We start from the raw sequence: 115,343 nt of genomic DNA, 5'->3' as shown, positions 1-115,343 counted from the left end.
ATCGGGCTCGGCGTCGCTGGTGGTGAAGGCGCCGCCGCTGGCGGCGAAACGCAGGCGCAGCCCGGCATCCTTGATGTGCACTTCGAAACGCTTGCCGTCGAGCAGGTCCATGTCGACCGGCAGCACGCCGCGCCGCTTCAGCAGATTGAGCAGGGAGGCCAGCAGCCAGCTGGGCGGGGTGGCGGGCAGCCGCGACAGCAGGCGGGCGCCGGCGGCGGGGAAGGTCAGTTCTGGCACGCGCATCAGCGGGTCTCCTCCAGGGCGTGGATGCCGGCCTGGCCGCGCCAGTAGCCGTCCACGAGTTCGCCGGGCGCCTGGGCGCGCAGCCCGTCCAGCAAGCCATCCGCGCCGGCCAGGCCGTCCAGCCGCTGACGGAAAGCCCGGACTACGGCGTCGGTGTCTCGCGCCTGCGGGCTGATCCGCAGCCGGCTGGCGCCGGCGGCGTGCATCTCCTCCAGGTGGGGCAGCAGCGCTTGGCAGCCGTCCGACATGGTCTGGATGCCGTTGATGGCCAGGAAGTGCTGGCCTTCGCGGGTGTCCAGCCTGAGGCCGTCTGGGTGCTCCAGGCAGCGGAACTGGCAGTCGTCCTTGTTCAGGTTGTAGTGGCGGGCGGTGAAGCAGCGGGAAGACAGCGCCAGCGGCAGCCGCCCCCAGGCGAACACCTCGGTGTCGATCTCCAGTTGCTGGCTCCGGGCGGCAGCCAGCAGCGCGGCCAGCGTGTCGCGGCCCATTTCCACCGGCGGCAGCCAGCGGTAGGCGCCCAAGCGGCGCATCAGCGCCAGCGTGTCGGCGTTGTAGATGTTGAGGTGGGTGCCGGCGACGAAGGGCAGCTTCTTCTCGCTGGCCAGCCGCACCGCGCCGAGGTCGTTGGCCTCGATGGCCACCTGGCCGTTGTCTACCATCTTGCGCAGCCGCTTGAGGTCGGATTCGCTCTCAATCAGCGCCTGGCAGGACAGCACGACTTCGCGGCCGGTCGCGCCAAGGTCGGCGGCCAGCGAAATCCAGTCCTGGCCGCGCAGCTGCTGGCGGCGGCCGCACACCACTTCGCCCAGATACAGGGTGTCCAGCGGCCAATCGGCGGCTTCGGCGTAAAAACGGAGGATGTCGTCGCGGCTCCAGAAGAACAGCACCGGGCCGAGCGACAGTTTCAGGGGAATGGGATTCATGCGGATATCCATGCTGCAGGTTCACTTCCACGGGCGATCGTAGGCGCCCAGCGTCTGCTGGTGTCCTTCCGCCACCTTGCTCAGCGCCTGCTGCCAGGCGGGCTGGACCATGAAGCGGTGCCGCTCGCGGCCGGCGGCGTCCAGCGCCTCGCGCAGCGCGCGGGTCACCTGGGCGACGTAGGCCGGGCTGCGCTGGCGGCCTTCTATCTTGATCGCGGCCACGCCCATTTCCAGCAACTGCGGCAGCACCGCCAGCACGTTGAGGCTGGTGGGTTCCTCCAGCGCGTAGTAGGTGTCGCCCTGGACCTCGAAGCGGCCTTTGCACAGGGTCGGGTAGCCGGCAGGCTGGTCCAGGCCGTACTGGTCGATCAGGATGCCGGACAAACGCGCGTCCAGGCTGGACGGCGTGTTCTGCCACTGCACGTACTTGGCCGGCGAGCAGACGCCGTGGCTGTTCGGCGATTCGCCGGTGGCATAGCTGGACAGCAGGCAGCGGCCTTCCACCATTACGCACAGGCTGCCGAAGCCGAACACTTCGATCTCGACCGGGCTGTGTTCGATCACCTTCCTGACCTGGTCCAGGGTCAGCACGCGCGGCAGCACCGCGCGCTGGATGCCGAACAAGTCGTGCGCCAGCTTCAGCGCCTCGTGGTTGGTGGCGGAGCCCTGCACCGACAGGTGCAGCCGCAGGCCGGGATGGCGGCGGCTGGCGTAGTCCAGCAGGCCGAGGTCGGCCAGGATCACGGCGTCCACGCCCAGGTCCGCCGCCTGGTCCACCGCGCGGCGCCAGCGGCTGATGTCGCCGCCCTGGGCATAGGTGTTGATCGCCATCAGCACCTGGCGGCCGCGTTCGTGCGCGTAGCGGATGCCGATGCGGGCGGTGTGCTCGTCGAAATTGAGGCCGGCGAAGTTGCGGGCGTTGGTGTCGTTTTTCAGGCCGAAGTAGACGGTGTCGGCGCCATGGTCGACGGCGGCCTTGAGCGCGGGCAGGCTGCCCGCCGGACACACCAGTTCCGGCAGTTTCTGACTGGCTGGCATGGGAAAGTCGCAGATAGGGGAAATGCGGGGACAGTAGCAGATGGGCGCCTGGCTGCCCTTGTTTTGGGTCAAGGAGCGCCGGTCGCGCCATCGGGGGCGGCCAATCCAAGCTCGCGCAGGACCCGGACCACGACGCGCCAGCGCAGGCCAGGCAGGCGGTGCGGCAAGAAAGCGCAGCGAAGGATTCGCGGCCTGGTCAGCGGCTCTTCGGCGCGGCCAGGCTCAGCGTGAGGTTTTCGCCCTGGCTGTCGGTCCAGCTCACGTCCACCCGGGCATTGTCGCCGCTGGTGTCGCTGCGGCAGTTGAAGCGGGCCAGCGTGCCGCTGGCGGCGGCCGGCGCATAGCTGCTTTGGCTGCAGTCGGAGGGCTTGCCGGTTTTCCACTGTTCCAGGGTCGCCTGGGCCAGATTGGTGGCGGTGTTGTAGTCGTTGGCGGCGATCTGGCTGTGCAGCAAAGCGGTCTCCAGGCGCAGCAGGCCCAGCGCGCCCACGGCCAGCACCAGCAGGCTGATCATCATTTCCAGCAGCGTGAAGCCGCGCGGGGCCCGGGTTTTCATGTGTCCATCCAGCTGTAGGGCAAGGCTTTCAAACGGCCTCCGCCGCCCTGGCCGCCGCCGTCGGGCGGCTCGTCCGGCCGGAACGAGTCGGGCAGCCCGCGCAGGTCTATCGTGGTGCTGGCGCTCCATTGGTGCGGCCGCGAACCTTGGGCGCCGGCTTGCGCCAGCGCGCTGACATAGCCGTGTATGGTGGTGCTGCCGCTGGAAAACAGCTGGTTGCCGGCCCAGACATTGCCGAATACCCGGCTGGACGAGCCCAGCGTGATGTCGCCGCCGCGGAAGCGGCCGTTGACGTAACCGCCGGCCAGCAGCACCGCATTGCCTACCGGGCGGCCCTTGAACGCCCCGCCCTGGCAGTCGTCATCCGGGTAAAGATTGGGAAAGTCGGCATTGGCGCAGACGCCGACGGCGCCGGCGTAGTTGACCGCGTAACTGACGTGCTGGCCGCTGGTGGCGATGCCGCCGCTGGCGATGAAGGTGTTGTGGTAGGTGCCGTTGCCCACTTCCAGGTCGCCGTCGAACCACAGCACGCCCGGCGCGAAGGTGACGCCGTCCAGCTTCCACTGGCCGGGCCGGCTGCCGGCGAAGCAGTCGTTCTGCGGCGAATGCCCCTTGCAGATCAATGTGGCGGGCGCGCGGCAGACGCCGTTCGCGTCGGTGGCGCGGCACAGGTAGTTGGGCAGCTGCTTGTCCGGATCCCGGCCCAGCCGGTATTCGCCGTCGGCCAGGCCGTGGATCTTGCGCACCGTCACCCGTACGCCGCCGTCGGCGGCATGGGTGAACACGTAATGGGCCTGGCCGCGGTAGTCGTAGGCGTCCAGCCGCGGCCGTTTCAGCTCCAGCCGCGGCACCGGCTGCAGATTGAGCTTTAGGCCCGGCTGGAACGCGATGCGGATGTCGGGGTTGCCGGCATTGTAGCTGGCCCTGCCGGCGACGGTGGCGGCAAGGGGCGCGCCCCAGCCTTGCACGTTCAGGTCTCCCTCGGCGCGCAGCGCGTCCAGCGAGCCTACCTGGCGGATGTCGACCCTGCCCTCGGTGTCGAGCTTGCCGAAGCGGGCGCCGCCCATCGCGATGTCGACGTCGCCCTTCACTTCGGCCTGGGCCACCGCGGGGCTGACGCCCGGGCTGCTGAGGAAGGCGGCCTTGCCGTTGACCCGCGCCAGCTCGCTGATGGCCGCGTCGCCGCGCAGGGTCAGGTTGCCCAGCGCCTTCACCGTCTGATATCGGCCGTTGCTCAGCTCGATATTGCCGTTGGCGTACAGCGTGCCTATGGTTTGCGAACCGGTGACGATGATGTCGCCGGTGCTTTGCAGGGCGGCGATGCCGTCCACCGTGCCGCTCAGCGTCACCGTGCCGTCCACCGTCATCTCCACCGGCTTGTCGCCAATCAGGTTGATCGCGCCGCTCAGGTCCAGATTGCCGACCAGGGTCAGCGCCTGGTTCGAGCCGCCGCCGTTGTCGGTCTGGAGGAAGTCCCGCTGCACGGTGACGAGGTGGCCGTCGTAGCGGCCGGTGCTGCGCAGCCGTACCCGGTTGGGCGGGATGGTTTGCTGTTTGAGCGCGAAGCGCGGGTTGTCCGCCGGCAGCGGGCGGCCCTGCGCCAGCGCCAGGCTGCCCTGGCGCAGCCCTTCCTCGGCGTAGTCCAGCGCCTGGTGGTAGCGGTGCTGGTTCTGCGCGTTGGCGTGGATCAACACCAGCTGGCGCGAGGCGGCCAGCAGCACCAGGCTGGCGATCGCGAGCAAGGTCAGCACCGCGAACAGCGTGGTCAGCCCCGCAGATCGACGCTTCATGGCCCCTTGACCTCGGGCTGGTTGCGCAGCGTCACGCTGGTGCGGATGTCCAGCCTTTCTTCGCCGGAACCCTTGGCCGCGCGCGCGCTGACGGCGATGCCGATCGCGCTGCCGCCGGCTTCGGAACGAAAGCTCAGCATGTCGACCACGCCGATGTCGGGCTTGCTCAGGTCGTCCCAGCCGCTGGGCGCGTCGCAGTTCCAGTCGGCCTTGCCGCTGCTGCGCCGCTGGATGCGTTGATTGCTCAGGCGGAAGGCGAAGTAACGGAGGCTGGGCGTGACGGAGGGCGTGGCCGGATTGTCGTAGCCGTAGAGCAGGCAGCTTCCGTCTCGCTCGATGAACAGTTCGCGGTAGGGATTGTCTTCTTCCGCGCCGGAACCGTTCCAGAAACCGGCGCGGCGAAGTTCCATCGCCATCAGCGACAGCGACGCGTCCATCATCGCGCCCAGCTGCGCCTGGCGGCGCTCGCGGCTCTGCTCGCCCAGCAAGCTGACCAGCAGGCCGGACACGATCAGCAGCAGCAGCAGGCCTATGGTCATGCTGACCAGCAGCTCCAGCAGGCTGATGCCGCGCGCGGATTTCATGGGCAGCGGGCCTCGCCGACGATGACCAGGCCGGTGGGCAGCAACTGCAGATCCGCCGGCCGGCAGCCGGAGCGGCTGAGCCGCAGCCGCAGTCCGCCGATCAGCGCGCCGCCAGGGGTTTCCGGCAGGCCGCGCAGCGGCGTGAAAACCAGCTGCAGCGGCAGCGGATCGGCCATGTCCAGCGCGATGCCGGCATGCTCGGCGCTGCCTACGCACAGCAGATCGCGGACGGTGTCGCATTGATCTTTTGCGCTGCTTTCCGATACCCGAAGCAGCCAGGCGGCGCCGTCGCGGCTGAAGGTCACCCATATCTTTTTCTGGCGGGTGGAGGCGCTCTTGCGCGCCAGCTGCAGCCCGCGGTCGATATCGTCCAGCGCGCCCTGCAATTGCTGGCGGGCGATCCAGCGGCCCAGCGCCGGCAACGCCTGGGTCAGCAGCACCAGCGCCAGAGCCAGCACCACCATCAGCTCGATCAGGGTGACGCCCCGCTGCGCGCGACGCATCATCGCCCCCAGCAGGCCGGCGGCGTCAGGCTGACCGTCTGCTGCCGCTGGGTGAGGGTGAGGGTCTGGCAATCGCGGTCGCCGGCCTGGGCGCCGCCGGGCTTGGCCGTGGCCTGGACGTAGAAGTCGGACGCCGGGTTGTCCCCGGGCCTGATGCCTGTTTCGAGCTGGTAATGCCCCTGGGCGCTGGCGCCGCCGACGTAAGGCGTTTTCAGGTCGGCCAGCCTGGCGGCGTAGCCGGCGTTGAAGCCCCGGTAACGCAACTGGGCCTGCTGCAGCTGGTACAGCGCGTCCAGCGCATCGCTGCGGCGGCTGCGCTGCATGTAGCTCTGGTAGGACGGAACGGCGACGCCGGCCAGGATGGCCACCACCGCCAGCGCGATCAGCAACTCCAGCAGCGAGAAACCGCGGGGGGATAAAGAGGCGGGAAGATCGCGGTTCATCTGGCGGCGGACTCCGGGGACGGGTTGGGGGGCTGCATCGCGCGTCCCTACTGTGTCCTAGAAGCCGCGGCCGGCGCAGTCAAGCCGGCGGGCCGGATCAGAGCAGCGGCAGCGCCAGCTTGGTCTTGGCCACCAGCACGATGTAGAGCACCGTCGCCAGCGCGGCGACGAAGGCCGCCGCCCGCCGCCGCGGCGTGGCGCCGCGCAGCGCGATGCTGCCCAGAACCACGTAGGCGACCAAGCCGGCGATCTTGGCCAGCAGCCAGGGGCTCTGCAGGATCGGCCAGCCGCCCATCGCCACCAGCGCGATCGCGCAGGCCAGCAGCAGCGTGTCGATCACGTGCGGCAGGATGCGCAGCGGCTTGTTTTGCAGCAAGTGGCCGCGGCCGCCCAGCACCAGCGCGCCGCGGGCGGCGAACAGCAGGATGGACAGGTAGGCGAAGCCCATGTGGGCGTGCTTGACGATCAGGTAGGGGTACATGTCGGTCCGACGGTTGAGGCGCAGCGCGCGCCGATGCCGGCCATGGTACACGGCGCGCGCGGCGTTTTGTAGCGCGCTCGGGAAGGCGGGGCGGAACGGAAAAGCGCAATGTCATTATCATCGCCGTATTGAATGCCATCCGCGGGTGACGGGCATTGACGGGCGTCAATCGCCGCCGGTTCGCCGGCCGGCCGCCGCGCGATGCTACAATCCGGCCATAATCCGCATCCAGGCGCGCGCACCCATCCCATGCTGTTTCTCTACCAATCCAACCGTCTCGAGCAACTGGGCGAGCTGTTCTGCGGCATGACCCAGGCGATGCCGCTGGCCGACCCGTTCGCGGCCGAGACAGTGATCGTGCAGAGCCGGGGCATGGGGCGCTGGATCACGCTGGACGTCGCGCGCAAGGCCGGCATCGCCGCCAACATCGATTTCGCGCTGCCCGCGGCCTTCGCCTGGCGGCTGATGCAGAAGGTGATGCCGGATCTGCCGCGCAAATCGGCCTTCGTGCCCGAAGTGCTGGCCTGGAGGCTGCTGGCGCTGTTGCCGTCGCTTTCCGGCGAGCCGTTCGGCCCGGTGCTGCATTACCTGGAGGGCGGCGAGGCCGCGGCTTTCGAGCTGGCCGGCAAGATCGCCGACATCTTCGACCAATATCTGGTGTTCCGCCCGGACTGGATTCGCGCCTGGGAGGCCGGCGAGCTGCTGGGCCTGGGCGAGGACGAGGCCTGGCAGGCCTCGTTGTGGCGGCGGCTGGCCGAAAGCGACCCGGGCCGCCACCGGGTGCGGATGCTGGACCAGTTCTTCGCCGATCTGAAGCCCGAGCACCTGCCGCCACGGGTAACGCTGTTCGGCATCGCCAGCCTGGCGCCGATGTACCTGGCGCTGGTCAAGCGGCTGTCCCAGCTGACCGATGTCTGCCTGTTCACGCTGAACCCATGCGAGGCCTACTGGGGCGACATCGTCGACGCGCGCCGGCTGCTGAAGCTCAGGCAGGCCGGCGACCTGTTCGCCACCCAGGGCCATCCGCTGCTGTCGTCGCTGGGCAAGCAGGGCAGGGACTTCTTCGAGCTGATCGCCGAGGACGCCGAGCTGGACGCCAAGCCGCTGTTCGCCGCGCCCAAGGGCGACGGCCTGCTGGCCCGGCTGCAGCGCGACATCCTGCAGCTCAACGATCCGTCGCAACTGCCGCGGCCTTTCGATCCGGCCGACGCCTCGATCGAAGTGCACGCCTGCCATGGCCCGATGCGCGAGCTGGAGGCGCTGAAGGACAGGCTGCTGGCGATGTTCGCCGCCGACCCCAAGCTCAGCCCGGCCGACGTGGCGGTGCTGACGCCGGACATCAACGCCTACGCGCCGTACATCGACGCGGTGTTCGGCCGCCGCGACGACGCGCCCAACATTCCGTACAGCATCGCCGACCGCCGCGTCGAGCGCGAGCAGCCGCTGCTGTCCACCTTCGCCGCCGTGTTGAAGCTGGCCGATTCCCGCTTCGCCGCCGACGAGGTGCTGGCGCTGTTCGACTGCCCGGCGCTGCTGGCGCGCTTCGATCTGGCCGACGCCGATCTCGCCTTCATCCAGGACTGGGTGCGCGACGCCGGCATCCGCTGGGGGCGCGACGCCGCGCACAAGGCGTCGCTGGGCCTGCCGGCCGAAGCCGCCTATACCTGGCGCTGGGGACTGGACCGCCTGCTGTTGGGCACCGTGCTGCCGCCGGCGCTGGCCGGCGACGACGCCGGGCTGTTCGCCGGCCTGCTGCCTTACACCGCGGCCCAAGGGCAGCTGGGCGAGACGCTGGCGCGCTTCGCCGGCTTCTACGACGCGCTGGACGCGCTGGCGGACGCGTGGTCGCAGCCGGCCGCGCCGCAGCAATGGGCGCAACGCTTCCACCAGGCTTGCGACCGCCTGTTCCTGGCCGAAGGCGACGACGAGGCGGCGCTGGAGCTGCTGCGCGAGGCCTTGGCCGAATTGGCCGAGAACGCGGACCTGGCCGGCTTCGGCCAGCCGGTGGGCCTGGCGGTGGCGCGCGACTGGCTGCTGCGCAAGCTGTCCTCGTCTTCGGCCCAGGGCTTTTTGTCCGGCGGCGTGACTTTCTGCGCGATGGTGCCGATGCGCTCGATACCGTTCCAGGCGCTGTGCCTGATCGGCATGAACGACGGCGCCTACCCGCGCGACGAGCGGCCGGTCAGCTTCGACCTGGTGGCGCGCAATCCGCGCCGCGGCGACCGCTCGCGCCGCTTCGACGACCGCTATCTGTTCCTGGAGGCCATCCTGTCCGCCCGCGGCCGGCTGTACCTGTCTTATGTCGGCCAGTCGGCGCGCAGCGGCGAGCCGCTGCCGCCGTCGCCGCTGGTGTCGGAGCTGCTGGACACGCTGTCGGCGATGTGCGGCGAGGACATGGCGGCGCGGCTGACGCTGCGCCATCCGCTGCAGCCGTTCTCGCCCAAGGCCTTCGATGGCGGCGACGCGCGGCTGGCCAGCTTCGAGCCGGCCTTCGCCGCCGCGCTGGCCGCGCCGCCGGCCGAGCCCGCGCCTTTCGTCGCGCCGCTGCCGGACGAGGGCGCGGCGACGGTGGTCAATCTGCATGATTTCATCCGCTTCTGGCAGAACCCGGCGCGGGCTTGGCTGGCCGACCGGCTGGCGCTGCGGGTCGCCTACAGCGGCGACGCCCAGCCGGCGCGGGAGCCGTTCGCGATGGCGCGCGACGCCAGCCACGCGCTGCGCCGCCAGCTGGTGGAGGCGATGCTGCACGGCAAGCCGCCGCAGCCGGTGCGGCAGCGGGTGGCCGCCGCCGGCCTGCTGCCCTGCGGCGAGCTGGGACAGGCCTGGCTGCAGGAGGAGGGGCGCGCCAGCGTGCGGCTGGCCGGCCGCTTGCCGGGCGCGTTGCGCGGCGAGGCGCTGCCGCCGCAGCCGGTTCACCTGGAGATCGCCGGCTTCACGCTGGTGGGCGAGCTGTATGGCCTGAGGCCCGAGGGCCGGCTGGACTTCATCGTCGGCAAGATGAACGCCGCCCAGCGCGTCGCGCTGTGGCTGAGCCATCTGATCCTGTGCGCGTCGCGGCCGGCGGGCATCGCGCCGCACAGCGCCTGCTACGACGACGCCGGCAGCACGCTGCTCCATGACGAGATCGACGCCGCCGGCCTGCTCGTGCCGTGGCTGGCGCGCTGGAAGCAGGGCCAGGCGCAGCCCTTGCCCTTCTTCGGCCGCACCAGCTGGGCCTATGCCGAGGCGTTGGCCAAGAACCCGGACAAGCCGGACAAGGCGCTGGCCGCCGCCTGGCAGAAGTGGGAGCCCAATTTCATCCTCGGCGACGGCGTCGCGCAGAAAGACGAGCCGGCGATCGCGCTGGCTTTCCGCCACCAGTCGCCGCTGGAAGACCCTTTGTTCGCCCAGCTGGCGGAGACGCTGCTGCTGCCGCTGGCCGAACGCCTGCAGGGAGGCGAGGCATGAACGCGCCGCAGGCGCTGGACGCGCTGAACTGCCCGCTGCAAGGCGTCAACCTGATCGAGGCCTCGGCCGGCACCGGCAAGACCTGGACCATCGCCGCGCTGTTCGCCCGGCTGCTGCTGGAAGAGCGCGACGGCGCGCCGCCGCCGGCCATCGAGCGGATACTGGTGGTCACCTACACCAAGGCCGCCACCGCCGAGCTGCGCGAGCGGCTGCGCCGGCGGCTGGCCGAGATGCTGGCGCTGCTGGACGGCAAGGCCGACGGCGACGACTTCCTGCGGGCGCTGGCCGCGCGCTTTCCCGAGGGGCCGGCGCGCGACGTCGCCCGCCAGCGGTTGACCGCCGCGGTCAACGGCTTCGACGCCGCCGCCATCTACACCATCCACGGCTTCTGCCAGCGGGTGTTGACCGACGCCGCCTTCGAGAGCGGCCAGACCTTCCAGGCGGAACTGGTCGAGGACGACGCCGCGCGGCTGGCCGAGATCGTCGACGACTTCTGGCGCCGCCGCATCGTCGCCGCGCCGCTGCTGGCCCAGGTGCTGGTGGAGCGGGGCGAGACGCCGGACGCCTGGCTGGCCGAGATCCGTCCCTATCTGTCCAAACCCTATCTTAAGCTGCGCGCGCCGGACGCGGTCCGGCTGGAGAACGCGAGATGGGTGGCGAGTGAGCGATGGAGACTGCTGGCCTCCGCGCCAGAGCAGGTTGAGGAAGGTCTGGCATTGTTCCTCGCCCATCCCGGCTTCAAGGCCAATATCTACCGGCCGGATACGATGGCGCGTGCCGCCGACAATCTGCGCGGCTGGCTGGCGCAGCCCGACGCGCTGCCCGAGCTGGACAGCGACAGCCGCAAGCTGCTGGACAAGCTGCGGCCGGAGGCGTTGGCCAAGGGCATGAAGAAGGGCTGCGATGCGCCGGCCCATCCCTTGTTCGAGCGGATGGAGGCCTGGCTCGCCGCCTGGGACGTCTATATGGACCAGGTGGCCAACTCGCTGGCCGGGCTGAAGCTGGAGCTGATCGCCTGGGCCAACGAGGAGCTGGCGCGCCGCCGCGGCGTGGAGCGCAGCCGCAGCTTCGACGACCTGCTGACCGATCTGGGCGCGGCGCTGGACCATCCGGCGACCGGCCCGCTGCTGGCGGCGCAGGTGGCGGACAGCTTCTCCGTGGCGCTGATCGACGAATTCCAGGACACCGACCCCACCCAGTACCGGATTTTCCGCCGCTGCTTCGTCGAGGAGGCGCGGCCGGTGTTCCTGGTCGGCGACCCCAAGCAGGCGATCTACAGCTTCCGCGGCGCCGACATCTTCGCTTACCTGGCCGCCCGCCACGACGCCGAGCGCCAGTACACGCTGGATACCAACCGCCGCTCCGACGAGCCGCTGGTGGCTACCGTCAACGCGCTGTTCGGCCGCGAGCTGCCCTTTTTGCTGGACGGCATCGCCTACCAGCCGGTGGCGGCCAGTCCCTCGTCCGGCGGCCGGCTGGAGGTGGACGACGACCGCGCGCCGTTCAACGCGCAGTGGCTACCGGCCGGCGAAAAAGAATTGAGCAAGGAGGCGGCCGAGCTGGCGGCGGCGGAAGCCTGCGCCGACGAGATCGCCCGCTTGCTGACGCTGGCGGGCGAGGACCGCGCCGCCATCGTCAAGGGCGCGTCGCGGCGGCGGCTGGCCGGCGGCGACATCGCGGTGCTGGTGGCCACCCACAGCCAGGGCGACCGGGTGCGGAGCGAGTTGCGCGCGCGCGGCGTGGCCAGCGTGGCGCTGACCCAGGAGAGCGTGTTCGCCAGCCGCGAGGCGGGCGAGATGCTGGCCCTGCTGCACGCCTGGGCCGAACCGGCCAACGAGGGCCGGCTGCGGCGCGCGCTGGCCACCGAGCTGGCCGGCCTCGACGCCGCGCGGATCCAGGCCGAACTGGAAGACGAAACGCGCTGGGAGCGCCAGCTGTTGAAGAATGCCGACGACCACCAGCGCTGGCGCGAGCATGGCTTCATGGCCGCCTGGCGGCATTATTTCGCCCGCGAACGGGCGGCGGAGCGGCTTTTGCCGCTGCCGGACGGCGAGCGGCGGCTGACCAATCTCGGCCACCTGGCCGAGCTGATCCAGCAGGAGAGCGAAGGCCGCCAGGGCATGGCGCCGCTGCTGGCCTGGTTCGCCGCCCGCGTCGCCGATCCGCCGCGCGGCGAGGACGCGGTGCTGCGGCTGGAGAGCGACGCCGCGCTGGTGAAGATCGTCACCGTCCATACTTCCAAGGGCCTGCAGTATCCGGTGGTGTTTTGCCCCTTCCTGTGGAACGGCGCGCTGGAGCGGCGCGGCGCCGGCTTCTGGAGCTATCACGACGGCGACGAGCCGTGGCTGGCGCCGGAGGCGGCCGCCGACGACGGCATCCGGCAAGCGGCGCGGAGCGAGATGCTGGCCGAGAAGCTGCGCCTGCTGTACGTGGCGCTGACCCGCGCCCAATACCGGCAGTACATCTCCTGGGGCTGGGTGCGGGAGCTGAAGACCGCGGCGCTGTCCTGGCTGCTGCACGCGCCGGGCGCGCGCGACCTGGCGGCGCTGGAGGCGCTGGAGCTGGACGGCGGCACCGTGGCGGCGCAGCTGCGGGCCTTTCTCGACCAGCGCGGCGGCGCGGCGCGCTGGCTGGAGGCCGAGGGGCGGCAGGCGCTGGCCGGCGGCCGCGATCCCGGCCGCGCCTACGCCGCGCTGCCGTTCGAGCGCAGGCTGTACGCGCCGTGGAAGATCGCCAGCTTCACCTCGCTGACCCATGACGCCGGCAGCCATCTGGCCGAAGCGCCGGACTACGACCGCGCGGCGGCGCCCGCGCCGGCCGAGCCGGCGGCGGACCCGGTTCGGGACCGCTTCAGCTTTCCGCGCGGGGCCAAGGCCGGCGTCTGCCTGCACGAGATTTTCGAGAACATCGGCTTCGGCGACGCAGAGGACGACATCCGCGCGGCGGTGCAACGCGCGCTGGCGCGGCACGGCTTCGGCGAGGAGTGGCTGGATGCCGGCTGCGACCTGATCCTGGGCGCGCTGAACGCGGAGATCGCCCCCGGCGCGCGGCTGCGCGACGTGGCCGACCACAAGCGGCTGATCGAACTGGAGTTCACGCTGCCGGTGAAGAAGCTGGACGTGGCGGCGCTGATCGCCGCGCTGCAAAAGCCGGCGCACGGCCTGGCCGAACCGTTCCGGCGCGCCGCCGCCGGGCTGGATTTCGCCAGCGTGCAGGGTTTTCTGAAAGGTTTCGTCGACCTGGTGTGCGAGGCCGGCGGCCGCGTCTACCTGATCGACTACAAGTCCAACCATCTGGGCGACGCCTGCGACGATTATCGCGACGACAGTCTGGTCCACGCGGTGGCGCGGGAGCATTATTACCTGCAGTACCTGATTTACCTGGTGGCGCTGCGGCGCTACTTCGCCGCGCGCGGCGCGGACTGGGACGGCCGTTTCGGCGGCGTGCGCTATCTGTTCCTGCGCGGCATGGGCGAGCCCGGCTGCGGCGTGTGGGCCGATATGCCGTCCACGGCGCTGCTGGACGCGCTGGACGCGTTGCTGGCGGGATCCGGAACCAAGAGAGGCCCTGGTAGTTCTACGCAATGATGGCGGCCGGGGATGGCAACTAAGCTAAGCAAGTGGACAAGGAAGTGAAACATGTTTGAATCCGCCGAGATCGGCCACAGCATAGACAAAGACACTTTCCGCAAGATGATGCCGGCGCTGCGCGAGGCGCTGCTGGACGTGCAGTACGATCTGAAGGAGTCGGCCGAATTCCCGGTGCTGATCCTGATCCACGGTTTCGACGGCGCCGGCCGCGGCGAAACGATGAATCTGATCAACGAGTGGCTGGACCCGCGCCTGATCGACACCGTCGCCTTCGACAAGCCCAACGACGAGGCGCGCGCCCGGCCGTGGATGTGGCGCTATTGGAACGAGCTGCCGGCCACCGGACGCATCGGCATGTTCTTCGGCTCCTATTATTCCGATACCCTGTTCGACCGGGTGTTCAGCCGCAGCGACCGCGACGCCTTCGATCGGCAGATTTTCGACATCCTGCGCTTCGAGCGCATGCTGACGCAGGATGGCGTGGTGGTGCTGAAGTTCTGGTTCCACCTGAGCCGCGACAAGCAGAAACAGCGGCTGAAGACGCTGGAGCAGGATCCGGCCACCAGTTGGCGCGTGACCAAGACCGACTGGGAGCACTATGAGCGCTACGACAAGATCCGCAAGTACGGCGAGCACATGCTCAGGCTGACCAACACCGCGCACGCGCCGTGGATCGTCATCGACGGCGAGGACGCCAACTACCGCAGCCTGACCGTGGGCAACACCATACTGGAGGCGATACGCAACCGCATCGGCCAGCCGGTGCTGGCCACCGACCGGGTGGAGGCGCCGCCGCTGCTGGCGCCGATAGACAACAAGCTGGTGCTGGACACGCTGGAGCTGGAGCAGAAGCTGGACAAGGCCAGCTACCAGAAAAAGCTGGACCAGCTGCAGGGGCGGCTGAACAAGCTGACCCGCGATCCGCGCTTCGGCGCGCATTCGCTGGTGCTGGTGTTCGAGGGCAACGATGCGGCCGGCAAGGGCGGCAGCATACGCCGCATCACCCAGGCGCTGGACGCCCGCCGCTACCGGGTGGTGCCGGTGGCGGCGCCGACGCAGGAGGAAAAGTCCAAGCCGTGGCTGTGGCGCTTCTGGCGGCACCTGCCCGGCAAGGGCGGCATCACCATTTTCGACCGCAGCTGGTACGGCCGGGTGCTGGTGGAGCGGGTGGAAGGCTTCGCTCCCGAGGCGGACTGGATGCGCGCTTATTACGAGATCAACGATTTCGAGCACCAGCTGACCGAGAACGGCGCCATCGTGCTGAAGTTCTGGCTGGCCATCAGCAAGGAAGAGCAGCTGGCCCGCTTCAAGGGCCGCGAGGAGACCGGTTTCAAGCGCTTCAAGATCACCGACGAGGACTGGCGCAACCGCGACAAATGGGACCTCTACCGCCAGGCGGTCAGCGACATGGTGGACCGCACCAGCACCAGCAAGGTGCCGTGGACGCTGGTCGAGGCCAACAACAAATATTTTGCGCGCATCAAGATACTGTCCACCATCTGCGACGCGCTGGAGGCCAGGCTGGGTGAATAGGCTGTGGTGGGGGCTGATGCTGTTGCTGTGCCTGCCGGCGCTGGCGGAAACCACGCTGCGCGCCGGCGTGGCCAACGACAGCGGCGAATCGCTGCGCACGACCGTGGACGGCGGCCTGGCGCTGGCCTATCGCGACGCGCTGGCCTTGATCGCCCAGCAAAGCGGCATCCGCTTCCAGCTCGACTACTACCCCTCGCAGCGTCTGGAGCAGCTGTTCCAGGTCGGCAAGCTGGACGTCGAGGTCGGCGTCCACCCCTCCTGGCGCGCGCTGTCGCCGGTGGCGGGCTTTTACACCCAGCCTGTCGCCGACGAGGAATTCGTGCTGTGCCTGCCGCCGGGCAAGGGCAAGCGGCCCGCGCCGCTGTCTTCGCTCAAGGGCGGCACCATCGGCACGCTGCTGGGCCAGCGCTACCCGTCGCTGGAAGCCGCGTTCGGCAGCCGCAAGCTGCTGCGCGACGGCTCTGCCAACGAGGACGAGATGCTGGACAAGCTGCGCCAGGGACGCGTCCAGGCCGTGGTGCTGGAGCGCCGCCGCGCGCAGTACTGGAGCCGGCGCGACGAGGGCGGCGCTGTCTGCCGGGCGAATCGGTGGGCAGCCTGCCGGTGTCGCTGCGGCTGCACCCGCAATACCGCGAGCTGTTGCCCAGGCTGAACCAGGCGATCCAGCAACTGAACGAGCAGGGCCGCTTGCGGCCGCTGTTCGCCCGCCGCTGAGCGCGCCGCCGTTTTTCCGGAAGTCCCATCGATGAGAACCGATACCCCGCTGTTGCCCGGCCAACTGGCCCGGCTGTTCCAACGCCTGGCGCCCGACGTCGACGACAGGGTGCTGGCGCTGATCGGCGAATTGAGCAACGCCAACCTGGCCGGCCATGTCTGTCTGCCGCTGGCGCACCGGGGCGAAGCGGCGGCGCTGCGCGGCAGTCCGCTGGTCGGCCGGCCGGGCGAGTACGCGCCGCTGATCCTGGACGAGGCCGGGCGGCTGTACTTCGCCCGCCATTGGCACGACGAAGACCGGCTGGTCCAGGGGCTGGAGCGATTGGCCCAGCCGCTGCCGCCGCAGGACGAGGCCAGGCTGGCCGATTGGCTGAATCGCCTGTTTCCCGGCGCGGGCGACGGCGAGCCGGACCGGCAGAAGCTGGCGGCCGCGCTGGCCGCGCGCCAGCGGCTGATGGTGATCTCCGGCGGACCCGGCACCGGCAAGACCACCACGGTGGTGCGGCTGCTGGCGCTGCTGGCGGCGATGTCGCCGCGTCCGCTGGTGATGGCGATGGCCGCGCCGACGGGCAAGGCGGCGGCGCGGCTGTCCGAGTCGGTGCGCGCGGCGCGCGACCGATTGGACGCGGACGACGCGGTGCGCCGCCAGTTGCCGGCGCAGGCGGAGACGCTGCACCGGCTGCTGGGCCTGCGTCCCGGCGTCGAGGCCCCGCGCCATCACGCAAGCAATCCGCTGCCGCTGGATGTGCTGGTGGTCGACGAGGCGTCGATGATCGACCTGTCGCTGATGGCGCGCACGGTGGCGGCGCTGCCGTCGCAGGCCCGCTTGATCCTGCTGGGCGACCGCGACCAGCTGTCTTCGGTGGAGGCGGGCGCCGTGCTCGGCGAGCTGTGCGGCCGCATCGCCTATCGCGACGAGACCTCGCAGTGGCTGCAGCGGGTGGCCGGCGCCGTCTTGCAAGGCGATGCCGCGCCCGGCGGCGCGCTGACCGACTGCGTGGCGTTATTGACGCGCAGCCACCGCTTCGGCGCCGACTCCGGCATCGGCGAGCTGGCGCGTCGGGTCAACGCCGGCGAAGGGCAGGGTTCGCTGCATGTGCTGGACGACGCCGGCTGGCCCGACGTTTGGCGCCAGGACGCCGCCGACGACGCCGAGCTGCTCGCGCGCCGGCGCGGCTACCTGGACGCGGTGGCGGCCGGCGCGGGCGCGGACGAGGCGCAGCGCGCGTTTTCCGCCTTCATGCTGCTGGCCGCCGAGCGGCGCCAGGTGGCTGACTGCAACCGCCGCATCGAGCGGGAGCTGGAGGCCGCCGGCGTCAAGCAGCCTGGACGTGATTGGTATCCGGGCCGGCCGGTGATGATAGGCGAGAACGATTACGGGCTGGGCCTGTTCAACGGCGACATCGGCTTCGCCTTGCAGCGGCCGTCAGGCCTGAGGGTGTTGTTTCCGTCCGCCGACGGGGGCTGGCGGGAGTTCGCGCCCGGACGGCTGCCGGCGCACGAGACGGTGTTCGCGATGACGGTTCACAAGAGCCAGGGCTCGGAGTACGACGAAGTGTGGCTGCAATTGCCGCAGCAGGCCGGCGCGCTGCTGAACCGCGCGCTGTTGTATACCGCCATCACCCGCGCCAAGCTGCGTTTCGCCGCGGTGGGCGACGCCGAAGCATGGCTGCGCGGGGCGGAGCTGGCGCCGCGCCGCGATTCCGGCCTGGGTGACCGGCTGCATTGAAATCGCGCGGAATGCAACAGTCGTGGGCTTTGTGCGACGAAGGATAGTCAAGCGTCGGCAGACATCCTAATATGCAGCCTTCCCGGAACCATGCAGGGGGAGTCGTCATGCAGGTGGATGCCGTACTCGGCTACCTGGACAAGGTCAGCCGCTTCGATGCGCAGCAGTTCACGCCGCTATTCATCGGCACCGAGCGTATGGGGTGCGTCAACGCCCAATGGAAAGAGCGCCTGCTGCAGCATGAGCCGCAGCTGTTCGAAGAGACGTTCCAGGGCCTGAAGTGCAAGGTGAAGGGCAGCTACCGCAGCATCAGCCATGCGCTGGCCCATGCCGCCAGGCGCTGGCAGCAGGCCGGCTGGCTCAACGGCTGGCGCAACGAGAATTTCACCGCCTTCCGTCAGGACGGCAGCCCCTATTTCGAACTGGAGCGGGCGGCTTTCCGCCCGCTGGGCCTGACCAGCCGCGCGGTGCACGTCAATGGGCTGTGCCGGATGGAAGACGGCGAGACCAGGATGTGGGTGGGGCGGCGCAGCCCGCACAAGGCGGTCGATCCCAACCGGATGGACAACCTGGTCGGCGGCGGCGTGGCGGCCGGCGAGACGCTGGAGCTGGCGCTGCAGCGCGAGTCGTGGGAAGAGGCCGGCGTCGCGCGCGAACGGGTGGACGGGCTGAAGCCGTCGTCGCTGCTGCTGGCGCAGCGTCCGGTGGCGCGCGGCCTGCACCGCGAGTGGCTGTACGCCTACGATCTATGGCTGGCGCCGGGGGAGTCGCCGGCCTGCCAGGATGGCGAGGTGGCCGAACACCTGCTGCTGCCGTTTTCCGAGGTCGAACAGCTGCTGGTGGCTGAGCGCTTCATGATAGACGCGGCGCTGGTCAGCATGGACTGCCTGTGCCGGCATGGCTATTGGGGGCGCGACAATCAGAAAATGGCCGACGCCCTGGCCCGCGTCCGGCACGAGCTGGGCCGGGAAGTGGGCGTGCCGGCCTGACCGCTGTCCGCCGAGGCGGTCGGAACCGGCGATGCGCGTCATCCCCGCTCGACGAAACAACCCGGCAGAGCCGGGTTTTTCCTTTTCAGCTTTATCCTATGCGGTTTTCTCATTCGCCTGTTTCAGCCATTTTCTGGAATTACCCGAATTTGCTATCAATTTTGCATTGAATTGTAAATAAAACTCGGTTTTCTCTTACATCCAGTCTTGGTGGTTTCCTCTCAGGTAAACTCATGTAGAATCAAAACACGGAAATGCATTCCGTATAAAAAATTCTGCAGCGCCGTTTCCTTGAGAAAATAACAATGTATCGGTTGAAACTGATTTCACCGGATTTCGGCATCGACGACAGCGGACCGCTGCATCCCACCCAGGAGCAGGCGCGCAGGGCCGCCGAACTGATGCTGCATGTGTACAAGGGCAGGCTGAGGGCCGAGGTGCACAAGGTGGACCTGAAGACGCGCACGTCCGAGAAGCTGGAAGAGGTATACATCAGGCTGGAGCCGCAGACCTGAGGTCCATGGCCGGGTTTCGCCGCGCCCGGCTATTTTTGTGCGCGGGAATGGCCGCAGGCAAACTTTCCCGTTGCGGATCAGCTCAATATAGGCTACCGTCATCGCTCCACTAAACCCCCTATCCGGCGCCTCCCCGGCCGCCGGCAATGGAGCGATCTTTATGTTTTCCTGGTTCGAACGCCGGATATCCCCCTATCCGGACGCGCCAGCCGCCCAGCCTCCGAGCGGCTTCTTTTCCTTCGTCTGGTTCTGTACCCGAGGCATGCGCGGCCTGATTCTGTGCATGACCCTGCTCACCGCGCTGATCGGCGCCTTCGAGGCCTTGCTGTTCTCGATGATGGGCTCGGTGGTGGACTGGCTGGCCAAGGTGCCGGCCGATCAGCTGTGGCAGCGCGAGCGTGGCCATCTGCTGATGCTGGCCGGCATTCTGCTCGGCAGCGTATTGTTGGTGTCGCTGCAGGCGATGAGCAAGTATCAGGGCCTGTTCTCCAATTTCCCGATGCGGCTGCGCTGGAACTTCCACCGCCATTTGCTGGGCCAGAGCCTGAGCTTCTATCAGGACGAGTTCGCCGGCAGGGTGTCGGCCAAGGTGATGCAGACCGCGCTGGCGGTGCGCGACACCGTGTTGATCGTCACCGACATCCTGGTGTTCGTCGTCATCTACTTCGTCACCATGATCGCGGTGCTGGGCCATTTCGACACCATGCTGTTGCTGCCTTTCCTGGCCTGGCTGGCGCTTTACGTCGCGACCTTGTGGTTCTTCGTGCCCAGGCTCGGCAAGGCGGCCAGCCTGCAGGCCGACGCGCGCAGCCTGATGACAGGCCGCATCACCGACGCCTACACCAATATCGCCACCGTCAAGCTGTTCTCCCACGGCCAGCGCGAAGCGCGCTTCGCCAAGGGCGCGATGCAGGAGTTCCTGTCCACCGCTTACCGCCAGATGCGGCTGGTCAGCGGCTTCGAAGTCGTCAACCAGCTGACCAGCATGCTGCTGATCGGCGTCACCACCGGTTCCGCGCTGTGGTTGTGGAGCCAAGGCCAGGTCAGCATCGGCGCGGTGGCGGCGTCCACCGCGATGGCGTTGCGGCTGAACGGCATTTCGCACTGGATCATGTGGGAAATGTCCAGCCTGTTCGAGAACATCGGCACAGTGCAGGACGGCATCTCCACGCTGTCGCGCACGGTAGCGGTGGTGGACAGGCCGGATGCGGCCAGGCTGGAGGTGCCGCGCGGCGAAATCCGCTTCGACAATGTCGATTTCGCCTATGGCGGCGCCAAAAAAGTGATCAGCGGGCTGAATCTGACGATACGGCCGGGCGAGAAGATCGGCCTGGTCGGCCGTTCCGGCGCCGGCAAATCCACCATCGTCAACCTGTTGCTGCGCTTCTACGACCTGGACGGCGGCCGCATCCTGATAGACGGCCAGGACATCGCCGGCGTCACTCAGGACAGCCTGCGCGCCAAGGTGGGCATGGTGACCCAGGACACCTCGCTGCTGCACCGCTCGGTGCGCGACAATCTGCTGTACGGCCGGCCGGCCGCCAGCGACGAGCAGATGATTGAGGCCGCGCGCAGGGCCGAAGCCGATGATTTCATCCGCGCGCTGACCGATCCCAAGGGGCGCGTCGGCTACGAGGCGCATGTCGGCGAGCGCGGCGTCAAGCTGTCGGGCGGCCAGCGGCAGCGCGTCGCCATCGCGCGGGTGATGCTGAAGGACGCGCCGATTCTGTTGCTGGACGAAGCGACCAGCGCGCTGGACTCCGAGGTGGAGGCGGTCATCCAGGGCAGCCTGTATCGGCTGATGGAGGGCAAGACCGTGGTGGCCATCGCGCACCGCCTGTCCACCATCGCGGCGATGGACCGCCTGATCGTGCTGGATCGCGGCCAGATCGTAGAGGAGGGCTCGCACCAGCAGTTGCTGGCTCAGGGCGGCCTCTATGCCCGGCTGTGGGCGCATCAGAGCGGCGGTTTTCTCGGCGAGGAGGACGGCGACGAGGAGTCGAGCCTGTCCCTGATGGGCTGACGACGACAAGACCCTCCGGCATGCCGGAGGGTTTTTTTTCATGGCGCAGGAGAGAGAGGCGCGCTCGGATGCTTGCGCGCGCTGGCGCTCATGGCCGTCTGGCGCATTCTCGGACGTTTGCGGAGAGAGATGGCTGTGAAACGGCGAAGCGGGGAAGGAAAACCGATGAAACAAGGCAATGACAGCTGATTTTATGAAAATAGAATGATAGGGGAGGGGAAGGAAATCCGGAAGGGCGGGCGGTGACGCAAGTGTTTGTTTTGATTGGCGCACCCGACAGGGATCGAACCTGTGACCTTCAGCTTCGGAAACTGACACTCTATCCAACTGAGCTACGGGTGCGCTGACACTTGAGATCAAGTGGATGCATCATACAGCAAACATCTAATCCGAGTCCAGAGTATGGTTTTTTGCCTTGTGAACTTGCATACCGTATAATTAACCAGTTTTAATTGTCATTTTTTCAGGCGAGGCTTGGGATGAGTAATGAGAACGGAATGGCCCCTGGCCAGATCGTGAAGGTTCTGGTCAGCATCGTTGTCTTTCTTGTCGTGGCGATTTGGCTGCTGGCCAAGCTCGCTACCAGTGGTTTCAACGTGGATGCCGAGGTGATGACCAAGGAGGCCGTGGCCGCTCGCCTGAAGCCGGTCGGCGAATCCAAGGCCAGCGACGCGCCGCCGGGAATGCGCACCGGCGAACAGGTCTACAAGGGCATCTGCATGTCCTGTCACGCCACCGGCCTGGCCGGCTCTCCCAAGTTCGGCGACGCCGGCGCCTGGGGGCCGCGCATCGCCAAGGGCTGGGACATGCTGGTCAATCATGCGCTCCATGGTTTCAACGCGATGCCGGCCAAGGGCGGCGCGACCGACCTGAGCGATGACGAAGTGAAGCGCGCCGTCGCCTATATGGGCAATGCCGGCGGCGCCAAGTTCACCGAGCCGCCGGTGGGCGGCGCGGCCGGCGCTGCGGCGGCCGCCGATCCGGCCGTGGTGGGCAAGAAGATTTACGACAGCGTGTGCGTGGCTTGCCACGGCGCGGGCGTCGCCGGGGCGCCGAAGTTCGGCGACAAGGCTGCCTGGGCCGCGCGTCTGAAGCCGGGCATGGATGAAGTGGTGAAAATCGCCACCAAGGGCCTGAACGCGATGCCGCCGAAGGGCGGCTATACCGGCAGCGATGCGGAATTCCGCTCGGCTATCGAATACATGGTCAATAATTCAAAATAAGCAGCGCTTGATGTAAAAAAAGCACCCAATCGGCATTGGGTGCTTTTTTAATGCATTTGGGGTAATGTGGAATGTCAATGTTTATGACTTGATAAAAAGGACAGGTGGCACGCTGGGCGATATCGGGCATTATGCGTTCATCTGATTGACCGATTGGCTTTCCAGCCCTTCAGTCAGGTGAGGTTCCCCAGCCTCGCTTCACCCAGAGATGTTCCTCATTCTTCTTTATGGCGCCTCGCGGCGCCATTTTTTCTTGCCGATTCAGTCAGGCATCTCGCCAGATTTGTCCTTGCCGGCCAGCATGGCCGTCAGATTGGCCAGCCGGGATTTGCCTTCGCTTTTGCTGACCAGCGGTTCGGCGCCGGGTTTGCCGAAATGGCGCAGGTCTTCGCCGTCGATTTCGCTGATGAAGCGCGACGGTTCGATGAACTGCCATTCGCCGGCGCGGCGGCGCTTGACGCAATAGCTCAGCGTCAGGCTGCGCTGGGCGCGGGTGATGCCGACGTACATCAATCGGCGCTCCTCTTCCACCATGCCGTTTTCCACCGACTCGCTGTGCGGCAAGATGCCTTCCTCGCAGCCGACCAGGAACACGTGCGGGTATTCCAGGCCCTTGGACGCGTGCAGCGTGGACATCCTCACCGCGTCCACCTCGCCTTCGTCGCGGCCTTCCAGCATGGTGATCAGCGCGATGGTCTGCGTCAGCTCGATCAGGTTCTTGCCGTCGGCCTCGCCCTTCTTCGCCAGCCAGGCCACCATTTCCAGCAGGTTCTTCCATTTGGTTTCGGCGATCTTGGGACTGTCTTCGCTGTCGTACAGCCAGGCTTCGTAACCGATGGCCTGCAGCAGCTCCAGCGAAAGCTTGCCGGCTTCCTCGCGGGTGGCTCGGTATTGGAGCTGGCTGATGAAGTCGCAGAACTGCTCCAGCGGCGCAAGCTGGGCCTGCTGCACCTGGACGCGCAGCCCGGCGTCGTGGGCGGCGGCGAACAGGCTTTTGCCATACTGGCCGGCCCAGGCGCCCAGTTTTTCCAGCGTGCCGGCGCCGACGCCGCGCTTGGGCGTGGTCAGCGCGCGGATGAAGGCGGGATCGTCGTCGGGGTTGGCGATCAGCCGCATGTAAGCCAGCAGATCCTTGATCTCAGGCTTGTCGAAGAAGCTCTGGCCGCCGGCCATCTGGTAGGGGATGCGCTGATTGCGCAGCGCCTGCTCGAAGATGCGCGCCTGGTAGTTGCCGCGGTAGAGAATCGCGTAGTCCTTGAACTCCGTCCGGCATTCGAACTTGTGCGCCAGCAGCCGCTGCACCACGGTTTCGGCCTCGTGCTCCTCGTCCTTGCATTGCACCACGTGTATCGGCTCGCCCAGGCCCAGCTCGCTCCACAGCTGTTTCTCGAACAGCTTGGGGTTGTTGGAGATCACGCTGTTGGCCGCGCGCAGGATGCGGGCGGTGGAGCGGTAGTTCTGCTCCAGCTTGATCACCTTCAATGCCGGAAAGTCCTGCTGCAGCAGCCGCAGGTTTTCCATGTTCGCGCCGCGCCAGGCGTAGATGGACTGGTCGTCGTCGCCCACCGCGGTGAACAGGCCGCGCACGCCGGTCAGCAGCTTCACCAGCTGGTACTGGCAGGTGTTGGTGTCCTGGTATTCGTCTATCAGCAGGTAGCGCAGCTTGCCCTGCCACTTGAGCAGCACTTCCGGATGTTCGCGGAACAGCTGCACCGGCAGCCGGATCAGATCGTCGAAGTCCATCGCCTGGTAGGCGGTCAGGGTGTCCTGATAGGCGAGGTAGGTCTTGGCGCAGACGCTTTCCCATTGATCCTGCGCCGCCAGCAGCATGTCGTCCGGCGTTTTCAGATCGTTCTTCCACAGCGAGATCTGGCTCTGCACCTTGCGGATCTCATCCTTGGAAGTGGTGTTGAGGATGTCGGCGATGATCTTGCCGGCATCGTAGGCGTCAAGAATGGAGAATTGGGTCTTGTAGCCCAGATGGGGCGCTTCCTGGCGCAGGATGTGCATGCCGAGCGAGTGGAAGGTGGAGACGGTGATGCCGCGGATCTCCGCCGAGCTCATCAGCTTGCCGACCCGCTCCAGCATTTCGCGCGCCGCCTTGTTGGTGAAGGTGATGGCGGCGATGTGCCGGGCCGGGATGCCGCCCTCGCGCACCAGGTGGGCGATCTTGTAGGTGATCACCCGGGTCTTGCCCGAGCCGGCGCCCGCCAGCACCAGCAAGGGGCCGTCGAGATAATGGATGGCCGCGCGTTGCGGCGGATTGAGCAGGGGAGCGGACATGGCGGTCGGGCCCGGACGGGCGCAGCAAATCGGTAATCAAGGCCATGCATTGTAGCATGGGGTATCATGGCTTATCGCGGATGAGGCGCGCTCGATCCGCCTGACAAGGGAACAATATGGCCATTTACGCAATCGGCGACATCCAGGGCTGCTTCGAGCCGTTCCAGCAGCTGCTGAGGCTGATCGATTTCAATCCCGGCAAGGACACGCTGTGGCTGACCGGCGACCTGGTCAACCGCGGACCGCAATCGCTGGAGGTGTTGCGCTGGGTGTTCCAGCATCAGGACCAGGTGGAGATGGTGCTGGGCAATCATGATCTGCACCTGCTGGCGGTGTCGGAAGGCTTCGGCAAGATCCACCGCGACGACACCATAGACGATGTGCTCAACGCGGCCGACGGCAAGGTGCTGCTGGACTGGCTGCGTTGCCAGCCGATGATGCTGGAGGGGCACGGCTACGCGATGGTGCACGCCGGGCTGCTGCCGGAATGGACGATATCCAAGGCGCTCAGGCTGGCGGAGGAGGTCGAGTTCGGCCTGTCCGGCACCCGCTACCGGGAATTCCTCGGCCGTTTGTACGGCAACAAGCCGACGCGCTGGACCGACGATCTGAAAGGCGTGGACCGGCTGCGGCTGATCGTCAACGTGATGACGCGGATGCGCTTCCTGACCCGCGACGGCGAGCTGGATCTCAGCTACAAGGGCGAGCTGGAAGGCGCGCCGGCCAATCTGGTGCCCTGGTTCGAGGCGCCGAACCGCCGCCATGGCGGCACGCCCATCGTCTGCGGGCACTGGTCGGCGCTGGGCGTGCATCTGGACGAAGACATCCTGGCGATCGATTCCGGCTGTTTATGGGGCGGCAGCCTGTCGGCGCTCCGGCTGGATGACAAACAGCTTTTCTCGCTGCCTTGCCAGGCTTACCGCGAAATCGCGCTTGCAACAGGCAGATAAATAAATTTTTACCGGAGCTGGCATGCGGCGGGGCTTGTTGTCATAATTGCCGCCTCCGCCAGCTTGTTACCTTAGCATGAGCTATCTGTCGATTGAATTCGCCCTGGCCTTCGTCGGTTTTTTTACCGTCTACTGGGGCTGCCGCCGCATGCCCAGCATGCAGAACCTTCTGCTCCTGCTGGCCAGCTATTTGTTCTACGCCAAGCTGGACTGGCGCTTCGCCTCCATCCTCGCCGCCTATACGCTGATCCAGCACGGCCTCAGCCGGAGGATGACGGCGTCGGCCCGTCCCAGGCGCTGGCTGCAGGCCTCGCTCGCGCTGGCGGTGGGCAATCTGGCGCTGTTCAAGTATTTCGACTTTTTCCGCGAAAGCGCGCAGGCCGGCCTCAATGCGCTGGGGGTGACGGCGATGCTGCCCGCGCTCGATATCCTGATGCCGGTGGGCATCTCCTTCTATACCTTCCAGTCGGTCAGCTACTTGGTGTCGGTGTACCGCAAGGAAATCCGGCCGGCGGCGCTGCCGCAGTTCGCGCTGTTCCTGGCCTTTTTCCCCACCTTGCTGGCGGGGCCGATCTGCCGCGCCGGCGACCTCTTGGAGCAGCTGCGCAGCCCGGTCCGGCGCCAGGTGGCGCATCTGGACCGCGCCTTGGGCCTGATCATTCTGGCCTTGCTGAAGAAGCTGTGGCTGGCAGGCTGGCTGGCCAGCGCCTGGGTGGATCCGGTGTTCGCCGCGCCCGACACCTTCCACCGCCTGGAGGTGTGGGCGGCCTTCTACGCCTACGCGTTGCAGATCTACCTGGACTTCTCCGGCTATACCGACCTGGTCACCGCGCTGGCGCTGCTGCTGGGCATCCAGCTGCCGCGCAACTTTGATGCGCCTTACCTGGCGCTGAACCTGCGCGATTTCTGGCGGCGCTGGCACATCTCGCTGTCCAGCTGGATCCGCGACTATGTCTATATCCCGCTGGGCGGCAACCGCGGCGGCTTCGCCCGCGCCCAGATCAACCTGCTGGCGGCGATGCTGCTGTCCGGCCTGTGGCACGGCGCCAGTCTGAAATACCTGGTGTGGGGCGCGATGCATGGCCTGGGCGTGGTGGCGCTCAACATCGGCGACAAGCTGTGGCGCCGCGACGCCGTCAGCAGCGCGTCGCCATGGCTGGCGCGGCTGATCACCTTCCATTACGTGTGCCTGGCCTGGGTGTTCTTCCGCGCGCAGTCGCTGGACGAGGCGATGGACTTCCTGCGCGCGATGTTCGCGCCGTCAGGCCAGGAGCTGACCTTGAACGCGCCGGGCCTGCTGCTGCTGCTGGGTTTGTGGCTGGCGGCGCTGCCGACGCTGTCCACGCTGCCCGAGCGCTGCTTCGGCCGGATGGCGGTGCTGCCGTGGTGGGGCAAGCCGCTGTTGCTGAGCGCGATCGCGCTGCTGGTGATCTCGCTGGCGCCGTCCGGCATTCCCGCCTTCATTTATTACCAATTCTGACGATCCGACCTTCGCCATGCTCGCCGCCTATCCGCACCGCCGCATCCTCGTCATCCTGCTCAGCTCCATGCTGCTGCTGTTCTGGCTGGAACAGGCCGCAGTCAACGCCTACTGGCGGCAGACTTTCCACGCGCCCAGCCTGCTGGAGCGGCTGGACGCGCTGTCGCCGTGGCGCGAGGGCGGCTCGCTGGGCGGCGGTTTGCGGCGGCACAGCGAAGCGCTGCAGCAGCAAGTGGGCAGCTGGGACCGGCGGATGATAGACAGCCTGAACGCGTGCTGCCTGAAACCGAAGCCGAGCGCGCAGGCCGCCGCGGCGAAGCCGGCGGCGCCCAAGCCGCAGGCGTCGGCCGCTGTCGCCGCCGTCAAGGCGGTGGATCCCCGGCTGGCGCTGCAGGAAGGGCTGCCGGTGCTGCTGGCCGGCGACTCGATGATGCAGGGCGTGGCGCTGCACTTGCTGCCGCCGCTGTTCCGGCAGCACCAGGTCAAGGCGATAGACATCAGCAAGCAGAGCACCGGTCTGACCTATCCAGACTTCTTCAACTGGCCGGCGACGATAGAGCGCCAGCTGGCGGCCAATCCCAAAACCCAGTTGCTGGTGATGTTCGTCGGCGCCAACGATACTTGGGACATGGTCAACGGCAATCATTACATCCGCTTCGCGTCGCCAGATTGGGAGCAGCGCTACCGCGAGCGGATACGCAGCATTCTCGCCAGCGCCGGCAAGCGCAAGGTGAAGGTGTTGTGGCTGGGCCTGCCCAATATGAGCCGCGACAAACTGAACGACGGCGTGCATTACCTGAACCGGCTGTACCGCGAGGAAGTCGCCGCCGGCGGCGGGCGTTTCATCTCCACCCGCGAGACGCTGGGCAGCCAGGATGACAGTTTCAACAAATTCATGACATTGCCCGACCAGGGCGAGGTGGCGGTGCGCACCGCAGACGGCGTGCACTTCACCCGCCAGGGCCAGCTGCTGCTGGCGCGCCGCGTGTTGGCGGAATTGAGGTTCGAATGACATTCAAGGCAATCTTGCGCGCGTCGCGCTGGGTGATCGCTGCCGCGCTGGCGGCACAGGCGCAAGCCGCGCCGGTGCAGGATTTCGGCGAGCCCAACCTGGCGCGGCTGGCCGCCCGCTTCAACCTGCAGGGCGACGCCCAGCCGCCGGTGCGCGTGATCCAGTTCGGCGATTCCCACACCGCCGCCGATTACTTCAGCGGCGAGTTGCGCGCCAGGCTGCAGGCGCGTTACGGCGACGCCGGCATAGGCTGGCTGCCGCCGGTCAACGTGCCGGGACAGCGCAACGCGCTGGCCTATGTCCGCAGCGAAGGCTGGACCCTGCGCAACAGCCGCCGCGACGCCGATTCCGATTTTCCGCTGGGGGGCTACGTCGGCATCGCCCAGCGGGCCGGCGCGTCCATCACCGTGCATCCGCGCGCCGAGGACAATGGCTTGTGGCGAGTGCGGATCTGGCTGCGGCAGAGCGCCGACGGCCAGGCGCTGACCGTCGACGACGGCAATGGCGCGCGGCGGGCGCAGGTCGGCGCCGGCGCGGGCTGGCAGCGGGTGGAAATGAAGCTGAAGCTGCCGTTTGCCTTGCGCGCGGACAGCCTGCCGGCGCCGGAAGTGGGCGGCTACGAGCTGGAGAAGCTGGCGCCGGGCGTGGTGCTGGACACCGTGGGCAGCAACGGCGCCGAACTGGCGCTGTGGCGCAGCTGGGGCGCAGCCTGGGGCAGGCAGCTGGCGGCGAGGGACGCCGACCTGGTGATCCTGGCCTACGGCACCAACGAGGCTTTCGACGCCAAGCTGGACCTGGACGAATACCGCGCCGCGCTGCAGGGCGCGGTCAACCTGGTGCGCAGCCAGCTGCCGCAGGCGGCCATCCTGCTCCTCGGTGCCCCGGACGCTGCGCGGAGCAAGGGCGGCGCGGTCAGCCGCGAATGCTCGGGCCCGCAACGGCCGCTGATGCTGAGCGCGGTGCAGCAGGCGCAGCGCCAACTGGCGCGCGACAACCATTTATTGTATTGGGACTGGCAGCTGGCGATGGGCGGGCCGTGCAGCATGCGGACGTGGCGGCAGCAGCAGCTGGGCCGCCCGGACATGGTCCACTTCACCGCGCCCGGCTATACCCGGCTGGGCGACGATCTCTACGAAGGCCTGAGCCAGCGCCTGTCGCGCTGAGCGTTCAGGCGCCGGTTTCCGCCGCCGGAACCGGTTGCGGCTGTTCTTCCAGCGACAGCCGCAGGCCGCGGGCCACCTCGCTGCGGGCCTGTTCGGCCAGCAGGAAGCGGTTGTCCAGGCCGGCTTCGCCGGCTTTCAGCGGCTGGCCGTAGCTGATTTCCACCTCGATCTGCGGCACGCTCAATACCTTGCCTATGCTCTGCAGCAGCGAGATGTCGTCGATGTAGGCGGCCTCGCGCAGCAGGCTGCCGTCCGGCCGCTGGTAGCGCAGCGATACCGGCTGCACGGTGCCGCCGGACAGCAGCGCGGCCTCGAACAGCGAGGCCTTGAACGGCAGCAGGCCGCTGCCGTCGGATGTCGTGGCTTCGGGGAAGACCGCCATGCAGCCGCCGTTCTGCATCGCCTCGGCCAGGATCTGGTTGACGCGGCTGGCGTCGCGGCGGTTGCCCCGGTCGATGAACAGCGTGCCGGCCACGTAGGCCAGCCAGCCTATCAGCGGCCATTTGCGGATTTCGCGCTTGGCGACGAAGCGCGACACGGTGCAGCTGTTCAATGCCACGATGTCCAGCCAGGACACGTGGTTGGCGACCAGCAGGGTGTTGGGCGGATAAAAGCCCGGATTGACGCCCTGCACCTTGATGCTGACCCCGAGAATCTTCAGCGCGTGCTGCGCCCAGCGGCGGGTGACGACCGCGCGCTCGGCCTGGGCCAGGCGGGAATAGCGGGTGGCGACGATGAACACCCCCACGGCCAGATGGCCGAGCAGGCGCGTCACGCGGCCGCAGCGGGTGGCGAATGTAGTGGTGGCGTGTGACTTCAAGATGGTTACGGTTTCAAGTCTGAGGGATGACAGGCCGCCACTCTATCACGGCTGGCACAGCGGGCAATAGTAAGTGCTGCGCTGGCCCTGGCGGATTTGGCGGATCGGCGTGCCGCAGAGGCGGCAGGGCTCTTCCTGGCGGTTGTACACCATATAGGTCTGCTGGAAGTAGCCGGGTTTGCCCTCGCTGTCGACGAAATCGCGCAGCGTGCTGCCGCCGGCGTCGATCGCGCGCCGCAGCACGGCCTTGATCTCGGCCGCGAGGCGGTCGCAGTCGGCGCGGGACAGATCGCAGGCCGCGCGGGCGGGACTGATGCCGGCGTGGAACAGCGATTCGTTGGCGTAGATGTTGCCGACGCCGACCACCACGTGGTTGTCCATGATGGCCAGCTTGATCGGACTGCCGCGGCGGCGGATGGCCTGATGGAGCGCCGCGCCGTCGAAGGCGTCGGACAGCGGCTCCGGCCCCAGCGCCTGCAGCAGCGGGTGCATCTCGACGGGGCCGAGATGCCACAGCACCGCGCCGAAGCGCCGCGGATCGCGGAAGCGCAGCACCTGTTCGCCCAACAGCAAGTCCAGGTGATCGTGTTTTTGCGGCGGCGCGCCGGCCGGCATCACCCTCAGGCTGCCGGACATGCCCAGGTGGATCAGCAGGGTGCCGCTTTCGCATTCCAGCAGCAGGTATTTGGCGCGGCGGCGCACGGCCAGCACCTTTTCCCCGGCGACGCGCTCGGACAGGTCGGGCGGCACCGGCCAGCGCAGGCTGGGATTGCGGACGACGGCGCCGAGCAGGGTTCGGCCTTCCAGGTGCGGCTCGACGCCGCGGCGGGTAGTTTCGACTTCTGGCAGTTCAGGCATGGGCGGAGCGGATTTGGTAAATGGTGCAAAGATGAAAACCGGTCATGCTATTCTACGCGTTCAACAGGCTTTGAGCAGGCAACTTAATCCATGCGAATGAAACCGCTGAAACGATCCTTACCGTTGCTGCTGGCGTTGCTGCTGGCGGCCTGCGCCGGCGTCAAGCCTCCGGCGGCCCAGCCCGCTCAGCCCGAAACCAAACCGGCGGCCGAGTCCGGCCCGGACGAGGCCAAGCTGCCCAAGGTGGCGTTGTCGCCGGAAATCCTTTATGGCGTGCTGGCGGGCGAGATCGCCGCCCGCCGCGGCGCTGCCGGCTCGGCCGGCCTGACCTACCTCGACCTGGCGCGCGAAACCCGCGATCCGCGGATGGCGCAGCGCGCCGCCGAATTCTGCCTGTTGTCCGGCCAGTTGAAGCCGGCGACCGAGGCGCTGCAACTGTGGATAGAGCTGGATCCCGAGTCCCTGCCGGCGCGCGAGCAGCTGTTCATCACGCTGATGCGCGGCGGCAAGCTGGCCGAGAGCAAACCGCTGATCGAAGAGCTGCTGCGGCTGGAGCCGCAGCGCGCGCCCGCGATCTTCGTGCAGTTGGCCAGGCTGAGCGCGCGGCAGGACGGCGGTTCGGCCCCGTCCTATCGGCTGGTGCAGGAATTGGCCGATCGTTACCCCGATCTGCCCGAAGCCCGTTTCGCGGTGCTGGCCGCCGCGGCCGACAATAACGACCAGGCGGCGGTGGACCGCGAATTGAATCGCCTGGCCGGCATCGCGCCCAAGTGGGACCTGCCGGTGGCCTGGCAGGTGGACAGGCTGCGCCGCAAGGACATCAACGAGGCTGCCGATTTTCTGCAGCGGGAGCTGGCGCGCCGCCCGGACGCCGGACTGGAGCTGCAGATCGCCTATCCGCGGCTGCTGGTCGGCGCCAAGCGTTTTCCCGAGGCCCGCTCCGCCTTCGAGGCCTTGCTGAAGACCCATCCGGACAACCCCGACCTGCTGTACGCGACCGGCCTGCTGGCCTACCAGATGCGGGATCTGAAGACCGCGGACGACAGGCTGCAGCGCGCGCTGGCCCGCCAGTATCCGGAGCAGGACTTCGTCCGCTATACGCTGGGCCAGATCGCAGAGGACGACCGCGACGCCGAGCGCGCCGGGAACTGGTACCGCCAGGTGGGGCCGGGGCAGCAATACCTGCCCGCGCAATCGCGGCTGGCGATGCTGGAGGCCGCCGATGGCCGTCTGGACGAGGCCTTGAGCCGGCTGAGCGGGTTGGGCGGCACCGATCAGGAAAAAGTCTCGCTGGCGCTGCTGCAGTCGCAGCTGGCGCGCGAGGCCAAGCAGCCGCGCCGCGCCTACGATCTGCTGACCCAGGCGCTGCAGCGCCAGCCGCGCTCGAGCGAGCTGCTGTACGAGCGCTCGCTGGTGTCCGACATGCTGGGCAACGCCGGCAACGCCGAGCGCGACCTGAGGCTGATACTGAAGGACAAGCCCGGCGACGCTCAGGCGCTGAACGCGCTGGGCTACACCTTGGCCAACCGCACCTCCCGCTATCAGGAAGCCTACGGCTACATCGAAAAAGCGCTGAAGGCCGAACCGGACAATCCGGTGATCCAGGACAGCATGGGTTGGGTGCAATACAAGCTGGGCCGGCTGGACGCGGCGCGCAAGGCGCTGGAAAAGGCCTATGCCGCGATGCAGGACCCGGAAGTGGGCGCCCACCTGGGCGAAGTGCTGTGGAAGCAAGGCCGCCGCGACGAGGCGCTGGCGGTGTGGCGCAAGGAGCTGGCGCAGCACCCCGGGCATGAGGTGATCGCCGAGACGATGCGGCGCCTGGGAGCCAAGCCTTGATCCGGCGCGTCCTGCTGCTGTCGCTGGCGTTGCTGTTGGCCGGCTGCGCCAACGAGGCGTTGTTCCGGCCCAAGCCGGCGCTGGAGTCGGCCGCAGACGCGCCCTTCAGCGTCAGCGGCCGGCTGTCGGCCAATCTGGACGGCAAGGGCCACGTCGCCAATTTCGACTGGCGGCACCTGCCGCCGCGGGACGAAGTGGCGATCAATTCGCCGCTGGGCAACACCGTGGCCAAGGTGCTGCGCGATCCCGGCGGCGTCACGCTGTTGGCCGACGGCAAGCGCTGGCAGGCGGACGACGTGGAAAGCCTGACCCGGCAGGTGATGGGCTGGCCGCTGCCGCTGTCCAACCTGGTATGGTGGATACGCGGCCTGCCGGCGCCCGGCGTGGAGAGCCGGGTCGACGCCGACGGCAATCTGGAGCAGCAGGGCTGGCACATCCGTTTCATCCGCGACGCCGACGTAGACAGCGACCATCCCAAGCGGGTGGAGATGCAGCGCGAAGGCCTGACCGTCAAGGTGGTGGTGCAGAGCTGGCAGTGAGCCGCGCGCGCCGCGTCCCGATACCATTCAATACAGATCAAGATCGACATGCAGCATCCGTTTCATTCCTACCCGGCTCCGGCCAAGCTCAACCTTCTGCTGCACGTGGTCGGCAAGAGGCCCGACGGCTACCACCTGCTGGAAACGGTGTTCCGTTTCATCGATTTCGGCGATACGCTGGAGTTGGCCGTCCGCGACGACGGCCAGATCGTTCTGCTGACGCCGACCGACGGCGTGCCGCCGGAGCAGGACCTGACGGTCCGCGCCGCGCGCCTGCTGCAGCGGGAAAGCGGCTGCCGTTTGGGCGCCAGCATCAAATTGGAGAAGCGCACGCCGATGGGCGGCGGCCTGGGCGGCGGCAGTTCCGACGCCGCCACCGCGCTGATCGCGCTGAACCGGCTGTGGGGGCTGGCCTGGCCGCGCGAGCGCTTGCAGGCGCTGGGCCTGCAGCTGGGCGCCGACGTGCCGGTTTTCATCTTCGGCCGCAACGCGTTGGCCACCGGCGTCGGCGAGGTGTTGGAGCCGATCCCGCTGAAGCCCGCCTGGTATTTGGTAATTCACCCACAGGTCCATGTGTCGACCATTGAGGTATTCCGAAATTTTTCGCAAACCGTGTTGACAGAGATAGGACGCGTCGGCATAATGCGAATCCTCGAAACAACGCAGCAGCGCAGAAATGACCTGCAAAGCGTTGTAGAGAAAAGATTTCCAGCGGTGAATGAAGTACTGAGCGAGTTGAGAAAATATGGTTCGCCGCTGATGACTGGTTCCGGATCCTGCGTGTTCCTGGAATTCGAGTCGAAAGACGAAGCCGATAAAGTTTACCGGGTGTTGTCGCAAAAATATCAGGGATTTGTAGCGGAAGGACTGGATGTCCACCCCCTGTTCGACAGCGCTGAATAAGGTTACTGGGGAGTCGCCAAGTGGTAAGGCACCGGATTTTGATTCCGGCATTCGTAGGTTCGATCCCTACCTCCCCAGCCAGGACTTTCTCCGAATAAGAGAGAGCATGAAAAAAGCGTGTAAGAGAGCCTTACACGCTTTTTCTTTATCCAGCTAAGGCAAAGCGAATCATGGCGGCATACGACAGTTTGATGGTATTTACCGGTACGGCTAATCCGGAACTTGCTCAGAACGTAGTCAAACATTTGGATATTTCGTTGGGACGCGCCGATGTCGGCAAGTTCAGCGACGGCGAAGTGGCGGTGGAACTGCTGGAAAACGTTCGCGGCCGCGACGTTTTCATTCTGCAATCCACCTGTGCGCCGACCAACGACAACCTGATGGAAATCCTGACCATGGCCGACGCGCTCAAGCGCGCTTCCGCCGGTCGGATCACCGCGGCGATTCCGTATTTCGGCTACGCCCGCCAGGATCGCCGTCCGCGTTCCGCCCGCGTGCCGATCTCGGCCAAGCTGGTGGCCAATATGCTGACCAGCGCCGGCATCGACCGCGTGCTCACCGTCGACCTGCATGCCGACCAGATCCAGGGCTTCTTCGACATCCCGGTGGACAACGTGTATGCGACCCCGGTGTTGCTGAAAGACATCCGCGCCCAGCGCTTCGACGATCTGATCGTGGTCAGCCCGGACGTGGGCGGCGTGGTCCGCGCCCGCGCGGTGGCCAAGGCGCTGAACACCGACCTGGCGATCATCGACAAGCGCCGTCCGAAAGCCAATGTGGCCGAAGTGATGAACATCATCGGCGACGTGTCGGGCCGTACCTGCCTGATCGTCGACGACATGATCGACACCGCCAACACGCTGTGCAAGGCGGCCAGCGCTCTGAAGGAGCGCGGCGCCGAGCGCGTGCTGGCCTATGCGACCCACGCCATCTTCTCCGGACAGGCGGTGGATCGCATCAAGAATTCCGACATCGACATGGTGGTGGTGACCGACACCATCCCGTTGACCGCCGCGGCCAAGGCCTGCCCGAACATCCGGGTCGCCTCGATCGCCGGCCTGCTGGCGGAGACGCTGCGCAGGATCAACAACGAAGAATCGGTGTCCTACCTCTTCAATGAGGAACTGGTTGCGACGGGCGCTTGCCTGCCGTGAACATCTGGCTCGCTGGTCGCGGCGGGCCGGGTGCTTTTAATCTGAAACTGGAGTTTTGACATGTCTTACGAACTGATCGCCGCCAAGCGCGTTGACCTGGGTACGGGTGCGAGCCGCCGCCTGCGCCGCGCTGGCAAGCTGCCGGCCGTGGTTTACGGCGCCGGCAAGGATGCCGTTTCCCTGGAACTGGATCACAACACCCTGTACCACGCCGTCAAGCACGCCGACTTCCACACCTCGGTGCTGGAACTGGTGATCGACGGCCAGAAGGAACAGGTTAAGGTTGCCGCGTTCCAGATGCACCCGTACAAACAGCAAGTGCTGCACATCGACTTCGCTCGTGTGTAATCCCTGCTGCCGTCGCCGCGCGCGGTGACGGTGAAAAGCCCGTTGTGCGCCCAGGTGGCGGGCAGCGGGCTTTTTTCATTGGAATGAGCGATATGTCCGGCATCCGCCTGATTGTCGGCCTGGGCAACCCGGGCCCCGAATACGAAAAGACGCGCCACAATGCCGGTTTCTGGCTGGTGGACGAACTGTGCTGGCAGTTCAAGGGCAACTGGCGCAGCGAAGGCAAATTCCATGGCGATGTCGCCAGGATCCAAATCGAAGGACAGGACGTCTGGCTGCTGAAGCCGATGACCTATATGAACCTGTCCGGCCAGGCCGTGCTGGCGCTGGCGCATTTTTACAAGATACTGCCGGACGAGATCCTGGTCGTGCACGATGAACTGGATCTCGCGCCCGGCGTCGCCCGCTTCAAGCAGGGCGGCGGCCACGGCGGCCACAATGGCCTGAAGGACATCGCGGCGCGTTTGAGCTCGCCGGCTTTCTGGCGCCTCCGGCTCGGCATCGGCCATCCGGGAGACAAGAAGGAAGTAGCCAACTTCGTGCTGAAGAAGCCGCGCGCCGAGGAGCAGCAGGCGCTGGACGAGGCCGTTCTGGCCTCGCTGCGCGAGCTGCCGCGCGCCGTTTCCGGGAAGATGGCCGAGGCGATGAAGGCGCTGCACACCGAAGCCAAGTGATCGCGGGCTGGCAGTCGGACCGGCTGCCGCCATAATGGATTGAAATACGAAAGTTTAGGAAAACAGTCATGAGTCTGAAATGCGGTATCGTCGGCTTGCCCAATGTCGGCAAGTCCACCCTGTTTAACGCGCTGACCAAGGCCGGCATCGAAGCCGCCAACTACCCGTTCTGCACCATCGAGCCGAACGTAGGCATCGTCGAGGTGCCGGATCACCGCCTGGGCGAGCTGGCCAAGATCATCAACCCGCAGAAAATCCAGCCGGCCATCGTCGAATTCGTCGACATCGCCGGCCTGGTGGCGGGCGCGTCCAAGGGCGAGGGTCTGGGCAACCAGTTCCTGGCCAACATCCGCGAGACCGACGCCATCGTCAACGTGGTGCGTTGCTTCGATGATCCGAACATCGTGCACGTGGCGGGCAAGGTTGACCCGATCGCCGACATCGAGACCATCCTGACCGAGCTGGCGCTGGCCGACCTGTCCGCCGTGGAGAAAGCCATCGCCCGCGAAGGCAAGAAGGCCAAGGCCGGCGACAAGGACGCGCGCGCGCTGATCGCCATCCTGGAAAAACTGGTGCCGCACCTGAACGAAGGCAAGCCGGCGCGCTCGCTGGGCCTGTCCGACGAGGACAAGGCGCTGATCAAGCCGCTGTGCCTGCTGACCATCAAGCCGGCCATGTACGTGGCCAACGTGGCCGAAGACGGCTTCAGCGATAATCCGCTGCTGGCCAAGGTGGAGGAGTACGCCGCCAAGGAAGGCGCGCCGGTCGTCGCGCTGTGCGCGGCCATCGAGTCCGAGATCGCCGAACTGGAAGACGCCGACAAGGCCGAGTTCCTGGAAACGCTGGGCCTGGAAGAGCCGGGTCTGGATCGCCTGATCCGCGCCGGCTACAAGCTGCTGGGCCTGCAAACCTACTTCACCGCCGGCGTGAAGGAAGTGCGCGCCTGGACCATCCATGTGGGCGACACCGCGCCGCAGGCCGCCGGCGTCATCCACACCGACTTCGAGCGCGGCTTCATCCGCGCGCAAACAATCTCCTTCCAGGACTTCGTCACGCTGGGCGGCGAGGCCAAGGCCAAGGAGGCCGGCAAGATGCGCGCCGAAGGCAAGGATTACGTGGTGCAGGACGGCGACGTGATGAACTTCCTGTTCAACGTTTAACCATCAGACTGAACGATATAAGGCCTCTTCAAATAAGTAAGAGGACGATGGACGAGGGGTGCGTGATTGCATTTCTCGTCTGGGTGGATAATGGGGAGTGTATTTTGGAACGGCAGTCAGCACCCGATGAGTTGAATTTGTTCGATATTATCCTTGTGGCCAAGGAGCAATGGCGTCTGCTGCTGGCGGTGCCGCTATTGCTTGCCGTGCTTGCTGCGGGTATTAGCTTGGCGATGCCAGATCAATATACGGCGAAGGCGTTGGTGAATATTCCTGCGCCGGTAGGAGCGGCTGGCGGCGTCAACATTGTGCAGAGCACGAGTTTATTGGAACAGGCTGTAGAAAAGTTCCAGTTGCAGCGATACTACGCTGTGGAAGATAACCGTAGCGCTTTGTTGGCCTTGTCCAATGTGGTGAAAACTACGGCCGGCAAGGATGGGTTGTTGGAAATTTCGGCAACAGATCGCAATGCCGAGCAGGCTGCTAGGCTTGGAAATTATTTGGCGGATTTGACCAGGCAGCATATCCTCGATGGCAATCTGACTGAGCAAAGCAAGCGTTACTTCGTTTTGCAGAAAAGACTAGACGTGGAGTCCGAGCAGGTTAGCCAGTTGTCTCGGAAGGTGGCGCAATTGGTGCCAGACCAGGAGGCGGCGCTGGGGGGAGAGGGCATGCAGCTCATCAGCGGATTCGCGACGCTGGAGGCGCAGCTTGCTTTTCAGAATGTGCAGGCTGCCGGAAATTCTGGAGCTGTGTCCAATTTGCAGTCCTCCGTGATGCAGTTGCGGGCCAGTCTCGAGTTGGCTAACCCGAAAGTCCGTCAAATGTCCAATGAGCAATTGGCAGGCTTGAGGGACTTGTATTTTCACCGGGCGCTGGCTGCTGAGCTGCAACGGCAGGTCAGTTTGGCCAAATCGTTGGCGGATCAGGATGTTCAGATCGTTTTGAAAGCAAGCGCGCCATTGGAAAAGTCGGGTCCAAAGCGAACGCTGATAGTTTTGCTGGCTGGATTGGTGGGCTTGATGCTCGCAATAGCCCTTATTGTCTGCAAGCGGCAATGGCGTGAATTAAGCAATCGATTTGCCAAGAACACTGCGGCATGATAAGTGATGTCTGTTTATAAGTTGTATTGCCCTATTGGCATATGCTGATGGGGCTTTTTATATGGCTGCGAATCAATCAGGTTTAATCGGCTGGTCTGCATCAATATTTACTGATATTCTTTTGTTAAATTATTTTTATCATTTATATTGCAAAAGGTTATATTGATATGAAGAAATGGAAGGCCGTACTATTGTTGACAGCCGTGGGCAGCCATGCCTTCGCGGCGGACCTGTTGGACACGGTCAAACAGCGTGGCGCGCTGAAGATCGCGCTGGAGGGTACCTACCCGCCGTTCAACTTCAAGGACGCGAAGCAGCAGTTGACCGGTTTCGACGTCGAGATCGCCACCGAGATCGCGCGCCGGATGAAAGTGAAACCTGAATTCGTTACCGCCGAGTGGAGCGGGCTGCTGGCCGGCCTGCAGAGCGGCAAATTCGACATCGTGGTCAACCAGGTCGGCGTGACCGCGCAGCGCCAGGCGGTGTTCGATTTCAGCCAGCCGTACACCTACTCCAGCGCCCAGCTGATCGTGCGCAAGAATGAAAGTCGCGACTTCAAGAACCTGGCCGACCTGAAGGGCAAAAAGCTCGGCGTCGGCCAGGGCAGCAACTACGCCGACATGGCCAAGGCGGCTGCCGGCGTGCAGGTGAAGACTTACCCCGGCGCGCCGGAATACCTGCAGGATCTGGCCACCGGCCGGCTGGACGCGGCGCTGAACGACAGCCTGCTGATTCCGTTCGCGATCAAGCAGGCCAAGCTGCCGCTGAAGGCCGGCGCCCCGGTGGGCGAGGTGGCGGCGATGGCGATTCCGTTCGCCAAGGGCAATCCGCAATTCAAATCCGAAATCGACAAGGCCTTGGGCGGCATGAAGGCCGACGGCACCTTCCGGAAAATTTCCGTGAAGTGGTTCGGCATCGACGTGTCCAAGGCGCCTGCCGCGGCGAAGAAATAAGCCGCTTTGTGATAGCATCGACCGCGCGCCCCTGCATTAGCGGGGGCGTCGGTTTTTAAGGAAGGGAAGAGATGGGCGAGTGGATGGCTCTGTTCGAGGCGGCGCTGCCGGTGCTGCTGCAGGGCGCGGCGCATACGCTGCTGTTCGCGCTGGTGGCGATGGTGCTGGGCCTGGCGCTGGGTTTCGCGGTGGCGATGGTGCGGGTGGCGAAGCTGCCGGTCTTGTCGCAGCTGGCGGCGTTCTACGTCAGCGCGATGCGCGGCACGCCGCTCTTGGTGCAGATTTTCGTCATCTATTACGGCCTGCCCGGCGTCGGCCTGGAACTGGACCCGGTGCCGGCCGGCGTGCTGGCCCTGACGCTGAACGTGGCGGCCTACCTGTCGGAAAGCCTGCGCGGCGGCATCGCCGGCGTGGCCAAGGGGCAGTGGGACGCGGCGTTCTCGCTGGGCTTCACCTGGTGGCAGACGATGCGCCACATCATCGCGCCGCAGGCGCTGCGGCTGTCGGTGCCCAGCCTGTCCAATAGCCTGATCTCGCTGATCAAGGACACCTCGCTGGTGTCGGTGATCACCGTCACCGAGCTGATGCTGGCGACGAAAGAGGTGATCGCCCAGACCTTCCAGCCGCTGCCGCTGTACCTGGCCGCCGCCGCCATCTATTGGCTGCTCAGCGCCTTGTTCGAGCGCTTGCAGCGCCACGTGGAAAACCGGCTCAACCTGGCGCACCAGCGCTGAGCGTGACAGCTGGCATAGGAAAAAGCCCCGCGATGCGGGGCTTTTCGTTTACGCCGGCTCCGGCATGCCGTACATGCCGTCTATCAAGGCGCGGCAGCGCTCGGTGATCACCTTGCGGCGCAGCTTCAAGGTGGGCGCCAGCTCGCCGGCGTCCACGCACCACGGCTTGTCCAGCAGCGAGAACTTCTTGATGTGCTCCCAGCTGCCGAAATAGCGGTTGAAGCGCTTCACCTCGCGGTCGATCAGCTCCACCACCTTGGGATGGCGGCTCATTTCGCAGTCGGTGGTGTAGGAGATGCCGTGCTCGGCGCACCATTCCTTCAGCTTCTCGAACAGCGGCACGATCAGCGCGGCCGCGTACTTCTGGCCGTCGCCCACCACCATGATCTGGTCGATGAAGGCCGATTCCTTCAGCTTGTTCTCCAGCGCCTGCGGCGCGATGTACTTGCCGTTGCTGGTCTTGAACATTTCCTTCTTGCGGTCGGTGATGCGCAGGTAGCCGTCCTCCAGCACGCCGATGTCGCCGGTGTGCAGCCAGCCGTCGCGCAGCGCGTCCGAGGTCTGTTCCGGCTCCTTGTAGTAGCCGGACATCACGTTGTCGCCGCGCACCAGGATCTCGCCATCGTCGGCCAGGCGCACTTCCACGCCGGGCAGGGGCAGGCCGACGCTGCCGATGCGCACGCCGCGGGCGGTGAACGGATTGGCTGAGATCACCGGCGAGCTCTCGGTCATGCCGTAGCCCTCGGCCACGGCGATGCCGGCGGCCCAGAACATGCGCGCCAGCCGCGGCTGCAGCGCGGCGGAGCCGACATTGATGGAGATCAGCTCGCCGCCCATCGCCGCGCGCCATTTGCTGTACACCAGCTTGTCGGCCAGCGCGTGCTGGATCGCGTCCAGCGGAGAGCGGCGGCGGTTGGGGTCGAAGTTTTCGGCGCGGGCCAGCGCCCATTGATAGATGCGGCGCTTGGCGCCGGTCAGGTCGCGCGCCTTGCCCACCAGCTTCTCGTGCACCTTCTCCAGCACGCGCGGCACGGAGCTGAAGGTATGCGGCTTCACGTCGGCCAGCGCCGACGACAGGCATTCCACGCTGGCGAAGTAGATGCCGGTGCCGCTGTACAGGTAGTAGAACACGCCGGCGCGCTCGAAGATGTGCGACAGCGGCAGGAAGCTCAGCGCGCGGCAGCGGCCCTGCGGCAGGCCGGTGAAGGCGGCGGTGGCCACCACGGTGCTCAGCACGTTGCGGTGGCTCAGCATCACGCCCTTGGAGCGGCCGGTGGTGCCGGAGGTGTAAATGATGGTATAGACGTCGTCGGCGCGCACCGCGTCGCGCAGCGCGTCCAGCTCGGCCATCCGTTCCGGCCGCGCGCGCTCGGCGATCTCGCGCCAGGACGGCGCGCCGTCGATGTCGGCCAGGCCGTAGATCGGGCAGGACAGCCTGCCCAATGCCTCGTGCAGTTTTCGTTGCAATGCAGCACTGCCGGCGAAAGCGAGCTTGACCTCGGCATGCGCCAGGATATAGCGTGCATCATCGAGGGTGATGGTGGGGTACAGCGGCACGCTGACCGCGCCGATTTGTTGCAGCGCGATATCCGCCAGCACCCATTCGATGCTGTTGTCGGCGGCGATGGCCACCTTGTCGCCGCGCTGGATGCCCATTTCCATCAGGCCCAGGCTGACGCGGTTGACGGTGTCCCGGACCTCGGCCGTCGACAATTGCCGCCAGGCCTTGCCGGATTTCGCCGACAGGCAGTCCGGGCGCGGATGGTTGGCCAGCTGGTGGGACAGGATGTCAAAAACGCGTTCTAGCTTCATGCAAACGATGGTTTTAATGCGAAACGCAGCAAAATAGCCCTATTGGCGGCCGCTGTAAAGTAAAAAACGGCGCTCGCTTGGCGAAAATCAGGACAATTTGCCGATATTTGCTCGCAATTGCCCTGAAATTTTGGCATCGTGATGAAATGAGCATGGCAAATGCATGATTTGCAAGGAGTTAGGGTTTGATTGTCGGGCAATTTGGCCCAAGCTCATGATTTAGAGGGATTTTCGTGAAATTCGCTACCCGCGCCATCCATGTCGGCTACGACAATGCCGAACACAACCGCTCGGTGATGCCGCCGCTGTACCAGACCTCGGCCTTCGCCTTCGACCATGTCGGCGAGGATTTGCGCTACGCCTACGCCCGCACCGGCAATCCGACCCGCAGCGCGCTGCAGGACTGCCTGGCCAGCCTGGAAGAGGCCAGGCACGGCCTGGCCTTCTCCAGCGGCATGGCGGCGATAGACGCGGTGCTGCGCGCCTGCCTGAAGCCGGGCGACGAGGTGATCGCGGTGGCGGATCTGTACGGCGGCGCTTACCGGCTGCTGACCCGGGTGATGCAGCCGGCCGGTATCAAGGTGAGCTTCGTGGACCTGTCCGACCCGGCGCGGCTGGAGGCGGCGATCACGCCGGCCACCCGGCTGCTGTGGCTGGAGTCGCCGACCAATCCGCTGCTGGGCATGGTCGATATCGCCGCGCTGTCCGCGATCGCCCATCGCCACAATGTAAAAGTGGCGGTGGACAATACCTTCGCCACGCCGTATCTGCAGCAGCCGCTGCTGCTCGGCGCCGACATCGTCGTGCACTCGGCCACCAAGTACCTGGGCGGGCACTCCGACGTGCTGCTGGGCCTGGTGGCGGTCAGCGACGACAAGCTGCACCACGATATCCGCTTCCTGCAGAACGCCGCCGGCGCGGTGCCCGGGCCGCAGGATTGCTTCCTGACGCTGCGCGGCATCAAGACGCTGGCGCTGCGGATGGAGCGCCATTGCGACAGCGCGGAGAAAGTGGCGGTCTGGCTGGCCGGACAGCCGGCCGTGGCCAAGGTGTTCTACCCCGGACTCCCGGAGCATCCGGGGCATGAGCTGGCGAAGCGGCAGATGCGGCGCTTCGGCGGCATCATCAGCATCCGGCTGCAGGACGACAGCCGCGAGGCGGCCAGCCGCGTCGCGCAGAGGCTGAAGCTGTTTGCGCTGGCGGAGTCGCTGGGCGGGGTGGAGTCGCTGGTCAACCATAGCTACACGATGTCGCACGGCGGCATGCCGGCCGAGCAGAAGGCGGCGCTGGGCATTGTCGAGGGCGGCCTGCGGCTGTCGATCGGCATCGAGGATCTGGACGACATCCTGGCGGACCTGGAGCAGGCGCTGCGCGATTGAACGGTCCGGGCGCGGGGCCCGGATGGCTGGCAAGATCCAATAACAAGGAGAATGCGGATGTCGGCGGCGAAATGGCAGCCATTGCCACTGAAACTTCCGGTAATACAGGCGCCGATGGCCGGCGGCGCGACGACGCCGCAACTGGTGGCCGCGGTGGGCGAGGCCGGCGGCTTGGGTTTCCTGGCCGGCGCGATGCTGTCCCCGGCGCAGATCCGGGAAGAGGCCGGCAGCATCCGCGCCTTGAGCGACAAGCCGTTCGGGATCAATCTATTCGTCCAGGGGCCGCCGCAACCGGATTCGGGCGAGCTGGCGCTGGCGCTGGATCTGCTCAAGCCCTGGCATGCCGAGCTGGGCTTGGGCGAGCCCGTGGCCCCGGCCAGCTACTGCCAGCCTTTCGACCAGCAGCTGGAGACGGTGCTTGAGTTGAAGCCGGCGGTGGCCAGCTTCGCTTTCGGCATCCTGGACGCGGCGCAGATGCGCGCGCTGCGCGGCGCCGGGATTCTGGTGGTCGGCACCGCCACCAATCTGGCCGAGGGACTGGCCTGGGCTCAGCTGGGCGCGGACGCGGTGTGCGCGCAGGGGCGCGAGGCGGGCGGCCACCGCGGCACCTTCATCGGCGAGCAGCGGCAATCGCTGCGGCCGATGCTGTCGCTGGCGTACGAGCTGGCGCAGAACCTGCCGCTGCCGGTGATCGCCGCCGGCGGCATCATGCACGGCCGGGACATCGCCGCCGCGATGCGCCACGGCGCGGTCGCCTGCCAGCTGGGCACCGCCTTCCTGCGCTGCCCGGAGTCCGGCATCTCGCCGTTGTGGAAACAGGCGCTGGCTGCGGCGAAGCCGGGATCCACCCGGCTGACCCGGGCGTTTTCCGGCCGCTACGCCCGCGGCCTGGACAACCGCTATATGGCAGAGATGGCGCAGTGGCAGGACCGGCTGCCGGCTTATCCAGTGATGAACGCGCTGACCGGCGCCATGCGCGCGGCCGCCGCCAAGGCCGGCCGCAGCGAACTGATGTCGTTGTGGGCGGGCGAGGGCGTCGCCGACGCGCGCGAGATGCCGGCGGCGGAACTGATCGCCCAGCTGCAGGCGGAGTGGCAGGCCGCCTACCGCTAGTCTTCGCCGCGGTAGATGGCGACGGTGCGTAAGCCCGCGCCGTCTATCGCCGCGCGGTACATGCCCTCGCAGTTGAACGGCAACGCCACCCGGCCGTAGCGGTCGACGGCGACGACGCCGCCGGTGCCGCCCATGGTCAGCAGCTGGCCGTAGACCACGGCGTCGCAAGCCTGGGCCACGGTTTCGTCCAGGTGGCGGATCCGGGCCGAGATCTCGTGCCCGGCGGCGGCGCGGACGAAGTATTCGCCGTGGCCGGTGGCCGACACCGCGCAATAGGCGTCGGCCCAGGTGCCGGCGCCGATCACCGGCGTGTCGCCGATGCGGCCTGGCCACTTGGCGGTGCGGCCGCCGGTGGAGGTGGCGGCCGCCAGCCGGCCTTGCGCGTCCAGCGCCACCGCGCCGACGGTGCCGTGCTTGCGGTCTTCGGAGATGTCCTCGTCCGAGCCGCCGTTGGCCAGCCTCTCCTTTTCCGCCAGCAGCGCCTGCCAGCGCTTGTCGGTGTGGAAGTATTCCGGCGGCCGCATTTCCAATCCTGCCCGGCGGGCGAAATCTTCCGCCGCCGCATACCCCAGCGTCACGTGGGGTGTGCGCTCCATCACCGCGCGCGCCAGCAGCACCGGGTTGCGCACGCCGGAAAGGCCGGCTACGCTGCCGGCGTCCTGGCGGATGCCGTCCATCACCGCCGCTTCCATTTCCTGTTTGCCGTCCAGATTGAACACCGAGCCGCGGCCGGCGTTGAACAGTGGATCGTCCTCCAGCGCGCAGACCGCCGCGCACACCGCATCCAGCGCCGCGCCGCCGCCGCGCAGCACCGCGTGGCCGGCCTCCAGCGCCTGTTCCAGGCCGGCGCGGTAGGCGCGCTCCAATTCGGCGTCCATGTCGCTGCGGCGCAGGGTGCCGGCGCCGCCGTGCAAGGCGAGGGCGATGGTCATGTGTCGATCTCCAGGGTGGCGAATGGACTGTTAGCATGAGGCTTTTGATGGGAGTTCGCCAGCGATGCGCAACGAAGACGATGGGCGTGGCCGGCTTGCCGCTGCGCCCATTGGGCGAGATGCGGCTGGATGGCGAGCGCTGCGCGCTGTACCAGGCGCCGCTGCCCGAGTCCTGGCGGCTGGGGCCGGAAATGGCGGGGTTGCTGCCGATGACGTTGCAAGCACTGCGGGAACAAGCCTTGCATCCGCAGTTGGCGGACTGGCTTGGCAAGCAGGAAGAGGCGAGAGCATAATTGTTGAGTAAATTACTCAACAATTGGAGTGAAGATGGACGCCGCGCTAGAAGCCGAGATTCAACAGAAATACACCGTTGAAACCATCACCGACATGAAGCGCTGGACCGACAAGTTGATCAGCTTCCGGCTGACGCGGCCCGCCGGTTTTCGCTTCGCGGCCGGCCAGTTCGCCCGGCTGGGCCTGCCGTTGGAGAACGGCGGCCAGGCGTGGCGCGCGTATTCGATGTGCTCGGCCGAATACGACGAGTTCCTGGAGTTCTATTCCATCGTGGTGCCGGAGGGCCAGTTCAGTTCCCGCCTCGCCAGGCTGCAGCCGGGGGCGGAGGTGATGCTGGACAAGCGGGCGATGGGTTTTTTCCAGGCTGAGCGGCTGCCGGACGGCGAGGATCTGTGGCTGATCGCCACCGGCACCGGCATCGCGCCTTATCTGTCGATTCTGAAACAACCCGAAGTGTGGCAACGCTTCGAGCGCATCGTGCTGGCGCACTGTGTCCGCGAGGCGGCGGAGCTGTCGTTCCAGGACGAGATCGCCGCCTTGCGCGAGCATCCGCTGTGGCGTGAGCATGGCCGCAAGCTGCAGTACCTGCCTGTGGTGACGCGTAATGCGCCCGAGGGCATGCTGAGCCAGCGCGTGCCGGCGCTGCTGCAGAGCGGCGAGTTGGCGGCGCGCGCCGGCATCGAGATGTCGCCCGAGCACAGCCGCTTTATGCTGTGCGGCAATCCCAAAATGGTGGAGGATACCCACCGCCAACTGATGAAGATGGGCTACCGGATGACCCGGCAGAACGCGCCGGGCCATATCGTGCTGGAAAACGGCTGGTAAAACTTAGCGGTTGGACGTGGCCAGCAGAGAGCCGAACACGAGGAAGCTGGCGCCGCTGGCCTTGTTGATCAGGTGGCCGCCGCGCTCGTTGTCCAGCCAGCGCCGCAACGAGTGAGCCAGCAAGGCGTAGGCGCTGTGGATCAGCACCAGCAGCGCGCTGTAGCTGCTGACCAGCAGCAGGAAGTCGCTGGTGTAATGGGCGCTGCCGGCGGCGATGAACTGCGGGAAGATGGCCAGGAAGAAAAAGATGGACTTGGGGTTGCTCAACTGCAGCAGCATGCCGGCGGCGAACTGCCGCCAGGGGCTGGTACGCTTGGCTTCCGGCGCGTCGAAACGGAAGGCCGGCGCCCGCAGCAGCTTGATGCCCAGGTAGAACAGGTAGCCGGCGCCCAGCCATTTCAGCGCGGTGAAAGCCAGGGCGGAGGTCGCCAGCAGCAGGCCCAGGCCGGTGGCGGACAGCGCGGCGACGATGAAGCTGCCGCAGGCGACGCCCAGTATGCCGGGCAGGCTGCCCCTGAGGCCGAAACGCAGCGCGTTGCCCAGCGAGTTGAGCACGCCGGGGCCGGGCGTCAGGATGGCCAGGCTGGCCATCAGCAGGAACAGCGGGTAATGGTGCATCGGTTTTCTCCTAGATTGCCGCGGCCAGCGCGCTTTCCTCGCGCAGCAGCGACAGATTGACCAGGTCCTGATAGCGGCCCAGCCAGAAGCCGGCCTGGCGGGCCCGGCCCTCCACCTTGAAACCCAGCCGTTCCAGCAGCGTCAGCGAAGCCTGGTTGTCCGGATGAACCTGGGCCTCGATCCGGTTCAGCGCCATGTGCTTGAAGCCCCAGGCCAGCGCGGCGCGCAGCGCCTCGCTCATCAGGCCTTGTCCTTGCCGGCTGCGCGCCAGCTCATAACCGAGCGTGCAGCAGCGCCAGCCCGGGTTCCATTTGAACAAGCCGACGCTGCCGATCAAGGGGCCGTCTTCGCGGAGGGCCAGCCCCCAGCGGATGCCGGGCGCGGGCAGGTTTCGCCAGCCGGCGAATTTTTCCACCATCTGCCGGGCCTGCTCTAGGGTGGCCAGCGGGTCGGTGCCGTACCAGCGCATCGCGTCGGCGTCGCCGAAGATGTCCAGCAGCGCAGGCGCGTCGTCCATCGCGATTTCGCGCAGTACCAGCCGCGGGGTATGCAGGGTGGGGAAGTCCATTCACTCTCCTGATCAGGACAAGTAGATATACCCTAAACGCCGCCGCCTATCAAACCATGGCGGCATGCTTGTTCGCGCCGGAATGATATCGGTATGATGAATCCCTTCCTCACCGTTTGCGGAGCGCCGCGCATGCCCACCTTGTCCACTCTGCTGCTGTTCTCCCTCGCCTGTCTCGCGCTGGCCGCCACGCCCGGCCCCGACATGCTGCTGATCGCCAGCCGCAGCGCAGGGCAGGGCCTGCGCGCCGGCTTCGCCACCTTGTTCGGCATCCAGCTGGGCACCTATTGCCACGCGCTGCTGGCGGCGCTGGGTCTGGCCCAGCTGTTCGTGCTGGTGCCGGTGGCCTACGACGCGGTGCGCGTCGCCGGCGCCGCCTACCTGCTTTACCTGGCCTGGACCACCTTGCGCAGCAACAGCGTGCTGCGCGCGGCCGATCCCGCCGCCGCCAACCGGCCGCTGGCGCGCATCGCGCTGCAGGGGCTGACCACCAATCTGCTCAATCCCAAGATGGCGCTGTTCGTGCTGGCGCTGTTTCCGCAGTTCGTCGAGCCGCAGGCCGGTCCGGTGGCGCTGCAGATTATGTTGCTGGCTACGGTACTGAACGCGGTCGGCTTTGTCGTCAACGCGCTGGTGATCGTCGCCAGCAGCCGCATGGGCCGGATGCTGGCCGGCGGCGCGAGCGGGCGCTGGCCGCAATACCTGCTGGCGACGGTGTTTGGCGGGCTGGCTGTGCGCCTGCTGGCGGCGGGGCAGAAATAAGCTGTTCTGACCCGGAGGACAGCGCTTAATCCCGCCCGGTTTTGCTCTACCATGGCTTATGACCGCCGTCCGCAATGGGCGGCGGCGGGCCGATGGAGATCGGCCCGGATGCCGCCGGATGCCAGTGTATGAAGCCTGCCGATGAAGACGAAGACATCGCCTCCCGCCTGATGTCGCTGCAACGGGATTGCCCGTTGCTGATCTCCCTGTTCGACGAGCGCGACCGCCTGCGCTACGCCAATCCGGCGTTCTGCGCGGCGCTGGGCGTGGCGGCGGACGAGCGCGTCAGCTGGGAGCAACTGATGCGGCGCAATTATCAAAACCGCCAGGGCACGCAGATCAGCACCCGGGACTTCGAGGCTTGGCTGGCGTCGGCGAAGTCGCGCCGGGCCAAGCGGCCCTTCCGCGCTTTCGAGACCGACCTGGCCGACGGCCGCTGGATCTGGATGACCGAGACCACGCAGACCGGCGGCTGGATGCTGTGCGTCGGCAGCGAGATCACCGAGCTGCGCGTCGGCGAGCGCGAGCTCAGGCAGGCGCGCGACATGGCGCAGCGCGCGGCGCTGACCGACCCCCTGACCGGCATCGGCAACCGCGGCCACATCCTGCAGCAGATGGACGGCCTGGTGGAGCAGTTTCATGGCGGAGCGTGCCAGGCGGCCGCGGTGGCCATCCTGGATCTGGACAACTTCAAGCTGATCAACGACCTGAAGGGCCATCTGGCCGGCGACGCGGTGCTGCGCGATTTCGCGCATAGGCTGCAGCCCTTGCTGAAACCGCATGACAGCCTGGGCCGGCTGGGCGGGGAGGAGTTTCTGCTGCTGTTGCCCGGCAGCGGCCTGGAGCAGGCGGAGGCCTTGATCCGGACCATACTTTCCGATGTGCAGTCGTCGCGGCCGCTGGCGGATGACCCGGGGTTTTCCTACACCTGTTCGATCGGGATGTCCTTGCTGCGCGCCGGCGACGATCTGTCGGCGCCGCTGGGCCGGGCCGACGAAGCCTTGTATCAAGCCAAGGCCGGCGGGCGCAATACCTGGCGCGTGCGGCTGTAAGGCGTTTGGGCATGAAAAAAGGCGGGATCGCTCCCGCCTTTGTCGTTTCCGGCTGCCCGTCTTATTGCTTGACGCAGTCCACGCAGTACACCTTGCGGTCCTGCACCTCCACCGCCACCAGGCCGTGGACGTCGGTTTCGAAGCCCGGCAGCTCGCGGTTGAAGGCCTGGGCGAAGCGCAGGTAGTCGACGATGGTCTTGTTGAAGCGCTCGCCCGGGATCAGCAGCGGGATGCCCGGCGGGTAGGGGGTCAGCAGCACCGCGGTGACGCGGCCTTCCAGCTGGTCCACCGGCACGCGCTCGATCTCGCGGTGCGCCATCTTGGCGAAGGCGTCGGCCGGGCGCATCGCCGGCTCCATGTCGGACAGGTAGATGTCGGTGGTCAGCCGCGCCACGTCGTGCTTGGCGTACAGGCCGTGGATGCGCTGGCACAGGTCCTGCAGGCCGACGCGCTCGTACTGCGGATGCTTGGCGACGAATTCCGGCATCACGCGCCACATCGGCTGGTTCTTGTCGAAATCGTCCTTGAACTGCTGCAGCAGCGAGATCAGCGTGTTCCAGCGGCCCTTGGTGATGCCGATGGTGAACATGATGAAGAAGCTGTACAGGCCGGTTTTCTCGACGACCACGCCGTGTTCGGTCAGATACTTGGTGACGATGGCGGCCGGGATGCCCATTTCCTCGAAGCTGCCGTCCACGTCCAGGCCCGGCGTCAGCACGGTGGCCTTGATCGGGTCCAGCATGTTGAAGCCGTCCTCGATGCCGGCGAAGCCGTGCCAGCGCTCGTCGGGGCGCAGCGTCCAGTCGGTCTGGTCGCAGATGCCGTCGTCGGACAGATCGTCCGGGCCCCATACGCTGAACCACCAGTCGCGGCCGTATTCCTCGTCCACCTTGCGCATCGCGCGGCGGAATTCCATCGCCTCCACCAGCGATTCTTCCACCAGCGACTGGCCGCCCGGCTGCTCCATCATCGCGGCGGCCACGTCGCAGCTGGCGATGATCGAGTATTGCGGGCTGGTCGAGGTGTGCATCAGGTAGGCTTCGTTGAACCAGGCGGTGTCGAGCTGCCGGTTCTGCGGATCCTGCACCAGGATCTGCGAGGCCTGGCTGATGCCGGCCAACAGCTTGTGGGTGGACTGGGTGGAGAACACCAGGCTGTCCTCGCAGCGGGGCCGGCCTTCGCCGATGGCGTGGAAGTCGCGGTAGAAGTCGTGGAAGCAGGCGTGCGGCAGCCAGGCTTCGTCGAAGTGCAGCGTGTCCACCTCGCCGTCCAGCAGGCCCTTGATCTCCTCGACGTTGTACAGGATGCCGTCGTAGGTGGACTGGGTCAGCGTCAGGATGCGCGGCTTGCGGTTGGGGTGCTTTTCCAGCATCTCGCGCGCGAACGGATTGGCCAGGATCTTCTTCTTGATATTGTCCGGCTGGAACTCGGACTTCGGGATCGGGCCGATGATGCCGTAGTGGTTGCGCGTCGGCATCAGGAACACCGGGATGGCCCCGGTCATGATGATGGCGTGCAGATTGGACTTGTGGCAGTTGCGGTCCACCAGCACGATGTCGCCGGCGGCGACGCAGCTGTGCCAGACGATCTTGTTCGAGGTGGAGGTGCCGTTGGTGACGAAGAACAGGTGGTCGGCATTGAAGATGCGCGCCGCGTTGCGCTCGGACGCCGCCACCGGGCCGGTGTGGTCCAGCAGCTGGCCCAGCTCGTCCACCGCGTTGCAGACGTCGGCGCGCAGCATGTTCTCGCCGAAGAACTGGTGGAACATCTGGCCGACCGGGCTCTTCAGGAAGGCGACGCCGCCGGAGTGGCCGGGGCAGTGCCAGGAGTAGGAGCCGTCGTAGGCGTAGTCCACCAGCGCGCGGAAGAACGGCGGCGCCAGCTTGTCCAGATAGCTCTTGGCCTCGCGGATGATGTGGCGGGCGACGAACTCCGGCGTGTCCTCGTGCATGTGGATGAAGCCGTGCAGCTCGCGCAGGATGTCGTTGGGGATGTGGCGGGCGGTGCGGGTCTCGCCGTACAGGTAGACCGGGATGTCCGGGTTGCGGCGGCGGATTTCGGCGACGAAGCCGTACAGATTGCCCAGCGCTTCTTGCGCCGTGTCCTCGGTCTGGAATTCCTCGTCGTCTATCGACAGGATGAAGCCGGCGGCGCGGCTTTGCTGCTGGGCGAAGGAGGTGAGGTCGCCGTAGCTGGTGTAGCCGATCACGCTCATGCCTTCCGCCTCCATGGCGGCGGCCAGTTCGCGAATGCCGGAGCCGCTGGTGTTTTCCGAGCGGAAGTCCTCGTCGATGATCACGATGGGGAAGTGAAAACGCATACCTTGAGTCCTTGTTGCTGTTAACTCGGACACTGCAGCGGGGCCGGTGCGTCACCGGACTTTGCCGCGGCAATGTCGCTAGGTGCGCGTGGGGCGCAGATCTGTACGCACGGGCTGAAGAACGGGTCTTCGCCGCCGCCCTGGAGGCTGGCCTTGAGGCGCGAAATAGTGGGCTGGGCCTTGCCTGGAGAAGACGCGCCGCCGCGTCCGGCTATGGGCGGTGCGTCGAAACGAGGGCAGGGCAGCCGATCTAAAACAGGGTCGCTTTGCGCCGCGGTCCGTACCTGGCAACCGTCGGTTGCTTCACGTCAGCCGGCCTGGAGAACATCCCAAGAAGCGCGCATTGTAGACCTTTTGCCTGTCATGTTGTTGTGCGCTGCGGAATGGATCGCGGAAAAATCGCGATCAGGACTATCTGCCGGCGCCGGCCAGGGCGGCTGGCGCGCCGTAAACAGCTGCGCCCATATGCTAAGCGGCTGTTTTCATTGAGAGTCGTCCGGCGTCGGCTTGTCGCTTCCGCTGCTGCACTCCGCCAGCCTCGACTGTTGTTTTTTCTTCCGTTTTTCCAGATATAGCCCGCAGGCCTTGAACACCACGGCCAGGCCGCCCGCGGCCAGCAGCGCGACCAACGGCGCGGCCGCCAGCCACGGAAAGTAGGCGATGGCCAGCGCCAGCAGGCACAGGGCGACGCCTATGCTGAGGAAGGCCGGGGCCTCGCTGCTTTCCACCATGCGGCTGCCGCGCACCACGGAGCCCAGCGCGTCGCCGATGCGCATCGCCTGGCGCGCCGCCGCGCTGGCGCCGCTGAGCGCCATTTCCTTGGGCGTGCCGCGCATCCGCCGTTCCTGCTTGCTGACCGGCCGCGGCACCGGCTTGCGCCGCTCCTGGCGCAGCACGATCTCGGTCGACTGTTCCAGGTCCTGCAGGAAGCGTTCCGCGAGTTCTCCGGCCAGGCCCTCGTCCTCCAGCGCGATGTCCAGTTCGCGGTTGACCAGCCAGCTGGACAGATTGAGGTTGGTGGAGCCGATGCGGGCCCAGCGGCCGTCGGCGACAGCGGTTTTGGCGTGGATCATCGGCCCGTTCCACTCGAACACCCGCACCCCGGCTTCCAGCAGCGGGCGGTACTGGGTGCGGGACACGGCGGCGATCCAGCGGATGTCGCTGGAGCGCGGCACCAGGAGGCGCACGTCGACGCCGTCCCGCGCCGCCTGCTTCAACGCCGACAGATAGAGGCTGGTGGCCATGAAGTAGGCGTCGGTCAGCCACAGCGTGCGGCGGGCGAAGCTGGCCACCAACAGATCCAGCCGCATCATCCGCGCGGTGGAAGGCGTGGTGGCGATCAACCTCGCGGCGGCCTCGCCGGCGGGCTGCGTGTCGGCCGGAACCAGCCAGCGCGCGTCCAGCGGCTCGCCGCAACTGGCCCAGCTGTCGGCAAAGGCCGCCAGCGCCGGCGCCAGCAGCGGGCCGCTCAGCGCCAGGCCGGTGTCGCGCCATGGCGCCAGTCCCTTTTCAGGCTGGCCTTGCCAGCTCTGGCTGATGCACAGCCCGGAAACGAACAGCTCTTGCCGGTCGACGATGATCATCTTGCGGTGGTTGCGCCCCAACAGCGTGAGCCCGCCGCCCAGGCTGGGGGGATGGTAGGCGCGCACCTCGGCTCCGGCTTCCTGCAGCGGCTTGAGGAAGCCGGACAAGTGCGCGCGCCAGCTGCCCAGCCAGTCATACAACAGGCAAACTTGGATGCCTTGTTTTGCTTTTTCTATAAGGATATTACGGATTTTCAAGCCAAATTGGTCATTGGCGAATATATACATTTCGATAAAGATGGAATCCCGGCATTCTGAGAGCGCGTTCTCCCAGGCGGGAAAGTTTTCCACGCTGTCGTACAGCAGCCGCACTCGGTTTCCGGCCATCAGCGGCGCGCCGGCGGAGCGCGAAAGCGCCTGTTCCGCCAGCTGGCGGACGAATTGCAGGGTTTGTTGCGACTGCTCGTCTTTGCTCATGATTTTTTGAATTTTGTCTAACAAAATACAAAATATTGCCGTAATGGCTTCTTTGTATCTGATTTTGAGTAGGAAAAACTGTCGTATTTTTGAAAATTTTTGTCTCAAAAAATCAAAAAACGCGCTCTAATCAGGTAGCGGAATTACATATGAAAACAAGTCATTGCGCTTCAACTGATTGAAATCAAATGATTGTTGCGCTGCGCCAAGCTGGCTTGCGGCTGGCGCAATCTTGCCCGTAGAATCGAACGCATCACTACAAGGTATAAACGGGCAGAGAAATGGACAGACAGAGCCGCCTGCAGGGCACATTGTATAAACCGGAATTCGAACAGGACAGCTGCGGCTTCGGCCTGATCGCCCAGCTGGACGACAAGCCCAGCCACTGGCTGGTGGCCACCGCCATTTCCTCGCTGGCCAAGCTGACGCACCGCGGCGCGGTGGCGGCGGACGGCAAGTCGGGCGATGGCTGCGGCCTGCTGTTCCGGAAACCGGACGGCTTTCTGCGCGAAGTGGCGGCCGAGGCCGGCATCGCGCTGAAGTCAGTGTACGCCGCCGGCCTGGTATTCCACCACCCTGACCGCGCCACGGGCGAGCGCAGCCTGGCGCGTCTGCGCGAGCATCTGGAGGCGCAGCAGCTGGAAGTCGCCGGTTTCCGTACCGTGCCGGTCGATACTTCGGCTTGCGGCGAAACCGCGCTGGCGTCCTTGCCGGCGATTTCCCAGGTGTTCGTGAACTGTCCGTTCGGCATGGACGAGCTGGCTTTCCAGCGCCGGCTTTACATGGGACGCCGCCTGGCGGAAAAAGCCAACCGCGGCGACGACTCCTGTTTCTATCTGCCCACGCTGTCGCCGCACACCATCTCCTATAAAGGCCTGGTGACGCCCGAGAACCTGCCGCGTTTTTTCCTGGATCTGGCCGACCCGCGCTTCGAATCCAGCCTGGCGGTGTTCCACCAGCGCTTCTCCACCAATACCTGGCCGCAGTGGAAGCTGGCCCAGCCCTTCCGCTTCCTTGCCCACAACGGCGAGATCAACACGGTGCAGGGCAACCGCAACTGGGCGCGCGCGCGCGAGCGCATCATGGCCTCGCCGCACCTGGACATGGACGCGGTGCGCCCCATCGTCCAGACCGATGGTTCGGACTCGATGAGCCTGGACAATATGCTGGAAGGGCTGCTGATGGGCGGCATCCCGCTGTTCCGCGCGCTGCGCCTGCTGGTGCCGCCGGCCTGGCAGAACGTGGACAGTACCGACAAGGATCTGCGCGCCTTCTACGAATTCAATTCCATGCACATGGAGCCGTGGGACGGTCCGGCCGGCATCGTGCTGACCGACGGCCGCTACGCCGCCTGCATGCTGGACCGCAACGGCCTGCGCCCGGCGCGCTGGGTGCTGACCCGCGACAATATCCTGACCATCGCCTCCGAAGTGGGCGTATGGGACTACCGCGCCCAGGACGTGGTACGCAAGGGCCGCGTCAAGCCTGGCCAGCTGTTCGCCGCGGATTTGCTGAACGGCGAGCTGCTGATGCCGGAAGACATCGACGCGCAATTGAAGAGCGCCAAACCCTACCGGCAGTGGATCAAGGACAGCGCCAAGTACCTGGAGCTGTCGATAGAGGATGACGCCGGCGTCGAGCCCTTGTCCAAGGAGGAGCTGGCGCGGCTGCAAAAATTGTTCAACCTCAGCCGCGAGGAACGCGACCAGATCCTGCGCGTGCTGGCGGCCGATGGCCAGGAGGCGGTCGGCTCCATGGGCGACGACACGCCGATGGCGGTGCTGAGCCAGAAGGTGCGCGCGCCCTTCGACTACCTGCGCCAGCAGTTCGCCCAGGTGACCAACCCGCCAATCGACCCGATCCGCGAGGCGGTGGTGATGTCGCTGAACACCGTGTTCGGCCCAGAGCGCAATATGTTCGAGGAAAGCGCCGAGCACGCCAAGCGGCTGGAAGTGCGCAGCCCGGTGCTGAGCCACGAGAAGTTCACCCGCGTCACCACCCGGCCGGAGCCGTATCTGAAGGCCACCAATTTCGACCTGTGCTACGACCCGGCCGAAACCACGCTGCGCGAAGCGATTTCCTGTCTGACCCGCCACGTGGTGGAAGCGGTGCAGGAAGGCACCGTGGTGGTGGTGCTGTCCGACCGCCACGCCACCGGCGAGCGGCTGCCCATCCACGCGCTGTTCGCCACTGGCGCGGTGCACCACGCGCTGATCGACGCCGGCCTGCGCTGCAAGACCAATATCGTGGTGGAGACCGCCGCGGTGCGCGACGCCCACCAGATGGCATGCGTGCTGGGCTACGGCGCCACCGCCGTCTATCCCTACCTGGCCTACCAGACCATCATCGACCTGGTGAACAGCGGCGAGGTGCCGCTGAAGGCCAACGAGGCGCTGCAGCACTACCGCAAGGGCATCAACAAGGGCCTGCTCAAGGTGCTGTCCAAGATGGGCATTTCCACCATCGCCTCTTATCGCGGCGCGCAGCTGTTCGAGGCCGTCGGCATCCACCAGGAAGTGATCGAGCTGTGCCTGAAGGGCACGGTGTCGCGCGTGTCCGGCGCCAATTTCGCCGACTTCGAGGCGGAACAGAAAAAGCTGGCCAAGCTGGCGTTCAACCCGATGCGCGGCTTGAACCAGGGCGGCTTGCTGAAGTACGTGCACGGCGAGGAGTACCACGCCTACAACCCGGACGTGGTGCAGCTGCTGCAGAAGGCGGTGCAGAACGGCGATTACGGCGTTTATCTGCAATACGCGGAGACAGTGAATACCCGCCCGGTGGCGATGCTGCGCGACCTGATGCAACTGAAACTGGCCGGCGAGCCGATTCCGCTGGACGAGGTGGAGCCGGTGGAAGCCATCGTCAAGCGCTTCGACTCGGCCGGCATGTCGCTGGGCGCCTTGAGCCCGGAAGCGCACGAGGCGCTGGCCATCGCGATGAACCGCTTGGGCGGCCGCTCCAATTCCGGCGAGGGCGGCGAGGATCCGGCGCGCTATGGCACCGAGAAGATGTCCAAGATCAAGCAGGTGGCGTCCGGCCGCTTCGGCGTCACGCCGCATTACTTGGTCAACGCCGAGGTGCTGCAGATCAAGGTGGCCCAGGGCGCCAAGCCGGGCGAGGGCGGCCAGTTGCCCGGCGACAAGGTGTCCGGCCTGATCGCGCGGCTGCGCCACGCCAAGGAGGGCGTCAGCCTGATCTCGCCGCCGCCGCACCACGACATCTACTCCATTGAAGACCTGGCGCAGCTGATCTTCGACCTGAAGCAGGTGAACCCGTCCGCGCTGGTGTCGGTGAAGCTGGTGGCCGAGCCCGGCGTCGGCACCGTCGCCGCCGGCGTGGCCAAGGCCTACGCCGACCTGATCACCATCTCCGGTTACGACGGGGGCACCGGCGCCTCGCCGCTGACCTCAGTCAAGTACGCCGGCTCGCCGTGGGAGCTCGGCCTGTCCGAGGCGCAGCAGGTGCTGCGCGCCAACGGCCTGCGCGGCCGGGTGCGGGTGCAGACCGACGGCGGCCTGAAAACCGGCCTCGACGTGGTCAAGGCCGCCATCCTGGGCGCGGAGAGCTTCGGCTTCGGCACCGGACCGATGGTGGCGCTGGGCTGCAAATACCTGCGCATCTGCCACCTTAACAACTGCGCCACAGGGGTGGCGACGCAGGAAATCAAGCTGCGCTCCAAGTACTTCACCGGTCTGCCGGACATGGTGGTCAACTACTTCCTGTTCATCGCCCGCGAAACCCGAGAATGGATGGCCAAGCTGGGCGTGCGCAGCATGGAGGAGCTGATCGGCCGCATGGACCTGATGGATGTATTGGAAGGAGAGAGCGAGCGCCAGGGCCGTCTCGATCTGAGCCCGCTGCTGTCGCAAGGCACGGTGCCGGACAGCGAGCCGCGCTTCTGCGTTTCCGACAGCAATCCGTCCTTTGACAAGGGCGAGCTGGCCGAGCGGATCCTGCAGGAAGCGCTGCCCGCTATTCACAACAAGCAGATGCTGGAGCTGGCCTATCCGATCGAAAATACTCACCGCTCGATCGGCGCGCGCTTGTCCGGCGAGATCGCCCGCGTCCATGGCGCGGCGGGGCTGCCGTTCGGCTGCCTGAAGGTGAAGTTCACCGGCAGCGCCGGCCAGAGCTTCGGTGTGTGGAACGCGGCTGGCCTCCACCTTGAACTGGAAGGCGACGCCAACGACTACGTCGGCAAGGGCATGGCCGGCGGCCGCGTTACCATTTACCCGCCGAAAGATGCCGGCTACCAGGCCAGCGAGTCCATCATCATCGGCAATACCTGCCTGTACGGCGCGACCGGCGGCCAGCTGTTCGCCGCCGGCATCGCCGGCGAGCGCTTCGGCGTGCGCAACTCCGGCGCGCTGGCGGTGATAGAAGGCGCCGGCGACCACTGCTGCGAATACATGACCGGCGGCACCGTCATCGTGCTGGGCGAGACCGGCTACAACTTCGGCGCGGGCATGACCGGAGGCTTCGCCTTCGTCTATGACCCGAACGAGAAGTTCGCTTATCGCTACAACAACGAGCTGATCGACATCCACCTGATCAACGGCGAGGCGATGGGCATGTACCGCGCCTACCTGCTGGAGAAGATCGCCAAGCACGTGGAGCTGACTGGCTCGGAAACCGGCCGCGCGATGCTGCAGAACTTCGACGACTACGTCGACTACTTCTGGCTGGTGAAGCCCAAGGCCGCCAAGCTGGAAAGCCTGCTCAAAGACTAAGCGCCGCTGGCAACTCAATACCTGGCGGCGCAGGAAGCGCCGCCTATCCCGATGGGAGAGAACAAGATGTCCGATGTATTCCAGTTCATGAAGCTGTCGCGCAACCCAGGCGAAAAGGTCGAAGCGTCGGTGCGCAAGGTCGAGTTCAAGGAAATCTACCAGCCGCTGCACGCGGTGGATGCCGCCGACCAGGCCGGCCGCTGCCTGTCCTGCGGCAATCCGTATTGCGAGTGGGAGTGCCCGGTGCACAACTACATTCCCAACTGGCTGAAGCTGGTGGAGGAGGGGCGCCTGTTCGAGGCGGCGGAGTTATCGCATCAGACCAACAGCCTGCCCGAGATCTGCGGCCGGGTCTGCCCGCAAGACCGGCTGTGTGAGGGGGCCTGTACCTTGAATCAGGGGGGCTTCGGCGCAGTATCCATCGGCAGCATAGAGAAGTACATTACCGACGAGGCATTCAAGGCGGGTTGGCGTCCCGACATGTCCAAGGTGGTTTGGACGGATAAGACTGTGGGGATCATCGGCGCTGGTCCCGCGGGCCTGGCCTGTGCCGACGTGTTGGTGCGCAATGGGGTCAAGGCTGTGGTGTATGACCGCTATGAGGAGATCGGCGGGTTGTTGACCTTTGGTATTCCGGAGTTCAAGTTGGAAAAAAGCATTGTCCACCGCCGCAGAGAGATACTGGAAGGAATGGGGGTGGAGTTTGTGCTGAATACTGAGGTCGGCAAGGACATCAGCTTTGACAAGCTTATGATTAAGCACGATGCCGTGTTTATGGGTATGGGCGCGTACAAGGCCATGCGGGGGGGCTTTCCTGGAGAAGACAGCAAGGGTGTGCTGCAGGCTTTGCCCTATCTGATTAATAATGTGCGCCAGTCTATGGGAACCTTGCCTGTAGACGAAGCAGCCATCTCGATGAAGGGCAAGCGAGTATTGGTGCTGGGTGGCGGGGACACTGCGATGGACTGCAACCGCACTGCGATCCGACAAGGCGCGAAACGTGTGATCTGCGCTTACCGTCGCGACGAGGCCAATATGCCCGGTTCCAGACGAGAAGTCAGCAACGCGCGCGAAGAAGGGGTGGAGTTTTTGTGGAACCGGCAGCCTTTGGCGATTGAGCCGATGATAGGCGGCACCCTGGCTGTGAAGCTGGGCGAGACTCGGCTGAGCGAGGCTGGAGCCAAGGGGCGAAGCGCTGTTGAACTTGTGCCGGGGGGGGGGGAGGTCTTAGAATGCGACCACGTTATCATAGCGTTCGGGTTTCAAGCCGAAGCGGCTGCTTGGTTTGACGCCTGCGGGGTACGAACTGAAAATGGGTCCGGTAGAACCAAAGTCTCCCGAGGAGGCAAGTACCCTTACCAGACTAGCAATCCCAAAGTATTTGCCGGAGGGGATCAAGTTCGAGGCGCGGATCTTGTTGTGCGCGCAGTGTTCGAGGGGCGTCAGGCTGCGGAGTCGTTGTGCGCGTATTTGTTTGACTAGAGAAGGCGGGGGGCTAGCCTCAGCCAGGCCGCCCGGCTGGTGGTGGCTGGTCGCGGGACGACGCACGAGACGGTTTCTCATCAGGGAAACCCGGTCTGTCGTGCAAACATTATGAAGCTGTATCGCATCGTGCTTGCATGCTGCGTGCAGCTAATTTTATTTATTTGTATAAAAATATCTACCTGCGTGGTGTTTGATGAAAACAGTTCTCGTTACCGGTGCCGACGGTTTTATTGGTTCCCATCTGACCGAAATGCTCGTAAAGCAGGGTTATAAGGTCAAAGCGTTATCGCAGTACAACTCGTTCAATTACTGGGGCTGGTTGGAGGATGTGGATTGCCTCCCGGAAATTGAAGTATTGAATGGCGATGTCCGCGATCCCCACTATTGCAAGCATATTACTAAGGGCATCGATACTGTATATCATCTAGCCGCGCTGATTGCCATTCCTTACTCTTATGTTGCTCCTGATAGCTATGTCGATACCAATGTAAAGGGTACGCTGAACATATGCCAAGCCGCGCTTGATAATGGCGTCAGCAGGGTTATCCATACCTCTACTAGTGAGGTGTATGGAACTGCGCAATACGTGCCTATCGATGAGAAGCACCCGCTGCAACCCCAATCGCCTTACAGCGCGTCGAAAATCGGGGCCGATGCGATGGCAATGAGCTTCTATAACGCATTCGATCTGCCCTTGACCATTGCGCGGCCGTTTAACACTTATGGCCCTCGCCAATCGGCTCGCGCAGTGATCCCGACCATCATTAGTCAGATTGCGAACGGCAAAAAGCAGATAAAGCTGGGTGATGTGACCCCAACTCGCGATTTTAATTACGTTGAAGATACCTGCAGGGGCTTCTTGGCGTTGGCGAATTGTGAACAGGCGATTGGCGAAACCATCAATATTGGATCTAATTACGAAATCTCAGTTGGTGATACCTTAAATTTGATTCGTGAATTGATGAATAGCGACGTTGAGTTCTTGACCGACGAGCAGCGTATCCGTCCTGAGAAATCTGAAGTGTTCCGGCTCTGGTGCGATAACAGAAAGATCAATCAATTGACGGGTTTCATGCCTCAGCATGACATTCGCAGCGGTCTGGCTAAGACCATAGAATGGTTCACCAATCCGGTGAATCTCGCCAAGTACAAGTCTGATATTTACAATGTGTGATCATTATGAATTTCGACGCTCTGATTGGATTTGTACGAGAACAGTACCGCACCGATGAATTTATTCCCCTGCATGCGCCGATTTTCTCGGGAAATGAGAAGCGCTATGTGGAAGAAACGATAGACTCGACCTTCGTCTCCAGCGTAGGCGCTTTTGTCGATCGTTTCGAGAACGAAATGGCGAGCTACACCGGCAGCCCGAAAGCGGTGGCTGCGGTCAACGGAACGGCGGCGCTTCACATGGCTCTGAAGTTGGTGGGTGTGCAGCCGAACGATCTTGTGATTACACAGCCCTTGAGCTTCATCGCCACCTGCAATGCGATCAGTTATTGCGGCGCCTCGCCGGTGTTCATCGATGTGGATCGTCGCACGCTGGGCTTGTCGCCCGTCGCGCTGGAGCAATGGCTGCAAGAGAACGCGTTTGTCGCAGACGATCTGGTGTGCCGCCATCGCGCGGACCAGCGCGCAATCCGCGCTTGCGTGCCCATGCATACCTTTGGCCACCCGGCGGATCTGGATGGCTTAAGTGAGGTGTGCCAGCGTTGGCATATCCCTTTGATCGAAGACGCGGCGGAGTCCCTGGGCAGCTTCTACAAGGGACGCCATACCGGGACGCTAGGTGTTGTCGGCACCTTGAGCTTCAACGGCAACAAGATTATCACCACCGGTGGAGGCGGCATGATCCTCACCAATGCGGAACTGGGCAAGCGCGCCAAGCATCTGACGACGACGGCGAAGATTCCCCACCCATACGAGTTTATCCATGACGAGGTGGGCTACAACTACCGTCTGCCTAACCTGAACGCGGCGCTTGGTTGCGCGCAGCTTGAACAGCTGGAGACTTTCGTCCAGGCCAAGCGCGCCTTGGCGAAGTCGTACCAGGAACTGTTGGCTGGTAGTTCCTTGCAGTTTGTGGCCGAGCCCGACGACTGCCGCTCCAACTATTGGCTGAACGCCGTGATCTGCGTTGATCGCGCGCAACGAGACGCTTTGCTGCAGGCCACCAACGAGAACGGCGTGATGACCCGCCCAATCTGGGAATTGATGAGCCGGCTCCCGCTGTACCAGCATTGCCTGCATGGCGAATTGCTCAATGCAGAATGGCTAGCGGACCGCGTGGTCAATCTGCCCAGTAGCGTGACGGGGAGCGTCCATTGAGCCTGCGCAAGATTTGCATTGTAACGGGCAGCCGCGCGGAATATGGTTTGCAGCGCTGGTTGGCGAAAGCCGTTCAGGCCGATGAGAACCTTGAGCTGCAAATTCTGGCGACAGGCATGCACTTGGCGTTTGAATACGGCAGAACGATCAATGAGATTTACGCCGATGGCTTCGCGGTGGATGCGATCGTGGAAAGCCAGTTGGCGAGCGACTCGGCCGTCGGCATGGCGAAGTCCATGGGACTGGGCATGATCGGATGTGCAGACGCATTTCAGCGACTGCGGCCAGATATCGTCGTCTTGCTCGGCGATCGCTATGAAATTCTGGCTGCAGCTCAGGCCGCGGCGCTGATGGGCATTCCCGTCGCGCATATTTCTGGCGGTGAGGTGACCGAGGGCGCGGTGGACGACTGGATTCGCCATGCGATCAGCAAGGCGTCCTGGTGGCATTTCGTGGCGACGGAAGAGTATCGCCAGCGAGTGATCCAGTTGGGTGAGTCGCCGGAGCGCGTTTTCAATACGGGCGATCCCGGGCTGGACTCCATCAGCAACTTGCCCCTGATGAGCCGCGAGCAGCTTGAGGCGGAAATGGGCATGCCATTGCGCCAGCCGCTGTTCATGGTGACTTATCATCCGGCGACGCTGGGCGACGAGTCGCCGGAAGTGTCTTTCCGCAAGGTGCTGGCCTCGCTGGATCGTTTTCCGCAGGCGACGGTCATCATGACCAAGCCTAACGCGGATGCGGGCGGACGCGAATTGGCGGCGATGGCGGAAGAGTGGTGCCGCAGCAATGCGGAGCGCGCGCGTTGTTTCGTCTCCATGGGGCAGTTGCGCTATTTGAGCGCCATGCGGCTTGCCAATGTGGTGATCGGCAATTCCTCGAGCGGAATCGTCGAGGCACCGGCAGCCAAGGTGGCTACCGTGAACATCGGGCCGCGCCAGGATGGCAGATTGAAGGCAGCCTCGATCATCGATTGCCCGGACGACGAGCAGCAGATTTACGCCGCTATCCAGCGCGCTCTGTCCGAGGACTTCGCCGGCGCGTTGCCGCAAACGGTTTCCTTGTATGGCGAATGCGGCGCGTCCGCGCGCATGAAGCAGATTTTGTCGAGCGTTCCATTGCCGGCAAACTTGAAAAAGAGCTTCCATGACTTGTGAGCGCAGCATAGGTGGCGAGATGGAAATTCGTCCCGAAATGTTTGGCCAGGCGCGCGCAGGCGCGGCATGGCCGGATTTCGGGAAGCCGCATGTCTTGCGCTGCGATACGGGCCGCTCGGCGTTGAAGCTGGCGCTCCAGTGCTGGGCCGGCCGGGCCGGTCGCGATTTCACTGTTTGGCTGCCGCACTACGTTTGCCACAGCGTCGCGCAGGCGGTTCGGCAGGCGGGGCATGCGCTTGCCTATTACGGTCATCGTCCCTCCGAGCAGATTTTCTCGCCGCCGCCGACCCCGCAGGCGGGCGATCTCGTGCTGCTGGTCCATTACTTCGGCTTGCGCAATCGCGCCGCCTTAGACTGGTTATCCGCACATGCCACCCGCGATTTCGCCGTGCTGGAAGACTGTGTGCAGTCTCCCTATACCGCAGGCGTCGGGCGTTTGGCGGATTTCGCGATCAGCAGTCTGCGCAAATGGTGGCCCACGCCTGACGGCGCGACCTTGGCCTCTGTTTATGCCCTGGATGGTCTAGACCTGGCTGCAAGCGACGAAGCGTTCATCAGCCAGAGAATGGCGGCAAAGCAGTTGAGGGCGCGCGGCATAGGCGAAGAGCGCTATCTGCAATGGATAGATGAGTCCGAAAGCCGGCTGGATGACGTGGTGCCGCGGCAGGCTTCTTGGCTGGCTGCCAGTCTGCTGGGCGAGGCGGATATCGACGTCGCCATGGCGGCGCGCAGAGAGAACTGGTTTGCGTTGGCGCAAGGCTTGGCGGGGCTGCGCGGCGTTGCTCCATTGTTCAGAGAATTGGCTGTCGATGAGATACCATTGGCCTACCCAGTTGTTGTATCCGCGACAAATAGGCAGAAGTTGCGCGCAGCTTTGAGAGATAGGCGAGTTTTCTGTCCGGTGCATTGGGACCTGGAGTCTGACGCGCCAGAGGCGGATACATTGTTGTCCGCCCGTATTTTATCTATACCGCTTGATCAGCGTTATGCACCGGCAGATATGCGCAAGGTGGCGAGCATGATCGGCGAATTTATTGCTGAGGAATTGAATTGAACCACGTATTTATTATTGCTGAAGCAGGCGTGAACCATAATGGTTCTTTGAAAGTGGCCCTTGAGTTGATCGATGCGGCCAAGGAAGCTGGCGCCGACGCGGTGAAATTCCAGACTTTCAAATCCGGCGCCGTGATCAGCATGGATGCTCCGAAAGCCGAGTATCAAAAGACGACGACCGGTACCAGCGAAAGCCAGCTAGATATGGTTCGCAAGCTCGAATTGTCGGCTGAGGATCATATCCAATTGCTGCAGCATTGTGAAAAGCGCGGCATTTTGTTCCTGTCTACCCCATTCGACGTGCAAAGCGCCGAATTGCTGGTTCGCGAACTGGGCGTGCCGCAATTGAAGGTGCCGTCCGGAGAACTGACCAATGCGCCGTTCCTGCTGAAAATCGCGGGCTACGGCTTGCCCGTCATCGTCTCTACCGGTATGAGCACGCTGGGCGAGGCTGAAATGGCTTTGGGCGTGCTGGCCTTCGGTTTCCTCGGACTGAGCGAAACGCCGTCCGAGACTGCATTCCGCAATGCCTTCGCGAGCGATGCGGGCCAAGCTGTCCTGAGGGAAAAGGTCACGATCCTGCAGTGCACGACGGAATATCCGGCTCCGTTTGCTCAAGTGAATCTTAAAGCGATGGATACGCTCGGCGCCGCTTTCGGACTTCCTGTCGGCTTGTCGGATCATACGCCTGGCTATGCGATTCCCATCGCCGCGGTCGCGCGAGGAGCGACTCTGATTGAAAAGCACTTCACCCTGGACCGCAATTTGCCGGGTCCGGATCACATGGCTTCTCTTGAGCCGCATGAACTCAAAGCCATGGTGGAAGGCATCCGCCAGGTAACGGTTGCGATCGGCGACGGCTGCAAGCGTCCAAGCGCTGACGAGATCGGCAATAGAACGATCGCGCGGAGAAGCCTGGTCGCGGCTACCGCGGTGAAGAGAGGCGAGATTTGGACGGAGAGCAACCTGACATGCAAACGGCCAGGCGATGGCGTGTCGCCGTATCGTTTCTGGGATTTCATCGGTAAACCAGCCACCAGGGATTATCGCGCCGACGAAAAACTGGACGCCGGATTGGAGTAATCATGGCGCATGATTGGGAAAAGGTACTGCTGTCTCCTGATACGCCTGCTGAATCAGCGTTGAGAGTGCTGGATGACAGTGGCTTGCGATTGGTGCTGGTTGTTGATGAGCAGCGACGCCTACTTGGCACCCTGACGGATGGAGACGTGCGCAGGGCGTTGCTTCGCCATGTCAATTTCATGACCGCCGCCGTTGCGGACATCATGCACCGCGAGCCCCGGGTCGCGCTCGCCAGCGCTAGCCGCGAACAATTGCGTCACCTGATGGAACAGCATTCCCTGTTGCATATCCCTTTGCTGGATCACGATGATCGAGTGGTTGGCCTGGAAACCTACCAGGAGGTTCTGCAGCGCCCGCGCCGCGACAATTGGGTATTTTTGATGGCTGGTGGTTTCGGAAAACGCTTACGGCCATTGACTGACAACTGCCCGAAACCGATGTTGCTGGTGGGTGGCAAACCGATGTTGCAAACCATATTGGAAGGCTTCATCGCTGCGGGCTTCCACCGGTTTTATATTTCCGTTCATTATCTGCCGGAAACTATCAAGAACTATTTTGGCGATGGCTCTAAATGGGGTGTAACGATAGTTTATATCGAAGAGGATCAGCCTTTGGGGACAGGCGGCGCATTGGGTTTGTTGCCTGGGACGGATGATTTGCCAATCATCATGATGAATGGCGATATTTTGACCCGCCTCGATTTTAATGCCTTGCTCGATTTTCATGAAAAGCATGCGGCGGATTTGACGCTCTGCGTACGCGAGTACGATGTGCAAATCCCGTTTGGCGTTGTGGAAGGCAACGATGTGACGGTCACATCCATTGTCGAGAAGCCAAAGCATCGCTTTTTTGTCAATGCTGGTATCTATGTTGTTACGCCGCAAGCAATTGCACGTGTATTACCATCCATGCGCGTAGACATGCCTGATTTGATTAAACAGATCATTGCAGATCAGCGCAATGTCTCGATGTTCCCGATCCGCGAATATTGGCTGGATATCGGAAGGCCAGAAGATTTCGATGTGGCTCAAACGAGTATTGCCCAATGATGAAGCTGCTTTCCTTTGATGAAGCTTGCCAATGGTTCGACTCTCTGCCGGCACATAAAAGAATTGCAACGTTATCGCCTTATTATGTTCTTTTAGATGCATTGCGGGATACCCGATTGCTAGCGACCTATATCGGCTTTCGGCAGGGGGATGTCTTCTGGATGCATAGTGTGCATTGTTCTGCAGCCATGGCGGGTGAGGTGATCGACCTCCAATCACCATATGGTTATGGGGGGCCAATTAGTAATTGCGATGATCCTGTTTTTCTAAATATGGTCTGGGATTTATATGTAGAATTCTGTGCACGTCAGGGATGGTTGGCTGAGTTTGTCCGTTTTCATCCTCTTGGTGGCGTTTCTTCCAGTTATGGAGGGACGATAGTTGTAGATAGGCTAACTGTCGCAATTGATCTGACTGGTCCTAATATTCGCTCAATTTATAGTACACGTTGTAGAACAGCTGTTCGAAAAGCAATAAATAATGGTTTAAACGTGCGAGTTGGAAGTGAAAGAGAGTTGAGAGAGATTTTCCCTCATTTTTACCGTGATGGTATGAGGGCTATTGCTGCAGATAAATTCTATTTATTTAATGATTTATACTTTTCAGGGTTCTCCACTTGGAAATGCGCAACACTCTTGATTTGTCATTGTGATGATGATTGGCTATCTGCAGGCATTTTTTTGAAGGATGGTAATGTTATGGAATACCACTTGTCTGCTACTACACCCGCAGGTAGAAATTTAGGTGCAACAAATCTGCTTTTAGATGCAGCTGCACATTTAGGCCAAGAGCAGGGTTGCTCATTCTTATATCTTGGTGGGGGGACGGATTCGGAAAAGAATAATCCATTGCTTTTCTTTAAGAGTGGATTTTCAGCTGCTACCTATCCATTTTTAATTGGATTTACTGCTTTTAATCAGGATAAATACCAGGCATTGAGAGAGAAATTTATTTCTGATCATAAGCCAACTGATCGGTTTCTTTTTTACCGTTGATTAAAATGATTATGGGGAACAGAGTGTCTAAAGCGAAAGTTCTTGCATTAGTACCTGCTCGTGGTGGTTCAAAGCGATTGCCAGGGAAAAATATGAAATTATTAGGTGGTAAGCATCTGATTAATTGGACATTAGATATTGCCTTGTCGAGTGAATTATTTTGTGATGTATTGGTTTCAACAGATGATTCTAGTATAGCAGAGGAGGCAAAAAAAAATGGTGCCTTAGTTCCATGGTTGCGCCCAGCCTCAATGGCTACCGATTCGGCAACATCAGTAGATGTTGCACTGCATGCATTGAACTGGTATGAAAGTAACATTACAAATGTTGATGCCTTGATGCTTTTGCAGCCCACATCTCCATTTAGAACTGTTGAGCTACTAAAAAATGCAATAGAAATGTTATTCTCAACGCGAGCACAATCAGTACTATCAGTCGTGCCAGCATTAGTTAATCCGGCATGGTGTTTTTATCAGGTTGATGGTATTTTAGATCCGTGCATGGGAATGGATTTAATGGGAAAAGCCTCACAAGACCTACCACCCGCATACATGCTTGATGGTTCAATTTATATTATAACGCCTGATGCTTTACGAGATAGTCGTTCATTTATTCTATCTAAATCGAGGGCGATTCTGAGCCCAGAAGAAATGTCTATAGATATTGACACTCAAGAAGATTGGGATTTGGCGGAAGAAAAACTTGCTCATATTTTTGGTCTGAATAATAAAAGTAGTTCGTAACGTTAGGGAGGCTGCTTATGGAAATTGCTTATGCGCTACTTATAATTTATTTAATAGCTCCTTATGTTGGCCTCTTCTATTTTGAATCGAGTGGCGAGCGCATTATATATGGAGATGCAAATAGTGCTATATGGCCATATTCTATTTACCTGCTCATATTTTTTGCAATAGTTTTGTTGTTTAATTTAAATAACAAGGCAAAATTAACTGTATTTTCCATATACCCGGAGTGGTTGGCAAGAAAAATAATAAAGCGTTGCATATGCATTTTGATATTTTGTATTGGCATGATGTTTGTTTATGGCGTCGGCAATATGCTGACGGGTGAGACTGGTCGTGGAGAGTTTAGATCAACTTTAGGAGGGTTAGGTTTTTTTTATATTCTTTTTTCATTATTTTTCCCTGCATCATGTGTCGCAATTTCAGCGCAAATGTGGGTGAAATCAAGGAGTAAAAAGATAGGATTATGGTTTGCTCTTTGTTTTTTTCTCGGCTTCATTTGTGGCTTTTTGACTGGGTTTAAATTTACTTGTTTTCTGATTTCGACTCCTGGATTAATTTTAGCCGCTCCGAGGTTAGGGGTGACAAAGATTTTTTTTGTTTTAGCTCTTTCAATTGCTTTTATGTTATTTTCGGCAACCTATTTTATGGGGTTAGATACTTTAGACGCCCTAAATTATTTAATACAACGTGGTACAGTTGTTGCCGTGTCAGGAACAGTTGGTGTATGGAATAATTTTAGAGATGGCGGGCCGGATGCAATATATACCTTGCTGTATGCTTTAGGTAATAAAGCGGCATCTTTTTTAATTGGTGAGCCCGTTGACTCGTTTAACTTTCTTAAAGTAAATTTGACTAGATATATAGGGTATTTAACTTATCCAAAACCAGAGGAGGCATTGTCTGGTGCTTTTAATCTTACAGTAACAAACTTTGGGGAGGCTGTCTATTTTTTTGGGGAGAGTTTTTCCTGGGTGTTTGCAATTATTTCTGGGCTTATAACGGCCTTTATGCTACGGAGTGCAAAAAAGGCCATTTGCAACGGGAGTGATATTAAAGCAATTGTTTTGGTCAACTTCCTCGCGTTGGTGATATTTCCTTGGCTTTTAAACTCTATGATTGGTAACCTTTTTGGAATCCCGACTATTATATATTTTACATTTGTAATACTATTGGTTAATAACTGTACCAAGCCACTGCGTGATTGGCGTAGATCACAGGCGATAAATTGAACCGGCAGCAAATCAGATGTTAAAAGAAATGCTATATGCGTGTGACTAAAATGCTCTACTGTGTTGATAACAAAGTGCTGAAACATACTGAATCGATACAAAATATATAAACGATTATTTATTCGGCTTGCGCAGGCTATGGGGAAGCTATACGCAAAATTTATAATAAGATAGATTTGTAGAAGGTAAAGGGTAAGGGCGTGAGAAAAATTTTCTCAATTTTTTCTGCTTTCATTTTAGTCAATATAATTAGAGTGGTGTCTCCTTTCTTGCTATTGCCGCTTTTAACGCACGCTTTAACTCCTTCAGATTATGGCATTCTTTCGTTGTATGATGCTTCTGTGTTGGTGTTGGTTCCTTTGGTACTATTCAACTCGCCAGGACTAGTAGGTGCACGATTTTATAAAACTAGCAAAGGTTATATTGCTGAGGTTAATACTGCGGCACTATTTTTGACAGTATTGTGTTGTTGTATATTGTTTTTTTTCTTGCTTTGTTTCAGTGCAGCTGAACTATTTTATAATAGCTTCGGTGGTGAGTTTATCTTGCTCTTGCCGGTTTTTGTATTAGCAAGAGCTATAAATACTTATTTGGCAGGGCTCCTGCAGACGCAGCATAAGGTAAGAATGTTTGGAGTCTTCTCAATTGGGACATTATTTCTCGATTTAGGCTTGTCATTAATTTTCGTGTCTTTTTTTTCCATGGGCTATAAAGGACGTTTGATTGCAAGCAGTTTTGCCTTTCTCATATTTAGTTTTTATGGGATTTGCCTGATGAGGAGAGATCAGTTGCTTTCTCCTTTTTTAATGCGAGAAAGAATTGTAGACATTTTCGAATTTGGTTTACCATTAATTCCTCATGCTTTAGGTGGCGTCAGCCTGGCAGTATCAAGTCGTTATCTAATTGCATATATGTTAGGTCAAGGTGCGGCTGGTGTTTATGCTGTTGGCTATCAAGTAGGATCAATTATGTTACTAGTTGGAACCTCTATTAATCAAGCATGGTCAGTTTCATTGTTCAAGTGGCTTGGAGAAGGAATTGAGAAAAGTCGAAGTATGATAAGAAAAGTTATGATGGGATTGTTTTTCTTGTTGCTAACATCTTTGGCCATGTTGTGGTTTTGTAGAGATTTTGTATTCTGGTTGCTGTCCAATCATCATTTTGAGGATGCAAAGCTACTTTATCCTTATATGTTGATAGGATTTTTCTTTCAGTCTTTATATTTTCTGATTGTCAATTTTGATTTTTACGAAGAAAAAGTTAAATCTATTGGTATTACAACTTTCTTTACATCGATTCTCAGTTTGCTCCTCTGCTATGTATTAGTAAAGCAATACGGCCTCATTGGTGCAGGTTACTCATACGCAATCAGTATGTTTTTTTATTTTGCTGTGGTCTTGATTCGGGTGGTTGGCTTTAATATGAAATTCCGAGGGGTTTGGCTGCGAAATGGAAAATAATGGAAACGCCTGCCTTCGAGTTTTGAAAACGTTAGAGGCTGAAGGCGAGATAGCAACGAAATTTTCTACAATGGGAACTTCAAGTTGGGTATCTATAAAAAATATTGTATTTGAAAAATCGTTATCAAGCCTTGCTTTTAAACGGCATGATTATTCAGCCATGCGTTCTTGGAAGTTGCCTGTATTGATATTGTTATCAATATGGAATTATTTTAAGGCGTGCATATCTTATACTTCTAAGCCTTTGTTTATTGGTGCTGGATCGGGACTGCTTGAGCAAAATGGTGTGGTTGTCGACTCATACCTACCTAATGATATTTCTTTGGCAGAAGGCGTCCCGCAAAGTAGGCTTATTTATTTTCTAAGCGCAGATCATTTGGCTAAATTTTGGTCAGCGCGTAGTTATTTGAAGGAGCATGATGCGGTCTTGTACAGCTTTGTCATAAGCCCCCTTCGCTTTGTTTTAGGACGTTTCCTCTTCATTTTCATTAAAAATAATCCCGGGATTATTGCTGCCGCTAAAGTGTTAAGTAGTGAATTGGAGAAGGTAGCGGTCAAGTGTAGTGTGAATGAAGTCATTATGCTTCACGCAAAGTTTGCTGCAGGCGTAATCTTGTATAGAATGATTTTTGCGCCTTTGAGGATTAGTGAAGCTTTTGTAGTATCCGCATATAGTAATTCTGAAAGCTGTGCGGCATTAAAGATGAAGAAAGTGCTGGTGACTGAGATCCAACATGGTGTTATAGGTTCAGTGCATCGTGGTTATAACTATGCATGTAGGCATGGAGATATACCAGTTCCGGATTATGTAAGTGTTTACGATGAATTTTGGCGTACTGAACTGTTGGATGCCGGTTTTTTTAAACCAGAGCAGATTCGAATCGGTGGACGTGTTAAATACCAGTTGGCAGAGAAAGAGACAGTAAGTTTTTCCAAGCCTTATATCATTTTTACTGGGCAAGGAATTCTAAAAAAAGAGGTGTGCGATTTCATACGAGAGTATGGTGAGCGGGGAGGAAACGCTCGTTTATTTTATATACCACACCCAACTGAGTCGGAAGTCTATTTAGCAGGCGTAAATGATGCCGCCAATCAATTTGATAATATCGAGATACTAGCTAAGAAAAATTGTAGTACGGAAGCGCTCATCATGAACGCAGTGGCCCATGTTTCAATATATTCCTCCTGTCATTTTGATGCTGTTCATTATCTTGGTAAGACATATATATTTGATGCATTTCCAGATAATGTAATGCACTACTACTCGAGTCGTGTACCTGATAAGTTTGTCTTAATTGGGGGGGCGACAGATTTGATCGATCAGATAGGGCATTGCGATGTTAATAAAAGCATTCATTCATAATTTGTATTTCTTATGGTTTTTTTTGATTAAAAAACTTAAATACCCGAGCTGTAATATTGAGACGAATTTTATACTGCCAGGCGTAAAACTTGGACGCGGTGTCATTGTAAGAAAGAATGTAAAGATTTACCGGAACGTAAGTATCGGAGATCATACATTTATTAATGAGGATAGCCGGATCGATCCTAATACGGAGAGCATTGGTAAGTTTTGCTCCATATCACATGGCGTGAAAATAGGGCTTGGTCCGCATCCACTACTTTTCTTCTCCACAAGCCCACTTTTTTATCAACGTTATCGTGGCTTGGTTGGGAGTGATTTTTATGATGAATTTGCCGATAAAGGATATACGAGAATTGGTCATGATGTTTTTATCGCGGCAAATGCAGTCATCGTTTCAGGTGTTGAAATAGGCCATGGCGCGGTAGTTGCAGCTGGCAGCGTCGTGACTAAAAATGTTCCTCCATATGCTGTTGTGGGTGGTGTGCCTGCACGAATCATCAAGTATCGATTCGATGAGGATACAATTGAAAAGCTACTGAAAAGTAAGTGGTGGAATAAAGATATCAATATTTTGGCGCGTAACGCTGCTAATGGGTTTGATATAGATGTCTTCTTGGATTCGTTAGAGGAATAAATGACTTTAAAAGTTAAGATCATTAAAGATGTCAATAAAGTCAATGGGGATTTTGAGTCGCATGTGTTTGCAAGCGAAGGCTATTTGAAGGCATGTTCTGACGAGTATGGTTGGTTTTGCGGCCATGGTGTTGTTTTGCCATTTTATATTGATAAAATTCTCATTTTTAGGCGCTTGATTTTTACAACTGCGCCATATGGCTACGAAACTAACGATATAACGCATGATATTCTCAGTGCATTTATGGACGAAGTTGTCCAGGTATGCAAGGGCGAAAACATTTGTGACTTCATTTCTAAACCTCAGTCAAATGCTGTATTTCCTGTGGCGCCAACCGGTGGTGTAGTATGTGATTGGGGTAGCTACATTACAAAGATTGATTTGGAAGATGAGGATTTAATAAAGTCCTATCATTCAAAACATAGAAATGTCATTGTAAAATCTATGCGCGATGGCGTTGAGGTTAGAGTTATCGAGGATGAGGCGCTCGTTCAGGACTGCGTGAAGCAGACATTGCTGAGACAGAAGCTTCCATATTACCCATCTTTACAGTTTGTCAGTGCTTTAAGGAGTGCTTTGCCTGAAAATACGCTCATGATGGCTGCTTACCATCAAGAGCAGCTTCAGGGGGTTGCTTTAGTCCCATATGATTCAGACTGTGGCTATTATCTTTATGGTGGTTCAATACCTCAGCCGTATGGTGGCTCATTAAATTTGCTGCAGTACGAAGTGATGCGCCAACTGCGGGATCGAGGTGTAAAATATTATGACTTTGTTGGTGCCCGCCTCAAGGTAGAACAAGGTGGCAAGTATGAAGGCATTCAGCGATTCAAAGTAAGATTTGGTGCTCAATTAGTCAAAGGATATGCATTTAGAGTTGTGTTTTCGCCATTTAAATATTGGTTATTTAATTTTATGGTTCGCGTCTACTTCCGTTTGAAGGGCTGGGAATACAAGGATGCAATAGACCAGATTAGGATGCAATCTAGTGAGTAAAGCAAAGATATATATCACATTTGACTATGAGTTATTCTTTGGACCAGACTCTGGATCAATAGAGGCATGCATATTGCAACCGACTAGAGAGCTGATGAAGGTTGGTAGTGATTGTGATGTGAACTTTACTTTTTTCGTAGATGCCGGAATGCTCTGTGCTTTTAAGCGCAATATGAGCATATACCCTGAACTGGCGGTGTCATACGAACAGGTGATCTCCCAAATTAGAGAATTGGATCGCAAGGGCCATACGATTGCTCTGCATATTCACTCGCATTGGGAGGACGCTGTTTATGAAGGCGGCAAGTGGGTTTTTGATACAAGTCGATACCGCTTATCTAGCTTTTCTCAGCAAGAAGCCGATGAGATTATTCGGCGATATTTCAATGAGCTGTCCCTGCATTGTGAAAAGCCAATCAAAGCTTTCCGCGCGGGTGGCTGGTGCGTACAACCATTTGAAGTGTTCCGCTCGACATTCGCTGAGCTAGGTATAGCGATCGATAGTTCGCTGTATAAAGATGGCTATATGTCTACAAAATCTCATCAATTCGATTTTCGAGGAATGCCGAGTTCTACAATATGGAATTTTAATTCTGATCCCATGATGATTGAAATGGATGGAATTTTTACAGAAATACCTATAGCATCTACTGCTTATTCGAGATTTTTCTATTTAGGGATGTTATGGCACCGTCTGCTGAAAACAGAAAAGTATCGAATGTTCGGGGATGGAAGGGCTATTGGTGGTGGTCGCAAGCGTCAGCTGAAATCTATTGCAGAGGGTGATTTTGGTGTAGTCTCTCTGGATTCTTATAGATGCCGTCAGCTTAAGTCGGCTTGGAGAAAGTTTTTAAAATCAACACCTGATGGGCATTTTGTTGTTATTGCGCATCCCAAGGCTTTGTCTCGGGCCTCGGTTGAGGTTTTGGCTGATTTTGCCAAAGCAGAGAGAAATCGTTTCTCGATAATGTAATATCGGATATAGCGCTGTGCATATTTTATTTTTAACTGATAATTTTCCGCCGGAAGTAAATGCTCCCGCAAGTAGAACATTTGAACATTGCCGCGAGTGGGTTAGAAATGGCGCTCAGGTAACTATTATTACTTGCGCTCCAAATTTCCCGAAAGGTGAGGTCTTTCCTGGTTATAAGAATTCCTTGTGGTCTACGGAGCTTGTCGACGGAATCCGCGTTGTTCGAGTGTGGACATATATTGCAAAAAATGAAGGTCTCCTGAAGCGTATTTTTGATTATATCAGCTTTATGGTAAGTGCCTCTATTGCTGCTTTGTTTGTGAAAAATGTTGATTTGATTATTGGCACGTCGCCACAGTTTTTTACTGTGTGTGCTGCTGCTATTACATCTCGATTTAAACGTGTGCCATGGATTTTTGAGTTGAGGGATATTTGGCCTGAGTCGATTAAGGCTGTAGGCGCTATGGGCGACTCATTCCTGATACGTCAATTGGAGAAGCTAGAGTTGTTCTTATATCGCGACTGTAAAAAAATAGTTGTGGTAACGCATGCCTTTAAAGATAGCCTGATTAGACGGGGTATCAATTCTGATAAGATTGATGTTGTAACCAATGGTGTAGATCTTTCCAATTACTCTCCGCGAGAGAAAGATTCAGAGTTGGTCGATAGTCTTGGCTTGCAGGGGTGTTTTGTTGCTGGCTATATCGGTACACATGGCATGGCTCATGGACTAGAGACGCTGCTGAACGCCGCGGAGAGGCTGAAATCGCTTCCAGAGGGAAGGGATGTGAAATTCCTTTTCCTTGGCGATGGCGCTAGAAAAAAGGACTTGGTCATGGATGCCAAGTCTAGAAATTTAGATAATGTATTGTTTTTAGATAGCGTCTCTAAAGAGCAGGTATCGCGTTATTGGTCACTATTAGATGTATCTATTATTCATCTAAAAAAGACAGATTTGTTTAATAGCGTGATTCCGTCTAAGTTGTTTGAATGCATGGGCATGGGGATTCCTGTTCTGCATGGGGTGCCTGGAGAGTCGGCAGAAATTGTGCGAGGCGAGGAGGTGGGCATAACTTTTGAATCTGATGATGATGAAGCTTTGGCTGATGCTTTGCTGGTGATGAAGTCTGATACTGAGGCATACCAAGGATTTCGTAGTAGGTGTTTAGAAGGTGCGCTGAAATATAATAGACGTAATCTGGCATTGAAAATGCTTGATATTTTAAAGAAGGTGAATGTCTAAGATGAGTACGCGTAAGAAAATTATGCTAGCTTTTGGCACGAGGCCAGAGGCGATTAAAATGGCTCCTCTTTATCATGCTTTGAAAAGCTGCGAAGAAAATTTCGAAACAGTCGTATGCCTTACCGCGCAACATCGGCAAATGCTAGATCAGGTTTTGTCAGTATTCAATATTGATGCGGATATTGACTTGAATTTGATGAAGCCAGGGCAAGATCTGTTTGATGTGACCTCATCTGTGCTTTTGCATATGCGCAGTGTTTTGAAGGAGCACAAGCCTGATATGCTGCTTGTGCATGGGGATACGACAACTTCTCTTGCTGCCGGTATGGCTGCGTTTTATCTTGGGATTCCTTTGGGACATGTCGAAGCGGGTTTGAGAACCTTTGATGTGCACGCTCCATTTCCTGAGGAGTTTAACCGGCAGGTAGTTTCAAAGATATCTCAACTTCACTTCGCGCCTACTGAGCAAAGCAAGGATAACTTGCTTAATGAGAATGTGCTGGAAAAGGATATTCTAGTTACAGGCAATACGGTAATCGATGCTCTTTTCTGGGTGCTCCATAGAATTGATAGCGATCCAGTAAAATATAAAGCGTTATGTGATGTATTATCTGTTCACCTTCCCTTTAACTGGAAGGAGCAATGTTATATTCTCATCACAGGGCATAGGCGAGAAAACTTTGGCTCGGGCTTCCTGCAGATTTGTGAAGCTCTTAAAGATTTGGCTAATAAATATCCAGATGTGAATTTCGTTTATCCTGTGCATTTGAACCCACAAGTTCAAGAGCCAGTGAATGCGATTCTTAATAATCTGAATAATGTTCACCTGATTCCGCCGCTCGATTACGAGCCCTTTGTCATGCTTCTTAAGCACAGCTACATTGTATTGACTGATAGTGGCGGCATTCAAGAGGAGGCTCCAAGCTTAGGGAAGCCAGTTCTCGTTATGCGAGATGTTACCGAAAGACCTGAAGCGGTCGCGGCTGGAACGGTGAAGTTGGTGGGGGCTGATCGGGCCAAGATCATTGAGCATGTTTCAATTTTGCTGGATGATTCCAATCATTATGAAATGATGTCCAAAGCGCATAATCCTTATGGTGATGGCAGCGCATGTGAACGGATTATTTCTGCTTTAAAGAGGGTGTAAGTGATGATGAATAAAACGGTTTGCGTAGTCGGCTTGGGATATATTGGCTTGCCTACTGCAGCATTATTGGCGAGCAATGGTTATAAAGTTGTTGGTGTTGATTTGAATCAGCATGCAGTTGATACGATTAATCAAGGCAATGTTCATATTGTTGAGCCTGACCTGGATGGCTATGTGCGCTCTGCTGTTGCCACGGGAATGTTAAAGGCTTTTGTAACACCACAATCTGGCGATGTATACATGATCTGTGTGCCTACTCCTTTCCATGAGGGGGGGGGCATTCCTCAGCCGAATATTGACCATGTGTTGGCGGCTACCAGAAGCATTGCTCCATTTGTAAAAGAGGGTGATCTGGTCATCCTGGAGTCGACCTCTCCGGTTGGCACGACTGAGAAGATGGCTGAGGTTTTGGCTGAGTCGGGCGTCGATGTAGGTAAAATCCACATCGCCTACTGCCCTGAGCGTGTGTTGCCAGGTAAAATTATGGTCGAACTGGTGGAGAATGACCGAATCGTTGGCGGTTTGACTCCCGAGGCGACGAGTGCGGTAGCTACTTTCTACCGTAGCTTTGTCTCCGGCGAGGTATTGGAGACAAATTCGAAAACGGCTGAGATGTGCAAGCTGACCGAGAATAGCTTTCGTGATGTAAATATTGCTTTTGCCAATGAGCTCTCATTGATTTGTGCAAAAGAGAATATTGATGTGTGGAAATTGATTTCGCTGGCAAATCGTCACCCGCGCGTAAATATTTTGCAGCCAGGCGTTGGCGTGGGGGGGCATTGTATTGCGGTTGATCCTTGGTTTATCGTCGCTCGTGATCCTGAGAATGCGAGGCTCATTCGCTCGGCGCGTGAGGTTAACAACTCCAAGACGGATTGGGTTGTAGATAGAATAAAGGCTGAAATCGCGGATGCTCATGTCAAGCTCGGCCGCGCTCCTCGTGTCGCCTGCCTTGGTTTGGCATTCAAGCCTGATATTGATGATTTGCGCGAATCGCCGGCAGTGCAGGTGGTGGATGCTATCCTAAGAGCTGGCCATGATGTAATTGTGGTTGAGCCTAATATTAGAGAGCATAGTGAATATGTGCTTATTGATTTGGATAGCGCTTTGGATGTTGCGGACTTGATTGTGGTTTTGGTTCGACATAAGCAGTTTCTTGACCATGCGGTGAATCAGCGTTTACTAAGCTTGAATATCCATGATTATTGTGGACTTAGAGCCGCTAACAAAATTTCGCGATAAACCGTAAGCAAATCAGGGAACAAGCTAGCTTCAACAATGCGTAATGCGTATCCAACCGACGTTCAAAGCGAATACGCAACTTGTCGAACCTCGCTAGCCACGCATACGTTCGCTAAACCACCCAGCGATGCCGCCCAAGCTTCTCGCTGCTTTCCACGCCTCGGCGGGCAATTCGGGCCTAGATGCCTCGTCGTCGAAGATAGTCGCGACAACGGTGGTAGTCGTAGCCTTTGTCGGCGTGTAGCCGGTCCGTCCGTTTCCGCGGCTGGCCCGGTAAGCCGGGGATGGCCGGGATGGCATTGATCAATGCCTCAAGCACCATCGAGTCATGTCGATTGGCTCACTGCCAATGGCAGGCCACGACGATCTACGACGATGTGTCGTTTGCTACCGAGCTTGCCCCGGTCGGTGGGGTTGGGGCCCGTTTGCTGGCTCCCCGGGGGCTGGCGACACTCGCCCGCCCCGTCGACGCTGGCACGACTCCAATCAATCTGGTCGCATTGTCCAAGCTGCGCGAGCAATGCAAGATGAAGCGTAAGCGTCATTCTGAGGCCGTATAGACGAGCGGCAAGAACGTGTCCAGAGTAGTCCCCATCAACTGAGTGGTGGGGACGTCGACGTCGACCCAATCTGCCTGGATGGTAGCAATGCGTGCTCGCCGGAAGATGACGGAGGCGTGCCGGGCTATTACGAGTTTTTGGAAGCCATCGACGACCCGACGCATGAGGAGCATGAGGCGATGCTCGAATGGTGTGGTGGCAGCTTCGATCCTGCTGCCTTCAATCTGGACGAGGTCAACCAGCGGCTCTCCGAAGTAAAGCTGTAAGCGTCAATATGGCCTCGGGATGACGCTTACGATGAAGCTGATCCCAGAGACCTTTGAGCTGCCAATTTCGTAGTAGTCGCCAGCAGGTCATGCCGCTGCCGAAGCCCAACTCTTGCGGCAGGTCCTCCGATGGGATACTCGTGGTGAGGACAAATAGGATGCCGTTCAGAGCGGCCCGATCATCCAAGCGGGGGCGACCCCTGCCACGGGGACGAGGTGGCAGGGGAAACTGCGGCTGTAAGGATTTCCACAGCTTCTGGGTGACAAGTTGACGTCTCATGCCCGTCTGACAAGGCTTGGCATCAACTTGTTCTGTCGATTTTTGTTAGCTCTTAGGTTGACTACGGTTTTGCCGCTACTCGCGAGCCAGTTGAGCACGAAATCGCCGTCAATGACGCCTATTTTTCCGGTTACGAGAATAGTCATGATGAGTCCGGTATTATGTATGATGCATCAAAAGCGATAATGCTTAGATATGGTTACATGAAAGCAGTGGCTTGAAAATTGCATGAGGTTTACAATGACAAGTCAAGTTTTGTTGCCGTCGGACGGTACTAAAATATCGGCATCATCAAATATTGAAGAGAAGCTTAATGTTACAGATTCTATTGTTGGCTACATTTTTATCTTTACTCGTCGGTATGTGCCTGATCCACTTCGCACATTTGCACGAGAGCTTTTCGGCAGACCATGATCTTGGGGGGGTGCAGAAGTTCCACGCTCGCCCGGTGCCGCGTATCGGTGGGGTACCGATTGCTGCCGGTTTGGTTGCTGGGTGCGGTTTGTTGGCTTGGCTACAGAAGGATGTTTTGTCGCTGTTGCTATTGGTGGTGGCGTTGCCGGCTTTTGCTGCGGGGATGCTTGAGGATGTGACAAAGAAAGTGGGGCCGTTGCCAAGGCTGCTGGCTACTTTCGTTGCAGCAATTTTGGGCTATTTCATGCTGGGGGCTGGTGTGTGGCATTTGGACCTTCCTTTCGTGGACGCCTTGTTGTCACGGTTCTGGATGCTGTCCCTTGTGTTGACTATGGTAGCGGTTGGTGGTGTGGCGCATGCGGTCAACATCATCGATGGCTACAATGGCTTGTCTGGTGTAGTGTCTATTTTCATTCTTCTGGCAATCGCGTATGTAGCGTTCAAGATGCAGGATGTTGCGTTGATGGGTGTTTGTTTTGCCATGGTGGGGGCGATTGCGGGCTTCTTGTTTTGGAATTTCCCGCGAGGATTGATCTTTGCGGGCGATGGTGGTGCCTACTTGGTAGGCTTCATGATCGCCGAAATGTCAGTGTTGCTGGTGGCACGTCATCCGCAGGTATCGCCATGGTTTCCGCTGCTATGCGTGATATATCCGGTGTTTGAGACCTTGTTCTCGATTTATCGTCGTAAGTTCCTGCAAGGGCGCCGGGTCGGTTATCCTGATGCTCTGCACCTACATCAGTTAATTTATATGCGCCTGGTACGCTGGATGGTAGGGAGTAAGGATGTTGATCACATGACCATGCGTAATAGCCTAACCTCTCCCTACCTCTGGGCGCTATCTTCTGTGTCCGTAGTGCCTGCTATGTTGTTTTGGGACAATACAGTAGTATTGATGTGTTTCGTCCTTATTTTCATGATTACCTATGTGTACTTGTACCGGATGATCATCCGATTCCGTACGCCGCGTTGGATGTTGCTGCGCAAGTCTATGCGTAACTGATCTGATCTTCACATGAGAGCCTGCAGAAAATTGCTGGTACAGGCTCTTGAAAATCACCACTCGCATCCCTATCATTAGCACTCGCAATGGTCGAGTGCTAAGCCTTCGACCGCAACCTACACATACCTGATGTTCAACTCTCAACAGCCAATGTAATAGGAGAGATCAATGGCAATCCGTCCTCTGCACGACCGTGTTGTTATCAAGCGCCTCGAGGCTGAAGAAAAGACCGCGTCCGGCATCGTTCTGCCGGGCGCAGCCGCCGAGAAGCCGGACATGGGCCAAGTGCTCGCAGTGGGCAACGGCAAGATCCTGGAAAACGGCGAACGCCGTCCGCTGGAACTGAAGGTTGGCGACAAGGTGATCTTCGGCAAGTATTCCGGCCAGACCGTCAAGGTGGATGGCGAAGAAGTCCTCGTGATGCGCGAGGAAGATGTAATGGGCATCGTTGAGTAATCCGACCCTTACCTGAACTTCATAAACAGATATTGGAGATTTCGAGAATGGCAGCTAAAGACGTAAAGTTCGGTGATTCCGCTCGCAGCAAGATGGTTGCCGGCGTCAACATCCTGGCCGACGCGGTCAAGGTTACCCTGGGTCCCAAGGGCCGCAACGTTGTGCTGGACCGCTCCTTCGGCGCGCCGACCATCACCAAGGACGGCGTGTCGGTGGCCAAGGAAATCGAACTGAAGGACAAGTTCGAGAACATGGGCGCCCAGATGGTCAAGGAAGTGGCTTCCAAGACCTCCGACGTGGCCGGCGACGGCACCACCACCGCCACCGTGCTGGCTCAGGCCATCGTGCAGGAAGGCATGAAGTTCGTCGCCGCCGGCATGAACCCGATGGACCTGAAGCGCGGCATCGACAAGGCTGTGGTGTCACTGGTCGGCGAGATCGCCAAGATCGCCAAGCCCTGCGCGACCTCCAAGGAAATCGCCCAGGTAGGCTCCATCTCCGCCAACTCCGATAGCGATATCGGCGAAATCATCGCCAATGCGATGGAAAAAGTGGGCAAGGAAGGCGTGATCACCGTTGAAGACGGCAAGAGCCTGAACAACGAACTGGACGTGGTGGAAGGCATGCAGTTCGACCGCGGTTACCTGTCCCCGTACTTCATCAACAACCAGGACAAGCAGATCGCCGCCCTGGACAATCCGTTCATCCTGCTGTTCGACAAGAAGATCTCCAACATCCGCGACCTGCTGCCGGTGCTGGAGCAAGTGGCCAAGTCCGGCCGCCCGCTGCTGATCATCGCCGAAGACGTCGAAGGCGAAGCGCTGGCCACTCTGGTGGTGAACACCATTCGCGGCATCCTGAAGGTCGTGGCTGTCAAGGCTCCGGGCTTCGGCGACCGCCGCAAGGCCATGCTGACCGACATCGCCGTGCTGACCGGCGGCGAAGTCATCGCCGAAGAAGTCGGCCTGACTCTGGAAAAAGCCACGCTGGACCAACTGGGCCAGGCCAAGCGCGTCGAAGTGGGCAAGGAAAACACCACCATCATCGACGGCGCCGGCGAAGCCGCCACCATCCAGGCTCGCGTGGGCGAGATCCGCAAGCAGATCGAAGAAGCCACTTCCGACTACGACCGCGAGAAGCTGCAAGAGCGCGTGGCCAAGCTGGCCGGCGGCGTTGCCGTGATCAAGGTCGGCGCCGCCACCGAAGTGGAAATGAAAGAGAAGAAGGCCCGCGTCGAAGACGCGCTGCACGCCACCCGCGCAGCCGTTGAAGAAGGCGTGGTGCCCGGTGGCGGCGTGGCCCTGCTGCGTGCCCGCGCGACGCTGGAAAACCTGAAGACCGACAATGCCGAACAGGAAGCTGGCGTGAAGATCGTGCTGCGCGCGATCGAAGCCCCGCTGCGCCAGATCGTCAAGAACGCCGGCGACGAGCCGTCGGTTGTCGTGAACAAGGTGCTGGAAGGCAAGGGCAACTTCGGTTACAACGCCGCCAGCGGCGAATACGGCGACATGCTGGAAATGGGCGTGCTGGATCCGGCCAAGGTGACCCGCTCCGCTCTGCAGCACGCCGCTTCCGTGGCCGGCCTGATGCTGACCACCGACTGCATGATCGCCGAGCTGCCGGAAGACAAGCCGGCCGCTGGCATGCCGGACATGGGCGGCATGGGCGGCATGGGCGGCATGATGTAAATCGAGCCGGTCAGGCGGGCATGTTCGCATGCCTGCCCAAACAAACAGCCCCGCGGCTTATGCCTGCGGGGCTGTTTGCATTTCAGAAATGGCTTCAGCGCGGCAGCGAGGAGAAGGAGGCGCCGGTCTGGTCCTTGGCTGACAGCGTCGGCGCGTCGCTCAGCGGCCAGGCGATTGCCAGGTCCGGGTCATCCCAGGCGAGGGTGCGTTCCAGCTCCGGATGCCAGTAATCGGTGGTCTTGTACAGGAACTCCACATCGTCGCTCAGCGTGAGGAAGCCGTGGGCGAAGCCGGCGGGAATCCACAGCTGACGCTTGTTGGCGGCGCTGAGCTCTACTCCGACCCATTGGCCGAAGGTCTCGGAACCGGGACGGATGTCGACTGCGACGTCGAATACTGCGCCTGACACGACGCGCACCAGCTTTCCCTGCGGATGCGGATCGAGCTGGTAGTGCAGCCCGCGCAGGACATTTTTGCCGGAGCGGCTGTGGTTGTCCTGCACGAAGTCGACCGCATGGCCGACAGCCTGTTCGAAACGCTGCTGATTGAAGCTTTCGAAGAAAAAACCGCGCTCATCGCCAAATATCTGGGGCTCGATGATCTTGACCGCGGAGATCTCGGTATCAATGACTTTCATCGCTTGTCTTTGTTCTGTTCGTGTAGGGTGTCAGTTGCTGAGCATCGCCAGCAGATAGCGGCCGTAGCCGGTTTTCTGCAAGGGCTGGGCCAGCTGGCGTACCTGGGCTTCGTCTATCCAGCCGTTGCGGAAGGCGATCTCCTCGGGGCAGGCCACCTTTTGTCCCTGGCGGTTCTCTATGGTGGCGATGAACTGGCCGGCCTCCAGCAACGATTCATGGGTGCCGGTATCCAGCCAGGCATAGCCGCGCCCCATGGTCTGCACGTTCAACTGCTGCTGTTGCAGGTAAATATTGTTGACGTCGGTGATTTCCAGTTCGCCTCGGGGCGAGGGCTTGATGCGCTTCGCGATGTCTACCACCTGCGAGTCGTAGAAGTACAGGCCGGTCACCGCGTAGTGCGATTTGGGCTGGGCGGGTTTCTCTTCGATGCTCAGGGCGCAGCCTTGCTGGTCGAACTCCACCACGCCGTAGCGTTCGGGGTCGCTGACCCGGTAGGCGAAGACGGTCGCGCCGGAGGTCTGGATATTGGCCGCCTGCAGCAGACCGGAAAATTCATGGCCGTAGAAGATGTTGTCGCCGAGCACCAGCGCAGACGGTGACCCGTCGATGAAGCGCTCGCCGATCAGGAAGGCCTGGGCCAGGCCGTCCGGACTGGGTTGGACCGCGTATTGCAGATTGATCCCCCATTGACTGCCGTCTCCCAGCAGTTGCTGGAAGCGGGGCGTGTCCTGCGGCGTGGAGATGATCAGGATGTCCTGAATGCCGGCCAGCATCAGCGTCGTCAGCGGGTAATAGATCATCGGCTTGTCGTAGATCGGCAGCAATTGCTTGCTGACGGCGATGGTGGCCGGGTAGAGCCGGGTGCCGGAGCCTCCGGCCAGAATGATGCCTTTTCGTTTCATTGCCAGATTTCCTGTGGTCATTCCCGGGCTGGGGCACCGCTGTCGTAGGTGGGGAGCAATTGAGCCAGCACCTGGTCCACGCCGCTTCTCCATTCCGGCAGCTCGATGCCGAAAGCGCTTTTCAGCTTGTCGCAACTCAGCCTGGAGTTGGCTGGGCGCTTGGCTGGCAGCGGATAGTCGCTGCTGGGAATGCCCTGGATGTTTGCGGGATCGATTTTCAGTGGTAGTCCGTAGGACGCGGCTCGCTGCAGCAGATAGCTTGCATAGCCGTGCCAGCTGGTTTCCCCCCGGGGCGCCAGATGGTAGGTTCCAAAGGCGAAGCCGGAGGGGGCGGCCAGGTAGCGGCGAATCAGTTCGGCGCTGACGTCGGCGATCATGGCGGCGGAGGCTGGCGCGCCGATCTGGTCGTTGACGACCTTGAGCGAATCCCGTTCCTGTCCCAGCTTCAGCATGGTTTTCAGGAAATTGGCGCCATGCGCGCCGAAAACCCAGCTGGTGCGGAGTATCAGGTGGCGAGGCGCGGCATGCCGGATGGCTTCTTCGCCCGCCAGCTTGCTGCGTCCATATACCGATTGCGGGCCGGTTGCGTCGTCTTCCCGCCAGGGGCGTTCGCCGTCTCCGCTGAACACGTAGTCGGTGGAGTAGTGGACAAGCAACGCGCCATGGCGGGCGGTCCAGCGCGCGATGACGCCGACCGCGCAGGCGTTGACGGCGTGCGCCGTTGCCTCGTCGCTTTCCGCCTTGTCGACCGCGGTATAGGCGGCCGGGTTGACGATGATGTCGGGCCCATGCTGGTCCAGCGCCTGCTCGATGCGCGCGTCGTCCCACGTGAGGTCCAGCTCCCGCCTGTCGGTGGCGATCAGCTCGCCCAGCGGCGCCAGCGCGCGCAGCAATTCGTGGCCGACCTGGCCGTTTTTGCCGGTTATCAGTATGCGGGGCATGGTCATCATCCGTAGTGCTTGTCCAGCCAGTCGCGGTAGCTGCCGTTGCTGACGTGTTCGATCCAGTTTGGATTGCCCAGATACCATTCAATGGTCTTGCGGATGCCGCTGTCGAAAGTTTCGGCGGGCTTCCATCCCAGTTCCCGCTCCAGCTTGCGGGCGTCGATCGCATAGCGGCGGTCGTGGCCGGGCCGGTCGGAGACGAAGTGGATCTGCTCGCGGTAGGGCCTGCCATCCGCGCGGGGCCTCAACTGGTCCAGAATGCCGCAGATGGTGTTGACTACCTCGAGATTGGTTTTTTCGTTCCAGCCGCCGACATTATAGGTTTCGCCGAGCTTGCCGGCTTCCAGCACGCGGCGGATCGCGCTGCAGTGGTCCTTGACGTAGAGCCAGTCGCGCACCTGCTGGCCGTCGCCGTAGATCGGCAGCGGCTTGCCGGCGAGGGCGTTCAGGATGACCAGCGGAATCAGCTTTTCCGGGAAGTGATAGGGGCCGTAATTATTGCTGCAGTTGGTGGTCAGCACTGGCAGGCCGTAGGTGTGGTGCCAGGCGCGCACCAGGTGGTCCGAGGCGGCCTTGGAGGCGGAATAGGGGCTATTCGGCTCGTAGCGGTTGGTTTCCGAGAACGGAGCATCCTCCGCGCGCAGGGTGCCATATACCTCGTCGGTGGAAACGTGCAGGAAGCGGAAGGCTTCGCGATCGCCGCCTTCCAGTCCGCTCCAGTATTCGCGCGCGCACTCCAGCAGATTGAAGGTGCCGACGATATTGGTCTGGATGAAGTCGCCGGGTCCGTGTATCGAGCGGTCGACGTGGCTTTCCGCGGCGAAGTTGACAATGGCGCGAGGGCGATGGGTGCGCAGCAACTCGGCGACCAGTTTCCGGTCGCCGATATCGCCATGCGTGAAAACATGGTTGGGCTTGGTCCTGACCGTGTGCAGGGTTTCCAGATTGCCGGCGTAAGTCAGCGCATCCAGATTGATGACAGTCTCTTCCCGTTCTGCTAGCCAGTCGAGAACGAAGTTGCCGCCGATGAAGCCGGCGCCGCCGGTAACGAGAATGGTCATGGAAGCTTCCTGTATGATCGGGATCGCCGCTGTCTTGCGGCCGTGAAACCCGGTATTAGGCACCGCCGGGCACTGCGGGGATGCCGGCAAAAGCGATAGCGTTGGCGCTGAGCGCCACCTGCCAGGACACACCGTGATGGGTTCAGGCGTATCGCATGCCTGGACAGTGAGATGGCCCATGCCTGGCGCAAAAACTTGAGGTGCGCGCAGGCTTGCCGATTTTATAGTTTTTGAAAACATCCGGCAAAAATTGAGCGGCGGGCGCGCGCAATAAAGCCAAATCGCCGCTGATGATGACAAAGCCGCGCCGGTAATCGATATTGAGGAAATGAAAACCATGCAGATTCATGACGTACGGAATATTCTGGATGCCTGTCTGGAGCCGTGGCGCTACAAGGACTATGCGCCCAACGGCCTGCAGGTGGAGGGAAAGGAAGAAATCAACAAGGTGGTGACGGGGGTGACGGCGTCGCAGGCCTTGATCGACGCGGCGGCGGCGCGCGGCGCGGACGCCATCCTGGTGCACCACGGTTATTTCTGGAAGGGCGAGGACGCGCGCATCTGCGGCATGAAGAAGCTGCGCATCCGCGCCTTGCTGCAGCACGACATCAGCCTGCTGGCCTACCACCTGCCGCTGGACGGCCACCTGGAATTGGGGAACAACGCGCAATTGGGCAAGGTGTTGGGGCTGGAGCCGGCCGGGCAGGCCGGAGAGCAGGGCCTGCTCTGGCATGGGGGCTGGGCGGGAGGCGGCGATGCCGCGGCGTTCGCCGACCACGTGTCCGGCGCGCTGGGGCGGACGGCCCAGCTGCTGGGGCGGCCGGACCGACCGGTGCGCAGGGTGGCCTGGTGCACCGGCGGCGCGCAGGGTTTTTTCGCCGATGCGATCGCGCTCGGCGTTGACGTTTTCATCACCGGCGAGGCATCGGAACAGAATTACCACATGGCGATGGAAAGCGATGTCGCATTCATCGCAGCGGGACATCATGCCACTGAACGCTTTGGCATCAAGGCACTAGGAGAGCATTTGGCGCAAGTCTCTGGCATAAATGTCGAATTTATTGATGTTTCCAATCCGGTTTAAGCAAGTTGCTGGCGTCTCGATCAATTTATTTGCATAGAAGCTTCAAGTCCCTACTAGTAATCGGGTAAAATCCTGCGGTTTAGGGCTCGATTTCCACGATTGAGGATGACTGTAATGAGTGAACAACAAGTCGATACGGGGCGGCGTCGCTTTTTGACGATCGCTTCCAGCGCTGTTGGGGGTGTTGCGGTAGTCGGCGCGGCCACGCCATTTTTCATGAGCTTTTTCCCGTCCGAGAGGGCGAAGGCCGCGGGGGCGCCGGTCGAGGTCGACATCGGCAAGATCGAAGCCGGCCAAAAGATCAACGTCGAATGGCGCGGCAAGCCGGTGTGGATTCTCAGCCGCACCCCGGAGCAGATCAAGAACCTGCCCAAGAACGATCCCAAGCTGGTGGATCCCCAATCAGAAGTCGAGCAGCAGCCCAAGTACTGCCAGAACGAGCATCGCTCCATCAAGCCGCAATTCCTGGTGGCGGTCGGCATCTGCACCCATCTGGGCTGTTCGCCGACCTTCCGGCCCGACCTGGCGCCCGCCGACCTGGGGCCGGACTGGCTGGGAGGCTTCTACTGCCCCTGCCACGGTTCCAAGTTCGACCTGGCCGCCCGCGTGTTCAAGGGGGTGCCGGCGCCGAAGAACCTGGAAATCCCCCCGCACAAGTATCTGTCCGACACCCGCCTGCTGATTGGCGACGACAAATAAGCTGAGGGCGAAAAATGAGCAAGGCACAAAAGCTGCTTAACTGGGTGGACGCGCGATTCCCGCTGACCGCGCTGTGGGAAAGCCAATGGGGCAAGTACGTCGCGCCCAAGAATTTCAACTTCTGGTACTTCTTCGGTTCGCTGGCCATGCTGGTGCTGGTGCTGCAGATCGTCACCGGCATCTTCCTGACCATGAACTACAAGCCGGACGGCACCCTGAACGCCGCCGGCATCCCGGTCGCCTTCGCCTCGGTCGAGTACATCATGCGCGACGTGGCAGGCGGCTGGATCATCCGCTACATGCACTCCACAGGCGCCTCGATGTTCTTCGTCGTGGTTTACCTGCACATGTTCCGCGGCCTGATCTACGGATCGTACAAGCAGCCGCGCGAGCTGGTCTGGGTGTTCGGCACGCTGATCTTCCTGTGCCTGATGGCCGAGGCCTTCATGGGCTACCTGCTGCCCTGGGGCCAGATGTCGTTCTGGGGCGCCCAGGTGATCGTCAATCTGTTCGGCTCCATTCCGGTGATCGGCCCCGACCTGTCGGTGTGGATCCGCGGCGACTACGTGGTGTCCGACGCCACGCTGAACCGCTTCTTCGCGCTGCACGTGATCGCGGTGCCGCTGGTGCTGCTGGCGCTGGTGGTGGCCCACCTGATGGCGCTGCACGAGGTGGGCTCCAACAACCCGGACGGCGTGGAGATCAAGAAGCAGCCCAAGGACCCGAATACCGGCCTGTACCTGGACGGCATCTACTCCCACCCGTACTACACCATCAAGGACATCCTCGGCGTGGTGGTGTTCATGATCGTGTTCTCGGTGATCGTGTTCTTCCTGCCGGAAATGGGCGGCTACTTCCTGGAACATCCGAACTTCGACCAGGCAGACCCGTTGAAGACGCCGCCGCACATCGCCCCGGTGTGGTACTTCACCCCGTTCTACGCGATTCTGCGCGCGGTGCCGTCGTTCGCCGGCACCCAGGTGTGGGGCGTGCTGGCGATGGGGGCGGCCGTGGTGCTGATCGCTTTCCTGCCGTGGCTGGACCGCTCGCCGATCAAGTCCATCCGCTACCGCGGTCCCAAGTTCAAGATCGCGCTGGTGCTGTTCATCGCCGCGTTCATCGGCCTGGGCATCCTGGGCGCGATGCCGCCGACCGAAGTGCGCACGCTGATCTCGCAGATCTTCTCGGTGATCTACTTCGCCTTCTTCCTGGGCATGCCGTTCTATACCAAGAACGACGTGGGCAGCGTCCCGGTGCCGGAGCGCGTGACCGACACCAACGCCAAGCGCCAGATCCAGTTCGTGGCCATGGTGGCGCTGACCGTGTTCCTGGCCGCGCTGTTCGCCATGAACGTGTAAGCAAGGGGATAAGGAAAATGAACAACAAGATCCGTCACCTGATCGCCGCCGCGGCGCTGGCGCTGCCCTTCGCGATGCCGGTCTTCGCCAACGAGGGCGGTCCCGCGCTCGACAAGGCGAACATCGACATCCAGGACACCGAGAGCCTGCAGCGCGGCGCGCAGATCTTCGCCAACTACTGCCTCTCCTGCCACTCGGCCAGCATGATGCGCTACAACCGGCTGGAGGACATCGGCCTGAGCGAGGAGCAGATCAAGGCCGACCTGATGCCGGAAGGCGCCAAGATCGGCGACCCGATGAACATCGCGATGAACAAGCAGGATGCCAAGGCCTGGTTCGGCGCCACGCCGCCCGACCTGTCGCTGATCGCCCGTTCCCGCGGCGCCGATTACCTGTACAGCTATCTGCGCGGCTTCTACCGCGATCCGTCGCGTCCGACCGGCTGGAACAACCTGGTGTTCGACAAGGTGGGCATGCCGCACATCTTCTGGGAATGGCAGGGCGAGCAGGAGCTGAAGACGGTGAAGAACGCCGAGGGCCACGAGGAGCACAAGCTCGAACTGGTCAAGGCCGGCACGCTGACCAAGCTGGAAAACGGCAAGGCCAACACCGCCGAGTTCGACCGCCGCATGCGCGACCTGACCAACTTCCTGGTCTACATCGGCGAACCCGCCGCGGTGAAGCGCCAGCAGATCGGCTACGTGGTGGTGATGTTCCTCGGCCTGCTGCTGTTCCCGCTGGTCTACCTGTTGAAGAAGGAATACTGGCGCGACGTGCATTGACGCGCGGGCACTCCTGAGAAAAGGCGGAAGAAATTCCGCCTTTTTCTTTAATAATCATGATGTTGTGCTGAAAAACTGGAAGGGGACGGTTGAGAGTGCTACAATGCGCTGCTGCATCCATTCATTAAGCTAGTCAAGGATTTTCTCCGCCATGATGACCCTCTACTCCGGAATCACCTGCCCGTTCAGCCAGCGCTGCCGTATCGTGCTCTTCGAAAAGGGAATGGATTTCGAAATCATCGATGTGGATATCCATAACAAGCCGGAAGACCTGGCTGTGATGAACCCGTACAACGAAGTGCCGGTTCTGGTGGAGCGCGACCTGATCCTGCACGAGTCCAACATCATCAACGAATACATCGACGAGCGTTTCCCGCACCCGCAGCTGATGCCGGCCGATCCGGTGATGCGCGCCCGCGCCCGCCTGTTCCTGTACCGTTTCGAGAACGAGCTGTTCATCCACGTGAAGACGCTGGAAGCCGGCGCCACCGGCAAGGAAGCGACCAAGGCGCGCGAAGCCATCCGCGACGGCCTGACCACCATCGCCCCGATCTTCTCCAAGCAGAAATTCATGCTGGGCGACGATTTCTCGATGATCGACGTGGCCATCGCGCCGCTGATGTGGCGCCTGGAGCATTACAACATCGATCTGGGCAAGAGCGCCGCGCCCATCCTGAAGTACGCCGAGCGCATCTTCCAGCGCCAGTCCTTCATCGATTCGCTGACGCCGTCCGAAAAGGCGATGCGCAAGTAAGGAGACGCGATGAGCTCCAGCACCAAGCCGTACATGCTGCGCGCGCTGCACCAATGGTGCGGCGACAATGGCTACACCCCGTACATCGTGGTGTGGGTGAACAGCCGCACCGACGTGCCGCTCGAGTACGTGAAGAACAACGAGATCGTGCTCAACATCGCCGAGACCGCGACCAAGAATCTGCGCATCGACAATGAGTGGGTTTCGTTTTCCGCCCGCTTCGGCGGCGTGTCGCGCGACATCTGGGTGCCGATCGGCAACGTGATGTCCATCTTCGCGCGGGAAACCGGCGAGGGCATGGGGTTCGAGGTGGAGCCGATGAGCGAGGAGGCCGCCGCGCTGCGTCCGGTGGACGCCGAGCAGGCGCCCGAATCCGGCGGCGACGACCCGACCCCGGGCCGTCCCAGCGGCCGTCCCAGCCTGCGCATCGTCAAGTAAGCTTGTCTCACCATCCCAACCGGCCGCTGGCCGGTTTTTTCATGCGCCAGGCGCAAAAAAAACGGGGCCGAAGCCCCGCCAAGTCCCTTACACAACAATCTTTCGATCCGGCGGCTTATTCCACCCGCTCGCCGTGCAGCACCAGATCCAGGCCTTCGCGTTCCTCGTCCTCCGCGACGCGCAGGCCGAGCACGATGTCCACCAGCTTCAGCAGGATGAAGGTGACCACGCCGCAGTAGACGATGGTCACGCCCACGCCCAGCGCCTGGGTGGCCAGGCTGCCGTCGGCGCCGCCGATGTCCTTGACCGCGAACACGCCGGTCAGCAGCGCGCCCAGGATGCCGCCCACGCCGTGCACGCCGAAAGCGTCCAGCGAGTCGTCGTAGCCCATCATGTGTTTCAGGCCGGTGGCGCCCCAGAAGCAGATCACGCCGGCGGCCAGGCCGATGGCCAGCGCGCCCTTGACGTCGACGAAGCCGGCGGCCGGGGTGATGGCCACCAGGCCGGCCACCGCGCCGGAGGCGATGCCCAGTACCGAAGGCTTTTTCTTGGCGATCCATTCGGCGAACATCCAGGCCAGCGCGGCCATCGCGGTGGCGACCTGGGTGGTGACCATCGCCATGCCGGCGCGGCCGTCGGCGGCGCCCGCCGAGCCGGCGTTGAAGCCGAACCAGCCCACCCACAGCATCGACGCGCCCACCAGGGTCAGCACCAGGTTGTGGGGCGGCATCGCCTCGCGGCCGAAGCCGACGCGCTTGCCCAGCACCAGCGCGGTCACCAGGCCGGCCACGCCGGCATTGATGTGCACCACGGTGCCGCCGGCGAAGTCCAGCACGCCCTTGTCGCCCATCCAGCCGCCCGGCGCCCATACCCAGTGGGCGACCGGCACATAGACCAGCAGAGACCACAGCGCCATGAAGACCAGCATCGCAGAGAACTTCATCCGCTCGGCGAAGGCGCCGGTGATCAGCGCCGGGGTGATGATGGCGAAGGTCATCTGGAAGGTCATGAACACCGATTCCGGGATGGTGCCGGCCAGCGGATGCACCGCCAGCTTGCCGGCGTCCTTCATGTACACCATGCCGTCCAGCAGCACGCGGGACAGGTCGCCGATATAGGGGGTGCCGACGGTGAAGGCCAGGCTGTAGCCGACGACGGCCCACAGCACGGTCACCAGCGCGGTGATGGCGAAGCTCTGCATCAGCGTGGCCAGCACGTTCTTCTTGCGGACCATGCCGCCATAGAACAGCGCCAGGCCGGGAATGGTCATGAACAGCACCAGGGCGGTGGAGGTCAGCATCCAGGCGGTGTCGCCGGAGTTGATCACCTTGGCGGCGGCCACCGCCGGGCCGGCCGGCGCATCGGCCAGCGCGGGCAGGGAGAGGGCGGCGAGCCCGGAAGCCATTGCAGCGAGTATCTTTTTCATTATGGTTTCCCCAGTTTCACAAAGCGCTCAGACCGCGTCGGCGCCGGTCTCGCCGGTGCGGATGCGGATCACCTGCTCCAGGTCGTAGACAAATATCTTGCCGTCGCCGATCTTGCCGGTGCGGGCGGATTTCTCAATCGCCTCCACCACCTGGTCCAGCAGCGCGTCGTCGATGGCGATCTCCAGCTTCACCTTGGGCAGGAAGTCGACGACGTACTCGGCGCCGCGATACAGCTCGGTATGGCCTTTCTGGCGGCCGAAGCCCTTGACCTCGGAGACGGTGATGCCCTGTACGCCGATGGCGGACAGCGCTTCGCGGACTTCGTCAAGCTTGAACGGCTTGATCACTGCGGTAACGAGTTTCATGGCGGCTCCTTCTCGGACGATTGACAGATGGTTCTGCTGCGGATGGTTATGCAGGAATCGTGCCAGCCCGCGCGGGGCGTTCTTGGAATTGTGGTGCACTGCAAAAAAGGGCGCGCTGTCCGTTTTGGCACTTTCCTTGTGCATGGGGCCTGTTTATGCTGCACGGTTTTGGTGCATTGCTGCGCCGCGTCATGCTTTCGCGCCGATCTGCCGGCCTTCCCTGTCCGCGCAGGCAGGAAAAGCGGGAGGGCGGGGGCGCTTTTTGCTACACTCGGCTGGGTATCCAAGACACGCAGGAGCCGCGACCATGTTGAGCCAGAAACTGTTTGAAGAAATCAGCGCCAAGATCAGCGAGACCATCGCAGCCAGCCCGGCCAAGGACATCGAAAAGAACGTCCGCGCGATGATGGCCTCCACCTTTTCCAAGATGGATCTGGTGACGCGCGAGGAGTTCGACGTGCAGCAGGCGGTGCTGGCGCGCACCCGGGAAAAGCTGGCGGCGCTGGAGTCGCGCCTGGCCAGGCTTGAGTCCCAGGCGTTTCCGGACGAGGCCGCGGCCAAGGTGGAGGAACAGTCCGAACTCGGCCATTCCTGAGCGCCATGACGCTGGCGGTGGTGGCGAGCAGGGCGTTGTCCGGGCTTGACGCCCCGGAGGTGGCCGTCGAGGTCCACCTGGCCAACGGCCTGCCCGCGTTCAACATCGTCGGCCTGCCCGACACCGAGGTGAAGGAAAGCCGGGACCGCGTCCGCGCCGCCATTCTCACCTCGGGCTTCGAATTTCCCGCCCGCAAGATCACCGTCAATCTCGCTCCGGCCGACCTGCCCAAGGACTCCGGCCGCTTCGACCTCCCCATCGCCATTGGCATCCTGCTGGCTTCGGGCCAGGTGAAGAACGACGACATCGCCCGTTTCGAATTCGCCGGCGAGCTGGCGCTCAGCGGCGCGGTGCGCCCGGTGCGCGGCGCCTTGGCGATGGCCTGCCAGTGCCACGCCGCCGGTCGCGCTTTCGTGCTGCCTGCCGACAGCGCCGGCGAGGCGGCGGTGGTCGGCGGCGCCGCCGTCTACGCGGTGGAGTCCTTGCCGCAGGCGTGCGCCTTTCTGAACGGTTTGCAGCCGCTGGAACCGTTCGCCGGCGCCATCGGCGGCGAGTGGCCGAACTATCCCGATCTGGCCGATGTCAAAGGCCAGTCCATCGCCCGCGGGGCTTTGGAAATCGCCGCGGCAGGCGGACACAGCTTGTTGCTGATGGGGCCGCCGGGCACCGGCAAGTCCATGCTGGCGGCCAGGCTGCCCGGCCTGCTGCCGCCGTTGTCCGAAACAGAGGCGCTGGAGAGCGCGGCGGTGCAGTCGCTGGGTTCGCAAGGCTTCCAGCCCGGCCGCTGGCGGGTGCGCCCGTTCAGGTCGCCCCATCACACCGCTTCCGCGGTGGCGCTGGTCGGCGGCGGCAGTGAGCCGAGGCCGGGCGAGATCAGCCTGGCGCATCACGGCGTGCTGTTTCTCGACGAATTGCCGGAGTTCGACCGCAAGGTGCTGGAAGTGCTGCGCGAGCCGCTCGAGAGCGGGATGATCCATATTTCGCGGGCGGCGAGGCAGGCCAGCTTCCCGGCGCGTTTCCAGCTGGTGGCGGCGATGAATCCCTGCCCCTGCGGCTACCACGGCCATCCGTCCGGGCGCTGTCAGTGCACTCCCGAGCAGGTGGCGAGATATCGAGGTAAAATCTCCGGCCCTTTGCTGGACCGCATCGATTTGCAGGTGGAAGTGCCGGCGCTGACCGCGGACGAGCTGCAGCGGTCCGCTGCGGGGGAGGCCAGCGAGTCGGTGCGCCATCGGGTGCTGACGGCGCGCGATCGCCAGTTGGCGCGGCAGGGCGGGCTGAATGCGGCATTGCAGGGCGCGGAGCTGGAGCGGCATTGCCTCGGCGACGAGCAGGCGCTGGCGGTGCTGGCCAAGGCATTGCAACAACTTGGCTTGTCGGCGCGCGCGTATCATCGGATACTGCGGGTTTCGCGCACCATCGCCGATTTGCAGGGCGCGGAAACGATAAACCGCAACCATGTATTGCAGGCGATCCAGCTCAGGCGCGTCATGCAGAGCGGCGCTTGATAGAATTGATCAATCCAACCCGGACGGCGTCTCTGCCGTCCGTATAGACATAGCGGTAGTGGTGAATGGCTAATCGAGACCTGAAAAACTCCCCCCGGCCGTCGCGTGGGCGCGGCAACTCCTCCTCGTCGCGCGGCGGCGGCGGCATGATGGCGGGCATCATCATTGGCCTGATCGTCGGCGTGGCGGTGGCGGTGGGGTTGGCGATGTATCTGAACCGCTCGCCCGCCACCTTCCAGCCCAAAAACGAGCGCAAGGCCGAAACGCCGCAGCCGCCGACCGAGCTGCTGGCGCCGGGCACCCGGATTTCCGATGCCGCCTCGGCCACCGCGCCCGCGGCTCAGCCGCCGGCCGCCCAGCCGTCTCAGCCCCAGGCGACCCTGGACTCCACCGAGACCGTGCCGCTGCCGCCTCCGGCCGCGTCCCACGAAGCCAAACCCAAGCCGGCTCCGCAAGCCCCTGCAAAGAGCGGCAAGGATGAGCAGCGCTTCGATTTTTACAAGATCCTGCCAGGCCAGGTGGACGCGGTGACGTCCGACGCCAAGTCCTCGCGCTCGGGGGAACCTTCGGCATCCGCGCCTGCCAAAAAAGTTTATTTGCAGCTGGGCGCGTTCCAGAACCAGGACGAGGCCGACAATCTGAAGGCCAAGCTGGCCTTGCTGGGGGTGGAAGCCAAGATCCAGTCGGTCAACGTGCCTGACAAGGGGATGGTGCATCGGGTCCGCGTGGGCCCGCTGAGCCGCCAGGACGATGTGGAGCGCATCCGCGCGCAGCTGAAGCAAGACGGCATCAACGCCAATGTGGTGAAGGCCGAGTAAGTCTCATCTCTCCAAATAACGGGAAAAGAACATGAAGAAATGGTTGCTGTTGGTAATGCTGGCAGTCAGCGGCATGGCGAATGCCGCGATCCAGTTGGGCAAGGACTATACGATGCTGAGCACGCCCCAGCCGGTGGCCGATCCCAAGAAGGTGGAAGTGATCGAATTCTTCTCCTACCACTGCATCCATTGCTATGACGACGATCCGGCCTTCAACGCCTGGTCCAAGACTCTGCCGGCCGACGTAAGCTTCCGCAAGGAGCAGATCGTGTGGCAGAAGTCGATGGAAGGCTTCGCCCGCATGTTCGCCACCTTCAACGCCACCGGCACTTTCGACAAGCTGCACCGCGCGGCTTTCGACGCGCAGATCAAGCAGCGCGTGGACCTGTCCAAGCCTGAGCAGTTCACTGGCTGGATCAAGCAGCAAAAGGGCGTGGACAGCGCCAAGCTGCTGCAGACCTATAACTCCTTCGGCATCAACGCCCAGGTGGCGCGCGCGACCAAGATCACCCGCGACTACCAGATCCAGGGCACGCCGACCGTGATCGTCAACGGCAAGTACGTGGTGGTGACCGCGACGCCGGAACGGATGATCCAGGTGATGAATGAACTGGTGGCCAAGGCGCGCGCCGAAAAGAAATAAGCGCCAGCGTTATGCGCAAGGGCGGCCCGGATGGCCGCCTTTTTTGTTGGCTGATCGAGCGCAGTGACGGAGTGGTTGAGGGGGCTGGTTTTTTTGATGTAAAAAGTTCTTGACGCACTGTTCGCTTTGTCTTAATATGCAACCTCTCTGACGCGGGGTGGAGCAGTCTGGTAGCTCGTCGGGCTCATAACCCGAAGGTCGTAGGTTCGAATCCTGCCCCCGCAACCAAACACAGAAAAGCCGAATCGGTCCCGATTCGGCTTTTTGCATTCTGACCCTCCAGTCAACCCGCGTATCGCGTTTTTTTCGACAAACTTGGGCCTTGCTGCCGATCCAGCCTGTCGGATTGCCGTTTTCCTTCATTCTCAGACTTTTCCTGATTTGGCAATTGTGCTTGCAGAAATATTTTTTGTAACGATTTGCAACCCGTTCCATGCGCAAGTCATGTTAATGACTTTGTCCTAAGTGGTTGTTGCTGCGGCAGAATACGGCGGGCGTCGTCCTTGATTCGAATCAACTAAATGGCATATCCGTCGCTGGTCGGGTTTTGACCATGGTCAAGACTCTTGAAATCTTGGCCGGAACTGTTTCTAATACGCCCCGCTCGGCCATCGGCCGCGACCATTTGTCGCAGCCTGACAGCGCCGGGCGTTGATGTTTGTGTTTGCCGAATTCCTGTCTTCCCGCGCCGCATACGGCGCTTCACTCGGACAGTGATCTCAGCTGTCACGTCATCGCCCGGAAGCGATTGTGGAGTCGCTTCCAGCCGCGTCCGGCGCCCAACGCCGGCTGCGGTCGATCGCGGGGTGTCCCGCGAGCCCTAAATTTCTGGTTTGACCTGGACCCAGGAGGGCGGCGCTTGGCGTCGTTGTCCGCCGGTCCGGCAGGGAACTGTTTTCTTGGCGTTGGAGCATGGCTCGCAACGCCTGTTGCGCATCTGCGCGCCAAAGGATTTTTAACCTGAAAAGTCGTAAGATGAGAAACCATAGACCCTCCCGCCTGATGCGGGGACTGGCGCCTGTGGTGATCGCCCTGCTGTCGGGATGCCAAGGCGGCATTCTCGATCCCAAGGGCCAGATCGCCGCTGAGCAGAAGTCCCTGATCCTGACGGCAACCGCGCTGATGCTGCTGGTGGTCATCCCGGTGATCGTGATGACCTTGGTCTTCGCCTGGAAGTACCGCGCCGGCAACAAGGAAGCCGCCTACGAACCGAAATGGTCGCACTCGACCAAGATCGAAGTCGTGGTCTGGCTGATTCCCTGCATCATCATCGCCTTCCTGGCGACGCTGACCTGGAAGAGCACGCACAAGCTCGACCCGTACCGTCCGCTGGAATCGGACAAGAAGGCGATCCAGGTGCAGGTGGTGGCGCTGAACTGGAAATGGTTGTTCATCTACCCCGAGCAGCAAATCGCTTCCGTCAACGAGCTGGTATTCCCGGCCGATACCCCGGTGAGCTTCAAGATCACCTCCGACGCGGCGATGAACTCCTTCTTCATCCCGCAGCTGGGCGGCCAGATCTATGCGATGGCCGGTATGCAGACCCAGTTGCATCTGATCGCCAACGAACCGGGCACCTACAAGGGCTTCTCCGCCAACTACAGCGGCGCCGGCTTCTCCGGCATGAAGTTCAACGCCGTCGCCACCAAGACCCCGGCCGAATTCGACGCCTGGGTGGCCAAGGCCAAGGCTTCCGGCCAGGCATTGGACGCGCCCGCGTACCTGAAGTTGCTCAAGCCTAGCGAAAACAATGCGGTGGAACACTACGCGTCGACCACGCCGTACCTGTTCGAGGCTGTGTTGCACAAGTACATGGCCGGCCGTCCGTCGCTGGCTGAAAGCGACGACGCCATCAAGCTGACCAAGCTGACCAAAGAACTGTGCGCAGCCATCACCCCGCCGGTTGTCAAGGAGTAAGCATCGATGTTGTTAGGTAAACTGACTCTGGACGCGATCCCGTTCCACGAGCCCATCATCATGGGGGCGCTGGGCGGCGCCGGCCTGATCGGGCTGATGGTGTTCGCGTTGATCACCAAGTTCGGCAAGTGGGGCTATCTCTGGAAAGAATGGCTCACTTCCGTGGATCACAAGAAAATCGGCGTGATGTACATCATCGTCGCGATGATCATGCTGCTGCGCGGCTTCGCCGACGCGCTGATGATGCGCACCCAGCTGGCGATGGCCACCGGCGGCGCCCACGGCGTGTTCCCGCCCGAGCACTATGACCAGATCTTCACCGCCCACGGCGTGATCATGATCATCTTCATGGCGATGCCGTTCATGACGGGCCTGATGAACATCGTGGTGCCGCTGCAGATCGGCGCGCGCGACGTGGCTTTCCCCTTCCTGAACTCGCTGAGCTTCTGGCTGCTGGTGTCCGCGGTGATCCTGGTCAACCTGTCGCTGGGCGTGGGCAACTTTGCCCGCACCGGCTGGGTGGCCTATCCGCCGCTGGCCGAGCTGGGATTCAGCCCTGACGTGGGGGTGGATTACTACATCTGGGCCTTGCAGATATCAGGCATCGGGACGACGCTGACCGCGATCAACTTCCTGGTGACCGTGATCAAGATGCGCGCCCCGGGCATGAAGCTGATGGACATGCCGATCTTCACCTGGACCTGCACCTGGGCCAACGTGCTGATCGCCACCTCCTTCCCGATCCTGACCGGCGCGCTGGCCATGCTGGCGCTGGACCGCTACCTGGACTTCCACTTCTTCACCGCGGAACTGGGCGGCAACGCCATGATGTACCTGAACCTGTTCTGGGCCTGGGGCCACCCCGAGGTGTACATCCTGGTTCTGCCGGCGTTCGGCATCTTCTCGGAAGTGGTGTCCACTTTCGCCGGCAAGCGCCTGTTCGGCCACAAGTCCATGATCTACGCCAGCGGCGCGATCTCGGTGCTGGGCTTCATGGTATGGCTGCACCACTTCTTCACGATGGGCTCCGGCGCCAACGTCAACGCCTTCTTCGGCATCGCGACCATGATCATCTCGATCCCGACCGGCGTGAAGCTGTTCAACTGGCTGTTCACCATCTACAAGGGCCGCCTGCGCTTTGAAACCCCGATTCTGTGGACCCTGGGCTTCATGGTGACCTTCTCCATCGGCGGCATGACCGGCGTGCTGTTGGCCGTGCCGGGCGCAGACTACGTGCTGCACAACAGCCTGTTCCTGATCGCCCACTTCCACAACACCATCATCGGCGGCGCCGTGTTCGGCTACCTGGCCGGCGTGTCGTTCTGGTTCCCGAAGGTGTTCGGCTTCAAGCTGAACGACAAGCTGGGCAAGGCCTCGTTCTGGTTCTGGCAGATCGGCTTCATGTTCGCCTTCATGCCGCTGTACGTGCTGGGCTTCCTGGGCATGACCCGCCGCCTGAACCACACCGACAATCCGGCCTGGGAGCCGTGGCTGTACATCGCCCTGTTCGGCGCGCTGCTGATCGCCGCCGGCATCGCCTGCCAGCTGCTGCAGATCGTGGTGAGCATCCGCGACCGCAAGAAGCTGGTGGACGAAACCGGCGACCCGTGGAACGGCCACACCCTGGAATGGTCCACGTCTTCCCCGGCGCCGTTCTACAACTTCGCCAAGCTGCCGCAGGTGCATGACATCGACGCCTTCACCGACATGAAGGAAAAGGGCGTCGCCTACGCCGTGCCGAAGTCGTACGAGCCGATCCACATGCCGCGCAACACCGCGGTGGGCGTTTACATCGGCGCCTTCACCACGGTGCTGGGCTTCGCGCTGATCTGGCACATCTGGTGGCTGGCCATCGTCGGCCTGGTGGGCATCGTCGGCTGCATGCTGGCGCGCGCCTACGACAACGACCTGGACTACTACGTGCAGCCGGACGAAGTGGAGGCGATCGAACGCGCCCGCTTCGAGAAGCTGGGCATCGACGTCGACAACTACACCGAGCGTGATCCGGCCCAGCCGAAAAAGGCTGCGCGTCCGACCACTACCGCGTAAGGGGTTGAACCTGACATGACGACTTATGTAAAAGAAGCGCACGCCGCGCACGACGACCACGAGCACCACGACAGCGGTTCGCAAACCGTGCTGGGCTTCTGGTTCTACCTGATGACCGACTGCATCCTGTTCGCGACGGCGTTCGCGACCTACGCAGTCCTGTTCCGCAACGTGGCGGAAGGCGTGTCCGGCAAGGACATCTTCGATCTGCAATACGTGCTGGTGGAAACCGCGGCCCTGCTGCTGTCCTCCATCACCTACGGCTTCGCGATGATCGCCGGCCACAAGGGCAACAAGTCTGCCGTGCTCGGTTGGCTGGCGGTGACCTTCCTGTTCGGCGCCGCCTTCATCGGCATGGAAATCAATGAATTCCATCATTTGATCTCCGAGGGCCACGGTCCGCAGAAGAGCGCCTTCCTGTCGGCCTTCTTCGGCCTGGTGGGCCTGCACGGCCTGCACGTGACCGCCGGCCTGCTGTGGATGGGCGTGATGATGGCCGAAGTGGCCAAGACCGGCCTGACCGGCCGCGCCATGACCCGCCTGAACTGCCTGTCGCTGTTCTGGCACTTCCTCGACATCGTGTGGATTTGCGTGTTCACCGTCGTCTACCTGAAAGGAGCCATGTGATGAGCCACGCGCATGACAACGCCAGCCACGGCACCGTGAAGAGCTACATGGTCGGCTTCGTGCTGTCCGTGATCCTCACCGCCATCCCGTTCTGGATGGTGATGGGCGGCGCCTTCACCAAACAGGCGACGCTGATCGGCATCCTGGCGATGGCGGTGGTGCAGATCGTGGTGCAGTTGAAGTACTTCCTGCACCTGGACTTCAGCAAGGAAGGCAAGCTCAACACCTTCTCCTTCCTGTTCACCGGCATGGTGATCGTGCTGCTGGTGGTCCTGTCGATCTGGATCATCTACACCGCCGACGCGCTGATGATGCGCTGAGCGAGGCTGAGTTGAAGTTCAAGCGTTATCTTCAGGTCACTAAGCCCGGCATCATTTTCGGCAACCTGATCTCGGCCGCCGGCGGTTTCCTGCTGGCGGCGCAGGGATCGGTCGACTGGTGGCTGCTCGCGGCCACCGTCGTCGGCTTGTCGCTGGTGGTGGCCTCCGGCTGCGCGATCAACAACTGCATCGATCAGGACATCGACGCCAAGATGGCCCGCACCCAGAAACGGGTGCTGGTCACCGGCGCGATGAGCACCAAGGCCGCGTTGGCGCATGGCGTGGTGCTGGGCCTGGCGGGCTTCGCCCTGCTGTGGTTCTGCACCAATCCGCTGGCCACCGGCTGTGTGCTGTTCGGCTTTGTGATCTATGTCGGCGTGTACAGCCTGTACATGAAGCGCAACTCGGTGTACGGCACCCTGGTGGGCAGCCTGTCCGGCGCGGTGCCGCCGGTGGCCGGCTACTGCGCCGTCACCGGCCGCTTCGACATGGGCGCGGCCATCCTGCTGCTGATGTTCAGCCTGTGGCAGATGCCGCACTCGTACGCGATCGCCATCTTCCGCTTCAAGGACTACGAGGCGGCCGGCATCCCGGTGCTGCCGGTGGTGAAGGGCATCTCCGCCGCCAAGCAGCAGATCGTGCTCTACATCCTGGCCTTCGCTGCGGCGACCGTGATGCTGGTATTCGGCGGCTACGCCGGCTACGGCTACCTGGCGGTGGCGGTGGCCACCAGCCTGTGGTGGCTGAAGATGGCGCTGTCCGGTTACAAGCGCGAAACCGACGACCGCGCCTGGGCGCGCCAGGTGTTCTTCTTCTCCATCATCACCATCACCTCGCTGAGCGTGATGATGGCGGTGGACGGGCAGACGCCGCCGCACAGCCGCGCGGTGATGACCGCGGACGCGGGCCACTACGGCTAAGATCGACACCATCCCATGGCAAACGGGGAGCTGCGCAAGCGGCTCCCCGTTTTTGTTTGGCGTCGCTCAGCGCGGCGGCCAGGCGGCATCTTGCCGGCCGGCGGGGCCATACACGGTGGGGCGGTATCCGCCAGCGGCGGGATCCAACTGCAAGCGGGCGTAGCCGAAGAAGAAGTAAGCGCTGTCCTGCGGCTGCAGATAGGCTTTGTCCATGCCGTCGCGGCGGTTGGCCAGGAAGGCTTGGGTCAACGCCATGCCGGACCAGGCGCGCAACGCGCCTTGGCTGTCCCGGGCCAGTATCCATTCATGACTTTGCAGGTCGGCGGCGCTGGCGCGCAAGCGCCGCTTGCCATTTTCCTGCCGCATCTGGGCGTCGCGCAGCGCGGTGGTGAACGGGACTTGGTATGCGCCGCTGGCCGGATCCTGGCGCGTGAAAAAGATATCGTCCAGGCCTTGGTCCGCCTGCCCGATCTGCACCCGCGGAGCGGGGGCGGAGCAGGCCTGATGCCGCAGTACTGGCCACGATGCCTGTCCAGAGTAGGCGAGGCACAGCTTGCCGTCATCCAGCCCGCCCAACTGGGCATCCAGATCGCGTCCCACATATTGCGCCAGCCGATATTCCGCCGACTGGCCATGGGCCTGTCTGTCCAGCAGCCTCAGCTTGCCGATGGCGGTGTCGGTGTACTTGGCGCCCGCTTCGATCGCGGACACGCGCAACTCCAGCCTGGCAACGGCTTCCGCGCCCGGATTGATCAGCAGCAGCCGCTCGGCGGTGTTGAGCGCATTGTCGGACTTGCCGATGACGCGTTGATCGCTTTGGTCGGAGAAGGCGATGTCGCCCTGCTCGCGGCGCAGCTGGGCCGCCGAGTATTGCCGCGCATGGTAGGCCAGCTTGAACAGGCGGGATTCGAACGGCTTGGCTTCTCCCGCTCGGTACTGGCTAATCTTGACCAGCTTGGGCGAGGCATTCTGAAACTGGGTGGCCGCCGACTTGGCATAGCCTGGCGTCAGCGCGATGGCGAACAGCTGGCTGGGACGTGCCAGCGTGAGCGTCAGCGCAATCGGTTTGATGGCTTCCGACTGAGGGTATAGCCGCTCGGCATGAAACACCCAGGCTTTGGCCGGATCGGGATCGAACAGGTTTTTTACCGAATACTGGCCGGACTGGGTGCCGGCCAGGGTTTGATCGGCATGCAGCTGTAGCGTGTTCCAGCCAAGCGTGACTGCCGCATTGTCGGGATGGTCGCCGGCATGCGCATTGCTCAGGAATAGACTGAGCAGGCTGCTTGCCATCAGTCTATGGCTGACGACCGGCGCGTTACTCATTGCCTGCATACAAGGTACGGAATTTAAGCAGGCCGATCTGATTGATTTTGGCCTCATTTACCCCATCGCCGATAAAGCCGGCCATGGAGTCATGGATATATTTCTCCAGGAAGTTCTCAATCGCCGGAGTCAGCAGGCGAATATTCATCGTGGCCGCGACCTTTTTGGGATCGGTTTCGGGCAGCACTTCGCTGGGAATGGACATGCCTTGCTCTGGCAGCATCGGCATTAGTTTTTGCAGCTCTTGCTCCTGTTTGGCTGCTTTCGCGGCGGCGCGGGCGGGGTCAAAATCAGGCGCCATTGGGTCGCCGGCGTAGAGTTTGCGCAGTCCCTTGATCAGCGATGCCTGGGTAATCTGCAAAAAGCCTTGATGCTTGGCGCTGGCGGTTCGATATGGCGCGCGCTTGGCAAAGTCATGCCGGTATTTGAATCGTTGGCTCAGATATAGGGCCATGTGCTGGCGATGCATCTTTTCTGTCGAGCCTGGAGCAATCTTGGCTTCACGCAAATAAGCGTTAAAGTCGTTGATGACCTCTTGAGTCGGCGTCAGAAGGTTTTGCACCCGTTCAGTCAACTGGTCCATTGCCAGGAGGGGCACACCTGCTTGGCGAGCGGCATCGTACAGCCGGCGTCCCGGTATCGCGCACAGTTGGCCATTTTGCGCGGGCAGTATGCCTAGGTCGCCGCTGGCATAACCGCCTCCGACATCCGAGTGCGAGCCCGGGAACATGACTTCGATGGTATTGGCTGGATATGAGTTGCCGCGCCGCACGGTGTCCAGCGGGAAGCAGGCGCGCACTTCATGGCCGGCAACGTAATGCACGCATTGCTCGACTGCGGGATGGATGGTCAGATTGTTGTCGGCCCAAGCCATGTGCCCGGTTGCGGGTATGGTATTGGGCAGCAGTTGCGCAAGGCCTACCGATGCCACCGTGTCCATGATCCCAAGAAACTGTGTTCGGAGTGAAATGCCGGCAAAGCTCCATGCGCCATTTTGCTGATGACATATTTGATACAGCCAGTTGACGAATGCCCGCGCCTCTGTGGCGCCGCGTGAAAATCCGAATACCGACAGGTTGATCTGTGTGATCTGGGGTTTGCGTCCCTTCAGCGCCTGCTGTAGCTTTTCCTGCCAAGTATTGAAAATCACTTTGCGCATGACGCCCCCGGTCAGGCCGCCGGCATTGCTGGTAATTTTCTTGGCCAAGCCATCGGCGATCAGCGGACTTTTGTTGACATACTGGTGGGGTGCATTCACCAGGCGCGTCAGCGCCCAAAGAATGCGCGCCTCTCCGCCCGCGCCGGCGCCACCGCCCAAGGCTCCCCCCGTGTCGTCGATTTCCGGGAATGGGGTACCAACTCCTGGCATGTAAAAACGGAAATAGCCCTCGTTTGGCTTGTCTCGCGCCGTCATGAATAGGCGGGCGACATTGCTGGGGCGCTGTTTGCCCGATGCCGCCTGGTAATAGTCAGCCTGGATATTGTTGCCCGTGCCATCGAAGAACATCATCACGTGGATCTGACTTTGGCATTGGGCTTCCTGCTTGCCGCTGACGCAGGACATGGCCTGAGCTCGTTGCAGTTGTTCGCGAGCACTCAGTGAGCGTTGGCCTGCTGGGTAGGGGGCGGGGTTTTGCGTGCTCATTGTTTATCCCCTTGGGTATTCTTGGGATATGCCGGGCGGTAGGCTGGATGATAGGGCATGATATCGCTCAGCTTGACCAGCACCTGGTCATTGGGCAAAAAGTGAATATCGAAGTGCTGGGCATCTTTTTCCTGATACTCTGGAATCGCTACTGTACGGGTTTTCCAGGTTCCCTCGATGAATATCTTGTCGCCATTGCGCATCACCAGATTGCCATTCGCATCGCGTTGATAATGTCCACCTTGTAGCCAGCCAATTTTGGCAGTCAGCCCTGGACGCCACTTTTTCGGCACCACTACGCAGCAAACTTCGCCACCGCCACCGCCCATCGGGGGCACGTTGAGCACCCCTCCTTGATCATTAACAGTGACCGAGTCGATAGGTTTTTCCGTATGGTTGACTGAGAGATAGCTGATGGCTGTCGTGGCATCATCACAGGCAGATAGCAATAGTATGACCGTCAGCCAAGCAAAGCGAGGCAGTAAACGGTAGGGCTTTATCGTTCTCATCTGATTAATTCCCGGCAATTTTTCAAAACAACACCTTGTCGTTGGAAAGGTCGAGACAATAGCTTGTTTACGGATTTGGCGGATAGTTATGCCATAGAATAAAAAAATACAAACCGCCATAGGAAAGAAATAGCAAGACTGTTGTGGCCAGCTTGAGTAATTTTCGCTGCAGTCCATGGATTAGCCACGAAGACAATGCAAATGCGGTACCAATCAAAAATGGTGAAGTGAAAATGAGAAAGAAAATATGGTTCAGGGCGGACCAGTCACCCTCTGCGCTCTGCTCAAAGGGATGGAAATATTGGAAGTAAATAACCCCCACAGAAAATATCAAGAACATGGCGCCAATAATGAACGTGCCTGCAAATGAAACCACAAGCATGCGGGTGGGCCATTTTTTCTTTTGGAATGTGTTTGTTTCCATTTCTCAGAGAGCCGAGATGTCATCCAGCAAGGAAGCCAGGTTTTCGCCTAAGCCGTCTTTTTGCAAGGCATGACTCTGCAAGACCTGGGAAAGTCTGGGGTCGTCCAAAATGCGTCCTTGACTCAGGCAAGCTGCCACGGCGAGCATCAATTGATCGGGTGCATTTTCAATATGATGCTCTTCCAAGGCTGCGCAGGAGCGTTGCAAACAGTGGTGGAGAAAGGCGCCGGATGCCGGCAATAATTCGGCAAAATCCTGACTCAGTCTATTGGCCAATGCATCGGGCTCCGCTGAACGCAGCAAACCCGCCAATTCCGGCTCAGTGAGCTCCCAGCTATCTTTTTCATCGACAGCCAGATGTGATGGGGCAAGGTCCAGAGCCTGCAGCGTGCCTGCACGGTCGATTATCAGCCAGTGAGTCAGAGGCGCGCATAGCCGTCGCCAGGATGGAGGCGACAAGGTTTGGGACAGGGTGGCCGCGATGCGCGTGTCGGCAAAACGTAGAATGTAGGGTTGACCATCTGCCGTAGTTAGGCTCAGGCTTCGCTGCCAGATATCGCGCAATGTTTCCACATCCAGCACGCTGGCGACAAAGCCAAGCATTGGCCGACCTTGGCAGTGTCGTAGCAGCTTGGCCGGAATGGCATTGTTCTGCCTTGGGCAGTCGATCAATAGCGGTGATACTGCGCGCAACTCCCCCCATTCCGGCTGAAAATACAGTGGCCAGTTGGCAGTGGCCAATTGCAGCGGGCGATGGTTGTAATCGAAGCCGGCATCCATTAATGCGTACCAGTTCCACTCCATGGGACTGGCATCAATTTGCTCAGCCAAGGCGTTGGCCAGGGATGCCACATCCCCCTTGTCCATTGCGAAATACATGGGGCCTCTCTTATTGGCCGGCTAAGGGCGAGCCGGATTTGATCGCATTCAGCATGCACTGCAAGCAGAACTGCTTGCCTGGGAAAACTGGCATCGGGATGGTCATATTGTCGGGTCCGCTCAGCTTGTGCTGGGCGGCTTTCACGCTTACGGTGCCGGGTGCGTGCACTTCGATATTGCCGCCCTTGAGACGGATATAAGCGCCGCCTGCGGTCAACAGAATCTCGTCCTTGGCATTGACGACGATGCGTTCCTTGCAGGACATGATCGTCACATCCTTATCCGCCGTCAGCTCCATCGCGTCGCTCTGCGCCTGCACCTGTACCTTGCCCTTGGCCGCGATCAGCTTTAGCGCCACCTTGTCCTTCACCCCGGCCACAAACAGGCTGATGTGCTGGCCGACGTTGTGCAGCCAGCGCCGACCCGTCGTGTGGTTGGCGTCGCGCTGGGCGATCAGGTTCAGGTTCTGGCCGGCGGAGACGGTCTGGCTTTGTTCGGTCAGGCTGGCGATGCCGGCTGGGGCGGACAGCACCAGCAGCGGCTGCTGGCCGGCTTGGTCCTTGGCGGTTTTGCCGTCCTTATCGGTGTTGCTGCCGGCTTCCCAAGCCTTCAGCGCGTCGGCGTGGTGTTGCAGGTGGCCGTCGGTTTTCTTGCCGGCCTTGGCGTTGTCCGGGCCGATTTCGTCGGGCCCGGTTTCCATGGTGTCGGCCAACTGGCCGCTGGCGGTTTCGGCCAAGGCTTGCGATAGGCTCAAGGCGGCGTCGAGCTGGCTTTGCGCGTGCTCGCGCGCCAGTTGTTTGCCGGACGCGCCGTTCTGCGCTTCGGTGGTGAGCAGCAGGCCGTGGGCGGCGCGGATGGCGCCGTGGTGGTCGGTTCTGAGCTCGAAGCCGTCGCCGCGCGGCTGGGCCTTGCCGTTGCTGCGCGGGTGGGCGAGGTAGCCCTGGTTGAGCTGGGTCTTGCCCGGCTCGCTGGACAGCTTGGCGCGCACTTCGCCGGGGGTGTCGTCGAACAGCAGCTCGTTGTAGCCGCCGCCCTGGTGTTCTTTCGACTTGATGCCGGACAGGGTCTTGTTGGCCGGCAGGCTGCCGGCGCCGCTGAAGTCGGGCGTGGGGTGGCTGCCGTTGTACAAGACGCCGGTGATCACCGGCCGGTCGATGTCGCCTTCGATGAAATCGACCAGCACTTCCTGGCCGATGCGCGGGATGAACTGGTGGCCCCAGCCGGCGCCGGCCGACGGCATCGCCACGCGCAGCCAGCAGGAGGATTTGTCGTCCAGCGCGGCGCCGATGGTCGGGTGTTCGTCCGGCCGCTGCCAGTGGAATTGCACCTTGATGCGGCCGTGTTGATCGGTGTGGACTTCCTCGCCGGCCGGGCCGACCACGGTGGCGGTCTGGACGCCGCGCGATTTCGGTTTGGCGTGTTCTGTGCCGGCATAGGCCGGGGTCAGCGGGATGCCGCGGCGCTGGGCCTGGATGCGGGTGCGGAACGGGGCGTCGGCTTTGTCGCCCGTCGGCAGGATGGACTGCAGATCGGTCGGCAGGTTGTTGCGCACCTGCAGCGTCTGGCCGGTGACGACGAATTCGCGCTGTTCGTGGCTGTCGGCCTCGTGCGCCGGGTGGTCGTCCAGGCGGAACCACTGGCCGGCGGTCAGGCCGCGGATGGAGCCGGCGCCTTCGAAGGTCTTGGCCTGCAGGTCGTGCGCCTGCTGGCGCAGCCGGGCGTAGTGGCTCAACTGCTCGGCGTCGCCGGCGTAGTACAGGCCCTGCGGATCGTAGTCCTGCAGGCTGGACTGCAGCGCCTGGCCGCCCGGGCCCTGGTCGATCTGGCTGCTGTCGCCGGTGTGCTGGGTGGACACCGGCTGGTAGTCGAAGGTGGCCAGCGCCACGTTGCCGGGCACGATCTGGCGCGCGGCGCTCCAGTCGGTGAGGCCGTCTTCCTCTTCCGTCGCGTCGCTGCGGTGGAAGCGCACCCGCTCCACCTCGGCCGGCGGCAGGCTGTAGGCGTCGTCGAACACCACCAGCTTGACCTGGGGGCTGTCTCCGTCCACGTGCTCGAAGCGCCAGGCGTAACCCTCCTCGTGCAGCAGGCGGACGATGAAGCTGAAGTCGTCCTCGCGGTACTGCAGGCAATAGCTGCGCGGCTGCGCCGGGCCGACCTTGAACTCGATGCTCTGCGCGCGGGCGAACACCGGGTTGGCCGCCTGATGCTCGTGGACGATCTGCTGGACGATGTCCGGCACGCTCAAGTCCTGGAACACGCGCGAAGTCTTGCGGTGGCGCAACAGCGCGATCGGCGGCTCGATGGTGAGGCCGTACTGGGCGAAGCCGCCGTCGGAACCCATCAGCCGGGCCTGGCTGACCACGCCGCAGCGGATGGTCTCCTGGCCCTGGGCGTCGGCGATGCCGATGCGGGCGGCCTGGCCGAGCAGGGTCTTGAGTTCGATGGCGCCGTCGGGGGAGAGGCAGGTGAGTTGATAGCGGTAGGCCTGGGACACGCCCTCTTCGCCATTGAGGCTTTGCGGCAGCAGCTGCTCGGCGGCGACCTGTCCGCTGCCCAGTTCCAGGGTGAGCAGGCGCTGGTCCTGGGTAAAGGCGGAGGCGAAGGAGGAAAGTAAGCTGGTCAGATCCATGATCGTGAAGAAGAGAGCGCTTAGCCCTGCACCTTGTAAACGTTGGAAGAGAGTTGCAGCGTGGCGTCGAAAGTCACCGGCGGGCGGTGCGGGTGAACCTTGAGCACCGCGTCGACGCGGAAGCGCAGGTGGCGCTCCATCTCGCGCGGGGCGTCGAGATTGACGCGCACGCGCGACAGCCGCGGCTCATGCAGCTCGATCGAGCGGCGCAGCTGTTCGCGCAACAGCTCTCGGTCGTCCGGGTTGAGCAGGCTGATGCCGGACAGGTCCGGGATGCCGAACGTGAGCAGGCTGTCGCGCGCCTGGGGGAAGGACTCCATCAACTCGTCCAGCGGCATCAGCCGGGTGTTGAGCAGCGCTTCCAGGTCGCGCGCCAGCGCCCGCTTGAACTGGGGCAGTTCAAACAGGCTGATCGACTCGATGTGGCTCTGGTCCGGCTCGTCGTCCAGCAACCGATCCAGCACCGAGGGCAGTATCTGGGTGTGGCGGGCGACGCTCATAGCCCGAACGCGGAGGCCGCCTGACGCGCCAGCAGCCAGCGGAAGGCGACGAAGATGCCGGCGCCGACGATGGCCAATAGCGCGAAGTACAGCCACAGCGGCAGCTCGTGGCGGACGAAGGCCTGGAAGCGCTGCGGCAGCTGCCAGTTGGGCGCGAAATCGGCCTTGCCGCCGCGCACCTGCTGGATTTCCTGGCCCAGCTTGTGGGTCAGGTAGCCCAGTTTTTCCTGGCCTTCCAGCAGGTACTTGCCCTGGAAGCCCAGCAGCAGGCAGGTGTAGAACACTTCCAGCGGCTCGATGTTTTCGGCCGGATGGTTGCGCAGCTGCTCCAGGCGGTTGAAGAAGCCTTCGCCGGCCAGATGCTCGCCGAACAGGCGCAGCTGCAGTGGCATGCGTTCCCACTCGTCGCGCAGCGCGAAATCCGAGGACAGGATGATCTCGTCCATCAGCGCGCAGAATGCGTATTTGGCATGGCTGATGGCGTTGTTGTCCTTGTTGAAGTTGCGCGCGTTGCGCTCGAACTGGCCGAGGAAGTGGTCGACGCGGCGGTTGAATTCCACCGCGCTGCTCGGCGCGTTGCCTTCCTTCAGCAGGAACAGCAGGTAGATGCCGTCTTCCAGCATCTCGCGCATGGCCGGCGCCGCCGGAGCGGAGACGGTGATCGCGCGTTCGGGGGTTTGGGTGCTTGCTTGGTTCATGGTGTGCTCAGCGGAAGACCGCGATCAGTTCTATCGAAATATTGGCCAGGGTTTGCGGGATGTAGATGCAGACGCTGCGCGATTGCAGCATGCGGCTGTAGATCTCGCTGCCCGGTTCCAGCGCGAAGTAGTGGTTGCCCACCCGCACCGGGATGGCGGACGGCGTCTGGGCCGAGTGCGCCAGGCTGACGCCGCGCATCGCCGAGTTGAGGATGCGCTCCACGTCGTCCGGCGCGCCGATCTTGAGTTTGAGCGGCACGTTGTCGATGACGTAGCTGGCGGGCTGGTCGCTCTGCACCGACAGGTAGAAATCCACGTTCTCCAGCAAGCGGTCGCTTTCCAGGCGGCCGATGTGGAAGGACGGCCGCGGAGAGTGCAGCGGAATCACCTTGTAGCGCGCCGAAACCACGGTTTCCAGCAGCTCGCGTATCTGCAGGTCCAGCGGCGGGAACACCTCGTGCAGCCCGTCGTGGCGGTAGGCCGGAATATCGGACAGCGTGTACAGCGTGGTGAAGGTCTGCAGTTCGCCGCAGAACTCGGACAGCGCCATGTACAGCTCTTCCGGATGCAGCGGCTGGGACTGCGACAGGTGGCGCAGGCGCGCGAAATTGCGGTTGACCGTGTGCAGCAGCCAGAAGGAGCTGATGTCGGCGGAGCCGAATTCCATCACGCTCTTGGCGCGCTCGCGGTGGGCGCCGGCCAGCGACTGGCTTTTCACCAGCAGGATGTCCAGCAGGCGGCGCAGCATCTGCATCAGCTCGGTCGAGCCCTCGATGGCCAGCAGCGGCGGCAGGAATTCGCGGCCCACGCCCCATTGGCCGGTGGCGTCCTTCTCCAGCTGGCACAGCGGGATGGCGTCGTGGCCGTCGCGGTTTTCCTCCTCCAGCATCAGCTTGACGTCCAGCTGCAGCGTCGACAGATCGGCCGCAAGCGCCTGGGTGTACAGGTCGGACACTTCGCGATGGTCGCTGTGGAAGCGAGTGGGGCGGGCGCTGGCCTCGCCATTGCGGGTATTGCCGCCATAAGGCTGCAACTGCGCCAGGCAGGCGTATAGCGTGGTCTTCACGCCGACCTGAGGCATGGAGGCCAGGTCGCGGCTCAGCGGCAGCGGCGCGTGGGAGGGCGCCTGTAGCAGCGTGCCGTCGCGGAACAGCAGCGTCAGTTCGTCGACGCGGACGATGCCGCCCTTCAGCGCGGCCTCGTCAAGCGCCAATCGCTGCACGCCCCAGGCGTGGCGGTGGGTCAGATGCAGCAGGCTGGCCTGGGTCTGTTCCTGGAACAGCGCGTGCTGCTGGAAATGTTGCGGGCGAAGAAACATGCCTTCGCCCCATAGGATTCTCTGTGCTTGAAGCATTACTGCTCGAACCTCGGAGTGGGTTGATCGCGGCGGGCCGCGTGGTTCAGTTGCGCGAAGCCGGACACTCGACCGCGCCGCTCTTGGGCTGGTCGGGCAGCTGCAGCGCTTCGGGCTTGATGGCCTGCAGATAGCAATCGGCGACCTTGAATTTCAGGTCTTTGCTGCGCACGCGATTCGCGTCGTAAAGCAGGCGCCAGAACTGCGGATTGGGCTGTCGGAAATATCCGATCACACCGACGAAATTAGCGCCGTCGTCAATCGTGATATCCATTTCCTGTTTACCGCCAGGAACGAATAACAGCTCCTTGCGAGATAATACGGAAGAGCCAAGCACATTCTCGATTGGTTTACCACTGGCCAAAAGGTCAGGTGTGAGTAATTTGAATTCCTGATCGGATTTCAGTTGGTAAACTTGGACCACGACGGATAATGGTTTTCCATGTTTGTCGCGGTTCAACATCTGGCTGGCTTCAGTGCTGAGCGTGATGTTCTTCGGGCCCCAGCAGCCGCCGAGCAGCGGCAGCGCTGCGGCTGCGAGTATCATGCAAGTTTTTTGCCAGTGCTTAGTGAAGTCCATATAATCCACACCCAAAATAGTGGTTCATTCTACAGAATTTGCTTGTGTACAGTCAGTGAAACCCTGTCTGCTTTTGAAAGGGTACTTGACTTCTTTGCAAATCAAATCAAGCATATCGCGTATTTTGTCGGTTCATCAATCGTTTGTTTTTTTATAAAAAATCCCAATGACGTTTCTAGTGCCGCTGATTGTGGCTGCTATCGTCCTCTTATTGCTGTGGCTCGGCTGGCGGTTTTTCCTCGGCGGAGCCCGGCTGCAGGTGGAACAGGCGACAATCGCTACCTCAACGAACCTCGCATGCGAGCCGGTGGATATCCCGGCGGCCGACGAGCCTCCTGCGCGCCGGTTTGTGCGCGGAGCGGCGGTGTTTGGCTGGGTGAGGACGCGGCCCGTCGGTTTGTTGCTGCCCCTGTTGACGCTGCCGCTGGTCGCGGCAGTTGTGGCAATAACGTTGCACTTTGGCGGGTATCACAAGGACCCGCAGTTCGTGCCCGGAGAGTACGCGCACGGCAACCAGATTCGTCAGGCGCTGCTGGAGGAGAAGCTGGTGCCGCCGCCGCCGCTGCCGCCCAGCGCTTTTGTCGACGCCGTGGCGGAAAAGCCGCAATTGGCGCTGGATAAGGCCGACCGGGACTGGAGCCGGATGGATCAGGCCTTTGTCCAGGATGTGCTGAGGGTGATGGAAAAGATGAAGGCGCGGGGCTTCCCGATGGTGCTGCTTGAGGGGTACCGCAGCGCCGAGCGCCAGAACAAGCTGGCTGGCGGCAGCGTCAAGGTGACGCAGGCCAAGGGGGGCGAGAGCAAGCACCAGTACGGCCTGGCGGCGGATCTGGCGCCTGTGCGCAATGGCAAGGTGGTGATTTCGGAGCGCGATCCCTGGGCGATGCAGGCTTACAACGCGCTCGGAGAGGAGGCGCAGGCGGCCGGGCTGACCTGGGGCGGCGTCTGGAGCTTCCGCGATTACGGCCACATCGAACGCGCAGGCTCGTTGCGCGCACTGTTGGCGCAGCGCAACAAAAAATGATTACAGTTCTTAAGGGAAGGTAAATTCGGTGTTACACAAAGGTTGGCTACGCAATGCCAAGGTGGCGTCTGCCATCGGATTCTTGATCCTGATCGCGCTGATATGGTGGCTGGGTCCCTGGCTGGGCCTGAAGTCGGTCGAGGCGCGCCTGGGCTGGATCGTGGCGGTGATGATCGTATGGGTGCTGGCGCTGCTGATAGGCCAGGCGCTGGCCCGCCGCGCCGGCGGCTTGCTGGAAGGCATGCTGCGCCGTCAGGCCGACGACGCGGTGATCAACGCCAGCGCCGACAAGCGCGCGGAGGTGACGCTGCTGCGCCAGCGTCTGCTGGGCGCGATCGACACGCTGAAGAAGTCCAATCTCGGCAGCG

General features: G+C 61.6%; 104 protein-coding genes, 3 tRNA genes and 1 pseudogene (2 of these 108 cut by a window edge). 71 read left to right on the top strand and 37 right to left on the bottom strand.

Features of this window, described 5'->3' with window-relative positions; all coding sequences use genetic code 11:
• From CV_RS20205 to CV_RS20165, 9 genes are all read right to left on the bottom strand, one after another.
• Window positions 1-243, bottom strand: partial view of a ubiquinone anaerobic biosynthesis accessory factor UbiT gene (locus CV_RS20205; protein ID WP_011137633.1) — the 5' portion only. It extends 186 nt beyond the left edge of the window; the window shows 243 of its 429 coding nt (coding positions 1-243); its start codon is at window positions 241-243; the stop codon falls past the left edge of the window.
• The gene (locus CV_RS20200) at window positions 243-1,166 is read right to left on the bottom strand and encodes a U32 family peptidase (protein WP_011137632.1); all 924 of its coding nucleotides are present in this window, start codon (window positions 1,164-1,166) and stop codon (window positions 243-245) included. The genes CV_RS20205 and CV_RS20200 overlap by 1 nt, the downstream gene beginning before the upstream one ends.
• A gap of 21 nt (window positions 1,167-1,187) precedes the next feature.
• Window positions 1,188-2,204, bottom strand: coding sequence for a ubiquinone anaerobic biosynthesis protein UbiU (locus CV_RS20195; protein ID WP_011137631.1), 1,017 nt, complete (start codon window positions 2,202-2,204; stop codon window positions 1,188-1,190).
• Between the two features lie 196 nt (window positions 2,205-2,400).
• Window positions 2,401-2,760: a type IV pilus modification PilV family protein gene (locus CV_RS20190; protein WP_011137630.1), complete on the bottom strand. Its 360-nt coding sequence runs from the start codon at window positions 2,758-2,760 to the stop codon at window positions 2,401-2,403.
• On the bottom strand, window positions 2,757-4,550 hold the full coding sequence (locus CV_RS23865; protein WP_011137629.1) for a hypothetical protein: 1,794 nt from the start codon (window positions 4,548-4,550) through the stop codon (window positions 2,757-2,759). The genes CV_RS20190 and CV_RS23865 overlap by 4 nt, the downstream gene beginning before the upstream one ends.
• On the bottom strand, window positions 4,547-5,134 hold the full coding sequence (locus tag CV_RS20180; protein ID WP_011137628.1) for a prepilin-type N-terminal cleavage/methylation domain-containing protein: 588 nt from the start codon (window positions 5,132-5,134) through the stop codon (window positions 4,547-4,549). Before CV_RS20180 ends, CV_RS23865 begins: the two co-directional genes overlap by 4 nt.
• A complete protein-coding gene (locus tag CV_RS22425; RefSeq protein WP_052278881.1) occupies window positions 5,131-5,640 on the bottom strand; it encodes a GspH/FimT family pseudopilin in 510 nt (169 codons plus the stop codon). Before CV_RS22425 ends, CV_RS20180 begins: the two co-directional genes overlap by 4 nt.
• Complete coding sequence (locus tag CV_RS20170) at window positions 5,637-6,080, bottom strand: type IV pilin protein (RefSeq protein ID WP_011137626.1); 444 nt, start codon at window positions 6,078-6,080, stop codon at window positions 5,637-5,639. The genes CV_RS22425 and CV_RS20170 overlap by 4 nt, the downstream gene beginning before the upstream one ends.
• Before the next feature lie 97 nt (window positions 6,081-6,177).
• Window positions 6,178-6,561 (bottom strand): SirB2 family protein, encoded by a 384-nt coding sequence (locus tag CV_RS20165; RefSeq protein ID WP_043596822.1) that lies wholly within the window; start codon window positions 6,559-6,561, stop codon window positions 6,178-6,180.
• A 249-nt stretch (window positions 6,562-6,810) separates the two neighbouring features.
• Here CV_RS20165 and recC point away from each other — a divergent pair, with 249 nt between their 5' ends.
• From recC to CV_RS20125, 8 genes are all read left to right on the top strand, one after another.
• A complete protein-coding gene (recC, locus tag CV_RS20160) occupies window positions 6,811-10,008 on the top strand; it encodes an exodeoxyribonuclease V subunit gamma (protein ID WP_011137624.1) in 3,198 nt (1,065 codons plus the stop codon).
• Entirely contained in the window at window positions 10,005-13,595 is a 3,591-nt protein-coding gene (gene recB, locus CV_RS20155) for an exodeoxyribonuclease V subunit beta (protein WP_011137623.1), read from the top strand. The genes recC and recB overlap by 4 nt, the downstream gene beginning before the upstream one ends.
• A 51-nt stretch (window positions 13,596-13,646) precedes the next feature.
• The gene (pap, locus tag CV_RS20150; RefSeq protein ID WP_011137622.1) at window positions 13,647-15,131 is read left to right on the top strand and encodes a polyphosphate:AMP phosphotransferase; all 1,485 of its coding nucleotides are present in this window, start codon (window positions 13,647-13,649) and stop codon (window positions 15,129-15,131) included.
• The gene (locus CV_RS20145; protein WP_148206064.1) at window positions 15,124-15,783 is read left to right on the top strand and encodes a hypothetical protein; all 660 of its coding nucleotides are present in this window, start codon (window positions 15,124-15,126) and stop codon (window positions 15,781-15,783) included. The genes pap and CV_RS20145 overlap by 8 nt, the downstream gene beginning before the upstream one ends.
• Before the next feature lie 93 nt (window positions 15,784-15,876).
• Window positions 15,877-17,574, top strand: coding sequence for an exodeoxyribonuclease V subunit alpha (gene recD / locus CV_RS20140; RefSeq protein ID WP_011137620.1), 1,698 nt, complete (start codon window positions 15,877-15,879; stop codon window positions 17,572-17,574).
• A 107-nt stretch (window positions 17,575-17,681) separates the two neighbouring features.
• Entirely contained in the window at window positions 17,682-18,563 is an 882-nt protein-coding gene (locus CV_RS20135) for an NUDIX hydrolase (protein WP_011137619.1), read from the top strand.
• A 305-nt stretch (window positions 18,564-18,868) separates the two neighbouring features.
• Window positions 18,869-19,078: a hypothetical protein gene (locus tag CV_RS20130; RefSeq protein WP_011137618.1), complete on the top strand. Its 210-nt coding sequence runs from the start codon at window positions 18,869-18,871 to the stop codon at window positions 19,076-19,078.
• Window positions 19,079-19,238: 160 nt separating this feature from the next.
• The gene (locus CV_RS20125) at window positions 19,239-21,101 is read left to right on the top strand and encodes an ABC transporter ATP-binding protein (protein WP_011137617.1); all 1,863 of its coding nucleotides are present in this window, start codon (window positions 19,239-19,241) and stop codon (window positions 21,099-21,101) included.
• 265 nt (window positions 21,102-21,366) lie between these two features.
• Here the strand turns inward: CV_RS20125 and CV_RS20120 are convergent.
• Window positions 21,367-21,443 (bottom strand) — tRNA-Arg (locus CV_RS20120).
• A gap of 155 nt (window positions 21,444-21,598) precedes the next feature.
• Between CV_RS20120 and CV_RS20115 the strand changes: the two genes are divergently transcribed.
• A complete protein-coding gene (locus tag CV_RS20115) occupies window positions 21,599-22,324 on the top strand; it encodes a c-type cytochrome (protein ID WP_225548525.1) in 726 nt (241 codons plus the stop codon).
• Window positions 22,325-22,585: 261 nt separating this feature from the next.
• Here the strand turns inward: CV_RS20115 and CV_RS20110 are convergent, their stop codons facing one another.
• On the bottom strand, window positions 22,586-24,607 hold the full coding sequence (locus tag CV_RS20110; protein WP_011137615.1) for a UvrD-helicase domain-containing protein: 2,022 nt from the start codon (window positions 24,605-24,607) through the stop codon (window positions 22,586-22,588).
• Window positions 24,608-24,723: 116 nt separating this feature from the next.
• Between CV_RS20110 and CV_RS20105 the strand changes: the two genes are divergently transcribed.
• From CV_RS20105 to CV_RS20090, 4 genes are all read left to right on the top strand, one after another.
• The gene (locus CV_RS20105; RefSeq protein ID WP_011137614.1) at window positions 24,724-25,557 is read left to right on the top strand and encodes a symmetrical bis(5'-nucleosyl)-tetraphosphatase; all 834 of its coding nucleotides are present in this window, start codon (window positions 24,724-24,726) and stop codon (window positions 25,555-25,557) included.
• Window positions 25,558-25,633: 76 nt separating this feature from the next.
• On the top strand, window positions 25,634-27,037 hold the full coding sequence (locus CV_RS20100) for an MBOAT family O-acyltransferase (protein WP_043596818.1): 1,404 nt from the start codon (window positions 25,634-25,636) through the stop codon (window positions 27,035-27,037).
• Window positions 27,038-27,053: 16 nt separating this feature from the next.
• Complete coding sequence (locus tag CV_RS20095; RefSeq protein ID WP_011137612.1) at window positions 27,054-28,049, top strand: SGNH/GDSL hydrolase family protein; 996 nt, start codon at window positions 27,054-27,056, stop codon at window positions 28,047-28,049.
• On the top strand, window positions 28,046-29,212 hold the full coding sequence (locus tag CV_RS20090; RefSeq protein WP_011137611.1) for an SGNH/GDSL hydrolase family protein: 1,167 nt from the start codon (window positions 28,046-28,048) through the stop codon (window positions 29,210-29,212). The genes CV_RS20095 and CV_RS20090 overlap by 4 nt, the downstream gene beginning before the upstream one ends.
• A 4-nt stretch (window positions 29,213-29,216) precedes the next feature.
• On the opposite strand, the gene CV_RS20085 is transcribed toward CV_RS20090, so the two are convergent.
• Both CV_RS20085 and mutM read right to left on the bottom strand, forming a co-directional pair.
• On the bottom strand, window positions 29,217-30,032 hold the full coding sequence (locus tag CV_RS20085) for a lysophospholipid acyltransferase family protein (protein ID WP_011137610.1): 816 nt from the start codon (window positions 30,030-30,032) through the stop codon (window positions 29,217-29,219).
• Window positions 30,033-30,077: 45 nt separating this feature from the next.
• Window positions 30,078-30,890, bottom strand: coding sequence for a bifunctional DNA-formamidopyrimidine glycosylase/DNA-(apurinic or apyrimidinic site) lyase (mutM, locus tag CV_RS20080; protein WP_011137609.1), 813 nt, complete (start codon window positions 30,888-30,890; stop codon window positions 30,078-30,080).
• Between the two features lie 90 nt (window positions 30,891-30,980).
• Between mutM and CV_RS20075 the strand changes: the two genes are divergently transcribed.
• From CV_RS20075 to CV_RS20025, 11 genes are all read left to right on the top strand, one after another.
• A complete protein-coding gene (locus CV_RS20075; protein ID WP_011137608.1) occupies window positions 30,981-32,729 on the top strand; it encodes a tetratricopeptide repeat protein in 1,749 nt (582 codons plus the stop codon).
• Window positions 32,726-33,268, top strand: coding sequence for a lipoprotein insertase outer membrane protein LolB (lolB, locus tag CV_RS20070; protein ID WP_011137607.1), 543 nt, complete (start codon window positions 32,726-32,728; stop codon window positions 33,266-33,268). Before CV_RS20075 ends, lolB begins: the two co-directional genes overlap by 4 nt.
• A 48-nt stretch (window positions 33,269-33,316) precedes the next feature.
• The gene (gene ispE / locus CV_RS20065) at window positions 33,317-34,171 is read left to right on the top strand and encodes a 4-(cytidine 5'-diphospho)-2-C-methyl-D-erythritol kinase (RefSeq protein ID WP_011137606.1); all 855 of its coding nucleotides are present in this window, start codon (window positions 33,317-33,319) and stop codon (window positions 34,169-34,171) included.
• A gap of 6 nt (window positions 34,172-34,177) precedes the next feature.
• Window positions 34,178-34,252: transfer RNA gene (locus CV_RS20060), tRNA-Gln, on the top strand.
• A gap of 89 nt (window positions 34,253-34,341) precedes the next feature.
• Complete coding sequence (locus CV_RS20055) at window positions 34,342-35,325, top strand: ribose-phosphate pyrophosphokinase (protein ID WP_011137605.1); 984 nt, start codon at window positions 34,342-34,344, stop codon at window positions 35,323-35,325.
• A gap of 60 nt (window positions 35,326-35,385) precedes the next feature.
• Window positions 35,386-35,673, top strand: a complete 288-nt coding sequence (gene rplY, locus CV_RS20050; protein WP_011137604.1) for a 50S ribosomal protein L25 — start codon at window positions 35,386-35,388, stop codon at window positions 35,671-35,673.
• Between the two features lie 92 nt (window positions 35,674-35,765).
• Window positions 35,766-36,347: an aminoacyl-tRNA hydrolase gene (pth, locus tag CV_RS20045; RefSeq protein WP_011137603.1), complete on the top strand. Its 582-nt coding sequence runs from the start codon at window positions 35,766-35,768 to the stop codon at window positions 36,345-36,347.
• A gap of 68 nt (window positions 36,348-36,415) precedes the next feature.
• Window positions 36,416-37,507, top strand: coding sequence for a redox-regulated ATPase YchF (gene ychF / locus CV_RS20040; protein ID WP_011137602.1), 1,092 nt, complete (start codon window positions 36,416-36,418; stop codon window positions 37,505-37,507).
• Window positions 37,508-37,569: 62 nt separating this feature from the next.
• A complete protein-coding gene (locus CV_RS20035) occupies window positions 37,570-38,610 on the top strand; it encodes a Wzz/FepE/Etk N-terminal domain-containing protein (protein WP_158303336.1) in 1,041 nt (346 codons plus the stop codon).
• A gap of 167 nt (window positions 38,611-38,777) precedes the next feature.
• Window positions 38,778-39,563, top strand: coding sequence for a transporter substrate-binding domain-containing protein (locus CV_RS20030; protein ID WP_011137600.1), 786 nt, complete (start codon window positions 38,778-38,780; stop codon window positions 39,561-39,563).
• Window positions 39,564-39,634: 71 nt separating this feature from the next.
• Complete coding sequence (locus CV_RS20025; protein WP_011137599.1) at window positions 39,635-40,297, top strand: amino acid ABC transporter permease; 663 nt, start codon at window positions 39,635-39,637, stop codon at window positions 40,295-40,297.
• Between the two features lie 48 nt (window positions 40,298-40,345).
• Here CV_RS20025 and CV_RS20020 read toward each other — a convergent pair whose 3' ends face one another.
• Window positions 40,346-42,109, bottom strand: coding sequence for an AMP-dependent synthetase/ligase (locus CV_RS20020; protein ID WP_011137598.1), 1,764 nt, complete (start codon window positions 42,107-42,109; stop codon window positions 40,346-40,348).
• A gap of 233 nt (window positions 42,110-42,342) precedes the next feature.
• Here CV_RS20020 and CV_RS20015 point away from each other — a divergent pair, with 233 nt between their 5' ends.
• Together CV_RS20015 and CV_RS20010 are read left to right on the top strand one after the other, a co-directional pair.
• Window positions 42,343-43,488, top strand: coding sequence for a cystathionine gamma-synthase (locus CV_RS20015; protein ID WP_011137596.1), 1,146 nt, complete (start codon window positions 42,343-42,345; stop codon window positions 43,486-43,488).
• Window positions 43,489-43,569: 81 nt separating this feature from the next.
• Entirely contained in the window at window positions 43,570-44,601 is a 1,032-nt protein-coding gene (locus CV_RS20010; RefSeq protein ID WP_218567074.1) for an NAD(P)H-dependent flavin oxidoreductase, read from the top strand.
• Here CV_RS20010 and CV_RS20005 read toward each other — a convergent pair.
• Complete coding sequence (locus CV_RS20005) at window positions 44,598-45,533, bottom strand: isoaspartyl peptidase/L-asparaginase family protein (protein ID WP_011137594.1); 936 nt, start codon at window positions 45,531-45,533, stop codon at window positions 44,598-44,600. The genes CV_RS20010 and CV_RS20005 overlap by 4 nt on opposite strands.
• A 47-nt stretch (window positions 45,534-45,580) precedes the next feature.
• On the opposite strand from CV_RS20005, the gene CV_RS20000 reads away from it, so the two are divergent.
• Entirely contained in the window at window positions 45,581-45,826 is a 246-nt protein-coding gene (locus CV_RS20000) for a hypothetical protein (RefSeq protein ID WP_147296215.1), read from the top strand.
• A gap of 34 nt (window positions 45,827-45,860) precedes the next feature.
• Entirely contained in the window at window positions 45,861-46,652 is a 792-nt protein-coding gene (locus CV_RS19995; protein WP_011137592.1) for a ferredoxin--NADP reductase, read from the top strand.
• A gap of 3 nt (window positions 46,653-46,655) precedes the next feature.
• Here CV_RS19995 and CV_RS19990 read toward each other — a convergent pair whose 3' ends face one another.
• Both CV_RS19990 and CV_RS19985 read right to left on the bottom strand, forming a co-directional pair.
• A complete protein-coding gene (locus CV_RS19990; RefSeq protein ID WP_011137591.1) occupies window positions 46,656-47,270 on the bottom strand; it encodes a LysE family translocator in 615 nt (204 codons plus the stop codon).
• Between the two features lie 10 nt (window positions 47,271-47,280).
• Entirely contained in the window at window positions 47,281-47,838 is a 558-nt protein-coding gene (locus CV_RS19985) for a GNAT family N-acetyltransferase (RefSeq protein WP_011137590.1), read from the bottom strand.
• A gap of 132 nt (window positions 47,839-47,970) precedes the next feature.
• Here CV_RS19985 and CV_RS19980 point away from each other — a divergent pair, with 132 nt between their 5' ends.
• Window positions 47,971-48,600 (top strand): LysE family translocator, encoded by a 630-nt coding sequence (locus tag CV_RS19980; RefSeq protein ID WP_011137589.1) that lies wholly within the window; start codon window positions 47,971-47,973, stop codon window positions 48,598-48,600.
• Window positions 48,601-48,728: 128 nt separating this feature from the next.
• Window positions 48,729-49,652 carry a sensor domain-containing diguanylate cyclase gene (locus tag CV_RS19975; protein ID WP_043596814.1) on the top strand — a complete coding sequence of 308 codons (924 nt, stop codon included), beginning with the start codon at window positions 48,729-48,731 and terminating at the stop codon, window positions 49,650-49,652.
• A gap of 61 nt (window positions 49,653-49,713) precedes the next feature.
• Here the strand turns inward: CV_RS19975 and CV_RS19970 are convergent, their stop codons facing one another.
• Complete coding sequence (locus CV_RS19970; protein WP_011137587.1) at window positions 49,714-51,972, bottom strand: arginine/lysine/ornithine decarboxylase; 2,259 nt, start codon at window positions 51,970-51,972, stop codon at window positions 49,714-49,716.
• Between the two features lie 482 nt (window positions 51,973-52,454).
• Complete coding sequence (locus tag CV_RS19965; protein ID WP_011137586.1) at window positions 52,455-53,972, bottom strand: phospholipase D-like domain-containing protein; 1,518 nt, start codon at window positions 53,970-53,972, stop codon at window positions 52,455-52,457.
• A gap of 281 nt (window positions 53,973-54,253) precedes the next feature.
• Between CV_RS19965 and gltB the strand changes: the two genes are divergently transcribed.
• The 19 genes from gltB to wecC all read left to right on the top strand — a co-directional run bounded on the left by gltB (window position 54,254) and on the right by wecC (window position 78,891).
• Entirely contained in the window at window positions 54,254-58,702 is a 4,449-nt protein-coding gene (gene gltB / locus CV_RS19960) for a glutamate synthase large subunit (protein ID WP_011137585.1), read from the top strand.
• 66 nt (window positions 58,703-58,768) lie between these two features.
• On the top strand, window positions 58,769-60,184 hold the full coding sequence (locus CV_RS19955; protein ID WP_011137584.1) for an FAD-dependent oxidoreductase: 1,416 nt from the start codon (window positions 58,769-58,771) through the stop codon (window positions 60,182-60,184).
• A 196-nt stretch (window positions 60,185-60,380) separates the two neighbouring features.
• Complete coding sequence (locus CV_RS19950) at window positions 60,381-61,361, top strand: NAD-dependent 4,6-dehydratase LegB (RefSeq protein ID WP_043596812.1); 981 nt, start codon at window positions 60,381-60,383, stop codon at window positions 61,359-61,361.
• Between the two features lie 5 nt (window positions 61,362-61,366).
• Window positions 61,367-62,518 (top strand): LegC family aminotransferase, encoded by a 1,152-nt coding sequence (locus CV_RS19945; protein ID WP_011137581.1) that lies wholly within the window; start codon window positions 61,367-61,369, stop codon window positions 62,516-62,518.
• On the top strand, window positions 62,515-63,675 hold the full coding sequence (gene neuC / locus CV_RS19940) for a UDP-N-acetylglucosamine 2-epimerase (protein ID WP_011137580.1): 1,161 nt from the start codon (window positions 62,515-62,517) through the stop codon (window positions 63,673-63,675). Before CV_RS19945 ends, neuC begins: the two co-directional genes overlap by 4 nt.
• A 19-nt stretch (window positions 63,676-63,694) precedes the next feature.
• On the top strand, window positions 63,695-64,729 hold the full coding sequence (locus tag CV_RS19935; protein WP_011137579.1) for a DegT/DnrJ/EryC1/StrS family aminotransferase: 1,035 nt from the start codon (window positions 63,695-63,697) through the stop codon (window positions 64,727-64,729).
• The gene (gene neuB / locus CV_RS19930) at window positions 64,726-65,811 is read left to right on the top strand and encodes an N-acetylneuraminate synthase (protein ID WP_011137578.1); all 1,086 of its coding nucleotides are present in this window, start codon (window positions 64,726-64,728) and stop codon (window positions 65,809-65,811) included. Before CV_RS19935 ends, neuB begins: the two co-directional genes overlap by 4 nt.
• Window positions 65,812-65,813: 2 nt before the next feature.
• Window positions 65,814-66,860: a nucleotidyltransferase family protein gene (locus CV_RS19925; RefSeq protein ID WP_011137577.1), complete on the top strand. Its 1,047-nt coding sequence runs from the start codon at window positions 65,814-65,816 to the stop codon at window positions 66,858-66,860.
• Window positions 66,857-67,855: a GNAT family N-acetyltransferase gene (locus tag CV_RS23715; RefSeq protein WP_011137576.1), complete on the top strand. Its 999-nt coding sequence runs from the start codon at window positions 66,857-66,859 to the stop codon at window positions 67,853-67,855. The genes CV_RS19925 and CV_RS23715 overlap by 4 nt, the downstream gene beginning before the upstream one ends.
• 23 nt (window positions 67,856-67,878) lie before the next feature.
• Complete coding sequence (locus tag CV_RS23140; RefSeq protein ID WP_011137575.1) at window positions 67,879-68,598, top strand: acylneuraminate cytidylyltransferase family protein; 720 nt, start codon at window positions 67,879-67,881, stop codon at window positions 68,596-68,598.
• A gap of 17 nt (window positions 68,599-68,615) precedes the next feature.
• A complete protein-coding gene (locus CV_RS23710) occupies window positions 68,616-69,830 on the top strand; it encodes a hypothetical protein (protein ID WP_011137574.1) in 1,215 nt (404 codons plus the stop codon).
• A gap of 200 nt (window positions 69,831-70,030) precedes the next feature.
• Window positions 70,031-71,290, top strand: coding sequence for a lipopolysaccharide biosynthesis protein (locus CV_RS23135; protein ID WP_011137573.1), 1,260 nt, complete (start codon window positions 70,031-70,033; stop codon window positions 71,288-71,290).
• Window positions 71,280-72,653: a hypothetical protein gene (locus tag CV_RS23705; protein WP_011137572.1), complete on the top strand. Its 1,374-nt coding sequence runs from the start codon at window positions 71,280-71,282 to the stop codon at window positions 72,651-72,653. Before CV_RS23135 ends, CV_RS23705 begins: the two co-directional genes overlap by 11 nt.
• Complete coding sequence (locus tag CV_RS23130) at window positions 72,628-73,290, top strand: CatB-related O-acetyltransferase (RefSeq protein WP_080509079.1); 663 nt, start codon at window positions 72,628-72,630, stop codon at window positions 73,288-73,290. The genes CV_RS23705 and CV_RS23130 overlap by 26 nt, the downstream gene beginning before the upstream one ends.
• Window positions 73,291-74,286, top strand: a complete 996-nt coding sequence (locus CV_RS23125; RefSeq protein WP_011137570.1) for a lipid II:glycine glycyltransferase FemX — start codon at window positions 73,291-73,293, stop codon at window positions 74,284-74,286.
• A complete protein-coding gene (locus CV_RS23700; protein WP_011137569.1) occupies window positions 74,279-75,259 on the top strand; it encodes a hypothetical protein in 981 nt (326 codons plus the stop codon). The genes CV_RS23125 and CV_RS23700 overlap by 8 nt, the downstream gene beginning before the upstream one ends.
• A 16-nt stretch (window positions 75,260-75,275) precedes the next feature.
• Window positions 75,276-76,502, top strand: coding sequence for a glycosyltransferase family 4 protein (locus CV_RS22420; protein WP_011137568.1), 1,227 nt, complete (start codon window positions 75,276-75,278; stop codon window positions 76,500-76,502).
• A complete protein-coding gene (gene wecB, locus CV_RS19915; protein WP_310733968.1) occupies window positions 76,495-77,649 on the top strand; it encodes a non-hydrolyzing UDP-N-acetylglucosamine 2-epimerase in 1,155 nt (384 codons plus the stop codon). The genes CV_RS22420 and wecB overlap by 8 nt, the downstream gene beginning before the upstream one ends.
• A gap of 3 nt (window positions 77,650-77,652) precedes the next feature.
• Window positions 77,653-78,891, top strand: a complete 1,239-nt coding sequence (gene wecC / locus CV_RS23120) for a UDP-N-acetyl-D-mannosamine dehydrogenase (protein ID WP_218567073.1) — start codon at window positions 77,653-77,655, stop codon at window positions 78,889-78,891.
• On the opposite strand, the pseudogene CV_RS24185 reads toward wecC, so the two are convergent.
• A pseudogene (locus tag CV_RS24185) lies at window positions 78,872-79,424 on the bottom strand (IS5 family transposase); the annotation flags it as partial. The gene wecC and the pseudogene CV_RS24185 overlap by 20 nt on opposite strands.
• 23 nt (window positions 79,425-79,447) lie before the next feature.
• Between CV_RS24185 and CV_RS23115 the strand changes: the two are divergent.
• Window positions 79,448-79,717 (top strand): plasmid pRiA4b ORF-3 family protein, encoded by a 270-nt coding sequence (locus CV_RS23115; protein WP_115610272.1) that lies wholly within the window; start codon window positions 79,448-79,450, stop codon window positions 79,715-79,717.
• Here CV_RS23115 and CV_RS23110 read toward each other — a convergent pair.
• The gene (locus CV_RS23110; protein WP_080509078.1) at window positions 79,686-79,997 is read right to left on the bottom strand and encodes a transposase; all 312 of its coding nucleotides are present in this window, start codon (window positions 79,995-79,997) and stop codon (window positions 79,686-79,688) included. The two genes, CV_RS23115 and CV_RS23110, sit on opposite strands and share 32 nt — an antisense overlap.
• Window positions 79,998-80,310: 313 nt before the next feature.
• On the opposite strand from CV_RS23110, the gene CV_RS19905 reads away from it, so the two are divergent.
• From CV_RS19905 to groL, 3 genes are all read left to right on the top strand, one after another.
• A complete protein-coding gene (locus CV_RS19905) occupies window positions 80,311-81,414 on the top strand; it encodes an MraY family glycosyltransferase (RefSeq protein WP_011137563.1) in 1,104 nt (367 codons plus the stop codon).
• 168 nt (window positions 81,415-81,582) lie between these two features.
• On the top strand, window positions 81,583-81,870 hold the full coding sequence (gene groES / locus CV_RS19900) for a co-chaperone GroES (protein WP_011137562.1): 288 nt from the start codon (window positions 81,583-81,585) through the stop codon (window positions 81,868-81,870).
• A 47-nt stretch (window positions 81,871-81,917) separates the two neighbouring features.
• A complete protein-coding gene (gene groL, locus CV_RS19895; protein ID WP_011137561.1) occupies window positions 81,918-83,558 on the top strand; it encodes a chaperonin GroEL in 1,641 nt (546 codons plus the stop codon).
• A gap of 94 nt (window positions 83,559-83,652) precedes the next feature.
• On the opposite strand, the gene rfbC is transcribed toward groL, so the two are convergent.
• The 5 genes from rfbC to CV_RS23695 form a co-directional block, all read right to left on the bottom strand.
• Window positions 83,653-84,195: a dTDP-4-dehydrorhamnose 3,5-epimerase gene (gene rfbC, locus CV_RS19890; RefSeq protein ID WP_011137560.1), complete on the bottom strand. Its 543-nt coding sequence runs from the start codon at window positions 84,193-84,195 to the stop codon at window positions 83,653-83,655.
• 30 nt (window positions 84,196-84,225) lie between these two features.
• Window positions 84,226-85,098 carry a glucose-1-phosphate thymidylyltransferase RfbA gene (gene rfbA / locus CV_RS19885; RefSeq protein ID WP_043596804.1) on the bottom strand — a complete coding sequence of 291 codons (873 nt, stop codon included), beginning with the start codon at window positions 85,096-85,098 and terminating at the stop codon, window positions 84,226-84,228.
• Window positions 85,099-85,115: 17 nt separating this feature from the next.
• A complete protein-coding gene (gene rfbD / locus CV_RS19880; RefSeq protein WP_011137558.1) occupies window positions 85,116-86,048 on the bottom strand; it encodes a dTDP-4-dehydrorhamnose reductase in 933 nt (310 codons plus the stop codon).
• A complete protein-coding gene (gene rfbB, locus CV_RS19875) occupies window positions 86,045-87,103 on the bottom strand; it encodes a dTDP-glucose 4,6-dehydratase (RefSeq protein ID WP_011137557.1) in 1,059 nt (352 codons plus the stop codon). The genes rfbD and rfbB overlap by 4 nt, the downstream gene beginning before the upstream one ends.
• A gap of 142 nt (window positions 87,104-87,245) precedes the next feature.
• Entirely contained in the window at window positions 87,246-87,452 is a 207-nt protein-coding gene (locus CV_RS23695; protein WP_139791295.1) for a hypothetical protein, read from the bottom strand.
• On the opposite strand from CV_RS23695, the gene CV_RS19870 reads away from it, so the two are divergent.
• From CV_RS19870 to CV_RS19845, 6 genes are all read left to right on the top strand, one after another.
• Entirely contained in the window at window positions 87,441-88,187 is a 747-nt protein-coding gene (locus CV_RS19870) for a Nif3-like dinuclear metal center hexameric protein (protein WP_011137556.1), read from the top strand. The two genes, CV_RS23695 and CV_RS19870, sit on opposite strands and share 12 nt — an antisense overlap.
• A gap of 114 nt (window positions 88,188-88,301) precedes the next feature.
• Window positions 88,302-88,886 carry a ubiquinol-cytochrome c reductase iron-sulfur subunit gene (petA, locus tag CV_RS19865; RefSeq protein WP_011137555.1) on the top strand — a complete coding sequence of 195 codons (585 nt, stop codon included), beginning with the start codon at window positions 88,302-88,304 and terminating at the stop codon, window positions 88,884-88,886.
• A 14-nt stretch (window positions 88,887-88,900) separates the two neighbouring features.
• Complete coding sequence (locus CV_RS19860; protein WP_011137554.1) at window positions 88,901-90,244, top strand: cytochrome b; 1,344 nt, start codon at window positions 88,901-88,903, stop codon at window positions 90,242-90,244.
• A 17-nt stretch (window positions 90,245-90,261) separates the two neighbouring features.
• Window positions 90,262-91,026 carry a cytochrome c1 gene (locus CV_RS19855; protein WP_011137553.1) on the top strand — a complete coding sequence of 255 codons (765 nt, stop codon included), beginning with the start codon at window positions 90,262-90,264 and terminating at the stop codon, window positions 91,024-91,026.
• A gap of 151 nt (window positions 91,027-91,177) precedes the next feature.
• Window positions 91,178-91,780, top strand: coding sequence for a glutathione S-transferase N-terminal domain-containing protein (locus CV_RS19850; RefSeq protein ID WP_011137552.1), 603 nt, complete (start codon window positions 91,178-91,180; stop codon window positions 91,778-91,780).
• A 9-nt stretch (window positions 91,781-91,789) separates the two neighbouring features.
• Window positions 91,790-92,218 (top strand): ClpXP protease specificity-enhancing factor, encoded by a 429-nt coding sequence (locus CV_RS19845; RefSeq protein WP_011137551.1) that lies wholly within the window; start codon window positions 91,790-91,792, stop codon window positions 92,216-92,218.
• Window positions 92,219-92,333: 115 nt separating this feature from the next.
• Here the strand turns inward: CV_RS19845 and CV_RS19840 are convergent, their stop codons facing one another.
• On the bottom strand, window positions 92,334-93,644 hold the full coding sequence (locus CV_RS19840) for an ammonium transporter (protein WP_011137550.1): 1,311 nt from the start codon (window positions 93,642-93,644) through the stop codon (window positions 92,334-92,336).
• Between the two features lie 27 nt (window positions 93,645-93,671).
• Entirely contained in the window at window positions 93,672-94,010 is a 339-nt protein-coding gene (gene glnK, locus CV_RS19835) for a P-II family nitrogen regulator (protein WP_011137549.1), read from the bottom strand.
• 307 nt (window positions 94,011-94,317) lie between these two features.
• On the opposite strand from glnK, the gene CV_RS19830 reads away from it, so the two are divergent.
• From CV_RS19830 to cyoE, 10 genes are all read left to right on the top strand, one after another.
• Window positions 94,318-94,605, top strand: coding sequence for an accessory factor UbiK family protein (locus CV_RS19830; RefSeq protein ID WP_011137548.1), 288 nt, complete (start codon window positions 94,318-94,320; stop codon window positions 94,603-94,605).
• Window positions 94,606-94,610: 5 nt separating this feature from the next.
• Window positions 94,611-96,113 (top strand): YifB family Mg chelatase-like AAA ATPase, encoded by a 1,503-nt coding sequence (locus CV_RS19825; protein ID WP_011137547.1) that lies wholly within the window; start codon window positions 94,611-94,613, stop codon window positions 96,111-96,113.
• Window positions 96,114-96,178: 65 nt separating this feature from the next.
• A complete protein-coding gene (locus tag CV_RS19820) occupies window positions 96,179-96,931 on the top strand; it encodes an SPOR domain-containing protein (protein ID WP_011137546.1) in 753 nt (250 codons plus the stop codon).
• 31 nt (window positions 96,932-96,962) lie between these two features.
• Window positions 96,963-97,574 carry a thiol:disulfide interchange protein DsbA/DsbL gene (locus CV_RS19815; RefSeq protein ID WP_011137545.1) on the top strand — a complete coding sequence of 204 codons (612 nt, stop codon included), beginning with the start codon at window positions 96,963-96,965 and terminating at the stop codon, window positions 97,572-97,574.
• A gap of 151 nt (window positions 97,575-97,725) precedes the next feature.
• Window positions 97,726-97,802 (top strand) — tRNA-Met (locus CV_RS19810).
• 747 nt (window positions 97,803-98,549) lie between these two features.
• Window positions 98,550-99,491 (top strand): ubiquinol oxidase subunit II, encoded by a 942-nt coding sequence (cyoA, locus tag CV_RS19805; RefSeq protein WP_011137543.1) that lies wholly within the window; start codon window positions 98,550-98,552, stop codon window positions 99,489-99,491.
• A 6-nt stretch (window positions 99,492-99,497) separates the two neighbouring features.
• A complete protein-coding gene (gene cyoB / locus CV_RS19800) occupies window positions 99,498-101,540 on the top strand; it encodes a cytochrome o ubiquinol oxidase subunit I (protein WP_011137542.1) in 2,043 nt (680 codons plus the stop codon).
• Between the two features lie 15 nt (window positions 101,541-101,555).
• Complete coding sequence (gene cyoC, locus CV_RS19795) at window positions 101,556-102,167, top strand: cytochrome o ubiquinol oxidase subunit III (protein ID WP_011137541.1); 612 nt, start codon at window positions 101,556-101,558, stop codon at window positions 102,165-102,167.
• Window positions 102,167-102,487 carry a cytochrome o ubiquinol oxidase subunit IV gene (cyoD, locus tag CV_RS19790; RefSeq protein WP_011137540.1) on the top strand — a complete coding sequence of 107 codons (321 nt, stop codon included), beginning with the start codon at window positions 102,167-102,169 and terminating at the stop codon, window positions 102,485-102,487. The genes cyoC and cyoD overlap by 1 nt, the downstream gene beginning before the upstream one ends.
• A gap of 11 nt (window positions 102,488-102,498) precedes the next feature.
• Entirely contained in the window at window positions 102,499-103,407 is a 909-nt protein-coding gene (cyoE, locus tag CV_RS19785; RefSeq protein ID WP_011137539.1) for a heme o synthase, read from the top strand.
• 66 nt (window positions 103,408-103,473) lie between these two features.
• On the opposite strand, the gene CV_RS19780 is transcribed toward cyoE, so the two are convergent.
• The 9 genes from CV_RS19780 to tssJ all read right to left on the bottom strand — a co-directional run bounded on the left by CV_RS19780 (window position 103,474) and on the right by tssJ (window position 113,918).
• On the bottom strand, window positions 103,474-104,733 hold the full coding sequence (locus CV_RS19780; RefSeq protein WP_147296214.1) for a hypothetical protein: 1,260 nt from the start codon (window positions 104,731-104,733) through the stop codon (window positions 103,474-103,476).
• A complete protein-coding gene (locus CV_RS19775) occupies window positions 104,726-106,378 on the bottom strand; it encodes a T6SS phospholipase effector Tle1-like catalytic domain-containing protein (RefSeq protein WP_115610271.1) in 1,653 nt (550 codons plus the stop codon). Before CV_RS19775 ends, CV_RS19780 begins: the two co-directional genes overlap by 8 nt.
• The gene (locus CV_RS23105) at window positions 106,375-107,064 is read right to left on the bottom strand and encodes a DUF3304 domain-containing protein (protein ID WP_227590060.1); all 690 of its coding nucleotides are present in this window, start codon (window positions 107,062-107,064) and stop codon (window positions 106,375-106,377) included. Before CV_RS23105 ends, CV_RS19775 begins: the two co-directional genes overlap by 4 nt.
• Before the next feature lie 250 nt (window positions 107,065-107,314).
• Window positions 107,315-108,190, bottom strand: a complete 876-nt coding sequence (locus CV_RS19760) for a DUF4123 domain-containing protein (protein WP_011137534.1) — start codon at window positions 108,188-108,190, stop codon at window positions 107,315-107,317.
• A gap of 10 nt (window positions 108,191-108,200) precedes the next feature.
• Window positions 108,201-110,819 carry a type VI secretion system Vgr family protein gene (locus tag CV_RS19755; protein ID WP_011137533.1) on the bottom strand — a complete coding sequence of 873 codons (2,619 nt, stop codon included), beginning with the start codon at window positions 110,817-110,819 and terminating at the stop codon, window positions 108,201-108,203.
• A 20-nt stretch (window positions 110,820-110,839) separates the two neighbouring features.
• Complete coding sequence (tssE, locus tag CV_RS19750) at window positions 110,840-111,319, bottom strand: type VI secretion system baseplate subunit TssE (protein ID WP_011137532.1); 480 nt, start codon at window positions 111,317-111,319, stop codon at window positions 110,840-110,842.
• Window positions 111,316-112,017 carry a type IVB secretion system protein IcmH/DotU gene (gene icmH / locus CV_RS19745; protein ID WP_011137531.1) on the bottom strand — a complete coding sequence of 234 codons (702 nt, stop codon included), beginning with the start codon at window positions 112,015-112,017 and terminating at the stop codon, window positions 111,316-111,318. Before icmH ends, tssE begins: the two co-directional genes overlap by 4 nt.
• Window positions 112,018-112,024: 7 nt before the next feature.
• A complete protein-coding gene (gene tssK / locus CV_RS19740) occupies window positions 112,025-113,371 on the bottom strand; it encodes a type VI secretion system baseplate subunit TssK (RefSeq protein ID WP_011137530.1) in 1,347 nt (448 codons plus the stop codon).
• A 46-nt stretch (window positions 113,372-113,417) separates the two neighbouring features.
• On the bottom strand, window positions 113,418-113,918 hold the full coding sequence (gene tssJ, locus CV_RS23100) for a type VI secretion system lipoprotein TssJ (RefSeq protein ID WP_158303335.1): 501 nt from the start codon (window positions 113,916-113,918) through the stop codon (window positions 113,418-113,420).
• 199 nt (window positions 113,919-114,117) lie between these two features.
• On the opposite strand from tssJ, the gene CV_RS19730 reads away from it, so the two are divergent.
• A complete protein-coding gene (locus CV_RS19730; protein WP_011137528.1) occupies window positions 114,118-114,975 on the top strand; it encodes a M15 family metallopeptidase in 858 nt (285 codons plus the stop codon).
• Window positions 114,976-115,036: 61 nt separating this feature from the next.
• Window positions 115,037-115,343: the beginning of a type VI secretion system membrane subunit TssM gene (tssM, locus tag CV_RS19725; RefSeq protein ID WP_227590059.1), read on the top strand. Its footprint extends 3,443 nt past the window's final position; only the first 307 of its 3,750 coding nucleotides appear in the window; the start codon lies at window positions 115,037-115,039; its stop codon lies beyond the right edge, outside the window.

The organism is Chromobacterium violaceum ATCC 12472, from assembly GCF_000007705.1.
In the GTDB taxonomy this organism is placed as follows: domain Bacteria; phylum Pseudomonadota; class Gammaproteobacteria; order Burkholderiales; family Chromobacteriaceae; genus Chromobacterium; species Chromobacterium violaceum.
The sequence above is the reverse complement of the archived record's forward strand: the minus strand, read 5'-3'. Positions and strand labels throughout refer to the sequence as shown.

Coding starts and splice junctions, on each gene's coding strand:
- CV_RS19730 (WP_011137528.1), top strand. CDS start 114,118: ATGACGTTTCTAGTGCCGCTGATTGTGGCTGCTATCGTCCTCTTATTG.
- gltB (WP_011137585.1), top strand. CDS start 54,254: ATGGACAGACAGAGCCGCCTGCAGGGCACATTGTATAAACCGGAATTC.
- CV_RS19830 (WP_011137548.1), top strand. CDS start 94,318: ATGTTGAGCCAGAAACTGTTTGAAGAAATCAGCGCCAAGATCAGCGAG.
- rfbA (WP_043596804.1), bottom strand. CDS start 85,098: ATGAAACGAAAAGGCATCATTCTGGCCGGAGGCTCCGGCACCCGGCTC.
- CV_RS19950 (WP_043596812.1), top strand. CDS start 60,381: ATGAAAACAGTTCTCGTTACCGGTGCCGACGGTTTTATTGGTTCCCAT.
- tssK (WP_011137530.1), bottom strand. CDS start 113,371: ATGCTTCAAGCACAGAGAATCCTATGGGGCGAAGGCATGTTTCTTCGC.
- pap (WP_011137622.1), top strand. CDS start 13,647: ATGTTTGAATCCGCCGAGATCGGCCACAGCATAGACAAAGACACTTTC.
- CV_RS20025 (WP_011137599.1), top strand. CDS start 39,635: ATGGGCGAGTGGATGGCTCTGTTCGAGGCGGCGCTGCCGGTGCTGCTG.
- wecB (WP_310733968.1), top strand. CDS start 76,495: ATGTCTAAGATGAGTACGCGTAAGAAAATTATGCTAGCTTTTGGCACG.
- mutM (WP_011137609.1), bottom strand. CDS start 30,890: ATGCCTGAACTGCCAGAAGTCGAAACTACCCGCCGCGGCGTCGAGCCG.
- CV_RS20030 (WP_011137600.1), top strand. CDS start 38,778: ATGAAGAAATGGAAGGCCGTACTATTGTTGACAGCCGTGGGCAGCCAT.
- CV_RS19965 (WP_011137586.1), bottom strand. CDS start 53,972: ATGAGCAAAGACGAGCAGTCGCAACAAACCCTGCAATTCGTCCGCCAG.
- CV_RS20170 (WP_011137626.1), bottom strand. CDS start 6,080: ATGAACCGCGATCTTCCCGCCTCTTTATCCCCCCGCGGTTTCTCGCTG.
- CV_RS19815 (WP_011137545.1), top strand. CDS start 96,963: ATGAAGAAATGGTTGCTGTTGGTAATGCTGGCAGTCAGCGGCATGGCG.
- cyoC (WP_011137541.1), top strand. CDS start 101,556: ATGACGACTTATGTAAAAGAAGCGCACGCCGCGCACGACGACCACGAG.
- CV_RS20100 (WP_043596818.1), top strand. CDS start 25,634: ATGAGCTATCTGTCGATTGAATTCGCCCTGGCCTTCGTCGGTTTTTTT.
- ychF (WP_011137602.1), top strand. CDS start 36,416: ATGAGTCTGAAATGCGGTATCGTCGGCTTGCCCAATGTCGGCAAGTCC.
- rfbC (WP_011137560.1), bottom strand. CDS start 84,195: ATGAAAGTCATTGATACCGAGATCTCCGCGGTCAAGATCATCGAGCCC.
- groL (WP_011137561.1), top strand. CDS start 81,918: ATGGCAGCTAAAGACGTAAAGTTCGGTGATTCCGCTCGCAGCAAGATG.
- CV_RS19870 (WP_011137556.1), top strand. CDS start 87,441: ATGCAGATTCATGACGTACGGAATATTCTGGATGCCTGTCTGGAGCCG.
- CV_RS19995 (WP_011137592.1), top strand. CDS start 45,861: ATGGACGCCGCGCTAGAAGCCGAGATTCAACAGAAATACACCGTTGAA.
- tssE (WP_011137532.1), bottom strand. CDS start 111,319: ATGAGCGTCGCCCGCCACACCCAGATACTGCCCTCGGTGCTGGATCGG.
- CV_RS23710 (WP_011137574.1), top strand. CDS start 68,616: ATGGAAATTGCTTATGCGCTACTTATAATTTATTTAATAGCTCCTTAT.
- CV_RS20125 (WP_011137617.1), top strand. CDS start 19,239: ATGTTTTCCTGGTTCGAACGCCGGATATCCCCCTATCCGGACGCGCCA.
- CV_RS19945 (WP_011137581.1), top strand. CDS start 61,367: ATGAATTTCGACGCTCTGATTGGATTTGTACGAGAACAGTACCGCACC.
- CV_RS22425 (WP_052278881.1), bottom strand. CDS start 5,640: ATGATGCGTCGCGCGCAGCGGGGCGTCACCCTGATCGAGCTGATGGTG.
- CV_RS23715 (WP_011137576.1), top strand. CDS start 66,857: ATGATGAAGCTGCTTTCCTTTGATGAAGCTTGCCAATGGTTCGACTCT.
- rplY (WP_011137604.1), top strand. CDS start 35,386: ATGTCTTACGAACTGATCGCCGCCAAGCGCGTTGACCTGGGTACGGGT.
- CV_RS19980 (WP_011137589.1), top strand. CDS start 47,971: ATGCCCACCTTGTCCACTCTGCTGCTGTTCTCCCTCGCCTGTCTCGCG.
- CV_RS20005 (WP_011137594.1), bottom strand. CDS start 45,533: ATGACCATCGCCCTCGCCTTGCACGGCGGCGCCGGCACCCTGCGCCGC.
- CV_RS19850 (WP_011137552.1), top strand. CDS start 91,178: ATGATGACCCTCTACTCCGGAATCACCTGCCCGTTCAGCCAGCGCTGC.
- CV_RS19755 (WP_011137533.1), bottom strand. CDS start 110,819: ATGGATCTGACCAGCTTACTTTCCTCCTTCGCCTCCGCCTTTACCCAG.
- CV_RS20020 (WP_011137598.1), bottom strand. CDS start 42,109: ATGAAGCTAGAACGCGTTTTTGACATCCTGTCCCACCAGCTGGCCAAC.
- CV_RS19840 (WP_011137550.1), bottom strand. CDS start 93,644: ATGAAAAAGATACTCGCTGCAATGGCTTCCGGGCTCGCCGCCCTCTCC.
- groES (WP_011137562.1), top strand. CDS start 81,583: ATGGCAATCCGTCCTCTGCACGACCGTGTTGTTATCAAGCGCCTCGAG.
- CV_RS20115 (WP_225548525.1), top strand. CDS start 21,599: ATGGCCCCTGGCCAGATCGTGAAGGTTCTGGTCAGCATCGTTGTCTTT.
- CV_RS23125 (WP_011137570.1), top strand. CDS start 73,291: ATGACTTTAAAAGTTAAGATCATTAAAGATGTCAATAAAGTCAATGGG.
- cyoA (WP_011137543.1), top strand. CDS start 98,550: ATGAGAAACCATAGACCCTCCCGCCTGATGCGGGGACTGGCGCCTGTG.
- CV_RS19845 (WP_011137551.1), top strand. CDS start 91,790: ATGAGCTCCAGCACCAAGCCGTACATGCTGCGCGCGCTGCACCAATGG.
- CV_RS20055 (WP_011137605.1), top strand. CDS start 34,342: ATGGCGGCATACGACAGTTTGATGGTATTTACCGGTACGGCTAATCCG.
- CV_RS19905 (WP_011137563.1), top strand. CDS start 80,311: ATGTTACAGATTCTATTGTTGGCTACATTTTTATCTTTACTCGTCGGT.
- CV_RS23705 (WP_011137572.1), top strand. CDS start 71,280: ATGGAAAATAATGGAAACGCCTGCCTTCGAGTTTTGAAAACGTTAGAG.
- CV_RS23865 (WP_011137629.1), bottom strand. CDS start 4,550: ATGAAGCGTCGATCTGCGGGGCTGACCACGCTGTTCGCGGTGCTGACC.
- CV_RS19985 (WP_011137590.1), bottom strand. CDS start 47,838: ATGGACTTCCCCACCCTGCATACCCCGCGGCTGGTACTGCGCGAAATC.
- CV_RS19970 (WP_011137587.1), bottom strand. CDS start 51,972: ATGCGTTTTCACTTCCCCATCGTGATCATCGACGAGGACTTCCGCTCG.
- recC (WP_011137624.1), top strand. CDS start 6,811: ATGCTGTTTCTCTACCAATCCAACCGTCTCGAGCAACTGGGCGAGCTG.
- CV_RS19955 (WP_011137584.1), top strand. CDS start 58,769: ATGTCCGATGTATTCCAGTTCATGAAGCTGTCGCGCAACCCAGGCGAA.
- CV_RS23130 (WP_080509079.1), top strand. CDS start 72,628: ATGTTAATAAAAGCATTCATTCATAATTTGTATTTCTTATGGTTTTTT.
- CV_RS20200 (WP_011137632.1), bottom strand. CDS start 1,166: ATGAATCCCATTCCCCTGAAACTGTCGCTCGGCCCGGTGCTGTTCTTC.
- recB (WP_011137623.1), top strand. CDS start 10,005: ATGAACGCGCCGCAGGCGCTGGACGCGCTGAACTGCCCGCTGCAAGGC.
- CV_RS19975 (WP_043596814.1), top strand. CDS start 48,729: ATGAAGCCTGCCGATGAAGACGAAGACATCGCCTCCCGCCTGATGTCG.
- CV_RS20075 (WP_011137608.1), top strand. CDS start 30,981: ATGCGAATGAAACCGCTGAAACGATCCTTACCGTTGCTGCTGGCGTTG.
- CV_RS20165 (WP_043596822.1), bottom strand. CDS start 6,561: ATGTACCCCTACCTGATCGTCAAGCACGCCCACATGGGCTTCGCCTAC.
- wecC (WP_218567073.1), top strand. CDS start 77,653: ATGATGAATAAAACGGTTTGCGTAGTCGGCTTGGGATATATTGGCTTG.
- CV_RS20105 (WP_011137614.1), top strand. CDS start 24,724: ATGGCCATTTACGCAATCGGCGACATCCAGGGCTGCTTCGAGCCGTTC.
- CV_RS20090 (WP_011137611.1), top strand. CDS start 28,046: ATGACATTCAAGGCAATCTTGCGCGCGTCGCGCTGGGTGATCGCTGCC.
- CV_RS20135 (WP_011137619.1), top strand. CDS start 17,682: ATGCAGGTGGATGCCGTACTCGGCTACCTGGACAAGGTCAGCCGCTTC.
- CV_RS19855 (WP_011137553.1), top strand. CDS start 90,262: ATGAACAACAAGATCCGTCACCTGATCGCCGCCGCGGCGCTGGCGCTG.
- icmH (WP_011137531.1), bottom strand. CDS start 112,017: ATGAACCAAGCAAGCACCCAAACCCCCGAACGCGCGATCACCGTCTCC.
- petA (WP_011137555.1), top strand. CDS start 88,302: ATGAGTGAACAACAAGTCGATACGGGGCGGCGTCGCTTTTTGACGATC.
- CV_RS19935 (WP_011137579.1), top strand. CDS start 63,695: ATGGAAATTCGTCCCGAAATGTTTGGCCAGGCGCGCGCAGGCGCGGCA.
- cyoB (WP_011137542.1), top strand. CDS start 99,498: ATGTTGTTAGGTAAACTGACTCTGGACGCGATCCCGTTCCACGAGCCC.
- CV_RS19990 (WP_011137591.1), bottom strand. CDS start 47,270: ATGCACCATTACCCGCTGTTCCTGCTGATGGCCAGCCTGGCCATCCTG.
- ispE (WP_011137606.1), top strand. CDS start 33,317: ATGCAGCATCCGTTTCATTCCTACCCGGCTCCGGCCAAGCTCAACCTT.
- pth (WP_011137603.1), top strand. CDS start 35,766: ATGTCCGGCATCCGCCTGATTGTCGGCCTGGGCAACCCGGGCCCCGAA.
- CV_RS20000 (WP_147296215.1), top strand. CDS start 45,581: ATGGGAGTTCGCCAGCGATGCGCAACGAAGACGATGGGCGTGGCCGGC.
- glnK (WP_011137549.1), bottom strand. CDS start 94,010: ATGAAACTCGTTACCGCAGTGATCAAGCCGTTCAAGCTTGACGAAGTC.
- cyoD (WP_011137540.1), top strand. CDS start 102,167: ATGAGCCACGCGCATGACAACGCCAGCCACGGCACCGTGAAGAGCTAC.
- CV_RS20180 (WP_011137628.1), bottom strand. CDS start 5,134: ATGAAATCCGCGCGCGGCATCAGCCTGCTGGAGCTGCTGGTCAGCATG.
- CV_RS20110 (WP_011137615.1), bottom strand. CDS start 24,607: ATGTCCGCTCCCCTGCTCAATCCGCCGCAACGCGCGGCCATCCATTAT.
- CV_RS23695 (WP_139791295.1), bottom strand. CDS start 87,452: ATGAATCTGCATGGTTTTCATTTCCTCAATATCGATTACCGGCGCGGC.
- tssJ (WP_158303335.1), bottom strand. CDS start 113,918: ATGATACTCGCAGCCGCAGCGCTGCCGCTGCTCGGCGGCTGCTGGGGC.
- CV_RS19760 (WP_011137534.1), bottom strand. CDS start 108,190: ATGTATTTCGCAATGGACAAGGGGGATGTGGCATCCCTGGCCAACGCC.
- CV_RS23105 (WP_227590060.1), bottom strand. CDS start 107,064: ATGGACTGCAGCGAAAATTACTCAAGCTGGCCACAACAGTCTTGCTAT.
- CV_RS20095 (WP_011137612.1), top strand. CDS start 27,054: ATGCTCGCCGCCTATCCGCACCGCCGCATCCTCGTCATCCTGCTCAGC.
- CV_RS19820 (WP_011137546.1), top strand. CDS start 96,179: ATGGCTAATCGAGACCTGAAAAACTCCCCCCGGCCGTCGCGTGGGCGC.
- CV_RS19860 (WP_011137554.1), top strand. CDS start 88,901: ATGAGCAAGGCACAAAAGCTGCTTAACTGGGTGGACGCGCGATTCCCG.
- CV_RS23110 (WP_080509078.1), bottom strand. CDS start 79,997: ATGAGACGTCAACTTGTCACCCAGAAGCTGTGGAAATCCTTACAGCCG.
- CV_RS20195 (WP_011137631.1), bottom strand. CDS start 2,204: ATGCCAGCCAGTCAGAAACTGCCGGAACTGGTGTGTCCGGCGGGCAGC.
- CV_RS19825 (WP_011137547.1), top strand. CDS start 94,611: ATGACGCTGGCGGTGGTGGCGAGCAGGGCGTTGTCCGGGCTTGACGCC.
- CV_RS19775 (WP_115610271.1), bottom strand. CDS start 106,378: ATGAGCACGCAAAACCCCGCCCCCTACCCAGCAGGCCAACGCTCACTG.
- CV_RS20190 (WP_011137630.1), bottom strand. CDS start 2,760: ATGAAAACCCGGGCCCCGCGCGGCTTCACGCTGCTGGAAATGATGATC.
- recD (WP_011137620.1), top strand. CDS start 15,877: ATGAGAACCGATACCCCGCTGTTGCCCGGCCAACTGGCCCGGCTGTTC.
- rfbB (WP_011137557.1), bottom strand. CDS start 87,103: ATGACCATTCTCGTTACCGGCGGCGCCGGCTTCATCGGCGGCAACTTC.
- CV_RS19780 (WP_147296214.1), bottom strand. CDS start 104,733: ATGAGTAACGCGCCGGTCGTCAGCCATAGACTGATGGCAAGCAGCCTG.
- CV_RS19925 (WP_011137577.1), top strand. CDS start 65,814: ATGGCGCATGATTGGGAAAAGGTACTGCTGTCTCCTGATACGCCTGCT.
- rfbD (WP_011137558.1), bottom strand. CDS start 86,048: ATGATGACCATGCCCCGCATACTGATAACCGGCAAAAACGGCCAGGTC.
- CV_RS20130 (WP_011137618.1), top strand. CDS start 18,869: ATGTATCGGTTGAAACTGATTTCACCGGATTTCGGCATCGACGACAGC.